74 protein-coding genes and 1 CRISPR repeat array (1 of these 75 running past the window's edge) are annotated in these 85,419 nt (G+C 66.3%); of the genes, 25 read left to right on the top strand and 49 right to left on the bottom strand.

Annotation, left to right across the window (positions count from 1 at the left end):
• The 4 genes from EYS42_RS16210 to rpsL form a co-directional block, all read right to left on the bottom strand.
• On the bottom strand, nucleotides 1-145 hold a 145-nt coding region (locus EYS42_RS16210; RefSeq protein ID WP_230411639.1), incomplete at its 3' end, for a GTP-binding protein.
• 161 nt (nucleotides 146-306) lie between these two features.
• Nucleotides 307-2,415, bottom strand: coding sequence for an elongation factor G (gene fusA, locus EYS42_RS16205; protein ID WP_130969240.1), 2,109 nt, complete (start codon nucleotides 2,413-2,415; stop codon nucleotides 307-309).
• 105 nt (nucleotides 2,416-2,520) lie between these two features.
• Nucleotides 2,521-2,991, bottom strand: coding sequence for a 30S ribosomal protein S7 (gene rpsG, locus EYS42_RS16200; protein WP_130969239.1), 471 nt, complete (start codon nucleotides 2,989-2,991; stop codon nucleotides 2,521-2,523).
• 197 nt (nucleotides 2,992-3,188) lie between these two features.
• Nucleotides 3,189-3,566 carry a 30S ribosomal protein S12 gene (gene rpsL / locus EYS42_RS16195; RefSeq protein ID WP_130969238.1) on the bottom strand — a complete coding sequence of 126 codons (378 nt, stop codon included), beginning with the start codon at nucleotides 3,564-3,566 and terminating at the stop codon, nucleotides 3,189-3,191.
• Between the two features lie 239 nt (nucleotides 3,567-3,805).
• On the opposite strand from rpsL, the gene EYS42_RS16190 reads away from it, so the two are divergent.
• Entirely contained in the window at nucleotides 3,806-4,195 is a 390-nt protein-coding gene (locus EYS42_RS16190) for a phage holin family protein (protein WP_508609392.1), read from the top strand.
• Nucleotides 4,196-4,261: 66 nt separating this feature from the next.
• On the opposite strand, the gene EYS42_RS16185 is transcribed toward EYS42_RS16190, so the two are convergent.
• The 5 genes from EYS42_RS16185 to thiL form a co-directional block, all read right to left on the bottom strand.
• A complete protein-coding gene (locus EYS42_RS16185; RefSeq protein WP_130969237.1) occupies nucleotides 4,262-6,622 on the bottom strand; it encodes a carboxypeptidase-like regulatory domain-containing protein in 2,361 nt (786 codons plus the stop codon).
• Nucleotides 6,623-6,812: 190 nt separating this feature from the next.
• Nucleotides 6,813-7,934, bottom strand: a complete 1,122-nt coding sequence (locus tag EYS42_RS16180; RefSeq protein WP_130969236.1) for a hypothetical protein — start codon at nucleotides 7,932-7,934, stop codon at nucleotides 6,813-6,815.
• A gap of 36 nt (nucleotides 7,935-7,970) precedes the next feature.
• A complete protein-coding gene (locus EYS42_RS16175; protein WP_130969235.1) occupies nucleotides 7,971-8,480 on the bottom strand; it encodes a CinA family protein in 510 nt (169 codons plus the stop codon).
• 35 nt (nucleotides 8,481-8,515) lie between these two features.
• Complete coding sequence (locus EYS42_RS16170) at nucleotides 8,516-9,115, bottom strand: phosphatidylglycerophosphatase A family protein (protein ID WP_130969234.1); 600 nt, start codon at nucleotides 9,113-9,115, stop codon at nucleotides 8,516-8,518.
• Between the two features lie 17 nt (nucleotides 9,116-9,132).
• Nucleotides 9,133-10,101 (bottom strand): thiamine-phosphate kinase, encoded by a 969-nt coding sequence (gene thiL, locus EYS42_RS16165; protein WP_130969233.1) that lies wholly within the window; start codon nucleotides 10,099-10,101, stop codon nucleotides 9,133-9,135.
• A 139-nt stretch (nucleotides 10,102-10,240) separates the two neighbouring features.
• Between thiL and EYS42_RS16160 the strand changes: the two genes are divergently transcribed.
• The 4 genes from EYS42_RS16160 to EYS42_RS16145 all read left to right on the top strand — a co-directional run bounded on the left by EYS42_RS16160 (nucleotide 10,241) and on the right by EYS42_RS16145 (nucleotide 16,388).
• Complete coding sequence (locus tag EYS42_RS16160; RefSeq protein ID WP_130969232.1) at nucleotides 10,241-10,912, top strand: ABC transporter ATP-binding protein; 672 nt, start codon at nucleotides 10,241-10,243, stop codon at nucleotides 10,910-10,912.
• Nucleotides 10,909-13,482 (top strand): FtsX-like permease family protein, encoded by a 2,574-nt coding sequence (locus tag EYS42_RS16155; protein WP_130969231.1) that lies wholly within the window; start codon nucleotides 10,909-10,911, stop codon nucleotides 13,480-13,482. The genes EYS42_RS16160 and EYS42_RS16155 overlap by 4 nt, the downstream gene beginning before the upstream one ends.
• A complete protein-coding gene (locus EYS42_RS16150; protein WP_245503678.1) occupies nucleotides 13,482-14,666 on the top strand; it encodes a lipocalin-like domain-containing protein in 1,185 nt (394 codons plus the stop codon). The genes EYS42_RS16155 and EYS42_RS16150 overlap by 1 nt, the downstream gene beginning before the upstream one ends.
• Nucleotides 14,667-14,816: 150 nt before the next feature.
• Nucleotides 14,817-16,388, top strand: a complete 1,572-nt coding sequence (locus tag EYS42_RS16145; RefSeq protein ID WP_130969230.1) for a methyl-accepting chemotaxis protein — start codon at nucleotides 14,817-14,819, stop codon at nucleotides 16,386-16,388.
• Between the two features lie 44 nt (nucleotides 16,389-16,432).
• Here the strand turns inward: EYS42_RS16145 and EYS42_RS16140 are convergent, their stop codons facing one another.
• A complete protein-coding gene (locus EYS42_RS16140) occupies nucleotides 16,433-17,881 on the bottom strand; it encodes a cytochrome P450 (protein ID WP_130969229.1) in 1,449 nt (482 codons plus the stop codon).
• Between the two features lie 119 nt (nucleotides 17,882-18,000).
• Here EYS42_RS16140 and EYS42_RS16135 point away from each other — a divergent pair, with 119 nt between their 5' ends.
• Complete coding sequence (locus EYS42_RS16135) at nucleotides 18,001-19,056, top strand: AraC family transcriptional regulator (protein ID WP_130969228.1); 1,056 nt, start codon at nucleotides 18,001-18,003, stop codon at nucleotides 19,054-19,056.
• 13 nt (nucleotides 19,057-19,069) lie between these two features.
• On the opposite strand, the gene EYS42_RS16130 is transcribed toward EYS42_RS16135, so the two are convergent.
• Complete coding sequence (locus tag EYS42_RS16130) at nucleotides 19,070-20,665, bottom strand: flavin-containing monooxygenase (RefSeq protein ID WP_130969227.1); 1,596 nt, start codon at nucleotides 20,663-20,665, stop codon at nucleotides 19,070-19,072.
• Between the two features lie 202 nt (nucleotides 20,666-20,867).
• On the opposite strand from EYS42_RS16130, the gene EYS42_RS16125 reads away from it, so the two are divergent.
• The gene (locus EYS42_RS16125) at nucleotides 20,868-21,908 is read left to right on the top strand and encodes an AraC family transcriptional regulator (protein ID WP_165456829.1); all 1,041 of its coding nucleotides are present in this window, start codon (nucleotides 20,868-20,870) and stop codon (nucleotides 21,906-21,908) included.
• On the opposite strand, the gene EYS42_RS16120 is transcribed toward EYS42_RS16125, so the two are convergent.
• Nucleotides 21,895-22,659 carry an HD domain-containing protein gene (locus EYS42_RS16120; protein ID WP_130969225.1) on the bottom strand — a complete coding sequence of 255 codons (765 nt, stop codon included), beginning with the start codon at nucleotides 22,657-22,659 and terminating at the stop codon, nucleotides 21,895-21,897. The two genes, EYS42_RS16125 and EYS42_RS16120, sit on opposite strands and share 14 nt — an antisense overlap.
• A 104-nt stretch (nucleotides 22,660-22,763) precedes the next feature.
• Here EYS42_RS16120 and EYS42_RS16115 point away from each other — a divergent pair, with 104 nt between their 5' ends.
• The 3 genes from EYS42_RS16115 (at nucleotide 22,764) to EYS42_RS16105 (ending at nucleotide 25,271) form a co-directional block, all read left to right on the top strand.
• Nucleotides 22,764-23,378, top strand: a complete 615-nt coding sequence (locus tag EYS42_RS16115) for a Crp/Fnr family transcriptional regulator (protein ID WP_130969224.1) — start codon at nucleotides 22,764-22,766, stop codon at nucleotides 23,376-23,378.
• Between the two features lie 21 nt (nucleotides 23,379-23,399).
• Complete coding sequence (locus tag EYS42_RS16110) at nucleotides 23,400-24,773, top strand: Hsp70 family protein (RefSeq protein ID WP_130969223.1); 1,374 nt, start codon at nucleotides 23,400-23,402, stop codon at nucleotides 24,771-24,773.
• A gap of 129 nt (nucleotides 24,774-24,902) precedes the next feature.
• A complete protein-coding gene (locus EYS42_RS16105) occupies nucleotides 24,903-25,271 on the top strand; it encodes a response regulator (RefSeq protein ID WP_130969222.1) in 369 nt (122 codons plus the stop codon).
• 33 nt (nucleotides 25,272-25,304) lie between these two features.
• Here the strand turns inward: EYS42_RS16105 and EYS42_RS16100 are convergent, their stop codons facing one another.
• Nucleotides 25,305-26,618: a YfiM family lipoprotein gene (locus EYS42_RS16100; RefSeq protein ID WP_130969221.1), complete on the bottom strand. Its 1,314-nt coding sequence runs from the start codon at nucleotides 26,616-26,618 to the stop codon at nucleotides 25,305-25,307.
• Entirely contained in the window at nucleotides 26,615-27,772 is a 1,158-nt protein-coding gene (locus EYS42_RS16095) for a pyridoxal phosphate-dependent aminotransferase (protein WP_130969220.1), read from the bottom strand. The genes EYS42_RS16100 and EYS42_RS16095 overlap by 4 nt, the downstream gene beginning before the upstream one ends.
• A 276-nt stretch (nucleotides 27,773-28,048) precedes the next feature.
• On the opposite strand from EYS42_RS16095, the gene EYS42_RS16090 reads away from it, so the two are divergent.
• From EYS42_RS16090 to EYS42_RS16070, 5 genes are all read left to right on the top strand, one after another.
• Nucleotides 28,049-29,080, top strand: a complete 1,032-nt coding sequence (locus EYS42_RS16090; protein ID WP_130969219.1) for an ABC transporter substrate-binding protein — start codon at nucleotides 28,049-28,051, stop codon at nucleotides 29,078-29,080.
• Nucleotides 29,077-29,919: an ABC transporter ATP-binding protein gene (locus EYS42_RS16085; RefSeq protein WP_130969218.1), complete on the top strand. Its 843-nt coding sequence runs from the start codon at nucleotides 29,077-29,079 to the stop codon at nucleotides 29,917-29,919. The genes EYS42_RS16090 and EYS42_RS16085 overlap by 4 nt, the downstream gene beginning before the upstream one ends.
• 188 nt (nucleotides 29,920-30,107) lie before the next feature.
• Nucleotides 30,108-30,857 (top strand): ABC transporter permease, encoded by a 750-nt coding sequence (locus EYS42_RS16080; RefSeq protein ID WP_245503680.1) that lies wholly within the window; start codon nucleotides 30,108-30,110, stop codon nucleotides 30,855-30,857.
• 2 nt (nucleotides 30,858-30,859) lie between these two features.
• Complete coding sequence (locus tag EYS42_RS16075) at nucleotides 30,860-32,245, top strand: amidohydrolase family protein (RefSeq protein WP_130969217.1); 1,386 nt, start codon at nucleotides 30,860-30,862, stop codon at nucleotides 32,243-32,245.
• 1 nt (nucleotide 32,246) lies between these two features.
• On the top strand, nucleotides 32,247-33,299 hold the full coding sequence (locus EYS42_RS16070) for an aromatic ring-hydroxylating dioxygenase subunit alpha (RefSeq protein ID WP_130969216.1): 1,053 nt from the start codon (nucleotides 32,247-32,249) through the stop codon (nucleotides 33,297-33,299).
• Here EYS42_RS16070 and EYS42_RS16065 read toward each other — a convergent pair.
• Both EYS42_RS16065 and EYS42_RS16060 read right to left on the bottom strand, forming a co-directional pair.
• Nucleotides 33,257-33,955, bottom strand: a complete 699-nt coding sequence (locus tag EYS42_RS16065) for a glutamine amidotransferase (RefSeq protein ID WP_130969215.1) — start codon at nucleotides 33,953-33,955, stop codon at nucleotides 33,257-33,259. The two genes, EYS42_RS16070 and EYS42_RS16065, sit on opposite strands and share 43 nt — an antisense overlap.
• A 9-nt stretch (nucleotides 33,956-33,964) precedes the next feature.
• On the bottom strand, nucleotides 33,965-34,498 hold the full coding sequence (locus EYS42_RS16060) for a carboxymuconolactone decarboxylase family protein (protein WP_130969214.1): 534 nt from the start codon (nucleotides 34,496-34,498) through the stop codon (nucleotides 33,965-33,967).
• 80 nt (nucleotides 34,499-34,578) lie between these two features.
• Here EYS42_RS16060 and EYS42_RS16055 point away from each other — a divergent pair, with 80 nt between their 5' ends.
• On the top strand, nucleotides 34,579-35,463 hold the full coding sequence (locus EYS42_RS16055) for a helix-turn-helix transcriptional regulator (RefSeq protein WP_245503677.1): 885 nt from the start codon (nucleotides 34,579-34,581) through the stop codon (nucleotides 35,461-35,463).
• On the opposite strand, the gene EYS42_RS16050 is transcribed toward EYS42_RS16055, so the two are convergent.
• From EYS42_RS16050 to rpe, 11 genes are all read right to left on the bottom strand, one after another.
• Entirely contained in the window at nucleotides 35,450-37,000 is a 1,551-nt protein-coding gene (locus EYS42_RS16050) for a methyl-accepting chemotaxis protein (RefSeq protein WP_130969213.1), read from the bottom strand. The genes EYS42_RS16055 and EYS42_RS16050 overlap by 14 nt on opposite strands.
• Nucleotides 37,001-37,378: 378 nt before the next feature.
• Nucleotides 37,379-41,257: direct repeats of the CRISPR family, unit length 29 nt; unit sequence CGGTTCATCCCCACGCACGTGGGGAACAC.
• Between the two features lie 85 nt (nucleotides 41,258-41,342).
• Nucleotides 41,343-41,639, bottom strand: a complete 297-nt coding sequence (cas2e, locus tag EYS42_RS16045) for a type I-E CRISPR-associated endoribonuclease Cas2e (RefSeq protein WP_130969212.1) — start codon at nucleotides 41,637-41,639, stop codon at nucleotides 41,343-41,345.
• Nucleotides 41,620-42,561 (bottom strand): type I-E CRISPR-associated endonuclease Cas1e, encoded by a 942-nt coding sequence (gene cas1e / locus EYS42_RS16040; RefSeq protein ID WP_207301177.1) that lies wholly within the window; start codon nucleotides 42,559-42,561, stop codon nucleotides 41,620-41,622. The genes cas2e and cas1e overlap by 20 nt, the downstream gene beginning before the upstream one ends.
• A 34-nt stretch (nucleotides 42,562-42,595) precedes the next feature.
• A complete protein-coding gene (gene cas6e, locus EYS42_RS16035) occupies nucleotides 42,596-43,210 on the bottom strand; it encodes a type I-E CRISPR-associated protein Cas6/Cse3/CasE (RefSeq protein ID WP_130969211.1) in 615 nt (204 codons plus the stop codon).
• Nucleotides 43,185-43,850, bottom strand: coding sequence for a type I-E CRISPR-associated protein Cas5/CasD (gene cas5e, locus EYS42_RS16030; protein WP_130969210.1), 666 nt, complete (start codon nucleotides 43,848-43,850; stop codon nucleotides 43,185-43,187). Before cas5e ends, cas6e begins: the two co-directional genes overlap by 26 nt.
• 1 nt (nucleotide 43,851) lies before the next feature.
• Entirely contained in the window at nucleotides 43,852-44,985 is a 1,134-nt protein-coding gene (cas7e, locus tag EYS42_RS16025) for a type I-E CRISPR-associated protein Cas7/Cse4/CasC (protein WP_130969209.1), read from the bottom strand.
• A gap of 11 nt (nucleotides 44,986-44,996) precedes the next feature.
• Nucleotides 44,997-45,536, bottom strand: coding sequence for a type I-E CRISPR-associated protein Cse2/CasB (casB, locus tag EYS42_RS16020; protein ID WP_130969208.1), 540 nt, complete (start codon nucleotides 45,534-45,536; stop codon nucleotides 44,997-44,999).
• Nucleotides 45,533-47,089: a type I-E CRISPR-associated protein Cse1/CasA gene (casA, locus tag EYS42_RS16015; RefSeq protein WP_130969207.1), complete on the bottom strand. Its 1,557-nt coding sequence runs from the start codon at nucleotides 47,087-47,089 to the stop codon at nucleotides 45,533-45,535. The genes casB and casA overlap by 4 nt, the downstream gene beginning before the upstream one ends.
• 195 nt (nucleotides 47,090-47,284) lie before the next feature.
• Nucleotides 47,285-49,963, bottom strand: a complete 2,679-nt coding sequence (gene cas3 / locus EYS42_RS16010; protein WP_130969206.1) for a CRISPR-associated helicase Cas3' — start codon at nucleotides 49,961-49,963, stop codon at nucleotides 47,285-47,287.
• 112 nt (nucleotides 49,964-50,075) lie between these two features.
• The gene (locus tag EYS42_RS16005; RefSeq protein WP_245503676.1) at nucleotides 50,076-50,738 is read right to left on the bottom strand and encodes a DsbA family oxidoreductase; all 663 of its coding nucleotides are present in this window, start codon (nucleotides 50,736-50,738) and stop codon (nucleotides 50,076-50,078) included.
• A 31-nt stretch (nucleotides 50,739-50,769) separates the two neighbouring features.
• On the bottom strand, nucleotides 50,770-51,453 hold the full coding sequence (gene rpe / locus EYS42_RS16000) for a ribulose-phosphate 3-epimerase (RefSeq protein ID WP_130969204.1): 684 nt from the start codon (nucleotides 51,451-51,453) through the stop codon (nucleotides 50,770-50,772).
• Nucleotides 51,454-51,711: 258 nt separating this feature from the next.
• On the opposite strand from rpe, the gene EYS42_RS15995 reads away from it, so the two are divergent.
• The 3 genes from EYS42_RS15995 to EYS42_RS15985 all read left to right on the top strand — a co-directional run bounded on the left by EYS42_RS15995 (nucleotide 51,712) and on the right by EYS42_RS15985 (nucleotide 55,149).
• Nucleotides 51,712-52,209, top strand: coding sequence for a DUF3015 family protein (locus tag EYS42_RS15995; protein ID WP_130969203.1), 498 nt, complete (start codon nucleotides 51,712-51,714; stop codon nucleotides 52,207-52,209).
• Between the two features lie 64 nt (nucleotides 52,210-52,273).
• On the top strand, nucleotides 52,274-54,187 hold the full coding sequence (locus tag EYS42_RS15990) for an Lnb N-terminal periplasmic domain-containing protein (protein ID WP_130969202.1): 1,914 nt from the start codon (nucleotides 52,274-52,276) through the stop codon (nucleotides 54,185-54,187).
• 158 nt (nucleotides 54,188-54,345) lie between these two features.
• On the top strand, nucleotides 54,346-55,149 hold the full coding sequence (locus EYS42_RS15985) for a MipA/OmpV family protein (protein ID WP_130969201.1): 804 nt from the start codon (nucleotides 54,346-54,348) through the stop codon (nucleotides 55,147-55,149).
• Nucleotides 55,150-55,179: 30 nt separating this feature from the next.
• On the opposite strand, the gene EYS42_RS15980 is transcribed toward EYS42_RS15985, so the two are convergent.
• Entirely contained in the window at nucleotides 55,180-56,940 is a 1,761-nt protein-coding gene (locus tag EYS42_RS15980) for an alkaline phosphatase D family protein (RefSeq protein ID WP_130969200.1), read from the bottom strand.
• 127 nt (nucleotides 56,941-57,067) lie between these two features.
• Between EYS42_RS15980 and apaG the strand changes: the two genes are divergently transcribed.
• Both apaG and tlpB read left to right on the top strand, forming a co-directional pair.
• Complete coding sequence (gene apaG, locus EYS42_RS15975) at nucleotides 57,068-57,472, top strand: Co2+/Mg2+ efflux facilitator ApaG/CorD (RefSeq protein ID WP_130969199.1); 405 nt, start codon at nucleotides 57,068-57,070, stop codon at nucleotides 57,470-57,472.
• 121 nt (nucleotides 57,473-57,593) lie between these two features.
• Nucleotides 57,594-59,537 (top strand): transporter-like protein TlpB, encoded by a 1,944-nt coding sequence (gene tlpB, locus EYS42_RS15970; protein WP_245503675.1) that lies wholly within the window; start codon nucleotides 57,594-57,596, stop codon nucleotides 59,535-59,537.
• On the opposite strand, the gene EYS42_RS17205 is transcribed toward tlpB, so the two are convergent.
• Entirely contained in the window at nucleotides 59,510-59,659 is a 150-nt protein-coding gene (locus EYS42_RS17205; protein WP_207301176.1) for a hypothetical protein, read from the bottom strand. The genes tlpB and EYS42_RS17205 overlap by 28 nt on opposite strands.
• 148 nt (nucleotides 59,660-59,807) lie before the next feature.
• Between EYS42_RS17205 and mltA the strand changes: the two genes are divergently transcribed.
• Nucleotides 59,808-60,989, top strand: a complete 1,182-nt coding sequence (gene mltA / locus EYS42_RS15965; protein ID WP_245503674.1) for a murein transglycosylase A — start codon at nucleotides 59,808-59,810, stop codon at nucleotides 60,987-60,989.
• 10 nt (nucleotides 60,990-60,999) lie between these two features.
• Here the strand turns inward: mltA and EYS42_RS15960 are convergent, their stop codons facing one another.
• From EYS42_RS15960 to EYS42_RS15945, 4 genes are all read right to left on the bottom strand, one after another.
• Nucleotides 61,000-62,523 carry a right-handed parallel beta-helix repeat-containing protein gene (locus EYS42_RS15960; RefSeq protein ID WP_130969197.1) on the bottom strand — a complete coding sequence of 508 codons (1,524 nt, stop codon included), beginning with the start codon at nucleotides 62,521-62,523 and terminating at the stop codon, nucleotides 61,000-61,002.
• Nucleotides 62,524-62,635: 112 nt separating this feature from the next.
• Complete coding sequence (locus EYS42_RS15955; RefSeq protein ID WP_130969196.1) at nucleotides 62,636-63,112, bottom strand: sensor histidine kinase; 477 nt, start codon at nucleotides 63,110-63,112, stop codon at nucleotides 62,636-62,638.
• A gap of 57 nt (nucleotides 63,113-63,169) precedes the next feature.
• Nucleotides 63,170-64,132: an alpha/beta hydrolase gene (locus EYS42_RS15950; RefSeq protein ID WP_245503673.1), complete on the bottom strand. Its 963-nt coding sequence runs from the start codon at nucleotides 64,130-64,132 to the stop codon at nucleotides 63,170-63,172.
• Nucleotides 64,129-64,842: a type II and III secretion system protein gene (locus EYS42_RS15945; protein WP_165456828.1), complete on the bottom strand. Its 714-nt coding sequence runs from the start codon at nucleotides 64,840-64,842 to the stop codon at nucleotides 64,129-64,131. The genes EYS42_RS15950 and EYS42_RS15945 overlap by 4 nt, the downstream gene beginning before the upstream one ends.
• 226 nt (nucleotides 64,843-65,068) lie before the next feature.
• Here EYS42_RS15945 and EYS42_RS15940 point away from each other — a divergent pair, with 226 nt between their 5' ends.
• A complete protein-coding gene (locus EYS42_RS15940; protein WP_130969194.1) occupies nucleotides 65,069-65,896 on the top strand; it encodes an HDOD domain-containing protein in 828 nt (275 codons plus the stop codon).
• Nucleotides 65,897-65,922: 26 nt separating this feature from the next.
• Here the strand turns inward: EYS42_RS15940 and EYS42_RS15935 are convergent, their stop codons facing one another.
• Nucleotides 65,923-68,178 carry a primosomal protein N' gene (locus tag EYS42_RS15935; RefSeq protein ID WP_245503672.1) on the bottom strand — a complete coding sequence of 752 codons (2,256 nt, stop codon included), beginning with the start codon at nucleotides 68,176-68,178 and terminating at the stop codon, nucleotides 65,923-65,925.
• A 983-nt stretch (nucleotides 68,179-69,161) separates the two neighbouring features.
• Here EYS42_RS15935 and EYS42_RS15930 point away from each other — a divergent pair.
• Nucleotides 69,162-69,371: a hypothetical protein gene (locus tag EYS42_RS15930; RefSeq protein ID WP_130969193.1), complete on the top strand. Its 210-nt coding sequence runs from the start codon at nucleotides 69,162-69,164 to the stop codon at nucleotides 69,369-69,371.
• A 101-nt stretch (nucleotides 69,372-69,472) separates the two neighbouring features.
• On the opposite strand, the gene EYS42_RS15925 is transcribed toward EYS42_RS15930, so the two are convergent.
• From EYS42_RS15925 to ahpC, 15 genes are all read right to left on the bottom strand, one after another.
• Nucleotides 69,473-70,510: a putative solute-binding protein gene (locus tag EYS42_RS15925; RefSeq protein WP_130969192.1), complete on the bottom strand. Its 1,038-nt coding sequence runs from the start codon at nucleotides 70,508-70,510 to the stop codon at nucleotides 69,473-69,475.
• Between the two features lie 104 nt (nucleotides 70,511-70,614).
• Nucleotides 70,615-72,444 carry a response regulator gene (locus EYS42_RS15920; protein ID WP_130969191.1) on the bottom strand — a complete coding sequence of 610 codons (1,830 nt, stop codon included), beginning with the start codon at nucleotides 72,442-72,444 and terminating at the stop codon, nucleotides 70,615-70,617.
• Nucleotides 72,445-72,518: 74 nt separating this feature from the next.
• A complete protein-coding gene (locus EYS42_RS15915) occupies nucleotides 72,519-73,451 on the bottom strand; it encodes an ATP-grasp domain-containing protein (RefSeq protein ID WP_130969190.1) in 933 nt (310 codons plus the stop codon).
• Between the two features lies 1 nt (nucleotide 73,452).
• The gene (locus EYS42_RS15910; protein WP_130969189.1) at nucleotides 73,453-73,695 is read right to left on the bottom strand and encodes a hypothetical protein; all 243 of its coding nucleotides are present in this window, start codon (nucleotides 73,693-73,695) and stop codon (nucleotides 73,453-73,455) included.
• A 124-nt stretch (nucleotides 73,696-73,819) separates the two neighbouring features.
• Entirely contained in the window at nucleotides 73,820-74,293 is a 474-nt protein-coding gene (locus EYS42_RS15905) for an SET domain-containing protein (RefSeq protein ID WP_130969188.1), read from the bottom strand.
• A 39-nt stretch (nucleotides 74,294-74,332) separates the two neighbouring features.
• Nucleotides 74,333-74,932: an HD domain-containing protein gene (locus tag EYS42_RS15900; RefSeq protein ID WP_130969187.1), complete on the bottom strand. Its 600-nt coding sequence runs from the start codon at nucleotides 74,930-74,932 to the stop codon at nucleotides 74,333-74,335.
• A gap of 18 nt (nucleotides 74,933-74,950) precedes the next feature.
• The gene (locus EYS42_RS15895; protein ID WP_130969186.1) at nucleotides 74,951-75,694 is read right to left on the bottom strand and encodes a glutathione S-transferase family protein; all 744 of its coding nucleotides are present in this window, start codon (nucleotides 75,692-75,694) and stop codon (nucleotides 74,951-74,953) included.
• Nucleotides 75,695-75,764: 70 nt separating this feature from the next.
• Nucleotides 75,765-77,063, bottom strand: coding sequence for a class I SAM-dependent methyltransferase (locus EYS42_RS15890; RefSeq protein ID WP_130969185.1), 1,299 nt, complete (start codon nucleotides 77,061-77,063; stop codon nucleotides 75,765-75,767).
• 2 nt (nucleotides 77,064-77,065) lie between these two features.
• On the bottom strand, nucleotides 77,066-78,100 hold the full coding sequence (locus EYS42_RS15885) for a ProQ/FINO family protein (RefSeq protein WP_130969184.1): 1,035 nt from the start codon (nucleotides 78,098-78,100) through the stop codon (nucleotides 77,066-77,068).
• Between the two features lie 44 nt (nucleotides 78,101-78,144).
• Nucleotides 78,145-79,077, bottom strand: coding sequence for an MBL fold metallo-hydrolase (locus EYS42_RS15880; RefSeq protein ID WP_245503671.1), 933 nt, complete (start codon nucleotides 79,075-79,077; stop codon nucleotides 78,145-78,147).
• Between the two features lie 58 nt (nucleotides 79,078-79,135).
• Nucleotides 79,136-79,408 (bottom strand): hypothetical protein, encoded by a 273-nt coding sequence (locus tag EYS42_RS15875; protein ID WP_130969183.1) that lies wholly within the window; start codon nucleotides 79,406-79,408, stop codon nucleotides 79,136-79,138.
• A 128-nt stretch (nucleotides 79,409-79,536) separates the two neighbouring features.
• Nucleotides 79,537-81,432: a sensor histidine kinase gene (locus tag EYS42_RS15870; RefSeq protein WP_130969182.1), complete on the bottom strand. Its 1,896-nt coding sequence runs from the start codon at nucleotides 81,430-81,432 to the stop codon at nucleotides 79,537-79,539.
• Between the two features lie 5 nt (nucleotides 81,433-81,437).
• On the bottom strand, nucleotides 81,438-82,298 hold the full coding sequence (locus tag EYS42_RS15865; protein ID WP_165456827.1) for a phosphate/phosphite/phosphonate ABC transporter substrate-binding protein: 861 nt from the start codon (nucleotides 82,296-82,298) through the stop codon (nucleotides 81,438-81,440).
• Nucleotides 82,299-82,443: 145 nt separating this feature from the next.
• The gene (ahpF, locus tag EYS42_RS15860) at nucleotides 82,444-84,003 is read right to left on the bottom strand and encodes an alkyl hydroperoxide reductase subunit F (RefSeq protein WP_130969180.1); all 1,560 of its coding nucleotides are present in this window, start codon (nucleotides 84,001-84,003) and stop codon (nucleotides 82,444-82,446) included.
• 180 nt (nucleotides 84,004-84,183) lie between these two features.
• The gene (ahpC, locus tag EYS42_RS15855; protein ID WP_058086830.1) at nucleotides 84,184-84,759 is read right to left on the bottom strand and encodes an alkyl hydroperoxide reductase subunit C; all 576 of its coding nucleotides are present in this window, start codon (nucleotides 84,757-84,759) and stop codon (nucleotides 84,184-84,186) included.
• 355 nt (nucleotides 84,760-85,114) lie between these two features.
• On the opposite strand from ahpC, the gene flhD reads away from it, so the two are divergent.
• Nucleotides 85,115-85,419: the 5' portion of a flagellar transcriptional regulator FlhD gene (gene flhD / locus EYS42_RS15850; protein WP_130969179.1), read on the top strand. 16 nt of this gene lie beyond the right edge of the window; 305 of the gene's 321 nt are visible here — the first part of the coding sequence; the start codon lies at nucleotides 85,115-85,117; its stop codon lies off the right edge, out of view.

Raw genomic sequence — 85,419 nt, 5'->3', positions numbered from 1 at the left:
GGTCGTACGCCTTGGCTTCGCCGCCGAACTTCTTCGACAGCACAGTGGCGATCGCAGCCGTCAGGGTGGTCTTGCCGTGGTCCACGTGACCGATGGTGCCCACGTTCACGTGCGGCTTGGTCCGTTCGAATTTACCTTTTGCCATTTGTTTCTCCAAACAAAGAACAGTTGCCCATGCGAGTTTTAGGTCTCCGGCACGAAGCTGCCATGGGCAGCAGCCTCACCGCACCGGGCACGAGCCCGAGGCGGCGCCGAAGACCGGCTTGAATGTGAGGCCCGGATGCCAGCACCCGGGCCCGCACCGCATCAGTTCTTGGAACGAGCGGTGATGATGGCGTCGGCCACGTTCTTGGGAGCTTCGGCGTATTGCTTGAACTCCATGGTGTACGTGGCGCGGCCTTGGGTGGCCGAACGCAGCGAGGTCGAGTAGCCGAACATTTCCGACAGGGGAACTTCGGCCTTGATGACCTTGCCACCGCCGACCATGTCGTCCATGCCCTGCACCATGCCGCGACGCGAGGACAGGTCGCCCATCACGGTACCGGCGTAGTCTTCAGGCGTTTCGACTTCCACGGCCATCATCGGCTCGAGGATCACGGGCTGAGCGCGGCGGCAGCCTTCCTTGAAGCCCATCGAAGCGGCCATCTTGAAGGCGTTTTCGTTCGAGTCCACGTCGTGGTACGAACCGAAGGTCAGGCGCACGCGAACGTCCACCACGGGGTAGCCGGCCAGAACGCCGTTGCCCAGGGTGTCGATGATGCCCTTTTCCACGGCCGGGATGTATTCGCGAGGAACCACACCGCCCTTGATTTCGTCGACGAACTCGAAGCCCTTGCCGCCGGGTTCCATCGGTTCCACGGTCAGCACGACGTGGCCGTACTGGCCCTTACCGCCCGACTGGCGAACGAACTTGCCTTCGACTTCGGTGACGGTCTTGCGGATGGTTTCGCGGTAGGCCACTTGAGGCTTGCCCACGTTGGCTTCCACACCGAATTCACGCTTCATGCGGTCGACGATGATTTCCAGGTGGAGCTCGCCCATGCCGGAAATGATGGTCTGGCCCGATTCTTCGTCGGTGCGCAGGCGGAACGACGGGTCTTCCTTGGCCAGACGGCCCAGGGCGATGCCCATCTTTTCCTGGTCGGCCTTGGTCTTGGGTTCCACGGCCTGCGAGATCACAGGCTCGGGGAAGACCATCTTTTCCAGGGTCACGATGGCTTCGGGGTCACACAGCGTTTCGCCGGTGGTCACTTCCTTCAGGCCCACGCAAGCGGCGATGTCGCCGGCCAGAATTTCCGAGATTTCTTCACGCTGGTTGGCGTGCATCTGCAGAATACGACCGATACGCTCCTTCTTGCCCTTGATCGGGTTGTAGACGGAGTCACCCGACTTCAGCACGCCCGAGTAGACGCGCACGAAGGTCAGCTGACCGACGTACGGGTCGGTCATCAGCTTGAACGCCAGCGAGGAGAACTTCTCGTTGTCGTCGGCCTTGCGGGTGGTGGGCTGCTCGTTGTCGTCGGTGCCCGACACCGGGGGAATGTCCACAGGCGAGGGCAGGTAGTCGATCACGGCGTCCAGCATGCGCTGCACGCCCTTGTTCTTGAAGGCGGTGCCGCACAGCATGGGCTGGATTTCGCCAGCGATGGTGCGGGTGCGCAGAGCCAGCTTGATCTCTTCTTCAGACAAGTCACCTTCTTCCAGGTACTTGTTCATGAGTTCTTCCGAGGCTTCGGCCGCGGCTTCGATCATGTTCTCGCGCCACTTCTTGGCGTCTTCCACCAGGTTGGCGGGCATGTCTTCGTAGTTGAACTTCATGCCTTGGGACGCTTCGTCCCAGATGATGGCCTTCATCTTCAGCAGGTCGATCACGCCCACGAAGTTGTCTTCCGCGCCGATGGGGATCACCACGGGCACGGGGTTGGCCTTCAGACGCAGGCGCATCTGGTCATAGACCTTGAAGAAGTTGGCGCCGGTGCGGTCCATCTTGTTCACGAAGGCCAGACGGGGCACCTTGTACTTGTTGGCCTGGCGCCAGACGGTTTCCGACTGGGGCTGCACGCCACCCACGGCGCAGTACACCATGCAGGCGCCGTCGAGCACGCGCATGGAACGCTCCACCTCGATGGTGAAGTCCACGTGGCCCGGGGTGTCGATGATGTTGAAGCGGTGCTCGGGGTAGGACAGGTCCATGCCCTTCCAGAAGCAGGTGGTGGCGGCCGACGTGATGGTGATGCCGCGCTCTTGTTCCTGCTCCATCCAGTCCATGGTGGCAGCGCCTTCGTGCACTTCACCGATCTTGTGGTTCACACCGGTGTAGTACAGGATGCGCTCGGTCGTGGTGGTCTTGCCGGCGTCGATGTGGGCCGAGATACCGATATTGCGGTAGCGCTCGATCGGGGTCTTGCGTGCCATAGGGTCACTCCAGATTGGACAAAGCGCCGGATGCCATTTCGGCATGCCGGACGCCTGGTGGGGCACTCAGCCAGCTGTGGGCCGGCCGAGGCTCCCGGGGGTGGATCAGAAACGGAAGTGCGAGAAAGCCTTGTTGGCTTCGGCCATGCGGTGAACTTCATCACGCTTCTTCATGGCACCGCCGCGGCCTTCAGCGGCTTCGAGCAGTTCGTTGGCCAGACGCTGGGCCATCGACTTCTCCGAGCGCTTGCGCGACGATTCCTTCAGCCAGCGCATGGCCAGGGCCATGCGACGGGCGGGGCGAACTTCAACGGGAACCTGGTAGTTCGCGCCACCCACGCGGCGGGATTTGACTTCCACCACAGGCTTGACGTTATTGATCGCGATGTTGAAGATTTCCAGCGGGTCCTTGCCGGACTTGGTCTCGACCTGTTCCAGGGCACCGTAGATGATGCGTTCTGCAACAGCCTTCTTGCCCGATTCCATGATCACGTTCATGAACTTGGACAGGTCGATCGATCCGAACTTCGGATCGGGCAGGATTTCACGCTTGGGTACTTCGCGACGACGAGGCATTTCGATTCCTTTCAATGCTTCAGTTGATGCGAGCTTTCGCTTGCATCGCGGAGCCGATCAAAACAAACAGACTCCACTTACTCGATGGTTGCCACACATGCAGCAGGCCATCGCCACCTCGGCTTTCTCAAGAGCAGCATCCACCCCTTGGGTGACGCGCTGATGAAACCAGCCGAAAACTTGTTCGAGAAAGCTGATTAAGCCTTCTTGGGGCGCTTCGCGCCGTACTTGGAGCGCGATTGCTTGCGGTCCTTGACGCCTTGCAGGTCAAGGGAGCCACGCACGATGTGGTAACGCACACCGGGCAAGTCCTTCACACGGCCGCCGCGAACCAGCACGACGCTGTGTTCTTGCAGGTTGTGGCCTTCGCCGCCGATGTAGGAAATGACTTCGAAACCGTTGGTCAGGCGCACCTTGGCGACCTTACGCAGAGCGGAGTTCGGCTTCTTGGGGGTGGTGGTGTACACGCGGGTGCACACGCCGCGGCGCTGCGGGCAGTTCTGCATCGCAGGCGACTTGGACTTCGTGACCTCGACCTCACGGCCTTGGCGCACGAGCTGGTTGATGGTTGGCATCTGGAAAAATTCCGTAGGTTCCCGTTGATGAAACACTTGCAAATCAAGCACTTGGAGCAGCTTTAAGCCGCTGACAAGCCCTGGTTTGGCAAGCACAAAACGACCTTCGAACCCGCCAGCGTGCAAGATTCGAAAGCCGAAAAGCCTTCCATTGTACGAGGCAGCGCGTTTTCCGACAAGTGGGCATGGGTGGCCGCCTGCGGCATACTGCCTGACACCGGCCTGCGCCGGAGGATGACATGCTGAAACTGCTGCTGAAATGGCTGCTCTCTGCAGCCGCCCTGGTGCTGATTTCTCAATGGATCAGTGCCGTGAGCCTGACCGACTACACCGCGGCCCTGTGGGCCGCGTTCGTGATCGGGCTGCTGAACGCGTTCCTGCGCCCGCTGCTGATCGTGCTGACGCTGCCGGTGACGGTGCTGACCTTGGGGCTGTTCCTGTTTGTGGTCAATGCCCTGATGTTCCAGCTGGCCGGGCACCTGCTCGACGGGTTCAGCGTGACAGGGTTCTGGCCTGCCCTGGGCGCCTCGGTGCTGTACAGCCTGTGGGGCCTGGTGATCGATGTGGCGCTGGAGCGGGTGTTTCCGCGACCGAACCTGCCACCGCCGTTTGGGCCCGGTGAGGGCTGACAGACGCGCATGCCATGAAAAAGAGGCCCCGGAGGGCCTCTTGGGATGTGCGCTCAATGCGCCTGATCAGTATTGCTCGAAGCTACCGTCGGCGTAGGTGATCTTGGACTTGTCGAGGTCCAAGGTACCCAGTGCGTACGACTCCGACTTGAACAAGGTGGCGAATTTGCTACCTTCGGACAAGGTGATGCCAAGCCCCCTCGGGGTGGACAGCGCGATGGACGATGTGCCCTCCGACCCTTCGGCGAACAGTTCACCGCTGATCATCACCACATCGTCGCCCTGCGTGTAGTTCCCCGAGATGCTCAGGCGCTCTCCGCCCAGCGTGAAAGCATGACCGATGTTCATGTTGACCACCAGATTGGGTCGCCCACTGACGGCCAGGAGACCGTTGATCGAGATCTGCGGGTTCGACACGCTGTTCTTGCTGGAGTAGGGAGACAGACTGGAGTAGCCGTCAAAGCTCGCCACAGACACGTTGACGGTCCCGTCAAACAGGGTCGCGTTGGCGGCAGAGGTCACCACGCCCCGCAGCACCAGGCTGGTGGGCAGCTGGTCGCCGTCCACTTCGCCTTGGCCGCTGAGGCCCACCGTGCCAGTGAACCCGGCGCCTGCCGCATCGAGCACGCTGATGCGCAGGGTGCCGTCTCGCGCGCCAGCCATGGTCTCGACCGCGCGCAGGCTTTGCCCTTCTGCGTTGTTGAACTGCGACTCGATGTAGCTGTCCTCAAGGAAGGTGGCCGTCACGGTCGGACGCGAACCGCCCGAAGCAGACACCGAGCCCGCCAGGGTCAGGCGGGTGATGGTGTCCGTGCCGACGCCCTCGCCCTCGGTGACCGGCGTGAAGCTGGGGGTGATGCTCAGGGCCAGCGTGTTTTTCAGCGCGAACCCGTTGAGCACCTGAGACAACCCGCCAGCGAAATCGCCACTGAGGGCCATGCTGTACAGGTAACCCCGTGGGTATTCGAAGGAAGGGGCCTCTCGACCAATGGCCACGTCGGCCAGGTAGAAGCCACCATTGGCGGAATCACCAGGCGCGGGTGCCTTGCGCACGAAATCTGACGTGTCCTGCACTTCGAATCTCTGGGTCTCTTCATTGAGGACGACGGTCTGGAGGATCAGGCGCGATCGAACCTTGTATTCGCCAGGCTCTTCGGTTCTGTACACACGGAAATTGTGCTGACGGGCGATGTACTTGTCCGTGGCGTTGTCGTAGACCACGCTGTAGGTGATGCGGCAGCCGATGGAGCCTGCAGCCGATGCGTCGGATGCCTCGGTGTCCCAATCGAGGTCTGCGGGGTTGTTGCCCTCGTACAGGCGGCAACCCACGACCTGGGCCACGCTCGCATTGAAGTTGACGGTGGTGCCGACGTGCTGGCCTTCGTCGAGCAGGTTGGCCGCTGACAACACGGCGCCGTACAACTCGCGGCTGCTGTCGCCGATGGGGTTGGCAGCGCCTTCAATGACCGTGGACACCGTGCGCAGGCGAGATTCCAGTGTGGTGCTGCCATCGCCCACCAGCATGGCGCCGTTGGAACGGATGTTGGCAATCAGTGCCTTGGCCTGGTCGATGGCCGAGCCACGCTCTGAAACATCGATGAGGTCTCTGGGCTGTTGCGTGGTGATCGGCTTTTCTTCGTCGCCGTCATAGTCGTCGTTGAACACGGCGTCTTTGGCATCGCTCAGCTCAATGAAGACGTCCTCGTCCGATGAGCCCGCCTGGGCCATGGTCGTGACCACGCATTTGACTTTTTCAGCCTGGCTCACCGCGGGATCATTGGACGTCGAACCGCACTCGAAGGCCTCTTGTTGCGCCATTCTGGAGACCGCGGCCAGCATCAGGGCCGCCTTGTTGCTGGCGGTGAAGCCGTCGTCGGAGAACACAGGGCGCTCGGCGAGCACATCAAAGCCCACCAGCAAGCGCACATCGGCGTTGGCGGCTTCGATGTTGTCTTTGGAGAGGCCGCCATTGGCAAGCGCCTTGGCAACGGCCATTTCAGAGAACGGGGTGACCTGTACATTGGCCGTGCCGGCGGCATCGGCCACAGCGGCTGCGCGCAGCGTGAAATTGGCTGGCGCGTCGATTTCAGCGTTGGTGGCTTCGTCCACGATCTTGGTGCCCGCCACCGAGCTGACTTCGATCAGCACAGCCGTGCCAATGGGCAGGCCAGTGACGGTGTAGTTGCCGGTCGCATCGGTCGTGGTTTCCTTGAGCACCGCCCCTGAGACCGCATCCTTGACCACCACTTTGGCAAACTTCATGAGGCCCTTGGCCGCCACGCCCGTGACCGACGCTGTCTGCTCGGTGCTGCCGCCGGTGTTGTTATTGGCCGAGCCACCACCGCCGCCTCCGCAAGCCGCCAGTGCGGCCAGCACGGCGGCACCCACGAGGTGCCGCGTCCATGTGCTCTTGACAACCAGATTCATTTGCATCCCCACTGAAACAACGCGCCGACACCGGGATCACTGCACTGAAGGCCCCAAGGTCGATCCAGCCTGCGCGTCAAAAAACTGAAGGCCTTCACATGTATTCACGAAGCGTTACACACCCGGACTTTTCTCGGGCGTGCATTTCGCACGGCATGCCGCACCGCAACATTTCGCAGGTTGCGAAGCGTCAAAAAGGTGTCCGGTAACTCAGGTTCAGCTGCTGCACATGGGCCGTGTCGTCGAGCTTGTCGGCACCCACCAGCATGTGCAGTCCGCGCCAGGCCAGGCCCAGGCGCAGCGCACCGGCCATGGGCTCGACTTCGACCGACCAGGCCAGATCGCCCGCCTGTCGCCAGCCCAGCCACAGCTGCTGCAGGCCCCACCGGCGCACGCTTTGAAGGGTCATGTCACCGGTTTCGTGGCGCCAGGCCACATCGAAACTGACGGTGGCGGGCATGCGGGCATCGAGCGCCTGCACGGTGTACTTGCCGACGATGGCCGCGCGGTAGTTCAGGAAACCTTCGGCATCGCGGCTGGCCACCTGGCTGGTGACGCTGGCGCGGTTGGCTTGCAGTTGCGGCCAGTGCAGACGGCTCCAGAGGTCGTCGGCCGAGAGCTTGAGGCTCCAGCGGTCATCGGGCTGCCAGGCCAGGTGCAGCGACAGGGAGGCCGCATCCCCTCGATCCGCCGGGTTGGCCAGGAAGGTGGTGTGCACCCGCTCGTTGTCTTCGGACAGGGTGAGGTCGTATTCGTAGGTGCCATTGCCCAGGTAGGCAGCCACGCCCTGGGTCTGCGTGGTGCGCAACCGGGTCAGGCGCAGGTACTGCCAGCTGGCGCCCATCTGGAAGCGGCCGACGCGCCATGCAGGGGTGTGCACGGCCAGGCCGGTGCCACGCCACATCAGGGTGCGGTGGTCGGCGTTGTAGCTGCCAATGCGGGTGGGGTCGGTTTGGCCCTGGTAAGCGGCCAGCAGGTCGGCAGCTTCCCCCGACAAGGCGGCAAAGGCTTCGACACGAGCCAGGGCCCCCAGTCGCCAGCCCTGGGCCCAGGTGGGGGCGGCATTCGGCATGCCCAACCCGGCTTCGGCCAGGGCCGAGAGGTAGGCACGCTGCGCGCCGACCTGGGGGTCATACCCTCGGCGCCAGTCGCCCTGAAGGTCGGCCACCGGCATGCCGTTGGACCACGCCACGGCCTTGCCCTGGGCGTATGGCTCAGGCCAAGGTGAGGCCGGTTCGGCCGCCACCGCAGCGTTGAGACACAGACAGGTCAGCCAGGCCGTGAACAGGCCTGATCGGCACCACGCTCGCATGCAGACTCCCGGGCCCTCCCGGGGCCACAACAAAAATCAGCGTAACGCAAGTACACAATTTTTCAAACCGTGAAGTGCGGCCTGCACGGTGCCTTCACGGATGGATGCCCGGCTGCCAGAAAGGTGCAGACATTGGGCCTGGGTGTGGCGCTGGCCGTGGGTGTCTTCGGTGCACCAGGCCACCCACACGGTGCCCACCGGTTTGTCAGGCGTGCCACCGGTGGGGCCGGCCACGCCGGTGACGGCCACCGCGCATTGCGCGCGCGAGTGCCGCAACATGCCCTCGGCCATGGCGCGGGCCACCGGCTCGCTCACGGCGCCATGCTGCTGGATCAGGGCCATGGGCACGCCCAGCAGGTCGGATTTGGCCTCGTTGCTGTAGGTGACCACGCCACGGTCGAACCAGGCACTGGAGCCCGACACCTCGGTGCAGGTGGCCGCGATCAGGCCGCCGGTGCACGATTCGGCCGTGGCCATCATGACGCCACGGGCGGTGAGCACGGTGGCCAGTTCGTGCACCAGGGGGATGAGGAGGTCTGTGCTCATGGGTGGACGCGGGCAGGGCCGGCAGGGGGCATGGGTCAGGCAAAGAAAGGCCAGGGGGTCAGGCCCAGCTGGTGCAGTTTGAACCCGAGGGCCAGAACCAGCAAGGTGCAGAAGGCGGCCACGACATCATCGAACAGGATGCCAAAGCCCTGTGCGTAACCGATGGATCGGCCCTTTCCCAGTTTGAACAGGCCATCGGCCCAGGCCACGGGGCCCGGTTTGACGGCATCGAAAAAGCGGAACAGCGCAAAAGCCAACGCCTGACCGGCGAAGTTCAGCGGCCCGGCCACCCACAGCACCAGCCAGAAGGCCAGCACTTCGTCCCAGACCACGGCACTGGGGTCGGCCACGCGCAGGCTGCGGGCGGTGAAGGTGCAGGCCCACCAGCCCACCACGGTGCCCAGGCCGATCAGCCAGGCCCATTTCAGGTCGGCCGCGGCACCATGGCCCCAGGCCTTGTCGAGCACGGCGAACACCAGCCAGGCCCACAGGGTGCCCACGGTGCCGGGGGCCACCGGGCTCAGGCCACTGCCAGCACCCAGGGCGATGAGGTGGGCCGGATGGCGCAGCAGCATCTGCACGGTGGAACGGCGGGGTGCGTTCACCAGGGTGGCGTCTTCGGCGGGCGTGTTCATGGCGGGCTCAGACGGGCTCAGGCGCGGAAGTGGTCGAACGAGGTCCAGCGGTTGGCCAGCGGCTGGCCCTGGTCGAGCAGGCGCAGGCCGGGTTCGGCGTCGATGTGGCCGAAACGGTGCACAGCCACGCCCGCCTGCTGGGCGGCGGCAAGCACCTGGGCATGGGCCTCAGCGGGGGCGGTGAACAGCAGCTCGTAGTCGTCGCCACCGGCCAGCAGCATGTCGAGCTGCTGCGCCGCGGGCTGGCGGGTCAGGCAGGCACTGCGGGGCAGTTGCTCGGTGTGCAGGGTGGCGCCCACGCCGCTGCGGCGCAGGATGTGGCCCAGGTCGCCCAGTAGCCCGTCAGACACATCAATGGCCGCGCTGGCCACACCGCGCAGGGCCAGGCCCAGGGCCACGCGTGGCGCCGGGCATTCCATGCGGTCGCGGGTGGCCTGGAAATCTTCGGTGCTGAGGCTGAGGGTGCCGCGGAAGGCTTCGAGCGCCAGGCGCGCTTCGCCCGGCTGGCCGCTCACCCACAGTTCGTGCCCCGGGCGGGCGCCGTTGCGCAGCAGGGCGCCGCCGGCGGGCACTTCGCCCAGCACGGTGATGCCGATGGTGAGGGGCCCGGCGGTGGTGTCGCCACCGATCAGTTCGCAGTCGTGCGCATCGGCCAGGGCCAGCAGGCCCTTTGAGAAGCCTTCCAGCCAGGTGGCGTCGGCACGGGGCAAGGTGAGCGCCAGCGTGAAGCCCAGCGGGCGGGCGCCGGCTGCCGCCAGGTCGGACAGGTTCACGGCCAGGCTCTTGTGGCCCAGGCGAGCGGGGTCGACAGTCGACAGGAAATGCCGGCCTTCCACCAGGGTGTCGGTGGACAGGGCGATGTGGTGCCCGGGGGCCGGCGCGATCACGGCGCAGTCGTCGCCATTGCCCACCTGGGCGCGGCGCGGGCCCTGCCCTTCGGGGCGCATGAAGAAGCGGGAGATCAGGTCGAATTCGCCAAGGCTCATGGGCCGTATTGTCAGACATTGGCCCCAAGGTGTGGGCGGGCTGTCCAGCGGGCGACGAATGGGTGGGCGCCGAATGCAGCCTGGGTGCGCATCAGGGCAGTCAATAATCTTTCACATGCTTTGCCATGTGCCGTGAACCATGACCACCCCCTTGCTGTGCGCCACCGACCTGCAACGCCGCCACGGCGAGACCGTGGTGTTCGCACAGGTGGGCCTCACGGTGCAGGCCGGCGAGTTCGTGGCCGTGGTGGGTGATTCGGGCGTGGGCAAGTCGACCCTGCTCAACGCGCTGGCCGGGCTGGAACGCCTGGACGGCGGCGCGGTGCACCTGCAAGGTCGGCGGGTGGACACCCTGCCCGAAGAAGCACAGGCCCTGCTGCGGCGCGAACACCTGGGTTTCGTGTTCCAGGCCTTCCATGTGCTGCCCCACCTGAGCGTGCGCCAGAACGTGGCCTTGCCCCTGATGCTGCTGCAGCGACCCGATGCGGCGCGGGTGCAGCAGGTGCTCGATGCCCTGGGGCTGGGCAGTCTGGGCGAGCGGCTGCCACAGCAGCTGTCGGGCGGACAGCTGCAACGGGTGGCCATTGCGCGGGCCCTGGTGCATCGCCCGCGACTGATCCTGGCCGACGAGCCCACGGGCAACCTCGACCCCGACACCGCCGCCCAGGTGATGCAGGCCCTGCGCCAGCAAACACGCGAGCAGGGCGCCGCCTGCGTGATGGTGACGCACTCTCCGGCCGCCGCAGCCCTGGCCGATCGGGTGTTGCGCCTGACCCGACAAGGTCTGAGCCCCGAGGCCCGGCCGACATGACCGCCGTTTCACGGCATGCCCAGCCGGTGTGGCCACTGGTGTGGCAACTGCTGCGGCAGGTGTCATGGCCCGAGGTGCGCCTGCACCCCGGGCGGCACGCCACGGCCTTGCTGGCGGTGCTGCTGGGTGTGGCGCTGGCGTTTTCGGTGCACCTGATCAATGCCTCGGCCCTGAGCGAGTTCAGCGCGGCCGTGCGCTCGGTGAACGGGCAGGCCGACCTCAGCCTGAAGGCAGCCCGAGGAGGGCTGCCCGAGGCCCTGTATGCGCAGGTGGCCCAGGCACCGGGTGTGCAGCGGGCCAGCCCCGTGATCGATGTGCGCACCCAGGCCCTGGGGCGTGACGGCCAGCGCCACGGCCTGCGCGTGATGGGCCTGGACCCGATGGTGGCCGCCCCCCTGATGCCGCAGCACATGCCTGAAAGCGCCGACGCCGAGGCCCGCCTGCAGATGTTCGCACCGGACAGCGTGTACCTCAATGCCCGGGCCCGCACGCTGCTGGGCATGGCCCCGGGCGACGCCCTGCAGGTGCAGCAAGGCATGGCCTGGCGCACGCTGCGGGTGCGCGGCGGCGTGAGTGCCGGTGGCGAAGCCCTGGCCGTGATGGACATCGGCTCGGCCCAGCACCTGCTGGGCACGCTGGGCCGCATCGACCGGATCGACCTGCAACTGGCCGCAGGGCCATCACCCACCGACTGGGTGCGGCAACAGGCCCTGCCTGCCGGGGTGGTGGCCGAGCAGGCCGACGACAGCCGCCAGCGTGTGTCGAACGTGTCGCGCGCCTACCGGGTGAACCTGACGGTGCTGGCCCTGGTGGCGCTGTTCACCGGGGGCTTTCTGGTGTTTTCGATCCTGGCCCTCGCGGTGGCCCGGCGCCAGCCCACGCTGGCCCTGATGGGTGTGCTGGGCCTGAGCGCGCGTGAGCGGCGCCTGCTGGTGCTGGCCGAAGCGGCCGTGCTGGGCGCGCTGGGCAGCCTGCTGGGCCTGGCCCTGGGCACCGGCCTGGCCGCTGCGGCCTTGCGCCTGATGGGGGGCGACCTGGGCGGTGGCTACTTCGCCGGCGTGAGCCCCAGTTTGCAATTCAGCCCGGTGGCCGCGGGGGTGTACGGCGCCCTGGGCGTGCTGGCGGCGCTGCTGGGCGCCTGGGTGCCCGCGCGCACCGCCGAAGCCCTGGCCCCGGCGCAGGCGCTCAAGGGTCTGGGCAGCGTGAGTGCCGAGGGCCCCCGTGCCTGGTGGGGCCCGCTGGCCATGGCCGCTGGCGTGGGCCTGAGCCTGCTGCCGCCGGTGGCCGACATGCCGCTGGCCGCCTACCTGGGTGTGGCCGCCTTGCTGCTGGGCGGCATCGTGAGCGTGCCGCCGCTGGTGGGGGCGGTGCTGCAACGCTGGCCCGAACCGCGCCAGGCCACCGCCCTGATGGCGCTGGAGCGTGCACGGCGCATGCGGCACACCGCCACGGTGACCCTGGCGGGCGTGGTGGCCAGCCTGAGCCTGTCGGTGGCCCTGACGGTGATGGTGGCCAGCTTTCGGGGCTCGGTGATCGACTGGCTCGACCAGGTGCTGCCAGCCGACCTGTACGCCCGCACCACCACAGCCGACAGCAGCGATGCGCAGCACTTCGGCCCCGAGTTCATGGCGCAAGTGGCGAAGGTGCCCGGCGTGACCCAGGCGGTGGGCCTGCGGGTGAGCAGCGTGCAGCTGCCCTCCGATTCGGGGGGCAGCCAGCCCGCAGTGGCCCTGCTGGCGCGCCCCCTGCCCGACCCGGCGCGCAGCCTGCCCCTGGTGGGGCCGCTGCAAGCCGCGCGCCCGGGCAAGATCAGCGTGTACGTGAGCGAACCCATGCAGGCCCTGCACGGCGCCAGCCCAGGCCGCACCCTGAGCCTGCCCCTGGTGGCCGGCCAGCCGCCCGTGCAGGCCGTGGTGCGCGGCGTGTGGCGTGATTACGCCCGACAGCAGGGCGCGGTGCTGATCGACCTGGCCGACTACCAGCGCCTGACCGGCGACCGCCAGCTCAATGACCTGGCCCTGTGGCTGGCCCCGGGCGTGCGCACCGCCGACGTGCAACAGGCGGTGCGGCAGGCGGCCACCGACACCGGCCTGGCCGGCGAACTGCTGAGCTTTGCCGAACCGCGAGAGATTCGCGAGATCACGCTGCGCATTTTTGACCGCAGTTTTGCCGTGACCTACTGGCTGCAGGCCGTGGCCATTGGCATTGGCCTGTTCGGCACCGCCGCCAGCTTCTCGGCCCAGGTGCTGGCACGCCGCAAAGAGTTCGGGCTGCTGACCCACCTGGGCTTCACGCGCAGGCAGGTGCTGGGCACGGTGGCGCTGGAGGGGCTGGCGCTGAGCAGCGTGGGCGCCCTGCTGGGCCTGGCCCTGGGCGCGGCCGTGAGCGTGGTGCTGGTGAAGGTGGTGAACCCGCAAAGCTTCCACTGGACCATGGAGATGCAATGGCCCGTGTGGCGCCTGCTGGCCCTGGCCGCGGCCGTGGTGGTGGCAGGCACCCTGACCGCCTGGTGGGCCGGGCGGCATGCGGCCAGCCACCAGGCGGTGCAGGCCGTGAAGGAGGACTGGTGATGCGCAGCCCCCCCTGGATGACGCGGCGCCTGTGGCTGGGCTGGGGCGCCGGGCTGGTGGCCTCTTCGGCGGGCGCCCAGAGCTCGACACTCCCCTCGACACCCCTGTCGACACCTGGCTTGACACCCCCTGGGGCACCGACAACACGACCCCGCGTGCTGCCAGGCCAGCCGCTGCGCTTTCCGCGCGACCACGGCGCCCACCCCGACCACCGCACCGAGTGGTGGTACATCACGGGGCACCTGCGTCCCGATGGCGCCACCGCCCACCCCGGCTTTGGCTTTCAGATCACCTTCTTTCGCACGCGGGTGGACGAAGCCGAGGGCAACCCCAGCGCCCTGGCCGCCCGCCAGCTGTTGATGGCGCACGTGGCCCTGACCGATCTGCAAGGCCGCCAGCTGCTGCACGACCAGCGCCTGCTGCGTGCGGGCCTGGGCCTGGCCGACGCCGCCGAGGCCGACACCCGTGTGCACCTGCGCGACTGGCGCCTTCACCGAGAAGCACGGAACACCCCGCATGGCGCAGGCAGCCGCTACGTGGCCGACCTGCCCACGCGCGCCTTCGGCCTGCAGCTCACGATGGACAGCACCCAGCCGGTGCTGCTGCAGGGGCCCGACGGGTACTCGCGCAAAGGCCCGGTGCCCGAAGAAGCCAGCCGCTATTACTCGCAACCCCAGCTGCAGGTGCGCGGGCAACTGCGCCTGAACGGCATGCCGCAGCCGGTGCAAGGCCTGGCCTGGATGGACCACGAGTGGAGCGAAGGCTACCTGCCTGGAGAGGCCGTGGGCTGGGACTGGCTGGGCATCAACCTGCGCGGCGGCGGCGCCCTCATGCTGTTTCGCATGCGCAATGCCGCCGGGCAGGCCGTGTGGGCCGGTGGCAGCTGGCGCCGTGCCGACGGCACCGTGCAGCGCTTCTCGCCTGAGCAACTGCGCTTCGAGCCCCTGGCCCACTGGCGCAGCCCGGCCACCGGGGCGCTTTACCCCGTGCACTGGCGCCTGCACACCCCCCTGGGGCGCCTGACCTTGAAGGCACGCCTGCAAGCCCAGGAACTCGACGGCCAGGCCAGCACGGGCGCCGTGTACTGGGAGGGCCTGAGCGACCTGCTCGACGAGGCCGGACAGCCCCTGGGCCTGGGTTACCTGGAGATGACCGGCTACGTGCGCCCCTTGCGCATGCGCTGAGCCTCTGCCGTAGCGCAAGGCCCGAACGCGTGACGCGCGTCACAGCCCCGCACCGTCTGCTGGCTACAGATTCAGGCGGAGCCTCCGATAACAAAAACGAAACTCTGAAAAAACTCGCGCCCGGGTCAGGGTCGCACCAGAAGGACACGCATGTTCCTCAACCGCATGAAACTTGGCCCCCGACTGACCGTCGGGTTTGGCATCGTCCTGGCGCTCGTTCTGGGCATTGCCTCGGTGGGCTGGGTGAAACTCAACGCCATCACGCGCGGCATCGAGGCCACCCGATTGGCCGACGAGCGCGCGCGCATGGCCGATGAGTGGGCGGGCTTGACCGCGCTGAATGTGAACCGCACCCTGGCCGTCGCCAAATCGGGCAGCCATGAGGAGGTGAAAGCGCACTTCACGCCCTTGATGAAGGCCACATCGGCCCGCATCAGCGAGTTGCAAAAGACATTGGAAGGCGCGGCGGCCGGGACCCCTGACGAGGCCGTGTTTGCCGACATCGCGGCCAAACGCAAGACCTACATCGAGAGCCGGGACCACATCTTCCAGTTGCTCGACATCGACGACCCGGGCGCCAAGGAAGCGCTGGACAGCCGTCTGATGCCGCAGGCCGAGGCCTACCTCAACACCATCCGGGGCTTCCGCGAGTCACAGGAAAAACTGGCCATCGCGGTGGGCGCCGGAGCAGAAGCCGATGCACGCCGGGCCCAGGTGGCCATCGCAGGCCTGAGCGTGCTGTGCATCAGCGCGGGCCTGGGCTTTGCCTGGCTGGTGACACGCTCGGTGACACGGCCCCTGCAAAAGGTGGTCGACGTGACCCACTCGATCGCCACAGGCGACCTGTCCAAGGCCACACGCGGCATCGGCGACGACGAAATCTCAAACGTGCTGAACCGCCTGGAAGAGATGCGCACATCCCTGGGACGCATCGTGCTGGAAGTGCGCGAATCGACCGAATCGATCCGCGTGGCCAGCACCGAAGTGGCCTCGGGCAGCCTGGACCTGTCGGGCCGCACCGAACAGACGGCCTCCAGCCTGCAGCAGACCGCCTCGTCGATGGAAGAAATCTCCACCACCGTGGCCCACACCGCCGAGGCTGCCGGTGAGGCCCGCCGCATGAGCGTGGAAGCCGCGGCAGCCGCCGCCAAGGGTGGCGAGGTGGTGGCCCAGGTGGTCAGCACCATGGGCGAGATCAACGAGCGCTCGCGCCGCATCGTGGACATCATCAGCGTGATCGACGGCATCGCCTTCCAGACCAACATCCTGGCGCTGAATGCGGCCGTGGAAGCAGCGCGTGCGGGCGAACAAGGCCGCGGCTTTGCCGTGGTGGCGGGCGAGGTGCGCTCGCTGGCCCAGCGCAGCGCGCAGGCCGCCAAGGAGATCAAGGGCCTGATCACGGCCTCGGCCGAAAGCGTGGAAGCCGGCACCCGGCTGGTGGAAGAGGCGGGCACCTCGATGCAGCACATCGTGTCGTCGGTGCAGCAGGTGTCGTCCATCGTGAGCGACATCACCCACGCGGCCAACGAGCAGTCGAACGGCATCGGCCTGGTCAACGGCGCCGTGTCACAGCTCGACCAGATGACGCAACAGAACGCGGCCCTGGTGGAGCAAAGCGCCGCCGCCGCCGAGAGCCTGAAAGACCAGTCGCACCGCCTGTCGGACGTGGTGTCGGTGTTCCGGCTGGCCGGCGATCGCCACCACAGCGATCGCCACCTCTGAGCCGCGACGCGGCGGAAGCGACTCGGCGCGGGATCAACGCAGGATCAACGCGGCGAGAGCTGCAGCCTCAGGCCCTCCGGGATCATGGTGAACGACATGATCTCGCGGGCCTCGCGGCCATCGGGCGTGGCCACGCCCTCGAGCCTGAAGTTCTGCAACAGCATGGCCAGCGCCATCTTGATTTCCAGCAGCGCCAGGTAGCGCCCCGGGCACACGCGCGGGCCCGCGCCAAAGGGCATGGACACGCGCTTGGCATTGCCCACGGTGCCCGGCGCGTCGTCGCCCAGCCAGCGCTCGGGCTGGAAACTGCGCGCCTCGGGGAAGAATCGGTCGTCCAGGTTGTCCTGGCGCAGCACCATGAAGACCATGGTGCCGCGGGGCACCTTCACATCGCCCACCACGGTGTCTTTCTGGGCCTCGACCACGTTGAAGGGGCCCACGGGCTTGAGGCGCATGGCCTCATGGGCGCAGGCCTCCAGGTAGTCGAGTTCGGCAAAGCGCTCGGGCGTCCATGAGGCGCCGCCATCGGCCGGGCCCAGCACGCGGTCGACCTCTTGCACCGCACGCGCCAGGGCCTCGGGGCGGCGCACCAGCAGGTACAGCAACCAGGAAATGGACGTGGCCGTGGTGTCTTCTCCCGCCAGCAGCAGGGTGAACACATTGCCGGCCACTTCGGCATCGCCCACACCGCTGCCGGGCTCGTCGGCCGCCACCAGCATGCCTTCCAGCAGGTTCTGGGGGGCCGCGCGGCGGGCCGGGTCTTGCAGGCGTTCGCGGGCCTGGGCAATGAAACCGTCGATGGCCTGCTGCACCACCTTCACGCTGGCGTCGAGCTGGCGGTCGACCGGCAGGCGCACCCAGCGCCAGTAGGGCAGGATGGCGTTCATGCGCCGCCACAGGGCCGGGAAGATCTTGTCCAGGTGGTGCTGGATGATGTCGTCGTCACGCTCGAGCGTGTTGGTGTCCTGCCCGAAGGCCAGCCCCGAGATCACGTCCACCGTGTAGCGCATCAGCTCGGCCTGCAGGTCCATCGGTGCGTTTTGGGCCTGCAACTTCTGCCAGCGGCGCTTGAGGGTCTCGGTGACACGCACCAGAGAAGGAAAGTAAGCCCTCACATGCCCAGGCGAAAAGCTGGCCATCACCATGCGGCGCTGGGCCGCCCAGGCTTCGCCCTCGGCGGTGAACACGCCGCGCTGGATGCCGATTTCTTCGATGACCTCGGCCAGGCGCGAGGGGCGGCGAAAGCCATCGGGCCGGTCTTTGAGCACCTGGGTGACCAGGGCGTGGTCGGAGATCACCAGCAGCTTGTCGCGGCCGAACTGGGCGCGAAACACCGTGCCGTGCTGCGCGATCCAGCGCTCGAGCTCCAGGTGCAGCTCGGGCAGGTGCACCTGGAAGGCGTTGCCCACCAGGGGCCAGCCGGGCGGGCCGGGCAGCTCGTCGAGTGTGCGCAGGGCGGTGTCAGGGGGCAGGGTGGCGGTGGCGTGTGTCATGGCGCCATGGTGGAAGCGCCCGCGGCCCGGGTCAGTGACCGCAGACACCACGGTTCTGGCGTGGCGCACCAGGCCGGGGGCTGACCGCGGGCAGACCCTGTCCCCCCCGGGGCGCTACCATGGCACCCGTGACAAGCCCGACGTCTTCTTCCCGCGGTGGTTTCAGCAGCAGTTATGTGAAATTGCTGGTCGACCACGTGCGCCTGCAGGGCCATGACGTGGCCCCCGTGCTGCAGGCCCTGCAACTGCCCGAAGCCGCCCTGGCCGACCCCGTGATGCGAGTGACGGCCCGGCGCCTCACCGAAGGCCTGCACGCCGCCGGCCGCCTGTGCCGTGACCCGCACATCGGCCTGACCGTGGGCCAGCAGGTCAAGCCCGCCGCCATGGGCCCGCTGGGCTACGCGCTGACCAGCTGCTCCGACCTGGTGGACGGCCTGGCCCTGTTCGAGCGCCTGCAGGCCCTGGTGTGCAGCGAGATCCAGGCCGAACACCGCGTGGTGGGCGATGTGCTGGAAAGCCGGCACCAGCTGCTGGGCGACGTGCCGCGCGACACCCAGCTGTGGACCTTCCTGATGGTCTCGCGCATCGCATTCGCCCGCTGGGTGGCCAGCCGCCACCTGGTGCCCTACGAGATCCACCTGCCGTGCCCGGCCCCGGCCGACCCGCGCCCACTGCAGGCCTTCATGGGCTGCCCGCTGCATTTCGATGCGCCCGAAGCCCGCGAAAAAGGCCCGGCCGACTGGCTGCGCATGGACAACCCGCACGCCGACCCGCAGATCCACTCGGTCATGAGCGCCATGACCGACCACCAGTGGCAGCAGTCGCTGCAGGCCGGTGACCCGCTGCTGGGCCCGCTGCACCAGCTGATCGCGCACCAGCTGCAACGCGGGCAGCTGCCCACGCTGGAATCACTGGCCGAGGGCCTGGACAGCCTGCTGGGCATGTCGCCGCGCCAGCTGCAGCGCCGCCTGGCCGACCAGGGCCTGAGCTTCAAGGACGAGGTGGAAGCCGTGCGCCGCCAGCAGGTGCTGCACGAGTTGCGCCACACCAACCTGCCGCTGGTGGAGGTGGCCACCCGCGCGGCCTATGCCGAGCCCAGCTCCATGCACCGTGCGGTGCGCCGCTGGACGGGCCAGACCCCGGCGGAAGTTCGCCAGGGCCTGGCACCGACCTGAACCCTCGCAGGGGTCAGCCGCGGGGCTGATGGGCGGAGCGAGCCATGACCCCCTCGCGCGCGCCGGCGCTCAAGCCGGTCACCGTGACGCTGCCGCCCGAAGCCTTGCCCACCACCGATCCAGTGCACTTGCCGAAGCGGTAGTCGGCCAGGTTCACGCGGCGGGTGTCCAGCCAGTAGCGCCAGGTGCTCTTGGGCCAGATGGCGAAGTTGATGCCGTCGGCGGTCTGGTACCAGCTCTTGCAGCCCGAGCTCCACACGGTGCCTTTCAGCGCGTCGGTCATCTCGCCCAGGAAGCGGGTCATGGCCTCGGGTTTGACGTCGATGTAGTCGGCGCCCTGCTGCTTGACCAGCTTGATGCACTGGATGATGTGGTCCACCTGCGCCTCGATCATGAAGATGATCGAGTTGTGGCCCAGGCCGGTGTGCGGGCCCACCAGCATGTACATGTTGGGGTAGTTCGCCGTGGTGATGCCCAAGTAGGCGGTCGGGCTGGCCTTCCAGTCTTCGGCCACCGTGTGCCCGTTCAGGCCCCGCAGCTCGAAGTTCTTCATGTAGATGCGCGGGTCGACCACGAAGCCGGTGCCCAGGATCACGCAGTCGAGCTTGCGCTCTTTGCCGTCCTTCGTGACGATGCCGTCTTCGGTGAAGTGCGACAGGTTGTCCGTCACCAGCTCCACGTTCTGGCGGTTGAAGGTGGGGTACCACTTGTTGCTGATCAGGATGCGCTTGCAACCCAGGGTGTAGTCGGGTGTGAGCTTCTGGACCAGGGCCTTGTCCTTGACCTGGTAGCTGATGAATTTTTTCAGCAGGCCCTCACCGATCCTGGCCATCCAGGGGTTCAGGATGGGCCACACGCGTGATTCGTTGGTCCAGTAGCAGCGCCAGCGGTGCAGGGTCTGCGTGACCGGCAGGGCCTTGAACAGCGCCTTGCGAAAGCCCGAGTAGCTGCGCTCGTCACGCGGGATCACCCAGGCCGGGGTGCGCTGGAACACGTGCAGCTGGCCCACCTTGGGCGCGATCTCGGGCACGTACTGAATGGCCGAGCCGCCCGTGCCGATCGAGGCCACGCGCTTGCCTTCCAGCGGGTAACTGTGGTCCCACTCGGCCGAGTGCATGACCTTGCCCTTGAAGCTGCTCAGGCCCTGTATGTCCGGGATGGCCGGCACGTGCAGCGGGCCCGAGGCCAGCACCCAGTGGCGGGCGATGATGGTTTCGCCACCCATGGTCTTGATGACCCACTTGCCGATGCCTTCGTTGAACACCGCGCTGTCGACTTCCTGGTTGAAGTGGATCTTGGGGCGCAGCTTGTGCTTCTCGACCGTGTCGAGGATGTACTGCTGGATCTCGTGCCAGGGGGCGTAGCGCTTGCTCCAGTCGTGCTTGCGCTCGAACGAGAACGAGTACATGTGCGACTGCACGTCGCAGGCCGCGCCGGGGTAGTGGTTGTCGCGCCAGGCACCGCCCACCTCGCCCTTCTTCTCCAGGATCAGGAAGTCATGGATGCCAGCCTTTTGCAGCTGGATGGCCATGCACAGGCCGCCGAAGCCAGCGCCGGCAATGGCCACTTCCACGTGGCGAACGATGGGGGTCTGGGTTTGAGCGGTCATGGGGCACCTCGTGTGGGGCTTGTGGTGGGGTGCTGTGTCGTTGATCTGACAACAGCCTGTCTCCGATGTGCCCATGGTGCCCAGGGCGCTCGCGGCAAACCATGTTCGAAATCAACGTGCAATTGATCGTTTCGGCCACAATGCGGCTCGAACGCCCCCGCCCACTTCCCGGTTTGATCCAGATCAACGTCGCCCAACCCGCATGAGCACCCGTTCCGTCCTGGGCCTGATGTACCTGCTGCAGGGTCTGAAGCAGCATGGCCATGACCCGGACCTGGTGCTGGCCCGCCACGGCCTGAGCGAGGCCCAACTCGACCCCAGCACCCGCATCGACCGCACCCGCGAGCTGCAGATCTACGCCGACCTGGCCGACAGCCTGCAGGGCGAGCCGCTGATCGGCCTGAAACTGGGCAACAGCTACGGGCTGGCGGGCTACGGGCCCCTGGTGATGCTGCTGCTGACCTGCCCCACCGCGTGGGACGCCATCCAGACCGGCGTGAAGTACCAGAAGCTGACCTACCTGTACGGCACCCTGCGGCTGGAGCCCGGCGAGCGGCAGAGCGCGCTGATCCTGGCGCCCATGGCCATGGCGGCGGCGGCCTTCCGCTTCCGGGTCGACGGTGAGGTGTCGGGCACCTTCAAGATGGTGCGCGACATGCAGACCGCCATGGGCATGGACCTGCGCCCGGTGCAGGTGGACATGCCCTACCCCAAGCCGCCCGAGGCCGCAGCGTATGAACAGCACTTTGGCTGCCCGGTGCGTTTTGGCGAACGCGAGGCGCGCTTCTGGCTGCGCAACGAGCACCTGCAGACGAAGCTGCCCACGCACGACGCCACGGCCCACGCCATGTACCGCAGCCTGTGCGACCAGCAGCTCAAGGCCCAGGAGGCCAGCGGCGACAGCCTGGCCGAGCGCGTGCTGGCCCACCTGGCCCTGTTCACCGGCGACTACCCCAGCGCCGACGAGGTGGCCCGCTCCTTCGGCCTGTCGGAGCGCAGCCTGCGCCGCCAGCTGACCGACGACAGCGGGCGCAGCTTCCGCGACCTGCTGGCCGAGGCCCGCTACGCGAAGGCTCGACAGCTGCTGCGCGGCACGCACCAGCCCATCGAGGCCATTGCCCAGCAACTGGGCTACGCCGAAGCGGCGGCCTTCATCCACGCCTTCCGCCGCTGGGCCGGGCTCAGCCCCCGGGCCTACCGGCAGGGCGGTGAACCCACACCGCGCAGCGTCAAAACGGATTGAACCGGATCATCCAGCCCACACCCAGTTGGGCCAGCAAGGCCGCGCGGGTGTCGGGCTGCCGCTGGCGCTCGGCTGCCAGGAAGGCTGTGAACCGCGCGTCGAAATCCAGCCGCGGGTGGGCCTGCAGCACCGCCTGCCGGTAACTGCGGGGCAACTGCGCCAGGCGCGCACCGGTCACGTCACAGGCCGCGCCCCGCACCAGCAGGTGGGCCTCCAGGCCTTGCGACAGCGGCACGGCGCCGTTCATGTGCAGCGCAATGGCCTGGCCCACGGCGTGTGTGCGCTCGGCATTCCAGCCGCAGGCCTGGGCCGTGTGCATGGCCACGGCGGCCGAATGCCCGGTGAAGCACTGGCAACCACTGGCCTGGCGGCCATCCGGGTCGGCCACGCCCAGGTCGTGCAGCAGGCTGGCCACCAGCAACAGCTCCACATCGGGTGCGTGGCCCTCGGCCACCCCGAAGGCCCAGCCCCAGGCGTGTGTGCGCCAGCCGTGGTGCAGCAGGTCGGTGCGGCCGGTGGCGGCCATGGCCTGCAGGGCCCGGGCCACCGCCGGGGTGTCGGGCCACGGCACCGGTTGCGCCGGTGCGCCGGGCAAGGCCCGCGCCCAACGGGCGCGCACCAGGTCACCCAGGGCCGGGCCCAGCGCCGCCTGCATCAAACCCAGGCGTTCTTTGAGCGACAGGCGGCCCTCGGTGCGGCGCAGCCAGGCCAGCGTGCCCACGGTGTCGGCGTCGTGGCGGGTGTCATCCATGTTTTCTCCCCTTGCATGTGGAACGATGCCGCCTATGCTGTCGCCCTGGCACTGCGGTGTCATTCACACAAGATAAGACCCCCCAGCAACCCCGAAGGAGCCCCATGCGCGACTGGCTGTGCTGGCAGGTGCTGGGCTGGCTGGCCCAGGTGCCTGCCGACCAACTGCCCGACCCACCCGCTGATGCCGAGCGCCATGTGCAGCTGGTGCCACTGCGCAAGGGCCAGCGCCTGTTCGACATCGGGCAGGCCCACCCCTATGTGCACGTGCTGCGCCGCGGCTGCGTCAAGACGCTGTACCGGGGCGCCGACGGGCAGGAATGGGTGCAGGCTTTTTTCGACGAGGGCAGTTTCCTGTGCAGCCTGACCTCGCTGCTGCCCGGCGGCGTGTCGAGCTACGCCTGCGAAGCGCTGGAGCCCTGCGAGGTCGAACGCATCGACTACGCCTGGCTGGAAGCCACCGCCCGCGCCCACCCGCTGTGGCAGCAAGCCCTGCTGATGGGCTGGAAAGACTACGCCACCCGGCGCGAACAGCGCGAGCACCTGCTGCTGACCCACACGCCCGAAGCCCGCTACCAGGCCTTCGTGCAACAGCATCCCGGCCTGGCCCAGCGCGTGCCCCAGCAAGACCTGGCCCGCCACCTGGGCATCACGCCGGTCTCGCTCAGCCGCATCCGCGCGCGGCTGCGAGCGCCTACAATCGCGCCCCCGGCGGTGTGAGACCGCCCCTGCCCACTGCCCATGCCCGCTTCTTCCCGCCCCTCCACGCCTGGCGCCGCCCAAGGCTTTTGCGCCATCGACTTCGGCACCTCGAACTCGGCGATTGCCATCCCTTCCGGTGGTGATCAGCCGATGCGCCTGGTGCCTCTGGAGGGCGAGCACCTGACCATGCCCACGGCGGTGTTTTATTGCACCGACGCCGACGACCTGCCCCCCGGTGCCGTGCAGCCGCGCAGCACCGGCCGCCAGCTGGAGCTGCCCCGCACCTTCGGCCGCGCCGCCATGAAGGCCTATGTCGATGGCTACGAAGGCCGCCTGATGCGCTCCATGAAAAGCGTACTGGGCTCGGGCCTGATCGACCAGACCACCGAAATCGGCGGCGGCATGGGCGTGAAGTACCTGGACATCATCACCACCTATTTGCGCCATCTGAAAGATGGCGCCGAAAAGGCCGGCGGCCAGCCCCTGCGCCAGGTGGTGATGGGCCGCCCCGTGTTCTTTGTGGACGAAGACCCGGTGCGCGACGCCCAGGCCCAGGCCTCGCTGGAACAAGCCGCCCGTGCCGTGGGCTTTGACGACGTGGCCTTCCAGTTCGAGCCCATTGCCGCGGCCTTCGACCACGAGCGCCACCTGGACCACGAAGAGCTGGTGCTGGTGGCCGACATCGGCGGCGGTACCAGCGACTTTTCGGTGGTGCGCGTGGGCCCCTCACGCCGCGCCGTGCTCGACCGCCGCAGCGACATCCTGGCCAACCATGGCGTGCACGTGGCCGGCACCGACTTCGACCGCCGCGTGTCGCTGGCCGCCATCATGCCCACCCTGGGCCTGGGCGCCCACGGCCCCAGCGTGCTGGGCCAGCCGCCCAAGCCGGTGCCCAGCAAGGTGTACCACGACCTGTCCACCTGGCACCTGATCAACACGGTGTACGCCCCGCCGCGCGTGGCCGAACTCCAGGCCATGGACGACTTCTACGCCAACCCGGTGCACCACCAGCGCCTGATGAAGGTGGTGCGCCAGCGCCTGGGCCACGCCCTGATCGGCCAGGCCGAAGGCGCCAAGATCGCGGTGGCCGACGGTGGCCACACCGACATCGACCTGCAGGCCATCGAAGCGGCCCTGCACCAGCCCTTTGACGACGCGGCCGCCGCCCAGGCCCTGGCCGACGACCTGGCCCGCATCCAGCGCTGCGCCCTGGAAACGGTGCAGATGGCCGGCGTGCAGCCCTCGGACATCGGGGCGCTGTATTTCACGGGCGGCTCGACCGGCCTGAAACGCCTGACCGACGCCCTGGCCGCCACCCTGCCGAGCGCTCGCTCCGTGCGCGGCGACCGCCTCGCCTCGGTGGCCGCCGGTCTGGGCCTGGACGCCGCCCGACGCTTCCAGCACAAGCGCTGAACAAGGGGCAAGCGCGGCAAATGTCCGGGAAAGCCGACCATCTCGGCTTGATGGGCATTCCAGCGCACTCCACAATCAGCCGAAAGCAGGGCACACGCCGTTTCCTGCCGCGCTCAGCGTGGAGCCGCCATGACCGCCATCCTCATCATTGACGATTCCCTGACGACGACCATGTCGATCAAGTCGGCCTTGACGCTGTCGGGCTACGACGTGCACACCGCCAATGACGGCGCGTCTGGCCTGGCGCTGCTGGACAAAGGCTACCGGCCCGACCTGATCATCACCGACATCAACATGCCGGGCATGACCGGGCTGGAAGTGATCGAGAAGGTGCGCACCAAACTGCGCTTCATCCCCATCCTGGCCCTGAGCGCCGAAAGCGCGCCCGGCATCCGCCAGGAGGCACGGGAGCTTGGCGCCACTGGCTGGCTGGTCAAACCCATCAAGCCCGATGAGCTGGTGGGCGTGATCAAGAAGCTGGTGCTCAAGGCTCACTGAAGCGCCGCCAAAGCCTTGGGCCCTGTCCGGGGCTCAGCGCAACACAGGCAGGCGGTCCACCCGCTGCTGGATGTCGCGCCACACCTGATCAAACGCCGGGTTGCCTGGCCCCCCATACTGGGCGCGAAACGCCTCGGCAGACATGAACTCGGGCAGATCGCTCACGTCGGGCATCCAGTCGCTGTCGCGGCGGGTTTCCGTGGCCTGAAACTGCAGCCGCACTGGCGAAGTCCTGGCCATCTGGCCCAAGCGGCTGCCCGCCAGATCGGCCGCGATGTCGTTGAAGCTGAACCCGCTGCCTTGGGCGCCGGGGGTGCTGTCCAGCACCTCCTTGAACACCCCGACCGCATTGGCCGCTCGGCTGCCCGCCAGAGTCGACAGCAAGGCCGACATCACATAATGCTGGGCAAAATCCTCACGGCCATTGAGGCACAAAGGCAAGGCCTGGCCACCTTCCCACCGGAGGTTGGAGGGCAGCAGCTTCTGCACGGGCCACTGCATCGCATGCATGCCAGCCACCAGCAGCACCACGCGGTTCTCGCGCGCGGCCATGGGCTCTGACGATGGCGTGTCGGTGGTCATCAGCGCACTGGCCAGGGTGCGGCGCCGCGCGAGGTCGAACATGCGGGCCAGCACGTGGGACATGTGGCAGCCCTGTTGCAAGGTGGTTGCCACCATCAGCTGATGCTGCTCCACGATCACCGGCCAATCGGCAGGCGGCGCGACCAGGTTCAAGGCGCGTCGCTTGAGCTGGTCGGTCAGCTGCAAGGTGCCCGTGACATGGCGCTCGGACACTTGTGCGGACACCAGGGTGCCCTCGGCAATGGCCAGCGCGTCTTCCATGCCATGGTGGCGCGCCACCCCCTGCAGCACGGCCTGAACCAGACCGGGGGCCACTGGCACCTGCCCCAGACGCAACTGCTGGAGCACCGGCTTGCGAGACGCCGGATCAATCGCCCACTGCATGTGAACATTGATCCAGGGCCTCCAGGACGCCAGCACACGCAGAGGTGTGCGCTCGACCGGCAGAGCCGCCACCAGGGTGACTTTGTCGGGCTCAGGCCGCACATCGATGGACGCCGGCATGAACTTGCGCACCAGCACATTGAGCACCGGCTGCACGTCGGCCGCCGGCAGAGACAGCGTGACGGGCTGACCGGACAAGATCGTGCGGGTGATGCCGTGGGGCAAGCTGGCCCGGAAGCTCACCCAGATGCGAGCCAATGCCGCGTCCTCTTCTGGCGAACTCACCGCATCAGGGGCAGATGACGTCAAGGCCATCGAGAGCGCACCGGCGAGCGCCACCGGCGCCAGCACGACCGCGGACACCCAGCGCCAGCGGCTCACAGGCGAATCAGGCGCTCCAGCGCCTGCTCCAGGGTACGGGCCGATTTGGCAAAGCAGAAGCGGATCACGCCATGGTCATCACCCTCGGGGTAGAAGGCCGACACCGGAATGGCCGCCACGCCGTGCTGCGTGGTGAGCTGCTCCACGAAGTCGCGGTCCGGCAGCTCGCTCAGGGCACGGTAGGTCACGCACTGGAAGTAGGTGCCCTCGCAGGGCAGCAGCCCGAAACGTGAGCCCGCCAGCGCCTGCCGGAAGATGTCGCGCTTGCCTTGGTACAGGGCCTTGAGCTGCTCGTACCAGCCGGGCTGCTGCATGAAAGCCGCCAGCGCGTGCTGGCTGGGCGTGTGCACCGTGAACACATTGAACTGGTGCACCTTGCGGAACTCGGCCATGAGTTCGCGCGGGGCCAGGCAGTAGCCCACCTTCCAGCCGGTGATGTGGTAGGTCTTGCCAAAGCTGGACACCACCACGGCGCGTTCGGCCAGGCCGGGAAAGCCCATCACGCTGTGGTGCACGCCCTGGTCGAACACCATGTGCTCGTACACCTCGTCGCTCAGCAGCACGATGCCGGTGCCGCGCACCAGGGCTTCGAGCCGGGCCATGTCATCGAGCGACCACACGGTGCCCGTGGGGTTGTGCGGCGTGTTCAGGATGATCATGCGCGTGCGCGGCGTGATCAGGCGCTGCACCAGGGCCCAATCGGGCTTGTAGCCGGGCAAGCTCAAGGGCGCATGCACCACCGTGCCACCCTGCAACTCGATGCTGGGGCCGTAGCTGTCGTACACCGGCGTGAACACAATCACCTCGTCACCCGGGTGCACCAGGGCCGCAATGGCCGTGAACAGGGCCTGCGTGGCCCCGGCCGTGACCGTCACCTCGGTGTCGGGGCAATAGATGGCGCCATACAGGGCCTGCACCTTGGCCGCGATGGCCTCGCGCAGCACGGGCACGCCGGTCATGGGGGCGTACTGGTTGTGCCCGGCCTGGGCGGCCGCATTCAGCTGAGCCAGCAGCTCGGCGGGCGCATCGAAATCAGGAAAGCCCTGCGACAGGTTGATGGCGCCATGCTGCTGGGCCAGGGCCGACATCACCGAAAAAATGGTGGTGCCCACGGCAGGCAGACGCGACGAAACCGGAAGGGGAAAGTTCGGCATGCCTGCAGCATAGCGCTGCGCCGTGGCGCGCTGTCACCGAAGGTGTCACATCCGGAGGGCCCAGTTGTGGGCATGGACCTGCAAGAGCGATGCACCAAGGCCGTGCCACCGCCCCCCTGGCTGGCAGGCACAAAGTTTGCGTTAGATCAAACCGACGGAGTAGAAGCGTTCAGCCTGGTGCACGGCCCCCGTGGCCACAGCAGGTGGGGAATTGCTCCTTGCATGGGTTGCGCCCTGGCGCACCCGCATCGAGTGTTTCCTGCCTGAAAGGTGCCCATGACCACTGCTGTTTCGACTCGCCCGGGCTTTTGCCGCCCCGCTCTTCGTCGCCCCATCCTCCGCCGCCTGTTCCTGGCCGCTGCTGCCAGCCTGGGCCTGGCCCACAGCCCCGCTGCACGGGCCCAAGACAAGCTCACCTTCCTGACCAGCTGGTACGCCCAGGCCGAACACGGCGGCTTCTACCAGGCGCTGGCCACCGGCCTGTACAAGCAGGCCGGGCTCGACGTGACCATCAAGATGGGCGGGCCGCAGGTCAACGGCATGCAGCTGCTCACGGCCGGTCAGGCCGATCTGATCATCGGCTACGACTTCCAGGTGCTGTCGGGCGTCGAGAAGGGCCTGCCCGTGGTCACCGTGGCGGCCAGTTTCCAGAAAGACCTGCAGGGCATGCTCACGCATGGCGATGTCAAAAGCCTGGCCGACGTGAAAAGCAAAACCATTCTGGTGGCGGGCAACAACCGCACCAGCTGGTGGCCCTGGCTGAAGTCGAAATACGACCTGACCGACGCGCAGACCCGGCCCTACACCTTCAACCTGCAGCCCTTCTTCGCCGACACGAATGTGGTGCAACAGGCCTACCCCTCGTCAGAGCCCTTCCAGGCGCTCAAGAAAGGTCTGCCGCACAAGTTCTTCCTGTTCGCCGACGAGGGCTACCCGCCCTACGGCACCAGCATCGTGACCACGCAAGGCCTGCTCAAGGCCAAGCCCGATGTGGTCAAGCGCTTCGTGGACGCGTCAATGAAAGGCTGGGTCAGCTACCTGAAGAACCCGGCGCCAGGCAATGCCCTGATCAAACAGGACAACCCCAACATGAGCGACGAGCAGATCGCCTTCGGCATCTCGCAGCTCAAGGCCCTGAAGGTGCTCGACAGCGGTGATGCCGCCACACAAGGCGTGGGCACCATGACCGCGGCCCGCTGGAAGGCCACGCGCGACTACATGGTCAAGGAAGAGCTGCTCAAGCCCGACACCCCCTGGCAGCAGGCCTTCACGCTGGACATCGTCAAGCAGGTCAAGGTGCTGCCATGAGCCGCACCACCCCAAGGACCACGGGTGCCATGCCCGTGGTCGAGGCCCTGTCGGCCTGCAAGACCTATGGCAACGGCACCCATGCCCTCGCGCCCACCGACTTCACCTTGCAACCGGGTGAGTTCGTCTCGCTGATCGGGCCCTCGGGCTGCGGCAAGAGCACCCTGCTCAAGCTGGTGGCCGGGCTGATCGAGCCCAGCGACGGACGGCTGCAGTGGTGGCGCTCGGGCCAGCTGCCCCGAGGCGCGGCACCGGCCGGCAAGCGCCTGGCCTTCGTGTTCCAGGAGGCCACCCTGATGCCCTGGGCCAGCGTGGAAGCCAATGTGCGCCTGCCGCTGGACCTGCAGCACGTGCCGCGCGACGAAGCCGCCGAGCGTGTGGGCCGCGCCCTGGCCCAGGTGGGCCTGAGCCGCTACGCCCGCCACAAGCCGCGTGAGCTGTCGGGCGGCATGCAGATGCGCGTGTCGATCGCACGGGCCCTGGTGACCGACCCCGACCTGCTGCTGATGGACGAGCCCTTCGGCGCGCTCGACGAAATCACCCGCAACCGCCTGGACGACGAGTTGCGCCAGCTGTGGGCCGAGCGCGGCCTGTCGGTGATGTTCGTGACGCACTCGGTGTACGAGGCCGCCTTCCTGAGCAGCCGCGTGGTGGTGATGGCGGCGCGCCCCGGGCGCATCGTGCATGAGCTGACGCTCGACGCACCCGGCATGGCCGAAGCACGGCCCGCGGGCTACCGCAGCTCGGCCACCTTCGCACACACCTGCCAGCAACTGTCTGACCTGCTGCTGCAGGCCAGCCTGGTGAGTGGCACCGACCAACTGGAGATGGCCCCTTGAGGGCCCGCAAAGGCACCCCCATGTCCTCCTCCATGCTTGCCCACGGGGCCCGCGCATCGACGCATGCCGCGACCTCTTCTTCTGTGCCATCCCCGGCGTCGTCCTTGGCGCCGCCACCCCGCGTCACAGCGCGGCGGCGCACCCCCTGGGTGCAGAACGAACGCTTCCTGCGCGTGGCCGTGCCCGCCATGGTGGGCGTGCTGCTGCTGGGCCTGTGGGAATGCCTGGTACGGGCCTTCAACGTGCCCGAGTACCTGGTGCCCGGCCCGCTGCGCATTGCCCAGGCCCTGCACGATGATTTCGGCCTGCTCATGAAGGCGCTGTGGACCACGCTGTGCATCACGGCCGGGGCCTTCTTCGTGGCCACCGTGATCGGCACGCTGGTGGCCTTTGCCTTCGTGCAGAGCCGCTGGGTGGAGCTGAGCTTCTTTCCGTATGCGGTGCTGCTGCAGGTCACGCCCATTGCGGCCATTGCGCCGCTCATCATCATCTGGGTCAAGCAGCCCACGGCCGCGCTGGTGGTGTGCGCCACGCTGATTGCCCTGTTCCCCATCATCGCCAACACCACCCTGGGCCTGCGCAGCGTGTCGCCCGGCCTGGCCGCCTTCTTCCGCATGCAGGGCGCCAGCCGCTGGCAAACGCTGGTGCGCCTGCAGATACCGGGGGCACTGCCTTACTGGTTCGCGGGGCTGCGCATCTCCAGCGGCCTGTCGCTGGTGGGCGCGGTGGTGGCCGAGTTCGTGGCGGGCACGGGCGGGCAGGGCGCTGGCCTGGCCTACGAGATCCTGCAAGCCGGCTACCAGCTCAACATCCCGCGCATGTTCGCAGCCCTCGGCCTGATCAGCGCCGCCGGTGTGGCCCTGTTCTGGCTGATGCTGGGCCTGAACCAGTGGGCCTTGCGCGGCTGGCACGACAGCGCCACCCCCCAGGAGCACTGACCATGCACACCCCAGAGCGCAGCTTCCTCATCCAGGGCGCCACCCTGCTCACCGGCGAGGCGGGCTCCGCGGCCTTCACCTTGGCCACCGACGTGCGTGTGGTGCAGGGCGTGATCACCGAAGTGGGCCGGCTGCAGCCTCAAGCTGGCGAAGCCGTGGTCGACGCGCGGCACCACGTGCTGTACCCCGGCTGGGTCAACACGCACCACCACCTGTTCCAGACCGTGCTGAAGAACGTGAGCGCGGGCCAGGGCGTGCCGCTGATGCCCTGGCTGGAGGCCGTGCCCTACGCCTACGGCCCGCACATCGACGAAGAGGCCTTGCGTGTGGCCGCCACCCTGGGCATGGCCGAACTGCTGCTGTCGGGCTGCACCACGGTGGCCGACCACCACTACCTGTTCGGCCCCGGCATGGGGCACAACCCGGCCGAGGTGCTGTTCGATGTGGCCGACCAGCTGGGCCCGCGCTTCGTGCTGCTGCGCGGTGGGGCCACGCGCACGCGGCCCTTCACCAGCGAGCAGCACCTGCCCATGCCGCATGAAAGCCTGGACCAGATGCTGGCCTCGCTGGAAGACACCGCCGCGCGCTGGCACCAGGGCGGGCCCGAGGCCATGCGCAAGGTGGTGGTGGCCCCCACCACGCCGTTCTACTCCAGCAGCCCCGATGAACTGCGTGAGCTGGCCCGCGCCGCGCGCCGCTGGGGCCTGGGCCTGCACACCCACCTGTCGGAAACCACCGACTACGTGCGCTTTGCGGCCGAACGCTGGGGCATGCGCCCCGTGCACTGGTGCGCCGAGCACGAATGGATCGGGCCCGACGTGAGCTTCGCGCACATGGTGCACCTGGACGACAGCGAGATCGCGCTGTGCGGCCAGACCGGCACCGCCATTGCGCACTGCCCGCAAAGCAACGGCCGCCTGGGCAGTGGCGTGGCACCCGTGCAGGCCCTGCACGCCGCAGGGGCGGTGGTGAGCGTGGGCGTTGACGGCGCGGCCTCGAACGAAGCCGCCGACATGGTCAGCGAGCTGCACGCGGCCTGGCTGATCCACCGGGCCCACAAGGGCGCAGGCGCGCAGGACGTATCCACCCTGGTGCACTGGGCCACGGCCGGCGGGGCGCGTGCCCTGGGCTTGAACGCCGTGGGCCGCATCGCCCCCGGGCAGCAGGCCGATCTGGCCCTGTACAGCCTGCACCACCCTCGCTACGCCGGACACCACGAACTGGCCACCGCGCCCATCACGGCGGGCGGCAGCCCCCACCTGAAACACCTGTGGGTGGCCGGCCGCGAAGTGGTGCGTGACGGCGCCATCCCGGGCCTGGACCTGAACGAATGGCTGGACCGCGCGCGCCGCGTGGTGCAGCGCCTGCAACACCTGAAAGTGAACTGACATGCTGACCACCCGACAACCCGTGCTGCGCAACTTCTGGTACGCCGTGATGCCTTTGTCCATGCTGAGCGACGGCCCGCAACCCTTCACCCTGCTGGGCGAAAAGATCGTGCTGTTCCTCGACGAGCACGGCGAGCCCGCCGCCCTGAAAGACCGCTGCTGCCACCGCACGGCCCAGCTCAGCAAGGGCTGGTGCGAAGGCGGCAAGGTGGTGTGCGGCTACCACGGCTGGACCTATGACCGCAGTGGTGCGGTGGTGCGCATCCCGCAGTACGAATCAGGCCGCGACATCCCCTGCCAGTTCAAGACCACGGCCTACCGCTGCACCGGCCGCTATGGCTACGCCTGGGTGTGCCTGGGCGAGCCGATCGACGACATCCCGCGCATCCCCGAGTTCGACGACCCGGGCTACCGCACCATCTTCCAGTTCTACGAAACCTGGGCCACCAGCGGCCTGCGCTTCATGGAGAACTCGTTCGACAACTCGCACTTCAGCTTCGTGCACCGCAACACCTTCGGCGTGGCGGCCCAGCCCGCGCCCAGCAAGTACCTGATCGAAGAAACCGCCCACGGCTTTTATGCCGAGACCGTGATCGACGCGGTGAACCCACCGCACCTGCGGCAAGTCAGCGGCGTGCAGGAGCCCATCACCACGCGCCACATGCGCAACGAGTGGTACCGCCCCTTTGCGCGCCGGTTGGACATCGAATACCCCAGCGGCATCCGGCACATCATCATCAACAGCCTGGCCCCCATCGACGACGGGCACATCCAGGTGGCGCAGTGGCTGTTCCGCAATGACACCGAGGCCGACTGCCCGGCCCAGCTGCTGATCGATTTCGACCATGAGATCACACGGGAAGACAAGGTCATCATCGAAAGCACCGACCCCGACGCGATGGTCGACACCAGCCGCCATGGCGTGGAGTATTCGATGGCCTCGGACAAACCGGGCATGATCATGCGCCGCCAGCTGCTTGCCCTGCTGCGCGAGCACGGCGAGCAGGAGGTTCACGCCGGCAACGTGGCCAGCCAGTCGACCAGCACGGCCTGAGCGGCCCGCTCCAGGGCGGGGCCCAGCTGCCGGGCCTGTTCGCGCAGCAGCGGCACACTGATGCCCGCTGCGCCCAGCTCGGCCGTGTGGCCGATCAGCCAGCGCTCGAAGGTGCGCACCTCGGCCTCGGGGTGGAACTGCAGGGCCAGCACCTGCGGGCCCATGCTGAAGGCCTGGTGCGGGTACAGGTCAGAGGCCGCCAGCCACTGCGCGCCAGGCGGCAAATCGAAGGTGTCGCCATGCCAGTGCAGCACGGGCACGCCCTGCAGGTGGCGCAAGGGCGACTGCAAGCCGGCGGGCGTGAGGTGCAGCTGCGCAAAACCGATCTCCTTGCGCCCCCCGGGGTACACGCGCCCACCCAGGGCCTGCGCCATGAGCTGTGCGCCCAGGCAGATGCCCAGGGTGGGGCGCCCCGCCTGCAAGCGCTGCTGCAGGGCTTGCAGCTCGTCGTGCAGGAAGGGGTAGCGGTCGCTTTCGTACACGCCAATGGGCCCGCCCAACACCACCAGGCACTCGGCCTGCTCGATGGCGGGGCCCACGGCATCGACCCCGGCCTGCAGGCAGGTGATGCCATGGCCGCGCTGGCGCAGCACAGCCTCGTAACTGCCCAGGTCTTCAAAGGACAGGTGCTGGATGACGGTGATGTGGGCGGGCATGCCAACAGCTTAGCGCAGGGCCACGCGGGGGAAATCGACCGGCACGTCGAAGGCCACGTTCACGTAGTTGGTGAACAGGTTCAGCGCCACATGGGCCAGGATCTCCATGACGTGTTCGTCGTTGAAGCCCACCTCGTGCAGGGCGGCCACATCACCCTCGGTGATCTGGGCGCGTTGCTCGACCACCTTCAGCGCAAAGGTCAGGGCCGCCTGGGTGCGCGGCTCGGCGCTCAGGCCCACCTGGGCCTGGGCCATGGCCTCGGGACTGACACCGGCATTGCGCCCCAGCACGGTGTGGGCGGCCAGGCAGTATTCACAGCGGTTGCGGTTGGCCACCGCCACCGCGATCTGCTCGCCCAGCGCGGCGCCCAGCGTGCCCTGGCCCAGGGCGCCAAAGGCCGCCCACATGCTCTGCAAGGCAGCGGGTGAATTGGCCACGGCCTTGAACATGTGGGGCGTGGCGCCAAAGGCCTGGTGCACCTGCTGCAGCAGGACCTGGCTGGTGGCGGGGGTGCGGGTGGTGTCGAGGTTGATGCGGGGCATGAGAAAGCTCCTTGGGGGTTGAAAGAGCCTTCAGTGTCTGGCGGGCCATTGAATGAAGAGATACATTTCATTCATCAAACATGCCACTTCGTTCAGACATGCCCCCTTCAGCGTCCATCGACCGGCTCAGCGGCTTGCTGATGCGCTTTCCGGTGTCGGCCCACCTGCACCACAACGGCCCGCTGTGCGGCCTGAACCACTTCGATGCGGCACTGGGCCACGGCTTCCTGCATGTGCTGCGCCGCGGGCACCTGAAGGTCACGCACCCCGGGGCGCGCGAGGTGCCCACGCAGTTGCTGGTCACCGAGCCCACCTTGCTGCTGTACGCGCGCCCCTTCACGCACCGCTTCCACAACCCGCCCGCCGAGGGCTCCGATTTCACGTGCGCGCAATTGCATTTCGACGGTGGCGCGCAGCACCCCCTGGCCATGGCCCTGCCGCCCCTGGTGCTGGCCCCACTGGCGCAGGTGCCAGGCCTGGAGGCCAGCCTGCAGCTGCTGCTGGCCGAAACCGCGCATGTGCGCTGTGGCCAGCGGCTGCTGGCCGACCGGCTGTTCGAAGTGGTGCTGCTGCAGTTGCTGCGCTGGCTGCTGGACCACCCGGCCACCCCGGGCCTGCCCGCCGGCCTGCTGCCGGGCCTGGCGCACCCCGCCCTGGCACGCGCCCTCACGGCCATGCACGAGCACCCGGGCCAGGCCTGGCACCTGCCGCTGCTGGCCGAACTGGCGGGCATGTCGCGCACGCGGTTCGCCACCGAGTTCCATGCCGTGGTGGGCCAACCACCCGCCGACTACCTGGCCGACTGGCGCATGCGCCTGGCGCAGCAGGGGCTGCGTGCCGGGCGCAGCGTGAAGGAGCTGGCCGATGCGCTGGGCTATGCCAACGCCTCGGCCCTGTCACGGGCCTTCAACGCGCGACTGGGGTGTTCGCCGCGCGCCTGGGTGTCGACCCTCACTCGGTCTTGAACACCGCCATGGCCGACACCAGTTCCTGGGCTTGATGGCTCAGGCTCTGCGCGGCGGCAGCGGCTTCTTCCACCAGCGCGGCGTTCTGCTGCGTGACCTGGTCCATCTGGCTCACGGCCTCGCCCACCTGGTGCACGCCCACGCTCTGCTCGCGCGAGGCACCGCTGATGCCCTGCATCAGGCTGGCCACTTCGGCAATGGCCTGCACCACGCCCTGCATGGTGCCGCCGGCCTGCGCCACCTGGGCATTGCCCTGCTCCACGCGCTCCACACTGTCGGTGATGAGCTGCCGGATCTCACGCGAGGCCGTGGCGCTGCGTTGCGCCAGCGAGCGCACTTCACTGGCCACCACCGCAAAGCCTCGGCCCTGCTCGCCCGCGCGGGCCGCTTCCACCGCGGCGTTCAGCGCCAGGATGTTGGTCTGAAAGGCAATGCCGTCGATGGTGCCGATGATGTCGGCAATGCGCCGTGAGGCCTCGGTGATGCCGCGCATGGTCTGGATCACCTGCTCGACCGATTCACCGCCCTCGCGGGCCACCTGCGAGGCCTTCAGGGCCAGTGCATTGGCCTGGTTGGCATGCTCGGCGTTTTGCTGCACCGTGGACGACAGCTCGTCCATCGACGCGGCAGTCTGCTGCAGGGCACTGGCCTGCGTTTCGGTGCGCTGGCTCAGGTCCTGGTTGCCTTGCGCGATCTGGGTGCTGGCGGTGGCCACGCTGTCGGCCGCCTGGCGCACACGCCCCACCAGATCGGCCAGCTGCTGCTGCATGCTGCGCATGGCGTCGATCATGTCGCCCACTTCGTCCCCCCGGGCGGCCGGCAGCCGCACGTGCAGATCGCCAGCGGCCATGGCGCGCATGGCATCGCGGGCCTGCAGCACCGGGCGGGCCACCGACGTGGCCATGCGCGCGCCCACCCACAGGCCGAGCAAGGTCATGCCCAGCCACACCGCGCCCATGATGTAAGCCGCACGCTGGAACACGGCATCGCCCTTGGCACTGGCCTGTGTGGCGCCATCGGCATTGAGCTTGACCAGCTGCGTGATGGCGTCGACCATGCGTGCATCGTGCTCCTGGGTGGGGCCATGGAGCATGCGCAGTGCACGCTCGGTTTCGCCCTCGGCACTCCAGGCCAGCAGCTTCACGCGCAGGCCCCGGCTCACGCCCCAGGCCTGCTCGAACTCTTCGATCAGGGTGAACTCTTCGGGCGAATGCGAGAGGTCTTTCATGCGCGCCACGCGCTGCTGCACCGCGGCGTCGAGCACTTTGAGCTGCTCGCCCACACGGGTCTTGTCTTCGGGTGTGTCGGCCAGCACGTGCTGGTAGCGCAGGCTTTGCATCTGGCCCACATGGGCATTGAGCTCGCCCACGGTCTGCACGCTGGGCAGCCAGTTCTGAGCGATGTCGGTGGACTGCTGATTGATCAGCCGCATCTCGAGAAATGCCATCGCGCCCTGCACGGCCGCCAAGGCCAGCACCAGCATAAAACCTGCCTGCACCCGGGTGCGCAAACGCGCACGTGACCACCAAGCTCCCATGGCCTCCACCTCTGCTGTGTCAGAGCCTGGCACCCTGCCGCGGGCGCCCAGGCTCTGTGAGGGGCAAGCGGCTCCCCTGGCGTGGTGGGGACGTGTGTTTTTATCGGCGGGCCAATTCACAAACCTGAGGGCTCTGATGGGGTAGCCCCTCGCTCACCAGGGCCTTTCAGCTCGGCGGCCTCACGCTCCGGAGGAAATGCTGCCGACAACCCACCAGCCATTGAGGCCCAAACTCACAGGAAGTGCTCGCTGAAGTTTTCGCTTCAGATGCAAAGGGATCACTTGACCCAACGAAGGGATGCGCAGCAGAGCGCCACAGCTACCATCGAAAGCATTTGCGGATATCTCCCCGCGCACGCTGTTGGTCGAGTGGTACGCCGATTCATCCCCACGTGCGTGGGGAATACTGCTGCGAATCAGCGTCAGGCCACAGGTACACCGGTTCATCCCCACGCACGTGGGGAACACTGATGACGCACCCACCCGATGAATTCCTCCCGCGGTTCATCCCCACGCACGTGGGGAACACATCATCGAGGCCATCGTGGGCACCGCCATCGGCGGTTCATCCCCACGCACGTGGGGAACACCTCAGCCTTCCCTCCACCAAGCTGCCCGAGCACGGTTCATCCCCACGCACGTGGGGAACACGCCCTCGATGTTCGACAGGTCGGCCACCACCAGCGGTTCATCCCCACGCACATGGGGAACACTTGTGAGGTCGCTGACTGGGATTATTGGTCTCCGGTTCATCCCCACGCACGTGGGGAACACGGCGCTTTTCTCCGTGAGTCTGTTGATTCCTGCGGTTCATCCCCACGCACGTGGGGAACACCAACTCTCCTTTGGTTGGCAGCCGTGCGTGCCCGGTTCATCCCCACGCACGTGGGGAACACTGTACTGGGCATGGTGGCTGCCAGGCATAACACGGTTCATCCCCACGCACGTGGGGAACACCACTGATCGTTGCCCCGCTTTTGCCGGGGGTGCGGTTCATCCCCACGCACGTGGGGAACACTAGAACGGGATGTAGTCGGCGTGGTCCCAGACCGGTTCATCCCCACGCACGTGGGGAACACGTGGATTGTGTAGCGTTACCTTCATGCCATCACGGTTCATCCCCACGCACGTGGGGAACACCGCAGCACATCGCTTTCTGATCGCTCTGAATCCGGTTCATCCCCACGCACGTGGGGAACACATTCACCACCAGGGTGTGCCCAAGCGCTCCACCGGTTCATCCCCACGCACGTGGGGAACACTCCAGCACTGGCCGGTTCGCTGAGCGCCGCTACGGTTCATCCCCACGCACGTGGGGAACACAGGAATGCCGCCAATCATCAAACGCCGGGGGACGGTTCATCCCCACGCACGTGGGGAACACGACACCAGCGAGGACCGCAGCCCGCTCGACACCGGTTCATCCCCACGCACGTGGGGAACACATCATCACGGCCAACGACATCAAGGTGCAAGCCGGTTCATCCCCACGCACGTGGGGAACACTTGGGAGACAGGCTGGGACCGAACCGATCCTCCGGTTCATCCCCACGCACGTGGGGAACACGATCGACGGGGTGCTGAAGCAATACAAGGACGCCGGTTCATCCCCACGCACGTGGGGAACACGCCGCCCACAACGTCCGCGCCGCGCGCATCTGCGGTTCATCCCCACGCACGTGGGGAACACTGACTGGCGCCCTGCGGCAAATAGTTGCCTGCCGGTTCATCCCCACGCACGTGGGGAACACTGGCTGGCAGGCGAGCAGTGGAAACTGCAGGCCGGTTCATCCCCACGCACGTGGGGAACACCTCGCGCAGGTAGCCCAGGTAAGCCTCGCCATCCGGTTCATCCCCACGCACGTGGGGAACACGCGAAGGCGTCACCGGCCAGCATCTCGCGGGCCGGTTCATCCCCACGCACGTGGGGAACACTGAAGGCATCGCGGGCAAACATGTGTTCATCGCGGTTCATCCCCACGCACGTGGGGAACACACGCGGGTGGCGTTGTCCAGGGTGTGCGGGGTCGGTTCATCCCCACGCACGTGGGGAACACATCGCTTGCACCAGGTCGTCGCCGTGGTGCTCCGGTTCATCCCCACGCACGTGGGGAACACGGTTGAACACGAAATCACCGATGGCCGCGCCCACGGTTCATCCCCACGCACGTGGGGAACACCTGCTGCTTGAGGTCGTCGGCCGTGGTCAAACCGGTTCATCCCCACGCACGTGGGGAACACGTCTGCAGCTGCGACGTCGGCGGGCTCACGTACGGTTCATCCCCACGCACGTGGGGAACACTCAAGCAAGTGCCTCAGCACCTTGCCGCACTGCGGTTCATCCCCACGCACGTGGGGAACACTTCGGCGCACTCTTCGGTCAGCTCGCGCGGCTCGGTTCATCCCCACGCACGTGGGGAACACGCACACGCCGCACTCAGCGGCTCCGCAAAACGCGGTTCATCCCCACGCACGTGGGGAACACATGGATTCCTTGGTCACCAGCTTGCCGGCCGACGGTTCATCCCCACGCACGTGGGGAACACTCAAACCCCCGGCACTTCTCGCAGGGCGTGACCGGTTCATCCCCACGCACGTGGGGAACACTTTTTCAAAGAGCAGTCTGACGGCTACAAGGCCGGTTCATCCCCACGCACGTGGGGAACACGCCCGGGATGGCCACGGGCACCGGCTTGCCCGCGGTTCATCCCCACGCACGTGGGGAACACACCACCAGCAACACTGCGGGCGGCCCGGCTGACGGTTCATCCCCACGCACGTGGGGAACACTGCCAGCACCCGCACGAGCTGGTGGTGGAGAACGGTTCATCCCCACGCACGTGGGGAACACACGTGGAAAACCTGTGGACCGCCCTCAAGACCCGGTTCATCCCCACGCACGTGGGGAACACCGTTGGAACACGGCCACCAGCTCGCCAAGCGACGGTTCATCCCCACGCACGTGGGGAACACAAAAGCGCGCTCGTTTGCAGCGGCGCGGGCGTCGGTTCATCCCCACGCACGTGGGGAACACCGGCAGGTAGGTCTTGCCAAAGAAGCGGAACTCGGTTCATCCCCACGCACGTGGGGAACACTTGAGAAACTGAATGCGGGGCCCCGTCACGGCCGGTTCATCCCCACGCACGTGGGGAACACCGCGTCGGCGTCACCGGCTCCGGCTCGGGGAACGGTTCATCCCCACGCACGTGGGGAACACATGAGATGGAGGAAAGCCAGACCGGCCCCGATCGGTTCATCCCCACGCACGTGGGGAACACGGCATGCCCATGAACCGCGCCCGGTTGTTGAACGGTTCATCCCCACGCACGTGGGGAACACTTCCTCGCCACGACCAACAGCCCACACCACCACGGTTCATCCCCACGCACGTGGGGAACACCTGATGAGAATGTCTCGGGGGCGGCAGGTCCGCGGTTCATCCCCACGCACGTGGGGAACACTTCACGCTCACGATCACGGGGGGAATGGCACCCGGTTCATCCCCACGCACGTGGGGAACACCGGCGGATGCGGACGCTTTCCAGGTTGGTGTGCGGTTCATCCCCACGCACGTGGGGAACACACAGGCCGCCCGCGCCATGTGAATTCCATGGTCGGTTCATCCCCACGCACGTGGGGAACACTTCTTCTCGCACTCAGGCTTCCACCTGATCACCGGTTCATCCCCACGCACGTGGGGAACACAACGTCACCTGCGCGGCCGCGATCACATCGCCCGGTTCATCCCCACGCACGTGGGGAACACGGTCAGTTCCTTGTGCATGATCCAGCCCGACACCGGTTCATCCCCACGCACGTGGGGAACACTAATAAGTCTGGTTTTGAGGGACTGAGGGGGGCGGTTCATCCCCACGCACGTGGGGAACACAGTCCGCACCCTGGGCAGTACATATAAATGCACGGTTCATCCCCACGCACGTGGGGAACACGCTGTCAAGACCGAGCTGACCGACAACCCACGCGGTTCATCCCCACGCACGTGGGGAACACGTCTTCGCGCACCTCGTAGCACTCGCGTGTGGTCGGTTCATCCCCACGCACGTGGGGAACACTCACATCAGAGGACATCGTGTCCATGACGCCTCGGTTCATCCCCACGCACGTGGGGAACACTGCGGCCAGCATCGGGGTACATCGAGGAAATGCGGTTCATCCCCACGCACGTGGGGAACACAGTGGAACCGGCTGTCACCGGGCACCTGCACGGCGGTTCATCCCCACGCACGTGGGGAACACACTTCCTCTATCCCATTGATTTCAATGAGAAATTTCGGCCTCTGATTTTCCACCAAATCAGCAGGCCATTCCGGTTTGTTAAAGATCAGCGCGGCGTGCGCTCAGCCTCAGGCAAGAAACTCACCAACTGAACGCCGTCATACTCGACCGGAATCCTTCGGTTCGCACCAGTGGTACGAACCTCGAACCCCAGTTCATTCTTGGCTCGCCAAGCCATCACCGCATTCCCGTCACCAATGCCCTCAACAACCTGCTCCCAGATGTTCTCTCGCACTTTTCGGGAATAAGTGCCAACGTACACCCCCGCTCGTACTTCGAGCAGCCAAACCGCGAGGCGTCCACGCAAACGCGGTGGTGCGTTCTCAAGCACGATGACCAGCATCACCCATGCTTTCTGGATTTGGCAGCGCTGGTCTCACCGCTTCAGGGTGCGGAGCGGGAGGGCTGATGTCACCTGCTGCAAGCACTTCCTCGATGTCGGGAATGATGCGCTCAAGCAAACGCGTTTGCCTGAAGACATCTCTGCAGGCATGTCTCACGGCACGATCGGCCATGGCCGGCTTGGCCGCGGCCACCTTGAACGCCACAGGCACCACCGTCTCAAACTTGTAGAGATCGGCGATGTCATACACAAAGGACAGCGGCTTGCCCGTGTGGATGAACCCCACAGCGGGGGCATACCCCGCAGCCAGTACGGCGGCTTCAGTCACACCGTACAGGCATGCCGTGGCCGCAGACAGGCAACGATTGGGCAGATCAGAGGCGTCCCATGATTCAGGGTCATAGTCTCGCCCCTTCCAGGTCACACCGAATTTCTGCGCAAGCAACTGGTATGTCTTGCGCACCCGGGCACCCTCGATGCCACGCAACTGCTCAACGCTGCGCCGCTGGGGTGGCTCTTCTCCGAACCGCATGGCGTACATCTTGCGCACGACCTTCAGCCTGAGGTCATCGTCTAAAGCCAACTTGGCCTGGTAGAGCAGCCGATCAGAGCGAGCTCCGCCAGGTTGGCCAGACGAATAAACACGCACGCCTGCTTCGCCAACCCACACCAGCAAGGTGCCCACGCGTGCAGCCAGGGCAGCAGCGCGATGCGACACACGAGTGCCTGGCTCCAACATGATGCAAGCGACTCCGCCCACGGGCACATGTGTCAGCACCTGCCGAACGCGCTCGCCACCACAGTCCACGACGACAAAAGCGCCATCCACGACGTCGATCTCACCTCTTTCGATGAAAATGACCGAGAGCCGCTCCTTGATGGGGATGGGCTTGAGCGGGGGGAGCAGCTTTCCGTCTGTCATGGGCCAACACGCGGTGGCGACTCAGCAATAGACATCACGCGATTGCAGCCACGGTCAGCAGACCGCAGCCGAACGCTTTTGCGGGACCGACTCCAGCGCTCATGGCGCTCAACAAACGCGAGGGATCTTGAACCGAAAGAATCCCGTCATAACAGGCACGTTGAAACTGAATCAACGACTGCCCCGAGCGTGACACCACAAAGTCACTGTCGGTCACCAGTGCCATCTCGACTGCGAACCCCAGTTTTGTGCCCTGCCGGGAAAGCCAGTCCAGCTGTTCCGTCTCCTGCACAATGCCCTGGCGCTTACCATCTCTTGTCACTGTGGGATTCGCGACTAACCTGAAACGGCGTTTAGCGTTCAGTTCAAGCAACCTCGCAGGATCCCAAGTCTTGACCTCCGGTTCTCGCGCAAGGTAGCCAGGCAGAGAGCATAGAAAGCTCCAGTCTGGCGCAGACTCAGATTGAACCAGAACAAGGGGTGCGCGAGAGGCGGAAGCGGGCTCGACTCGCCACAAAAACCTGCCGGGTTTTTCATCGCTGTTCGACACGAAAGCTCGACTCAGGGTGCGATGCATGTCGTACACATCCCCCAGATCACGTCGCGCAGCAGCGCTCCTCAGCTCAAGAGAAAGACGGGTCAGGTGCATGCTGCGCCCCCAATTGAATGTGCAAGGACCTCACAAAGCGGGGGCCAAAGCGACGAATGGCAAAAGGAGCGACCGGCTGATCCAAACGGATTGCCCCCTCTGCCTGATCTTCCACGAGCAAGCGATGGACAGAAGCCTCATTGCCCCCACACAACTTGGGCCAAGTGGACAAGGCCTGTTGCAACGGCAGACTTGATACGGCATCAGGCAGCGGAACAGGCTTGGACGGCACACAACTCTTTCGCCCCAAAGACAAGGGCCAAACGGGTTGCCACAAGGCCTCTGCGACCACATCAAGTAACAGGCGATCACCCTCAAGACCGACCAAGAAAACAGCGTCAGCAAGATAAAACCGCGGGCTGACCACGGTTCTGTTGAGATCTACTTTGCCTGTCGCCGCCATGATGCCTGTTGCCGTCTGATAGTCGCGCATGGGTACGCCTTCACGATCAATTCGGACCCCCATGCGCAGCGCAGCCAGATCATCGATGGGTTCAGCACGATCGCGCCCCAAAGCAGCGCAGATCAGCCCGATCACGCCAGACTTGGATGGTTCGAGTTGGGTGTCGCGTTCATCAAAACGGCTGGTAGTGCCCCACGATTGCATGGGGCCTTGCAGCCGCATCAAGAGCGTTGCCATTTCAGGCTCCCAGGTTCTTTGCTGCAAGTTGGCGTGCCTTCTGAGCCAGTTCAATCAGCGATGCAGCAGATGTACCTTTTTCGGATGGCCATTGCCCAGAAAGGTCCAGCCAGACCCACGCGTCATCTGGATGCCCGTAAACCTTGCCCAGTTTGTCGTCGTGCTCAGCAAGCCCCTTGATGGACTGGTCGCTGTATGAAGCATCTGATCTCGGCTGCACCGGCTTTTCAAAAGCATTGGCCAGACTCATGGGTGAGGCATGGCGCAGGCAGACGCCGACAAACTGCGGCATGTTGTGCGCCGCGAAAGTGTTCTGTTTGCCAGAGGGAATCGCTCGCACCATCGCGTGCGTGAACGCCTCCACGGCAGACAATGCCAACGCCTGATCGCCCTGGAGATTACTCACCAGCTTGGCAACATCCAGCGCGGCATAACGGTACAAGGTGGCCGAATTGAATTCGATCTGACCAATCATGTCGGCACCAGCGCCATCATCGTTGTCAGGCACGTCATCGACCGCGGTGAAGTAGTCGAATTCGCGTGTGACTTTGTGCGTGCTGATGGCGTGAGCAACCTGACATGCCGCGTCCTTGTTGACGGAAGGCAGGTCAGCGAGCATTCGCCCAAACAGCGCCACATCGACTGCCTTGCCCCCATCCAGGATGGACTTGGCCTGATCGATCACTTCTTTTGGCAGGCTGGATTTGGCGTCTTTCTTGGACTTTTTTTCGGCGCCGCCCAATACATCCCAGTGCTGATCAACCAGGGTGGCGAACGCACTGATCTCGCGCTCGCCCAGAAAAAGCAAGTACTCCGTCTTGCCACCATCTTTCAGCTTGAGTCCGGCCGCGGCCAGCGCAGCTTCGATTTTGCCCGCAGTCTCCTCGGCCGGCCGGTGGGGCAATTTATCTTGCAGCAACTGTTTCAGCTTCATGGTGCGAACACCCATGAACTCTTCCGGCAACAGTGATTGGCTGCGCGCCACATCACGAACGGCTCGCTTGAAGCACTGGCTGCTGACACGTGCACGGCGATGGCCGCCGAACAAAGCATCTTTGGGAGCACCAGTGTCGTCGCGGTTGAGATTCGACGGGGCAAAGTTCTGGATCAAATGGAATTCAAGAAAAGCGCTCATGTGGATCTCCCTCAATTGGTCATGGCTTCATCAGATGGCAAGCTGGCAACGTAGAAATCACGTGCCCATCGTTGTTTGGTCTTGTCGATATTCGATGACATGGGACTCAACCATGTGGCCAGGTCATGCAACAGTTGCCTGTAGTCCAGCCCAACATCAGCTGAAGCAAGCAAGGCGATGACCTGTCTCAAATGCTCAAGCACAGAGCCTTCGTCTGCTTCCAGCAAAGCGATGAAACGTCTCTCCAGACTGCTGCTTCGGCCCTCGTTTCGGCGATCTCTCTGGAATTCACCAAAGGCGGCCGACAAGGTCTTGCCATCACTCTGTTTGGGATGCTTGGCATACAGTCCAGCAACTGCATACAGCGCCAGACGGCGACCGTCTTGGGCATGCCATTCTTTGGCCACAAATGGCTCCACCAGCGGCAGTGCCTTCAGGTACATGCCAGGCTCAAAGGCGAGGCTGTGGCGCAGCACAGCCAACGGGCCGCGATCCCTCTTGTTGTTCAGTTCAATCAGGTAGTGAATGAACCGGTCTTCTCGGGTGGTCATGCAGAAACCTCCTTGTGAGTTGCTGGTGCTTCCGTGCGGGGTACATGCTCTCGTAGCACAGACCAAAACAGCCTTTGAACCTTGGCCTCGGCAATGTAGGTGCTCGCGGCCTGACCAAGACTTTGCTGAAGTACTCGCCAAGCTGAGGTCGCTGCATCCCGAATGGCTTCGTGCCACAGACCTTCAGCTTGAGCAACTCGTTGTTGGCCGATGGCTTCCAACAGGTCACTGAGCACACGCTCCAAGTAGGCAAAGAATGTGTTACCCCACACACCAGAATCCAGGTACGCTCGCGCACGCTTGCGTGTCTCGGCGCTTTCGGGGTCAGGCATCGTGTGCGCCACGAATTTCACCGCCACCGAAGTGAGCGACTTGAATACCACTTCGGCCGTCTCGATTTGCGCTTTGAAGAAAATGGCCAACTCTGGTCGTTGGAGCAACGCGCTAGGCAGTGCATAGCGCTCCATGCGCCAACGCAGCAACTTGGCCTGATCGCTCGTCAACCCCGCCACAAGAACCGGTTGGTCAGCAGGCCCACCATCTCCCAGTTCAAATGCGATCTGGATGGCGTGGCTCAACACTGGTGGAGGCTTTCCCGCAGAGCCAGCAGACATCGTCAATGCGGGCAGGTCACGCCACAGCGCTCGTGCGTCTGAGAAGGTGAGCTTGACCAGGCTTGCCGAACCCTGCCTGTACGTGGTCATCGGGTCGAGTTCGTTTTCATCGTCTCCCAGCGCATAGCCCGCACCAAAGTGAATCCAACGGATGTGGGCACTTCCCTCGGGGATGAAAAGCACAGCGCGGGACTGCCGGGTGTACCGATCATTCGGCCCCGAGGCCAGTACCGGTGCACCTTTCAACTGAGCAATGGTCAGGGCCGGCCGCTCCCATGCGGGCAGATCTGGCTCTGCGTGATGGCGCGTGGGCGGATGCAGGTTCAGGCAAAGTGTTTGTCCCAGGTTGCCGCCCAAGGCCACAGTTGCCGCAGTGTTCACCAACGGGCCGGCCTTGTCCGCATCCCTGAAAGTCTTGACCAATCCACCCGGCGTGAATTGCAGAAACCCCAGCAACATGCGCGCAGCCTCTGCAAACCCAATGGCCTGGGGCTTGGCATCCAGTGCATGGTCAAACATCACGGGCGTGTTGCCATTGGCTGCCACCAGCGAGATCTGAGTCCAAGCTTTGCGTTTGTCCCGCGTCTCATCGGCTGCGGCCAAGGCCGCCACTTGCATGAAGGGTACTTCGGGATGGAACAGCCAGAACCGATCTTGAAAATCATCCAGGTAGCGCCGAATGGCCTCCAGAGGCAAGCCATCGGCATACCAGTCCACGCGATTGGACAGATCCCAGCCAGGCACATGGAGCGTCGCGGCCCTGTGGAGAATGGCCAGCAGCAAGCGATATTGCGCTACGACGTCCGTGGGTGACGTGTCAGCCAAAGCATCGATGTCGTTCGCCCGCTCGAATGTCGCCAGCAGGCCCAGGTGATGCAACTGGCCATCTTTCATGCGCACCGGCAGCCATGGCGAGTCGATCAGCGAGAAGTCTTTCATCTCACACCTACCTTTTTTAAGTTCTTGCATACAGCTTATCAAAGGATCAACGCATTGCGCAACAAGCAATTGAGACGGCCTGAGATGACACCCGTACACTCAGACATCCCTCATCTGGGATGGACCAGACCACCGCATGGCAAAGCCTTGGGTGGCAGTTTGTTCCCTGCGCGAGCAGGGCTGTTTGTGGAGGGGCTACGGCCCCTCCTGTTTTTCGTAGATCAGGCCTGTCGCGTGACAAAGCCTCAACCTCAGGGCGCCGATGTCATGGCACTGGTTCATCAGCGGCAACGGTCGGAAGTAGCGCAACAAGGGATGATCGTCAAAGGCAACGCATGCGGGCTTTGCCGTGAAATGCTGCACCACTGATTTGCGCGAAACCTTGATCTGCCGCTGATACAAAGCCCTGGCCGCATCGTGACTGAGCGGCTCCTGTGGATTGATCCATCGATCATGGACACGCCACAGTCCGTCTTGCATCTCAACTGGTATCAAAGTGACCGTCTCGCGGCCTAAGCGTGTCTTGTTTTCTTCACCCAGCGGGCCGCCATCTTCGTTGCCTCTGGGCAAAGGGGCGTAGGCGTCATCAGGCCTGCGGCTGGGATCGATGCTGACATTCATCGCTTGCTGCTTATGGCTGCGATGCTCTGCGAGATGATGCCCAAAAGCCTCTTCATCGATGAACTTGCAAATCTCTGCGTCAAGATCATCTGGCAACGCCGGCTGGCTGTAGACCCACTGAACCAGGCGATCAATGTCGTCAGGTAAGTGCAAGACCTGCTCACGATTGAGACACACCCATGTGCACCCCAGGATGTAGGGCTGATAGACATACCCCCATGCCGTTGCCTTGAGATCGGGTAAGCGATCAGGACGCAAGCCTGCGACCGTCAGCCTCGCCTCCTTGTGCGCTTCTGGCCTCTTGCGCTGGTGACGGTGCAACCGCCCCGCACGCTGCAACAGCAGGTCGATGGGCGCCAAATCCGAAAGCATGAAGTCGAAGTCGATGTCCAGGGACTGCTCGGCCACTTGCGTCGCAATCAGCAAGGCCCGATCGGGCCTGTCTGCACCTTCGCCAAAAAGAGCCAATACGCGCTGCTCGATGCCACTGCGTTGATCTGCAGGGAATCGGGCGTGAAACAAGACCATCTGCACTGACTCATCCACTTGAGACGAAAGCATGGCGTAGAGCGCCTGTGCACGATCTACTGTGTTCACGATGACGGCACCACACCCTCCGTGCGCGAGCTGCTCAACAGCTGATTCGCACAGTGCTTCAAGGCCTTCGTGCACACCTTCCAAATGAATCGGAGAAAGAGCCCTCGCCTTGAAGTGCTCAGTGCGACACCCCGAATCATCTGCAATCGCCACCCGCGGGTAAGCCTTTTCCGGGATGCTCTCCGGCTCGACACCCCATGCCTTGAGCAATTCATGCTTGCGAGATCGGGGCAAGGTGGCGCTCATCAGAATGACCGAGCTGCCCACAGCTTTCAGCCACATCAGCAACGCATCAATCAAGGTGGACGTGTAGGTGTCGTATGCATGAACTTCATCGAGCACCACAACCCGATTGCTCAACCCCCACAAGCGCACGAAATGGTGCTTCACGTTCATGGTGGCCAGAAGTGCCTGATCAACGGTGCCAACGCCGTACGCGGAGAGCAACGGACGTCTGCGCTGAGACAGCCAGGCTGATGCACTGATGCTGTCGCCTGCAGAATCGTTGATGCCACGCAACTGCTGCACATCAGCGTTCATGGCGGCGCCACCATGGACCAGCTGCAGGTCCAGGTGAACATCGGCGAAGTTCTGAAGAAACCGATGGGCACGTTTGAACATGGCATTGCCTGTGGCTTGGGTCGGCAATGCCACGTAGAGCCCTCGGTGATGATTCGCCGCCTGCAGACGCAAATGAGCCAGGAAAGCCATTTCGGTCTTCCCTTCGCCCATGGGTGCTTCAACCAACATCAACGCAGGGCCCTTTGTCGATTGAAGCAGCTGATCGCCCGCCTCTTGTAAGGGACGCGGTGGCTTCGCAGCACCCAGAATTTGCTGAAGCAGGTCTGCGGTGGACGCATTAGTCCAGGGCTGCAGAGTTTGATACGTTGACCAGCCGATGCGCTTGAGCGCCGCAGTACCTCGCTCGATCCCATCTTGGTGATACGCAGATAAGTCGTCCAGCCGCTCACCCATCGGAAACCAATCGGGATTCGATGCAATCCAGTCCGCCGCGCTGGTCAAGCCCGCAAGCCAATTGATGGCAGGCAGGCTCAAGGCACCGGGCTCAGGGGAACCCTGTGGACTCAAGGTGAGCCAGTACGCATCCAGAACAGATTGGCGTGCCAGCGCCCATTCAGGCGGCTCCATCAGGTCCTGCGCGTTATTGCGATCAAGGCGCGAAAAATGGAATCCGTGGTGGGCACTGATGGCACACACGACGTCTTCAATCCACTTTCTATCAGCATTGATCTTGCCGCGCCAAGCCCTCTGCAAATGCACCGCCGTCGCCAAGTCATGCCGATCGAGCAAAGAGCGACTGCGGACGAAAGTCAACCCATGCGCTTCGTCGTGCTGCTGACCTGCTGACCATTTGGCCTGGAAGCCTGGGATCGCTTTGCCGAAATCGTGCAATCCAGCCGCAGCAGAGATCCATCGAACACAGTTCTGCTCCTGCAGACCGAATGCTCGGGCCGCCCACCGACGAGTTGCTTCAGGCTCAAACTGAAGCAATGCCTCGACTACCGCTGCCACATCCAACAAATGCGCCAGCAAGCCGTGGCCTGCACCATCACCGCTTTTTGCCCAAATGACACGGGCAGACGGCGAAAGGGTAGAAAAGCGGCGTAGGCTGGCGTGATGGTTCTGGAGATCCAAGCGTTACTCCCTGACCGAAGTTGCTTGGTTCATTTTGATGGTCCACAGGCTCGCTGGATGAGCCTTTGAGGGAATCTTCTGAATCCGGGTTCGAGAAGCCGGCTCGAACAACTTACCCCCGCGCCGCAATCCCCCGCAGCGCTTCCACGTAGTTCGCCACCGGCTGGCCGCCCGAGATCAGGTGCTTGCGGTTCACCACCACGGCGGGCACGGCGCGGATGCCGGCGTCAGCCACCATGGCTTCGGCTTCGCGCACGTCTTCGGCGTGGCGGCCGTCGTCCAGCAGGGCCTGGGCTTCGGCGGTGTCCAGCCCGGCTTCCTGCACGCAGCGCAGCAGCACGTCGCGGTCGTCCATGGCCTGGCGCTGGGTGTGGCAGGCGGTCAGCAGGGCCTGTTTCAGGGTGAGTTGTTCGGCCATGCCCTGCAGGCCGGCCCAGTGCAGCAAGCGGTGGGCGTGGAAGGTGTTGTAGATGCGGCCACGGCCTTCGGTGGCAAAGGCAAAGCCCACTTCGGCACCGCGCTGCGCAATGGTGACCCGGATCTGGGCCTGCTGTTCGGGCGTGCTGCCGTACTTCTGCGTGAGGTGCTCGGTGATGTCCTGGCCGCCCGGGGGCATGTCAGGGTTCAGCTCGAAGGGCAGGAAGTTCAGCGTCAGCTGGAAGCTGCCCGGCGCTTCGCGCTGCAGTTGCTGGATGGCCTGCAGCAGCCCATTGAGGCCGATGGCGCACCAGGGACAGGAAACGTCGGAAATGAAATCGATGTGCAGGGTGTTCATGGCGGGCTCCGTCAGGCCCGCCATTGTTGCCTCACTTGGCCAGTTCGGCGCGCATGGCGTCGATCACGGCCTTGTAGTCGGGCTGGCCAAAGATGGCGCTGCCGGCCACGAAGGTGTCTGCGCCCGCGTCGGCAATGCGGCGGATGTTGTCCACCTTCACGCCGCCATCGATCTCCAGGCGGATGTCGCGGCCCGAATCATCAATGATCTTGCGCACCTTCTCGGCCTTGCGCAGGGTGCTGTCGATGAAGCTCTGGCCACCGAAGCCGGGGTTCACGCTCATCAGCAGCACCACGTCCACCTTGTCGATCACCCACTCCAGCACGTCGACCGGGCTGGCGGGGTTGAACACCAGGCCAGCCTGCTTGCCTTCGGCCTTGATGAGCTGCAGGGTGCGGTCCACGTGGGTAGAGGCATCGGGGTGGAAGGTGATGATGTCGGCACCGGCCTTGGCAAAGGCCTGGGCCAGCGCATCGACCGGCTGCACCATCAGGTGCACGTCGATGGGCACCGGCGTGCCGTCGGCCTTGACGGCGTGCTTGCGCAGTGCCTGGCACACCATGGGCCCGAAGGTCAGGTTGGGCACGTAGTGGTTGTCCATCACGTCGAAGTGGATCCAGTCGGCACCCGCGTCGATGACGTTGCGCACTTCGTCACCCAGGCGGGCGAAGTCGGCAGACAGGATGCTGGGGGCGATGCGGTAGGTGCGGGACATGGAAAACCTCGGGGGCGGTGATGACGGCTCGGTGACACCGAGGCCTCTATTTTAGGAAACCCTCAGGCGCGACGCTGACTGACGCCCAAATGCCCTTTCCGCCCCCCGTCAGAGGGAGGCAATTCGCAAGATCTCCCGAGCCGATTTGCAACACTTTGCAAACACAAGGTTTCTAAAATGATCAAGTGGATTCGGAGGGATCCATTGCAGCCCGCCGCGGCTGCAGAGCGACTCACTCAACTCTTTAAAGAAACTTCCATGAGCATTCGCAAGACTTTCCTGATTGGTGCCCTGGCAGCCCTGTGCAGCGTGGCGGCCCAGGCCAATGACAAGGCCCCCGGCTCTGGCCCTAACCCCTACGTCGACTGTGGCATCGGCGCAGCCCTGTTCCCCACCGTGGGCTGGGCAGCTGTGACTTCGAATGTGATCTGGGACGCAGGTACCACCGCCGTGACTTCGGCGACCATGAGCCCCCAAACCTGCAGCGGCAAGAAGGTCGCTACCGCACTGTTCATCCGTGACAGCTACGAGCGTCTGGCCGAAGAAACCGCCCAAGGCCAAGGTGAGCACCTGGCCACCGCACTGAACCTGTTCGAATGCTCTGCCGCTCAGCAAGGTGCCGCCATGGTGGCCACCCGCGAAGCCATGGGTGCTGTGGTGACTCAACCCGGCTTCAACGCCCTGCCGCGCCTGGACAAGGCCGCTCGCTTCTACGGCGCCATGGAAGGTGCTGTGGCCAAGTCTTGCGCTGCCTGATCGCGGCGAGCTGACTGCAACCGCCCCCGACCGGGGGCGGTTTTTTGTTTCTGCGGTTTGCCTGATGCTTTTCCGTCCATTGAAAGCCCTTGAATCGAAGGGCAGGTTTCAAGCGCTGTTGCAGGTTGGTGTTTGGGTGCTGTGCGCTGGATTCAGCACAGGTGCTCACGCTGCCGAGTCTTCGGGGTCAGACGCCGCATGGCGACGACTTCTGCACCACGAGCCTGATGCCTCCAGCGCCACGGGTTGGCGCAGCGCCATCCACAGTGATCGCTTTTTTCTGGCTGGCGAGGTTGGCCGCACCGATGCCTTGGCCGAGCGCGATGCCACATGGCGAGCCATGCACGAGCCGTCGGATCCGGAAGATCCCGACGCGCACGCGCAGTGCAGATTCCCCGCCCGCAAGCTCTGGTTGGAACAGCACATGGGCCTTCAAACCCCCAAGGTGAATTGCCCTCAGTGGAGCAAATGGACGCGTGGACATGGCATTCGAAGCGTCAGCGTCGTGCTGGCAACAGGCTACCTGGGAAATCCGGCTTCGTACTATGGGCACACCCTGCTGAAGCTCAACCCGGAATCCTCGGCGCCCTTGACCGAACTGCAGGACCTCACCATCAATTTCGGCGCGATCGATACGCAGCGCGATGACCCCTTGTCTTACATCGTCAAAGGGGTGAGCGGAGGCTACGACGGGGGGTTCAGCAGCATCGAGTACTACGTGCATCGCAGTCAGTACGGAGAAGTGGAGCTGCGAGACCTCTGGGACTACGAATTGAACCTCCAGCCTCACGAAGTCGATCTGGTCACTGCGCACGCGTGGGAGGTGCTGGGACAGCGCTATACGTACTTTTTCTTTCGGCGCAACTGTGCGTACCGCATGGCTGAATTGCTGGAGATTCTGGACGGCATCGAACTGATTCCTCGCAACCGTCCCTGGACAGTGCCACAAGCCCTGCTGCAGCATGCAATGCAAGGACGTCGCGCCGATGGTCAGCCGCTGGTGCGCAACGTTCGGTACCTGCCTTCGCGTCAAAGCAGGTTCCATGATGGGTTCCGAGCCTTGAGCGGCAACGAGCAACAGCTGGTGCGTGAACTGGTGAACCGACAACTGACCCTGCACGACACCCCATGGATTCAGCAGCCCTTGGACACAAAACGCGCCGTGCTGGACACCGTGATGGACCGAGAGCTGTTCATGCAGGAACGAACCGATCGCAAACAGCAGCCCTCCTCAGCGCTGTACGCGGCGGCGCTGGCTGAACGGTATCGGCTGCCCCCCGGGAAACGCGACACGGTGGATCAACCGCGAACTGCCCCCCATGAGGGCCGATCTCCCGGTTTGCTGGAAGCTGGACTGCTTCAGGATGGGCGCGGCCAGACCGGTGCAATGCTTCGGTGGCGTGCAGCGTACTACGACCCTCTGGATTTCGATGCCGGTCACGTGGCACAGGGGGGCCTGACCATGATGGACGTTCGCACACGGCTGATCCGAGGGAAACTGTCTCTGGACCGCGCGCAACTGCTGGCAGTGGAAAGCGTGAATCCCGATGTGAGCGGTTTGAAAGGCGATCGGGGTGAGTCCTGGCGCATTCGCTTCGGCTTAGAACCCGTCCTGCCAGGAAGTGAAGCGCTGGTGGCACGGATGGAAGGGGACTGGGGCGTTGGTCGTCAGTTAAGCCCCTCGGTGTTCGTATCTGGGCTCGTCGGTGGCGCCGCACAATCAGCCCGAGAAGGCTCGGGACTGGGTTTCACGCGGCTGACCTTGAGCGCAGCCTGGCAAATCACACCTTCATGGCGCACTCGCTGGGCACTGGAAACACGCCACCCGGTTGATGCACGGACTTCACAGGTACAGATTGCCTCGACACAGTGGAGATGGCGCATCCATCGGCAAGCCGACATGCGCATCGAAACAGATCACATCCTCAAGCACCCGGACCGCGCAGTGGTGCGCCTGGGGCTGGGCTGGTATCACTGACCTCTGGAGTTCTGCCCGCCAATCCATCTGATGGCGCGAATGCTGTCGTACACAGGCCTTCCAAAGCCCGCCGCGTGCGGGCTTTTTTGCGCCCGGCACCCAATTGATACCATTTGGTATCACAATGAACTGAACAGTATCAATGAAAGGTTTCTGCCATGAACCTGCGTCGCTCCTGCGCCTGGATGCCCTGGATGGCTTCCGCCCTGCTGTGCGCTGCTGCCCCTGCCTGGGCCCAGTCTGATTTCTACCGCCGCAGCCTGCCGCCGGGCACCGAGGCCGGTGGGGTGGCGGGTGCTGCGGTGCTGCTGGGCCGCGCCTACCCGGGCTCGGACGAATCACGCCAGCGGGTGCTGCCCAGCCTGGAGTACCAGTGGGCCAATGGCTGGTTCGCGGGGGTGCAAAGCGGCGTGGGCTACAACGCGTCCAGACAGGCGGACATGGCCTACGGCCTGCGCCTGACGGCCGATTTCGGGCGCGAAGAAAAGCGCAGCGCGGTGCTGAAGGGGCTGGGCGATGTAGAGGCCCGCCCGCAGGTGGGCGCCTTCTTCAATGCCAGCCCGGTGCGCGGGCTGACGCTGCTGTCGGCGCTGCGTTACGGCAGCGGCAACGACCGCGACGGGCTGCTGGTGGACGTGGGCGCCAGCACCGGCTGGCCTCTGAGCCCCAGCTGGCGCCTGGGCGCGCAACTGGCGGCCACCTGGGCCAACGCGGCGCATCAGCAGGCTTACTTCGGGGTGGATGCGGCCCAGTCGGTCACCAGCGGCCTGGCCACCTACCGCCCGGGCGCCGGGCTGCAGAACGTGCGGGCCAGCGCCACGCTGGTGTACAGCGTGGCACCGCAATGGATCGTCAGCGCCGGGCTCACGCACACCGAGCTGCAAGGCGACGCCCGCCGCAGCCCGCTGGTGCGCGAGACCGGCAGCACCACCGGCCTGCTGACGGTGGGCCGACGGTTCTGAGTTGCGGGCCTGCGCGGTGCAGGCCCTGGCTCACCAGCCCAGCGTGCTTTGCGGCACCAGCCAGGGCAGGTCAATGTACTTGCGCTGGCGGTACAGCGCACGGCGCTTGGCCTGGGCGCTGTTGCTGGCCTTGTCGACCGTGTAGCTCACCCACTCGGTGTAGCGGTCGGTGAACTCGAGCGTGGAGTACCCGTTGCTGCTGCTGTTGAAACAGCGGATGTGCGGGTTGGCCTGCTGCAGCAGCGGGCTGGCCAGCCCCTGGATGATGAGCTTGCGCGTGGTGTCGTCGGCCTTGGCCAGCAGCATCTCACCCAGCGCGGACGACGAGACCGCCGGGGTCATGAACTCCACGCCCACGTGGTTGCTGACGTTCAGCGGGTTGATGTCGGAGAAGCTGTGCTTGATCTCGCTGGCCATGTGGGTGTGCAGATCGCCCGTGGCCACCACGAAGTTGCTGACCTTGGCCTCGCGCAGGGCGCCCGTGATCAGGGCGCGCTCGGCGGCAAAGCCGTCCCAGGCATCGACGTTGAAGGTGCTGAGGCTGGGGGCCAGGCCGCTGAGCGACAGGCGGCTGAAGAAGGTCTGGTTGCCCATGAGCTTCCAGGTGGCCTTCGACTGCGTCAGGCCTTCAAGCAACCAGTTCAGCTGCGTGGCGCCCAGCATGGTGCGGCCGGCCAGGTTGCCCTTGTTGCAGCCGATCGGGATGTAGCGGCCGAAGTAGTCGTCTTCACCGCAGGGGTGGGCGTTGCGGTAGGTGCGGTTTTCGATCAGGTTCAGGTCGAGGAACTGCCCGAACTGGAAGCGGCGGTACACGGGGCCCAGGGCCTGGTGCGGGTGGGTGGCCTGCGCATCGAAAGCCACGCGGGCGGGCACGTACTCGCTCCACGCCCGTTGCGAGTCGAGCTTGAGCTGCTTGAGCAGGGCCGGGCTGTTGCCGTAGGCGGGGTCGGTGGTGTAAGGGTGGTCTGGGGCGCCCAGGGTGTCGCGGGTGGTGTCCCAGTAACAGTCGTTGGCGGTTTCGTGGTCGTCCGGGATCTGGATGAAGGTGTGCTTTTCCAGCACGGCCTGCAGGAAGGGGTCACGCCGGTAGTGGCGGTAGATGGCGCGGTAGTCGGACAGGTTCAGGGCCACCAGGCCGCCCGACGGCAGCACCAGGGTGCGGTCGGCAAAGGGCAGGCTCTGGAAGCGCGGGTCGCCCGCGGTTTCGTAGATGAAATCGCCCAGGTGCAGCACGAAGTCGAGGCTGTCGTCGGCCGCCACCTGGGCCAGGGCGCCGTAGTAGCCGTTGGTGTAGTCCTGGCAGGTCAGCAGGCCGAACTTCAGGCGCTTGAGCGAGGCGCTGGCCGGCGGGAGGGTGCGGCAACGGCCCGTGCGGCTCACGGTGCGGTCGTAGATGAATCGGTAAAAGAAGGGCCCGCCGCTGGCCATGGCGGGCAGCTGGCCATGCAGGTCGAGCTTGACGGTGTGGTCTCGCTCGGGCGTGATCTCATGGGCCGGCACCTGCACCTGCACCAGCACGGTCTGGAAGGCGGCGTCCAGCGCCACCTGCACGAACAAAGGCTCACCGGCGCGCACGGCCTCGGGCGCGATGTGCGTCCACAGCATCACACCCGTTTCGCTCGGGTCACCCGAAGACACCGACAGGTCGAACACCCGGGCCGAATCGGTGCGCAGACCGGTGGTGTCCAGCGGCTGGGCGAGGTTGAAGAAGCTGGCGGCACGGGCCTGCCAGGTGACCAGACCCAGGCCCCCGGCAAGGGTGCTCAGGCCGAGAAATTGACGACGGTCCATCTGTGGAAACTCCCTGGAACAACTCGAATGACACCCTGCACGGGTTCTGTGAATTGTCGGTCACCTTCATGACAGCAGGGTCTTGCGGGAAACACTCGGGCAACAGGCTTTGCCTAGAATGCCCCGCATGAGCAGCCCCACCCGAACCACCCGCAACACGCACGGCGCGCACCTGACCGTGACGGTGCAACCGACCTATCTGGAGGAGCAAAGCGACCCCTCCCAGCACCAGTACGCCTGGTCGTACACCGTGACCATCGAGAACACGGGCAACGTGCCTGCGCAGGTGGTGGGGCGCCACTGGCTCATCACCGACGCCACCGGCCATGTGGAAGAGGTGCGCGGCCTGGCCGTGGTGGGCCACCAGCCCCTGATCCCGCCGGGCCAGAAGTTCGAATACACCAGCTGGACCCGCCTGAACACGCCGCACGGCCACATGCAAGGCACCTACTTCTGCATGACCGAAGACGCGCACTGGTTCGACGCCGAGATCCCCGTGTTCATGCTGGCCCGCGCGCATTCGCTGCACTGAGTTCCCGCATGGCGCCTGCTTCGGCGCCCTTTGAGAAAGGCCCCCTTCCGTTTTGACCGTCCCAGCACCCGCCCTCCTGAACCTTCCCCCCCACCCCGGCATTGACGCGCTGCTCTGGCACGTGCCGGTTCAGGCCAGCCGCGCCGAGCGGCACCTGTGGCTGATCGAGGTGCTGCGATGGGCGCGGCGAGGTGACGGCGGCGCGGCCTGGGCCTACCTGCTGCGCCAGTTCGAGGCGCAACCGGCCTTGCGTGCCCAGGTGGTGCAGCTGCTGCACGCCACCCTGCACGGCCTGCACCTGGAAGGCCTGCTGGCCGACCACGGCTTTGCACCGCGCGCGGCGTTCATGAACGAGCTGGGCGAGCGCCTGCGCCGCCGCCTCCTGCCGGCCAGCCCCGACACCGACGACCTGGGCACCCTGTTCGAGCTGCTGTTCGAGCCGGGGCCCGATGGCCATTGGCTGCAGGCCCTGGGGGACGATGCCTTGCAGGCGCTGGGACAGTTGCTGGCCGAGGCCTGGCACGCACGCGATGAGCCGCCCCACTGGCGCGAACCCCTGGCCAGCGCCATCGAGCTGCTGGCCACGCAGGTGCAGTCGGCCGGGCTGTCGCCCGAGCTGCGGGTGCGCCTGGGCCTGAACAGCCAGGAAGCCAGCCGAGGCTTCACGCAACTGGGCCGCACCGCGCAAGACCTGCGCGAGCTGATCGAGGCGGGCCAGCCCACCCACAGCCCCGAGGTGCTGCAGCAGGTGAACGCCCTGCGCGCCCTGATCGACGCCTGCGAGGCCCGCGCCAAGGGTGTGCACGAGCACCTGCAGGCCTGGGGCATTTCGGTGGACGTGGTGTTCCAGATCGACCAGATCAGCGCACGGTGCCGCCGCATGGAGGCGCTGCTGGCCTGGCTGCTGTCGCCCACACCGCATCGCGAAGGGCGCGAACTGGTGCTGGGCCTGCTGGCTGAAACCCGCCAGCGCCGCAGCCTGCGCGCCCTGTTCACCCAGCATTACGCCTTGCTGGCGCGGCAGGTGGCCGAGCGCAGTGCCGAAACCGGCGAGCACTACATCACCCGCGACCGTGCGGCCTACTTCGACATGCTGCGCCGTGCGGCCGGTGGCGGCCTGGTGATCGCGGGCACCACCTTCATGAAGTTCGTGGCGGGTGCCATGGGCCTGTCGGTGTTCTGGGCCGGCTTTGCCGCGGGCGCCAACTACGCCCTGAGCTTCGTGCTGATCCACCTGCTGCACTGGACGGTGGCCACCAAGCAACCGGCCATGACGGCCCCGGCCATGGCCGCCCGCCTGGCGCAGATGGACCGCCACGATCGGCTCAGCGACGAGCAGGTGCAGGGCTTCGTGGACGAAGTGGCCCACCTGCTGCGCTCGCAGATGGCGGGGATCGTGGGCAACCTGGCCGTGGTGATCCCGGTGGTGCTGGCGGTGCAGGCCCTGGCGCAGCTGGCCCTCGGCCACGGCTTGATCGGCACGGTCAAGGCCGAGCATGTGCTGCACGACCTGACCTTGCTGGGCCCCACCCTGGCCTTTGCGGCCTTCACGGGCACGCTGCTGTTTGCCTCCAGCCTGGTCGCAGGCTGGGTGGAGAACTGGTTCGTGTGGCACCGGCTGGACAGCGCGCTGCAATGGAACCCGGCCGCGCGTCGCTGGCTGGGCGTGGCCCGGGCCGCCCGCTGGGCCGCCTGGTGGCGCGAGAACATTTCCGGGCTGGCGGCCAATGTGTCGCTGGGCTTCATGCTGGGCGTGGTGCCCGCGCTGGCCACCTTCTTCGGCCTGCCCATCGAAGTGCGCCACGTGACGCTGAGCACCGGGCAGATTGCGGCGGCGCTGGGCACGCTGGGGCTGCAGGCGCTGCAGGCGCCGGCCTTCTGGTGGTGCGTGGCCGCCATCCCGCTGACCGGGCTGCTGAACGTGGGCGTGAGCTTCGTGCTGGCGCTGCGCGTGGCCCTGCGCTCGCGCGGGGTGCAGGTCAGCGAACGTGGCCGGCTGCTGCGCGCCCTGGGCCGGCGCCTGCTGCGCCAGCCGCGTCAGTTCTTGTTGCCCCCGTCGGCCTGATCGGCGTCCTGCCCCTCCTGCGGCGGCGGCTCGCCGCCCTTGCGCCCAGAAAACATCGTCCACCACACCAGAAACAGCAGCACGCCTAGTGCCGCCAAGGCTTCAAGCAGAATCAGGCCCATGATCGGTCGCAGTTCATTCCCTGGCGCGGCGCAGCCCGCCGCCCACGCATTGTCATCGCAAGAACACCGCCATGGCCGATCGGCCACTGTCGCCCCTGGGCCGGCAGGGCCAAGGCTCCTGCGCCGCGCGCTGAACGCCCTGGGCGTCTTGAGCCTGGCCGTGCTGGCCGCCTGCAGCAGCGTGTCGCTCAAGCACTCGCCACCACCCGCGCCTGCGCCGCAGCCTGGCAGCACGGCCACGCCCGGGCCCGCGCCCATCGTCGAGATTCCGACCGGCCCCACCTGGGAGCGCGGCAAGGCCCGCTGGGTGCAAGGCCGCTGGGCCGACGTGCCTGGCTGGCAGCAAGACCGCACCGCCGAGGTCTGGCCCGCGCTGTGGCGCGGTTGTGCCCGCCCCCCGGCCACGCCGGAATGGCAAGCCTTGTGCGCCACGGTGCGCCAGCGCGGCATCAGCTGGGGGCAGGACGTGGGCCACGCGCTGGTGCGCCAGTGGCTGGAAGCGAGCTTTCAGCCCTGGCAGGTGCTGACGGCCGAGGGCCAGGCCACGGGCCTGCTGACCGGTTACTTCGAACCCCTGATCGATGCGCGCCGCAAGCCCGTGGGCGCCTTCCAGACCCCGCTGCACCGCCCGCCGGCCGACCTGGGCCAGCGCAAACCGCACCTCAGCCGCGCGGCACTGGAAACCACCGACGAGGGCAAGGCCGCCCTGGCCGGGCGCGAGCTGCTGTACGTGGCCGACCCGCTGGACGCCCTGCTGGTGCAGGTGCAGGGCTCGACCCGGGTGCGCGTGCTGGACGAGCCCAACGGCCAGGGCCAGCCCCGCGTGGTGCGCCTGGCCTTTGCCGGCCACAACGACCAGCCCTACCAGTCGGTGGCCCGCTGGCTGGTGGACCAGGGTGCCTTCCCGCTGGAGCAGGCCTCGTGGGGGGCCATCAAGACCTGGGCGGCCGCCAACCCGGGCCGCGTGGCCGAGATGCTGCGCGCCAACCCGCGCGTGGTGTTCTTCAGGGAAGAGCCCCTGACCCAGCCCGAACTGGGCCCGCTGGGCGCCCAGGGCCAGCCCCTGACGCCGGGCCGCTCGATCGCGGTCGACAAAGACAGCATGCCCTACGGCACCCTGGTGTGGGTGGACAGCACCGAGCCGCAGGCCTGGGCACCCACACCGCCGCCGCCGCGGCCGCTGCAGCGCCTGGTGGTGGCGCAGGACACGGGCGGGGCCATCATCGGCGCCGTGCGCGCCGACTACTTCTGGGGCTGGGGCGACGAGGCCCTGCTGCAGGCAGGGCGCACCAAGCAAAGCCTGAAAATGTGGGTGCTTTGGCCGAAGTAAGTGCCAACATTCATCGCGGGGCGAAGTAGTAGGCGCCCCATCCCGACATGCCTTTGGCGGGCAACACACCAGCCGCGTCAGGCAGGTTGCTCAACGGCCCCCACCCCACGCGACTGGGCATGGCCTGCAAGCGCAGGCCATGGCGCGGGGGCATCGGGTTGGCCGCGTCCACAAATGCCACATGCTCGGCCAGGGCCACGCCCGCATCGGCGCTGCCCTGTGTGAGCAGATCGACGCCGCGGGCGTCGCTGGCCTGGGCCGCTGCCCAGTTCAGCAGGGGCCCACCCGCGACATGGCCCAAGAGGTTGGGCCCGAACTTGTTTCGGTTGCGAACCGGGTCGGCGGCATCGTCATTGACCCACACGGCCGGCACACCGGGCTGGGTGGCCTGCAGCAGGTTGCCGATGACGAGGTTGTCGCTGGCACGGCCTGTGGGCAGGCGGCAGCTGGCCGCATCCACATGAGGGTTCCAGCAGAAATCCGGCCAGCTGGCCAGGATCAGCTCGGCCCGAAGGGCCGGCGAGTTCGCCCGATTCACGTCCTGGGCATTGGCCACCAGGGTGTTGTGCGCCACCACATTGCCGCGAGCCGCCACCACGCTGAGCCCCGCGCCGTCATTGAGCCAGGCCACATTGAACGCCAGGATGTTGTGGTCGCAAAAGTGGTCGACCTGCAGGCCATTGCCGTCGTAGGCAGTGCGATCGATCTGAAGGGCCACGGTGTTGTAAACGACCTCGTTGCGGTCGCAGTCCAGGGCACCCGGTGTGTCGGTGCGGCTGAACAGGTGTATGCCCGACGTGCCACCCTGCGACCAACCGTTCTGAAGAACCTGGTTCTGCGACACACGCCAATACGAGCCTGACAGTTCGACCCCGTGCAGGCCGTTGCCCACGATCTGGTTGCCGGTGATTTCTGAAGACACCGCTGGCGCGGGCAGGGCACGATCGAAGCCTGGGGCCGACACCGCCACGCCATGCTGGCCGTTCTGGGTGATCCGGTTGCCAGGCCCCACCCGCAGGAAGGCCCCTGCATCGGCTGACACGTGGACACCCGACCCCGTGGCGTGGTGAACATGGCTGTTGAAGATCTGGACGTGGCGCGTACCGCCCTGCAGGGTGAGTGCAGGACGACCGCTGCCATCCGGTCCACGGCGCTGCTCGGTGATGTCCAGGTCCTGCAGCACCACATGGCCAGAACGTGTCAGGTTGGCACCATGCACCAGCTTGGGCAGGCCCACACCGCGCACCACGATGGGGGCCTGCGCGGTGCCCTGCGCGTTCTCGATGTGCAGCACGGTGGCGCCACCCAACTGCGACACCCACCCGGCCTCAGTGCCCGACGGGTGGATCAGCACCTCGTCACCGGGCGCAACCGACTGCCACTGGGTCAGACGTTGAGGGTGGTTGAGACAGCGCGGCGCACCTGGTGCACAGTCAGGCCGGATCTCCCAGGTGGCAGCCCAGGCAAGCGGTGAGCCCCAAAGGGCCAGGCACGCCACGGCAGCAGCCCACAATGGTTGGCGAACGTGCTTCATGCCTGCATTGAGACACGGCCGGCCAAAGGGCCTGCAAGCAGACGCAACCAGAGCGGGCGGATCCGGTTGATCTGGAAACCAGCCGATACACCTGGGCCGGTGCCGACCACTCTCAGGGCCCTCGCCGGGCTTGGTACAGCGGCAGGGTCAGGATCACCTGGGTGCCCACGCCGAGCTTGCTGTCGATGTGCAACCAGCCGCCCAACTGCGAGGCACGCTCGCGCATGTCGAACACACCATGCGCATCGAACCGGTCAAAGGCGCTGGGCGGAGCGCCACAACCGTTGTCCTTGACGACCAGGGTGAGGTCGCTGGCGTGAGCGCTCACCCGCAGGGCCACTTCGGTGGGGCGGGCGTGGCGCATGATGTTGTCCAGCAACTGGTCGAAGATGCTGGCCACCGCCTCTGCCATGGCGCTGCCCGGGGCCACCAGCCCAGGCGCAACGTCCAGGCACCACTGCACCTTGGCCTCTGGCAACTCTTGCCGGAATCGCAGCGCGCGGTCCGTGAGGCGCTGCCACAACGCCGAGTCACCGCCGGGCGGCATGGCGGCCGCAGAGGATGGGGGCGAAACGTGCAATGCAGACATGGTGCATGCCCTTTTGCAAGGGGCGTGCCACCGACTTGGGCCCCCACCGCCCAAGGATCAGTCCAGCGCGGCTTTCAGGGCCCGGGCCATGTCGGCATGGGCCTGCGCGGCCTGCGGCAGGAAGCGGCCCATGTTGATGAAATCATGCACGGTGCCAGGGTAGTGCTGCACCTGCACCGGCACCCCGGCGTCCATCAGGGCGTCGGCATACAGGCGGCCGTCGTCGGCCAGGGGATCGCATTCGGCCAGCCCGATCCAGGCGGGTGCCAGGCCACGGTGCGTGGGTGCGTTCAGGGGCTCGCGGCGCCAGTCCAGCGGCTGGCCTGGGGTGGCATGCAGCTGGTTGAGCTGGTCGAACCAGGCCATCAGGTCGGCGTCCAGCAACAGGCCTCGGGCAAAGCGCTGGTGCGAGCCTGTGATCAGCGAACGCTGCACAGATGGGTAGAACATGGCCTGCAGGCGCAGCGCGATGCCTTCGTCGCGGCACAGGTGCGCGGCGGTGGCCGTGAGGGTGCCGCCGGCGCTGTCGCCTGCGAGGGCCAGCCGGTCGGGGTCGAGCCCATGGGTGCGGCCTTCTTCCAGCAACCAGCGCACGGCGCACAGTGTGTCGTCCAGGGCCGCCGGGAAGGGGTGCTCGGGCGCCAGCCGGTAGTCGATGGCCAGCACGGCCACCTCGGCCTGCGCCGCCAGATTGCGACACAGCCCTTCGCAGGTGTCGATGCCCCCCACCACGAACCCGCCGCCGTGCAGGTACAGCACCACGGGCAGCCCGGGGTGGTGATGCGGTGCCCACAGGCGCGCCGGGATCGGGTGCCCTTCGGGCGAGGGGATGATCAAGGGATCAACCCGCTCGACTGGCGTGCGGGGCCCTTCGCTGGCGCCCACCCCGGCCCGGTAAGACAGCCGGGCCAGGGCCACTCCCTGCTGCTGCAAGGGCGCGAAACCGGCGCGGCGGATGTTGTCCAGCAGGGCGCGCGTGGCGGGGTTCAGGGCCTGCAGGGGGTCGAAAGCATCGTTCACGGCAGGCTCACCTTGATCTCCAGCACCGTGCTGCCACCTTGGTCGACCTCGTCGGTGGACCAGGTGCCCCGCTGGCTGCGAACCACCTGCCGGCCGCTGCGGGCCACAGCCACCCACTGGTCCATGGGCACGGCCACCACGGCCTGGGCCTGCACCTGTTCGGTTGTGGCGGGCTGCCCGGCTGCAGCCTGCAGCCGGCGCTGCAGTCCGGTGGGCAGGCCGTTGTTCAAGCCGTTGGCCACATCACCCTGCACCTCGAAATCGAGCTGCACCACGCCCCGGCCGCTCCAGCGGGGCCGCACCTTCAGGCCCTGGTTCTGCTCGACCATCACGGTGCTGCCCAAGGCCTGTACCAACGCACCACCCGGATGACTTGGCACACCACCACCCGCCGGCGGGCTGACCAGGAATTGCCACTGCGTGACGGGCTGCTGCTGCCCGATCTGCAGACGGGCCGCCTGGCCGTTGAGCACCAGCACCTGCATCTCGGCCTGGCGGCTGTCTGTGCCTTCGCGGGTGCCGTAAGTGACCATGCCCTGACCGGCCATGCCGCCCTGCGTGCTCACCACCACACCCCCTTGCACCCCACGCTGCTGCACGCGGGCGGTGTCGCTGCTGCTCAGCCGCCAGCTGACCAGCAGGTTGCGCTGCGGCAGTTCGGCCCAGGCCGACGCCGAGGTGAGCACGGCCACGCCCAAAGCCAGGCCCAAGGCGGTCCAAGAGTGAAAAAACACACGCACGGTGAAAGCTCCACGCCAAAAGCGGCCATTGTTCACAACAAGGGGCGTGCACCTGTGCATTTCCACGGCTCGGAAAACTTCGCCATCTGAGATGCTCAAGTCCATGCCTCCCGCGTCGATACCGGAGTATCTGCCCGGGCGATCCGTAGGGGGGCGACCTCTGGCAGTTCTGAATCATCTTATTGGAGGCTGACACATGCAGCTCGAAGCCCTGTTCAAGCAACCGCAGGCCCTGCCGGCCGTGCCCAAGATCGTCCACGAGCTGATCGACAGCTTCAACAACGAAGACGTCTCGATCGACGACATCGCCAAAAAAATCGCGGCCGACCCGGTGCTGTCGGCGCGCTTGCTGCGGCTGGCCAACTCGGCCTATTACCACGTGTCGCGCACCGTGGGCTCGGTCGACGACGCCTTGATGATGCTGGGCTTCGTGACCGTGCGCACCCTGGTGATCAGCTCGGGGCTGACCAGCGGCTTCAAGGCCATGCCCGGCATGGACCTGAACGCCTTCTGGCGCTACAGCATGCACGCTGCGGCGGTGTCGCGCTGGGTGGCCAAGACCACAGGCAACAACGTGGACCTGGCCTTCACCGTGGGCCTGATGCACGGCATTGGCGAGCTGGTGATGCACGCCGGCATGCCCGAGCAAATGCTTCAGCTCGACAAGATGGCCGGCCCGCACGACCCGCGTCGCCTGGACATGGAAACCTCGTCCTTCGGCTACAACTACGCCGTGGTCGGCGCCGAACTGGCCCGCCAGTGGAAGTTCCCGCCGGCTTTTGCCAACGCGATCCAGTTCTTCCCCGAACCGCTGAGCCACCAGCCTCTGGACAAGATCAGCGCCGTGATCCACATCTCGGCCTGGCGCGCCCGCGCCGAGCACAACGGCCTGAACCAGGCCGAGCTGGCCTCGACCGTGCCCAGCGGCGTATGCGAAGCCATCGGCCTGAGCCCCGAGAAGCTGCTGACCGAGCTGCCGCCCTTCGCAGAGTTGTGCGAAGGCCTGGAAGCCCTGCTGGGCTGAGCCCGCACCGCTGACGCCCGCAGGCCTCAGATGGCCAGCGGGTCCACATCGACCGCCCAACGGATCAAGCCGTTCGGGCGGTTTTGTTGTGCCAGGGCCAGCCACGCGGGCGTGGCCTGCTGCAGCAGCTTGAGCAGGGCCGGGCGCTGCTGCGCCTCGATCAGCATCTGTGCCCGCTCGACATTGGCCACGCGCTGCACGGCCGTGGGCACTGCCGGGTAGAGCAGCAGGCCGCCCCCCTGGTCATTGAGCTGCGCGGCCGCCGCCTCCATGGCCGCGGCCGCCTGGTCCAGGAAGGTCTGCGCTGCGCCCTGGGTCTTGGCCTCGGCCCGCAGCATGGCCAGGTGGCTGTACGGCGGCAAGCCGGCGGCCTGGCGCTCTTTCAGCTGGGCCTGCGCAAACGCCTCGAAGTCGTAGCGGCGCAGCGCGTCGTACAGGGGGTGGGTGGGGTGCCAGGTCTGCACCCACATCTCGCTGTGGCCGGCCACGGCCGCATCACGCCCGGCGCGGCCTGCGGCCTGCAGCAGCAGCGCGAACTGGCGCTCGGCGGCGCGGAAATCACTGGCGAACAAGGCCGCATCGGGGTTGGCTGCCGCCACCAGGGTGATGCGCCGGAAATCATGGCCCTTGGCGACCATCTGGGTGCCCACCAGCACATCGACCTCGCCGGCGTGCACGCTGGCCAGCTTTTCTTCCAGGGCGCCCTTGTGGCGGGTCACGTCGGCATCGATGCGGCCCACGCGCGCGCCGGGCAGGGCTTCGGCCAGCTGTTCTTCCAGGCGCTCGGTGCCACGGCCCACCGGGGCAATGTCCTGGTTGCCGCAGTCGGGGCAGGCACGGGGCACACGTTCGGCAAAGCCGCAGTGGTGACAGCGCAGGGTGCGGTCGGCCTTGTGGAACACGCGCCAGGCGCTGCAATGCGGGCAGCCGCTTTTCCAGCCGCAATCGGTGCAGTGCAGCACGGGCGCATAGCCCCGGCGGTTCAGCAGGATCAGGCTTTGCTCGCCCCGCTCGATGCGTTCGGCCACCGCCTCCAGCAGCGGACGAGCCAGGGCGGGTGCTTCTTCGCCGGGGGCGGGCTTGGGCAAGGTGCCCATGTCGATGAGGCGCACCTTGGGCATGCGGCCCTGGCCCACCCGCGAAGGCATGGGCAGCAGGCGGTAGCGGCCCGTGCCACCCTGGCCCACCGGCTGGGCGTTGAACCAGCTTTCCAGGCTGGGTGTGGCCGAGCCCAGCACCACGGGCACCTTCTCCAGGTGGCCGCGGTAGACCGCCAGGTCGCGCGCCGAATAGCGAGCGCCGTCTTGCTGCTTGTAGGAGGGGTCGTGCTCTTCGTCGACCACGATCAGGCCCAGGCGGGGCAGCGGCGTGAACACCGCCAGGCGCGTGCCCAGCACGATGTCTGCCTCCCCCAGGTGGGCCATCACCCAGTGCTGCAGGCGCTGCGCCGGGGTCAGGCCACTGTGCAGCGACACGATGCGCCGGCCCGCAAAGCGCTCGGCCACGCGGGCTTCCAGCTGCGGCGTCAGGTTGATCTCGGGCACCATCATCAGCACCTGGCGCCCCGTGGCCAGCACGGCCTGCGCGTGCTGGAGGTACACCTCGGTCTTGCCGCTGCCGGTGCTGCCCCACAGCAGCGAGGTGGGGGGTGGCTGCACGGTGTCATCGAGCAGGGCGGCCAGGGCCTGGGCCTGCTCGGGTGTGGCCGCCAGGGCCGCGGTGTCGGCAGACCCTGGCAAGGGCCCTGATGCAGATGCAGGCGCGGACACGGGTGCGGGTTCCGATGCGTGGTCTGCATCGGCGGCTGGCACAGCCTCGGCGGCCGCCTGGGCGGCCCGGCGTTTCGACGGTGGCTTGGGCGGCGGCGGGTTCAGCACCTTGTTCAGCCGCTTGAAGCGCCGGCCCCACTGCACCGCGTCGATCTGACGCAGCTCGGGCGGCAACACCATCATGGCCATCTCGCCCAGCGCACGCTGATAGTACTGGGCCGCAAAGCGCACCAGCTGCAGCCAGTGGGCAGGCAAAGGCGGCAGATCGGGCAGGGCCTCGGTGATGGGCTTGAGCTGTTCGCGCGGCAGGCAGCCTTCACCCTCGGCCCCTGGGCCCCACACCACGCCCGTCACCACGCGGCGCCCCAGGGGCACACGCACCAGGGTGCCGGCTGGCCAGGGCTGATCTGCCAGGTAATCGAGCGGGCCGATGAGGCCGCTGTGCTGGGGCGCCTCCACCAGCACGGCCAGGCGCGAGAGGACACCACCCTCGGTGGCATGCAGTGCGCTCAATCACCCCTCCGGCCGCGGCGTTTTTGTCTCCGAAATTCTGACAGGCACATGAAAGGAGTGGGCTAAGTGGTTGATCTTTTGGGGGGTTCCCCTTATCCCCGGGGATTGTGGATAACTTTGTGGGGAAGGTGGGCAAACGCGCGCTAACTGCTTGTCACACCGTGATTTGGCCTAGATTGCCTCAGTTTTGAGCAGGTGCAGCATTTCCATATGAATCAACAACTTGGCGCACCAGACCTGAAACATGCACGGTGTCGGCGCTCGCACACCTCTGACCACGATCGACCGCGTGTGGATGGGGATAACCGAGTCTTTGCTGCATTCTTCCGAGGGTTTTCCCTTGTCGGTGCATTTCTGACACGCTGTGTCAGCGCCTGAAGCCATGGCGTGATGCCGTTCACACGACTCGGATTGTTCCATGCCGGGGCTGCAGTGGCCCCGAACACCCGAAATGGCCTCCCGCCCCCCTCGACGGCGGCCAGTGAGGCCGGACAGCCCCACGACAAGCACCCGGCACTTGCCATCGATCGTCAAGGCAACACTCGCAAGGCCGGCGCCAAGTGCTTGATTTTTCGAGGCACGGGCGCCGCCACACGGCCTGTGGATAACTTTGTGGACATGGCCGCGGAGCTTGTGATCAAACGCCTGGTGATGCGGGAAAACACTGAGGAGGCCACACATTGCGCACGCCAAAAAACATATGCAAATCAATCACTTGCAACGCACACACTGGGTCTCCAGGGCCCTCTTGACAGCGTGAGGGTTTTCCACTTCGCTGCACATTTTCTGGGGATAAGTGAAGTGCGCAAGCACAGAATCAGGGCGATTTTCACGGGCATGGCCCCAGGCTGGTGCGGTTTGTCCACATCACTGGCAAGACGCCGCGCGGGATCTGTCACAGGGGGTTCCCCAAGGGGTTCCAACGACCGTTTGAAGCGGGTTATGCTTGAGGCTCCCTCATTCACCGTACCCTGAGAGACATCATGAGCTTCTCGATCGAATCCAAACTGGGCGACCTGCTGGACAACGACACCACCAAGGCCATCCTGGAAAAGCACCTGCCCGGCATTTCCACCCACCCGCAAATCGCCATGGGCCGTGGTTTCGCTCTGTCGATGGTTGCCAAGTTCTCGGGCGGCCTGATCACCGAAGAACTGCTGGGCAAGGTTGACGCCGAGCTGAAGGCTCTGTGATACCGCAATGACCGGCAGGCTTCGCCCTGGGTGAGGCCCGAACGGTTGCAGCATGAAAAACGCCCGCTTGAAGCGGGCGTTTTCTTTGGGCGGGAGTCAGATCACCAGTTTTCGGTCGGCTGGGTGCAGTCCGAAGCTTCGGGGTACACCGAGCAGCGGATCTTCTTGACCAGCTTCAGGCCCTTCTTGTCGTAGAAGCCCTTTTCGGCCATCTCGATGCGGCCTTCGCGCATGAGGGTGACATAGCGCTCGTTGTCGGCCGGGGTCGGGTCGATCCACAGCTTTTCAGGAATGTCCTTGTCGGCGCGCTTGATCACCTCGACCACTTCGTTGAACTGCGAGAACACGTACTCGCGCGATTTCTGGCCGAACGCATCGGGGAACTTGTCACCGCGCAGCACCAGCTGGTAGGTGATGATGGTCAGGGGGAAACGGCCCACGCCACCCTTGGTGCCCAGACCCTTGTGCAGCTCCAACGGCTTGTACACGATGGACGGCGCCATGATCACGTCCACGTTGTTGTTGTTGAACATCGAGCTGAAGTTGGTCACGTCAACCGACACTGGGCGAGCGCCGACGCGCTGGATCAGCTGGGCCTGGGCCTTGTCGTAGTCGAAGGCGGCCACGCGCTTGCCAGCGGCCTTCTCCAGGGTGTCGATGCTGCGGTCGTTCACGAAGGGGTAAACGGCGCCCAGGGGGATGATGCCGGCGATTTCAAAGTTGCCCTGCTTCATCAGCTCGGCGCCTTTGGGCGAGCTCAGGGTGCCGATGAAGCGGCGCACCACCTCCATGCTGCCTTCGAAGTCGATCTTGCCCTTTCGCACGATGGTGGCCGCACCCACGGTGTCCATCGACGCGCTCAGCGAGTTGAACTGGCGGGTGCGCAGGGCGGTGGCCATGACACCGTCGCACTGGCCGGTGCGGAAGTCTTCCACGGCCACGCGCTCGTCCAGGTAGGACTTGATGTCGATCTCGTAGCCGTGCTTTTGCATGGCGACCTGGTAATCCTTGGCGGCGCGGTAGCCTTCGCCAGTGGTGCCCAGCGGGTCATAGATGCAGAACTTGGGCTTGGCGGCCTGTGCCATGGGCAGCGCAACGACAGCCAGGGCTGCCAAGGTCAGTGCTTTCTTCATGTTCATCGTTTGTCTCCTACGCAGCGAACATGCCCGCAAAGGGCACGCGGTATTGTGCTTGAACGCGCCACGGAAGCCCGAGGACGACATGCAACAGTCTGAATGCGACGTCACAGGGTCCGGAGCAGCGCCCCCTGGGTGAGGCAACGCTCGACCACACGCTGCAGGTCATCGGCGTCAAAGGGCTTGGACAGGAAGTCGTCCATGCCCGCCTCATGGCAACGCTCACGTTCTTCAGCCGCCAGATGGGCCGTGAGTGCCACCACGGGCAGGCGGCTGACACCGCCCTGCTGTTCGCGACGGCGGATTTCGCGTGTGGCGTCGAAGCCGTCCATCACAGGCATGGCGCAATCCATCAGGACCACGTCACAGCTGTGCTGGGAGAGCCAGTGGACGGCCTGCAAGCCGTCGCCCACGGTGTGCACCTCGTAGCCCAGGTTGCGCAGCATGGCCTCGGCCACCACCACGTTGACCGGGTTGTCTTCGACCAGCAGCACACGGGCCCCCAGCGTGAGCCAACCCGAGTCGGCAAATTCAGGTGGCCGGGGCGAGTCAGTGTCACGCGCGGGCACCAGCAGTTCGGGCGAGACTTCACACTGCACCGAAGCGGTGAAGGTGGAGCCCACGCCCGGGATGCTTTCACACACCAGGTCACCACCCATGCCCTGGCACAACTGCCGGGCAATCGACAGGCCCAGGCCGGTGCCGCCGCGGGCACGCGACAGGCCACTTTCGCCCTGGGTGAAGGCCTCGAAGATGCGCTGGCGGTCGGCTTCGTCGATGCCTGGGCCGGTGTCTCGCACCACCAGGTCGAAACGGCCAGCCTCGCGGTGCCAAGCGTGCACCTGGATGTTGCCGCGTTCAGTGAACTTGATGGCGTTGCCCAGCAGGTTGTGCAGCACCTGGCGAATGCGGCCCGGATCGCCGATCAGGGGCATGGGGCCTTCCCAGTTGCTGGTGAGCGTGAGGCTCAGGCCCTTGCGGCGGGCCAGCACCTGGAAGATGCCCTCGACGTCTTCGAGCACGCGGCTGAGATCGAAGGGCCGCGACTGGAACTGCATGCGGCCGGCTTCCATGCGGGAGAAGTCGAGCACGTCGTTGATCACCATGAGCAGGTGCTCGCCCGAGCGTTCGATCAGGCGCAGGCGCTCGGCCTGGTCGTCGCGCGGGTCTTCGTGGCGCAGCAGGCGGGTCAGGCCCAGCATGCCATGCAGCGGTGTGCGCATTTCGTGGCTGACGGTGGCCAGAAAGCGACTGCGCGCTTCGCTGTGCTGGCGGGCTTCTTCCAGCGCCTGCTCGCGTTGCTGGGCGATCTCTTCGTTGACGAAGCGCAGCCGCAGCAATTCGTGCACGCGGTTTTGGACACGCCAGCCCTGCGAGATCAGCATGAGCAGGAAGGCGCCCATGGCCACAGCGCCGAAGTGGCCCATGATGTCCGGGCGGGTCAGGCAAAAGGGCACACAGGGCCCGAGGATGGGCACGATGAAAGCCGACAAGGTGCGGAAGTCGATGGCCAGCGAGTACGAAGCCATGGCCGACAGCCCGAGCAGGCAGCCCAGCACCACCACGGCGGCATCCAGGTTCTCGGGCGGAGTGAAGTACCAGGCGGCCATGCCCCAGGCCAGGCCGTCGATGGCGACCAGCCAGCGCATGCCACGCAGGTAAGCGCGGGGGTCGGCCGTGCGGTCAGGGTGCCCATGGCCCCACACCAGGTGGGCGCCGCGCAGCGCCACAGTGACCAGCTTGATGGCCATCCACACCCAGGCTGCCTCCGGCGAGATGAGCTGCCCCATCATCCAGCCCAGACCAAAAACCAGCAGCAGTGAGCCAATCAGCGAGGCCGGCAGGTGCTCGAAGAGAATGCGCAGCCGGTCCTGATCGACCTTTGCGGTCAGCGAGGGCGAGAGGTCGGTGTCATGGATCGGAGGCAGGATCTGCATGGCTTTCCAAGCAAATCAGGTCGCTTGGGCGGTTTCGGTCAAACACTCGTTTCAGTATGGGCAGGGCTGGAGGTTCAGCCCTGGGGGTTTGCCCCAGAACACCCTGTCAGAGGGACCCCACCCCCTTCAAGCAGGTGGTCGAGGAGGGCTCGGCACACCGCTCCTCCTGACACTTGGTTGAAGTGCACAAACATGGGCGAGGTGTTGAGCTCGAGGAAGCACAAGGCGCCTGTGGCGGGGTCGGTCTTGAAATCGGCGGCGCCGAAATCCATGCGGAAGCGCTGCATGAGCCGGCGCAGGGCCTGGGCCTCGGGCGGCACCTCGCACGGGGTGACGGTGGCGTCCTGCTCGGCGCGGTAGTCAAGCGAGGGGCTGTCCACCCGAAAGGCCAGGGTGTGCCGACCGATCACGAACACGCGCAGCTCGGGCGCCACCAGGCGCGGCTGCACCAGGGCGGGCATGGCCGAGCAGGCGGTGTCTGATGCCACACCCTGCAAGGCGTCGTCGAGCGTCTGGCACAGACCGCCTCCGGCCACGGGTTTGGCAATGGCCGGGCTCCAGGCCTGGCGCTGGCGCAGCCGGGCCACGTCATTGCTCAGCCAGGTGGGCGGGGTGCACAAGCCCACCTGCCGGGCCGCCACCTGGGCCGCCACCTTGTACAGGGCCTCGGGGGCCATGTCAGGGTTGCAGCTGCGCACCTGCGGATGGGCCAGCAACCAGCCCTGCACGGCGGCATGCCAGCCCTGAGCACGTTCGTGCACCGCCGGGCGCGGGTCGGCCTGCGGGCCGAACACGTCGTGGCGCACAAAGGCCCCGGCGGGCCAGCGGGTGCCGCCCCAGGGCAGAGCCTCACCCGGGGCGTCGAGGTCCCAGTGAAAGGCCGGGCTGTGCCCGGACGGGGTGCGCAGGTCGATCAGGCCCACGCCTGCCGCGTCGGCAGCCTCGGCGAGGGCCTGGAGGTTGGGGTCGAGCAGGCCGCCCCCCAGCAAGAGCCAGGGGCCGGTCACCTCAGAAACTGCCGAGTGCGCTGGTGGTGGCGCCGCTGGTGCTGCCGCCTTCTTCGCCCAGGGCCAGGGTGGTGACGATGGGGCCGCCGCCCTCTTCACCCACCGCCAGGGTGGTGGCCATTTCTTCACCACGAACCTTCGAGGTGATCACGGGCGGTTTGCCGCCTTCTTCACCGATGGCCAGGGTGGTCAGGCGCAGGGCGCCCGTGACCTGTTCGGCTTGCTGGGGGGTGATGGGCTTCATGGGGTGCTCCTCGGCGTGGTTCGTGAAAAACGCCACACGTTAAGGGCCGGGCCGCCCGCGCGTCAAGCGGGCTTACGGAAGGTTGCAGGCCCTCGCTTGCGGGTGCACCCCTGGGGGCTCCGCCTCACAACCAGCCGCGACAGGTCGGGGCGCCACACCGACAGGCCAGGCGGCCGCGGTGGTGGGTTTCACCGTAGTCGGCCGAGAGTTCTTCTCCCTCGGCGATGTCGCGCAGGGCGTAAAAGGCCACGCGGCCTTGCTCGACCTTCAAGTGCAGGTTGGGGGCGCAGCTGTGGTTGGCAAAGCGCAAGGGCGAATCGCTGGCCGACACGTCGAGCGCATGGCGCGCCGACAGGGTCACCATGAACACATGGCCGCTGGCCTCTCGGGCCGCCCGTGCGCGGGCATGGCTTTCCTTCAGCCCGATGCGCTCGCCACGCATCTCGCCCACCTTGCTGCGCGCCGCAATGGCTTGCCCCGCGTAAGCGCCCGTGCCTTCGATGCGGCTGGGGGCCACGGTCACGGTCACCGGGGTGCGCGGTGTGCGGGCAGGGGCCTCAAGCGCAACGGCTGGGCCCAGGGTTCGAAGCTGGGGCATGGCGCGCAGTATGCCTGCGGCGGGGCCGCGTGCCAGGCTTCAGCGCTCTTGCAGCGCCGCCTTGTACAGGCTCTGACGGGGCGCGGCGAACACGCGCTGCACCATGGGCTCGAAAAACTCCAGTGGCAGGGTTTCGCGCTCGGGGTCGAAGGCCGCGGCGTCGTAGGCCTCGCAGAAGTGGGCGGTCAGCTTGAAGCGCTCGGCCTGGTCGCGGAACTGCTCGCGCAGGGTGCGGTCCATGCCCAGGTGGTGGAAGAAGTAATAGCCCTGGAAGATGCCGTGGTGGGCCACCATCCAGTGCAGGTCTTCGCTGACAAAGGGCTTGACGATGGCCGCGGCCACGTCGGCGTGGTTGTAGCTGCCCAGGGTGTCGCCCATGTCGTGCAGCAGGGCGCACACCACATATTCTTCGCTCTCTCCTGCCTGGTGGGCCAGGGTGGCGGTTTGCAGGCAGTGCGTGAGCCGGTCGACCGGGAAGCCGCCAAAGTCGCCCTGGAGCAGGCGCAGGTGGTCGAGCACACGGCCCGGCAGCTGGCGGGCGTACTGGCCGAATTCGCGGGCAATGACAGCCCAGTCATCGGCTGTGCCCTCGCGCATGTGGCGAAAAGCGGCCGGGGCGTGGGGGTGCGGTGCGTTCATGCCCTCAGTGTGTGAGCCTCAGGCGGCTTTGAGCACTTCGGGGCAACCCGGGAGCTGTCCGATTTCGGGAAAAAACCGCGCCTGCATGCGCTGGGCGTAGGCCAGCAAGCGGGGTTGCTGCAGCAGGGTGTCGCGAATGGGCCCCGTGAACTCGGGCAGCAGGCCGGTCATGACGCCGGCCGCGGCCATGGCGTCGACCGCGGTGGGCTGATCGCCCATCAGGCAGGGCTTGTCGCCCAGCACCTGGGCCAGGGCCTCGATGTCGCGCCGCACCAGCGCAGCTCGCTCTTCGTCGGTGTGACGCCCGATGCCCTGCAGTTGCAGGGTGCGACGGAACTTGCCCTGCACCAGGCCGGGTACGAACCACTTCAAGGGCCCCGGCAGCACGCTTTGCAAGAACACCTTGGGGCCTCGCTCGAAATTGCCGGGCTCCAGCCAGCGGTTGTGCATGGCCAGCCAGTACAGGTGGTCGTCGAGCATTTTCTCGAGGGCCCAGGCCTGGCCACGCTGGGCCGCGCTGAGCCCGGCGTCCAGGTCGATGCCGCGCGTGCGCTCGATGTGCCAGCGGATGAAGGTGGAATCGGCCACCACCGTGTCGCCATCTTGCAGGAAGGGCAGCTTGCCCTTGGGCGCCCGGCCCAGGGAGCCGGTGCGCACCTCGAAGGGCAGACCCGCCATCTTCAGCTGGATCATGGTCTTCAGGACGAAGGGGCTGAGGTCGGGCAAGCCGAAGGCCGGGCCGAAGGTGTGCAACACCAGCATCGAGACTCCCTGATCAAAGTGCGTGTGGCACCAGCATAACCGGCGCCGCCACTTCACCCCTCGTCGGGGCTCAACCCAGGCGGCCGTCCGCGCGCAGCAGGGTCTCCAGACACTGCGCCTGGATGCCGTAGAAGGCCTTGAGGTCGTGGATCTGGGCCAGCACCTGGGCGGAGGCTTCGGGCGCAGCGCGCTTGATGGCCAGGATCATCTTGTTCTTGTTGGTGTGTTCCAGCGAGATGAACTCGAACACCTGGGTGTCGTAACCCGCGGCTTCCAGCAGCAGGGCGCGCAGGCCGTCGGTCAGCATTTCGGCTTCCTGGGCCTGGTGAATGCCGTGCTTGAGCAGCGGGCGCAGCGGGTGCGGGCTGAGCAGCTGCGGGCGCACCTCCTTGTGGCAGCACGGCGAGCACAGGATGACCTCGGCGCCGGCGCGAATGCCCAGGTGGATGGCGTAGTCGGTGGCCACGTCGCACGCATGCAGCGCGATCATCACGTTGAGCGCCTGGGGGTGGTACTGGCGCACGTCGCCCTGTTCGTAGCCCATGCCCTGCAGGCCCAGCCGGTCGATCACGCCCTGGCACAGCTGCACCAGCTCATCGCGCAGCTCCACGCCCGTGACCTGGGCCGCCACGCCGCGGTTGTGGCGCAGCCAGTCGTGCACGGCGAAGGTGAGGTAGCCCTTGCCCGATCCGAAATCGACCACATTCAGCGCCTGGGCCTGGGCCAGCGGGCTGCGGTCGATGGCCGCGGCCAGCACCTCGATGAACTTGTTGATCTGCTTGTACTTGCGCGACATGGCCGGCACCAGCTGGCCCCGGGCGTCGGTCACGCCCAGCTCGCGCAGGAAGGGGCGGTCCAGGCCGATGAGGCGGTGCTTTTCGCGGTTGTGGGCCGGGGCCGGTGATGCCGATGCGTTCGGGTCGGAAACTGCCCCGTCGCCCATGGCAGATGCCGCCGAGGTGGCTGCTGTGGCACCGGCCACCTTGCCCACGCGCACCGACGCCTTGCCCTTCTTGCTGAAGGCCAGCTGCACCTCTTCGCTCGGGGTGTGCAGGTGGGCGTTGCGGAAGGCCTCGGCCTGCAGCCAGCGCTCGATCAGGGCCAGCCCCTGGGCCACCGGGTGGTTGGCCGTGATGTCTTTGGTGGGGTGGCGGAACACGAAGCTCAGCTGTGGCTGGCCCTTGATCGCCACCGGCCTGACCAGCACGCGCTGCACATCGGCCGCCAGGGATTCCTGCGGCCCTGTGGGGTGGATCAGCTGAAGCCGCTCCAGCTGGCCGACCGTCAGCGCCTGCTGCAGGCGCTGCACGAACCGCGAGGTGGCCGCGGCGTTCGCAGCGGCCTGGGCGTCAGCCCCATCGTGCGACATGCTCAGGCCTTGTTGTCTGGCTTACTGTCGGGCTTGCGGTCCGGCGAGGTGTCGGCCTTGGCGCCAGGCTGGCGCTCTGCCTGGCCTTCGCGACGCGGGCCACCACGGCGCTCACCGCCACGGCCTTCGTTGCGACCATCACTGCGGCCGTCGCGACGGCCATCGCCGCGGCCCGGGCCACGCCCGTCGCCACGTGCTTCGCGTGCCTCACGCCCCGGGCGGCCTTCGCCGTCACGGCGCGGGCCGCGGGCATCGCCCTCGCGACGCGGTGGGCGCGGCGGCATGGCCTTGAGGTCTTCGCGGGCCTGGGCCAGCAGCGCGGGCAGGTCGGCCAGGGCAATGCCCTTGAGCGCGCAGAAGTTCGATTCGGTCAGGCGGGTCGATTCGAAGTCGCGCAGCAGCTGCACACGCGAACGGCGGGCGTCGTCTTCGGCGCGGTGCTGCTGGCGTTGCTGGTCGCGCTGTTGATCACGTTGCTGCCGCTGCTGGGCGTCTTCCTGGCGCTGGGCCTTGAAGGCGGCCTTGCGCTCGGCAATCATCTTCTCGCGCTCTTGCTGGCGGCGCTCCTGGTGGCGGGCCTTGCGGCGGGCCAGTTCGTCGACCGCCAGCTGACGGTGCTCGTCGCTCAGCTCGCCTGCAGGCTGACCGTCGAGGTCGAAGCGCTGCGTGCCCTTGGCCACGGCCTGCAGGTAGGCGGTGCTGTGCGTGTGGCGGCGGAAGAAGGCCGACAGGGCCTGCTTGCTGAACGCACCGGGGGCTCGTTCCTGGATGTCGTTCTGGATGCGCAGCTTCAAGGGCTGGGCAGGCGCACCAAAGAGCGCCGGGAAGTGTTCGGCCAGGCGACGCGCGGTGTCGGCAAAGCTGGCATCGGCTGAGGCCTCGGCTGCTGCAGCCCCTTCGGTCACTTCGGCGACAGGCGGCTCGGTGGGCGTGTCGGCCGGCGTTTGGGGCACCTCGGCGCCCTCAGGGGTCGTGACGGGGGCCACCGCGGAAGAAGTGTCGGGGACCGAACCAGGAGCCTGGGAGGACGAAGACATGGACAGGGCGTCAGAAGAGGTCGAAACCGCCATTGTCGCGCCGTTCAGGGCCTCGCGTCGACCGTGCCCCAGGTTTCAGGCCCGATTTCACGGGCCACGCCGGCCCGCACCAGCTGCGCCATCACACGCTCGGCCAGGGTTTGCGCGGGCTCGTCGAACCAGCGTGCGAAGCCTGGCTGGGCCATCAGGCCCTGGCCGATCAGGCGGGTCACCCCAGCCAGCGGCATCTGGCCGCGCTCCATCAGGCCGAAAGCCACCAGCCCTTTGAGGGCCACCTGAGCATGCCGGGACGGGTCTTCGGCCAGCCATTGCAGGCGGCTGCGCGCGCCGGCAATGGCTTCGCCGACGGTGCAGAAAGGGTCGCCATGGCCCGGAATCACCCAGCGGGGCTGCAGGCGCTCGATGGTGTCCAGGGTGGCCCACTGGGCCTCGAAGGCGCCAGGTTCACCGGCCAGTTCGGGAAAGAGCACGCCAAAGCCTTGCTGCCAGAGCGCATCGGCCGAGATCAGCACGCCCAGGGGTTCGCACCACAGCATCACCATGTGGCGGTCATGGCCGTCGGCGGGCAGCACCTGCCAGGGCCAGCCGCCCAGCTGCACATGGCCTTGCAGGGGCAGGGTGTCGTCGTGCAGAAAGCGCGGGCAGGTCTGGTCGGTGTCGCGGTAACTCAGCGCCACCTCGTCCCACTGCTGCACGGCCTCGGCCAGCCCCGGCGGGATGCTCACGCGCACGCCAGGATGCGCCGCCTGCAGGGCTGCGTTGCCGCCCGCATGGTCGCTGTGCAGGTGGGTGTTGACGATGCGCTGCAGCGGCCGACCGGCCAGGGCCTGTGCGGTCAGGGCCAGGGTGGCCTGCACCTCGCGCACATGCCCGGTGTCGACCACGGCGGTGTCGCAGCCCTCGGCGGTGAAGACCACCTGGTTGGACGACAGCCAGCCACGCGACATCACGCGCAGGGTGTCGGGCAGGCCAGGCAAGGGGCGGGCCTGAGCCTCAGCTGGAGACCCGGGCACTGGCACTGGCACTGGCGCCGCCTCAGGCGGCGAGGGATTCGGGCAACTGCTGCCGCACGCGGCCGTAGAGACCACTGGCCTGCTGCACCCAGGCATTGAAGTGCGGGTCATGCAGCGCATAGTAGGGCACACCGCGGCTGGTGAACGTGTTCACCTCGCGGTGCAGGCGCGCATCTTTGCCTTCTTCGGCCAGGCGCTCGAGCAGGTGCAGGGCCTTGATGCGGTGAAAGGCCACCGGCGAGCACAGTTCGGCCTGGAATTCGGCGGCGGTCAGCAGGTGCAGGGTCTGGGGCATGGGGGCTCCCGAAAAAACTTCTGGAAATGGTGTTTCGGCCGACCAGCGCGGTCATTGAGGCCTGTTCGCCCCGGCTTTCATGGCCAGAAGGCCCGCTGGCTGCTGCAGCGCAGCAAACCGTGAATCGGTCACGCAGGCGTGGACGAGGTGGCCGACACGCGAGGCAGCCACAAGGTCACCGTGGTGCCCACCAGGTATTGGCTTTTCACCTCCAGGTGCCCGCCCATGAGCTCCAGCAGCTCCTTGACGATGCACACGCCCAACCCCGTGCCCGGAATGTTGCCCGACTTGTCGGCCCGGAAGAAGCGCTCGCCCAGACGGGCCAGTTCGTCGGGCTTGAGGCCGATGCCCTGGTCGGTGATCTCCAGGCCCAGCTCGGCCCCGGGGATGTGCCCACCTTGCACCAGGCGCATGCGCACCGACCCGCCCTGAGGCGAGTACTTGTAGGCGTTCGACAGGATGTTGGCGATGGACTGCTGCAGCTTCATGCGGTCCACCCGCACACAACCACGCTCGTCGGGCTCGGCCATCCATTCGGGCGCCTGACGGCCACCGGGTGCCTGGAAATCGCGCACGGCCGCTTGCGCGCATTGCGCCAGAGACACGGTCTCCAGGGCAAAGTCCTGGCCGCGCCGGGATTCGATGCGGGCCAGGTCAAGCAACTCGTTGAGGATGGTGATCATCAGCTGGCTCTGCCGGTGGATGCGGCCCAGCAGGTCACGCTGCTGCTCCGGCTTCATCTCGCGATGCAGCATGAGCTCGGTGAAGCCGAAGATGCTGGCCATGGGGGTGCGCAACTCATGCGCTGCCGTGGACAGGAACTCCGACTTCATGGTGTCGAGCTGGTGCTGCTGGGTCACATCGACCGCATACAGCACCTGGCTGACTGCTTGCCCCTGGGTGCGCAAGCCGATCAGGCGCAGCACGGTGGTGTTCGGACGCTGCACCGTCAGCAACTGGCCCCGCGAACCGCTGGCATCGAGGCGATCGAAGCAGGCTTCCAGGCCCGCGAAAGCCTGTGGCGCCACCGCTTGCTGGCGCAGCAGGCCTTCGAGCTGCTGCGCATCGGCGCCACGCACCTGGCCCTCCTTCAGGCCCGTGAGCTTCAGGAAGGCCTGGTTGACGAACTGCACCCGTTCGGCGCTGTTGAAGGTCAGCAGCCCATCGGGGCTGAGGGCAAACAGGGCACCGAGCTGTTCATTGACAGCTTCCAGCTGCGCCTCGTGTTCGCGCAGGGTGCGCACCCCCGCGTTGATGTCCTGCAGTTGCTGGTACAGCCGGGTTGAGGCCTCATTGAGGCTGTTCACCAGCTGCTGAACCTCGGCCGGGGCGCGGCTGAGCCGAAGCTGGCGGCCGTCGGCCTGTGGCAGCTGCACGGCAAAGCCCGTGGCGCGGGCCAGAGCCCTCATGGGCGCGCGCATGAACAGCACCAGCAGCACGCCACACACGAGCACAGCCAGCACGCCAGCCACGGCAGCACCCTGCAGGATCTGGCTGCGCAACACCTCCAGCGACTGCCGGCTGTAATCGACCCGCACCCAGCCAATCAGGCGGCCAGCGACGATGGGGTACCAGGCCCGCACCACGCCGGGGTGGACCTGGTCTTCCAGGAACTCGGCCGGGTGCGACAACACAGGCTCGGGGGGCAAGGCCACGGCGGCCCGAGGTTCGTCGAACACCACGCGCCGCGGGCCCTTGTCGGGACGCTCCACATGGGTCAGGGAGCGCCCTTTGGCGTCACTGACCTGCACGGCACGCACATCCGGCAAATCGACCGTGTGCAAGGCCAGGGTCTCGACCTGGTCGAGCGTGTCGGTCAGGATCAGGTTGCCGCTGGACACCGCTATGAAGCGCGCCAGCATCAGCGCCTGCTGCCTCATGCCTTGCTCGGCCGCGCGCGACTGGGCATAGGCGGTGTAGCCGCCCAGCATGGCAATGGCCACCAGCACGAGCGCCGACACCACCAGGACCAGCTGCTGGTGCAGGCGCAGCGAGCGAGAGGCCCAGACGCGGGATCGCGGCAAACCGGTCATTCCACGTACTTTTCCAGTCGCAACTTTTCCAGCGGGGCGTAGTCACGCGCGTAGCTGGCCGCCACCGGGCGGGGCATCTGAATGCCTTGCAGCAGGGCCAGCCCTGCTGCATCGCCCCGCCAGCGCTCGAAAGCCTTGACCAGACCCACTCGCAGGGTGGGCGACACCTTCGGGTGCACGGCCAGCGGGTGGGGCGGCACCGCCGGCGTTTCGATCAGCACACGCAACTGCTTGCGCACCTCGTCGGGTTCGCGGTCGAGCGTGGCCCGGATGCCGCCCGCCGCCGCCGCCCGCCCCACCAGCACCTGCCGGTAGGCATTGGTGTGCGTGCGGGCGTACACCGCCTGGAAAGGCACCTTGTGCTGCTCGTGCAGCAAGGCCCGGATCCACAGCGACGCCCCGAATGCATTGGGCGCCGGGAACGCAATGTCCTTGCCTTTGAGGTCCTGCACGCTGCGGATCGGGTCGTCCTTGTGCACCACCAGCAAGCCGGCCAGCGGGGTCACGTCGCGCACCACGGGTTCGTAGGCCTGCGCCTTGCGCGCCATGACCATGTGGTACGGGTTGAGGAACACCAGGTCGCTTCGGCCATTCTTGAAGTCGTCTTCGAAGGCCGGGATGTCTTTGGCGATGCGCAGGTTGAAGTGCACGCCCAGTTCCTGCTCCAGCCGCTCGAGCGCAGGGCCCCAGGTGCGCTGCAGCTCCACCGGCTGGAACTGCGGCACCACGGACACGTTCAGGTGGGCAGCCGCACGGGCCAGGCCACCGGGCAAAGCCGCGCCGCATGCCAGCGCAGCACTGCCTTGTGCAGCTTGCCGCAGCCATTCACGTCGGTCACGCACGGGTTCTTCAGACATGTGAGCCCCTCCTGTCGTGCAGACAGTCTGTCTGTGCATTGTCGGCCGTTCCGCCAGGGAACTTGGGGGCTGTCCATGCAAAAGGGCCCCTTGCGGGGCCCATCGGCGTGGTACTTGTCACACAGCGTGCAGCCGGACTGACCGATCAGCCCTGGCGGATCAGGTGGTCGAAGGCGCTCAGGGCCGCGGTGGCACCCGCACCGGCTGCGATCACGATCTGCTTGTAAGGCACCGTGGTGCAGTCCCCGGCGGCGAACACGCCGGGCACATTGGTGTGGCCCTTGGCGTCGATGATGATCTCGCCGAACTTGCTGAGCTCGACCGTGCCCTTGAGCCACTCGGTGTTGGGCACCAGGCCGATCTGCACGAACACGCCTTCCAGCGGCACGGTGTGTTCTTCACCCGTGGCGCGGTCCTTGTACTTCAGGCCGTTGACCTTGCCCTCGGCACCGGTGATCTCGGTGGTCTGCGCGTTCGTGTGAATGGTCACGTTCGGCAGGCTCTTGAGCTTGTTGACCAGCACCGCGTCGGCCTTGAGCGTGTCGGCGAACTCGATCAGGGTGACATGGGCCACGATGCCGGCCAGGTCGATGGCCGCTTCCACACCCGAGTTGCCACCGCCGATCACGGCCGTGCGCTTGCCCTTGAACAGCGGGCCGTCGCAGTGCGGGCAGTAGGCCACGCCCTTGTTCTTGTACTCGGCCTCACCAGGCACGTTCACGTTGCGCCAGCGCGCGCCGGTGCTCAGGATGACGGTCTTGGCCTGCAGGGTGCCACCGTTGTCCATCTTCACCTGGATCAGGCCGCCGGGCTGCTCGGCCGGGATGATCTGGGCGGCCTTTTGCAGGTTCATGATGTCCACGTCGTAGGCACGGGCGTGGGCTTCCAGGGCCGCGGCCAGCTTGGGGCCGTCGGTTTCCAGGATGGAGATGTAGTTCTCGATGCCCAGGGTGTCGTTCACCTGGCCACCGAAGCGCTCGGCCGCGATGCCGGTGCGGATGCCCTTGCGGGCGGCGTACACCCCGGCCGCGGCGCCGGCGGGGCCACCGCCCACGATCAGCACGTCATAGGGGGCCTTGGCGTCGATCTTGGCGGCTTCCCTGGCGGCCGAGTTGGTGTCCAGCTTGGCCACGATCTCGGCGGCGGTCATCTTGCCCGAAGCGAACACCTGGCCGTTGAGGAACACCATGGGCACGGCCATGATCTCGCGTTTTTCCACTTCGTCCTGGAAGGCGCCGCCTTCGATCACGGTGGTCTTGACCTTGGGGTTCAGGATGGCCATGAGCGACAGCGCCTGCACCACGTCGGGGCAGTTGTGGCAGCTCAGGGACATGTAGACCTCGAAGTTGAAGTCGCCATCCAGGGCGCGGATCGCGTCCATCCCCTCGGCGTCTTCCTTCGGCGGGTGGCCGCCCGTCCACAGCAGGGCCAGCACCAGCGAGGTGAACTCGTGGCCCAGGGGCAGGCCGGCAAAGCGCAGCGAGGTGTCGGTGCCTTCGCGGCGCAGCGTGAACGACGGGCGGCGGGCGTCCTGGCCGTCGGTCTTGAGCGTGATCTTGTCGGCGCGCAGGCCCTGGATGGTCTGCAGCAGCGACAGCATGTCGCGGGAGTTTTCAGAGTCGCTCAGCGAAGCCACGATCTCGAACGGTTGCTGAACGCGCTCCATGTAGGCGCCGAGTTGAGCTTTGAGGTTGTCGTCGAGCATGGTGAGCTTCCTTCGTTTCGAGATTCAAGCGACTTTGAAAACCGGCCCTCCTTGCGTATGGAGCGGCCAATGAACAGGCAGTGTTTCGCCATCCCGGCAGGCCTTGTGGGCCCACCAGGATGAAAGTGTCAGCTGTGTGGTGAGGTTGTGCCTCAACACAGGTCAGGGTTCAGGCAGAAATCAGATCTTGCCGACCAGGTCCAGCGAAGGGGCCAGGGTCTTGGCGCCTTCCTTCCACTTGGCGGGGCAGACTTGGCCGGGGTTGGCGGCGGTGTACTGGGCGGCCTTCAGCTTGCGCAGGGTTTCCGACACGTCACGGGCGATTTCGTTGCTGTGCACTTCGGCGGTCTTGATGACGCCATCGGGGTTGATCACGAAGGTGCCGCGCAGCGACAGGCCTTCTTCTTCGATGTGCACGCCGAAAGCGCGGGTCAGCTTGTGGGTGGGGTCACCGACCAGGGGGAACTGGGCCTTGCCCACGGCGGGCGAGGTTTCGTGCCACACCTTGTGCGAGAAGTGGGTGTCGGTGGTCACGATGTAGACCTCGGCACCGGCCTTCTTGAATTCTTCGTAGCTGTTGGCAGCGTCTTCGATTTCGGTGGGGCAGTTGAAAGTGAAGGCAGCCGGCATGAAGATCAGCACGGACCACTTGCCCTTCAGGCTTTCGTCGGACACGGTGATGAATTCGCCCTTGCCGCCGCGGTTCACGAAGGCTTCGGTCTTGAACGGTTGAACTTGGGTGTTGATCAGGGACATGAGATCTTCCTGTCGAAGTTGGTGGGTGAATCCTTGGCGCTCTGCTGCGGTGCAGAGTGCGTTGTTCGGGACAACGGAGCGAATCTTAGGTCAGCCCGTGTCATATGGCGAATTGATTGAACAAATTTGGTTGATTGGGTGGGGCTATCAGGCGCCCGATGGGCAAACAGTTGATTGCCGGGCGAACACCCGGCAAATCGCGGCCCATGTCAGGCAACTTCCTACAAAACAGGCAGCGCGGTTCGTACGGGCCTTACAGCCAGGGCCCTATCAAGAAAAAAAGCCGGTCTTTGCACAATGACTCCATCGACAACGCAACGGCAGCCGCCGAAGCCAGCACCCAACGGAGCCCAGCATGACCAACGACCAGATCCTCGCCGAAATCCGCGAAACCAACCTGTCCTACCTGATGCTGGCCCAGAGCCTGATCCGCGCTGACCGCGAGCAGGCCCTGTTCCGCCTGGGCCTGTCGGAAGACGCCGCCGACCGCATCGCCGCCCTGAGCCCCGCCCAGGTGCTGAAGATCGCGTCGAGCAACACCCTGGTCTGCCGCATGCGGGTGGACGACGACATGGTCTGGACCCTGCTGACCAACCACGGCAAGGCTGGCAGCGACAGCGTCAGCCGCCTGCACGCCAACATCCTGATGGCCGGCCGCCA

Origin of the sequence: Aquabacterium lacunae (assembly GCF_004310865.1) — a bacterium.
Taxonomy (GTDB): Bacteria; Pseudomonadota; Gammaproteobacteria; order Burkholderiales; family Burkholderiaceae_C; genus Aquabacterium; species Aquabacterium lacunae.
Note: the sequence above shows the minus strand (reverse complement) of the source record. Positions and strands in the feature narration are given on the sequence as shown.

Coding starts and splice junctions, on each gene's coding strand:
- EYS42_RS16050 (WP_130969213.1), bottom strand. CDS start 37,000: ATGGGAGCTTGGTGGTCACGTGCGCGTTTGCGCACCCGGGTGCAGGCA.
- cas1e (WP_207301177.1), bottom strand. CDS start 42,561: ATGACAGACGGAAAGCTGCTCCCCCCGCTCAAGCCCATCCCCATCAAG.
- EYS42_RS16055 (WP_245503677.1), top strand. CDS start 34,579: ATGCCACTTCGTTCAGACATGCCCCCTTCAGCGTCCATCGACCGGCTC.
- EYS42_RS16135 (WP_130969228.1), top strand. CDS start 18,001: ATGGCACCCGTGACAAGCCCGACGTCTTCTTCCCGCGGTGGTTTCAGC.
- EYS42_RS16105 (WP_130969222.1), top strand. CDS start 24,903: ATGACCGCCATCCTCATCATTGACGATTCCCTGACGACGACCATGTCG.
- EYS42_RS16115 (WP_130969224.1), top strand. CDS start 22,764: ATGCGCGACTGGCTGTGCTGGCAGGTGCTGGGCTGGCTGGCCCAGGTG.
- EYS42_RS16130 (WP_130969227.1), bottom strand. CDS start 20,665: ATGACCGCTCAAACCCAGACCCCCATCGTTCGCCACGTGGAAGTGGCC.
- casB (WP_130969208.1), bottom strand. CDS start 45,536: ATGACCACCCGAGAAGACCGGTTCATTCACTACCTGATTGAACTGAAC.
- fusA (WP_130969240.1), bottom strand. CDS start 2,415: ATGGCACGCAAGACCCCGATCGAGCGCTACCGCAATATCGGTATCTCG.
- EYS42_RS15925 (WP_130969192.1), bottom strand. CDS start 70,510: ATGAACATGAAGAAAGCACTGACCTTGGCAGCCCTGGCTGTCGTTGCG.
- EYS42_RS16070 (WP_130969216.1), top strand. CDS start 32,247: ATGCTGACCACCCGACAACCCGTGCTGCGCAACTTCTGGTACGCCGTG.
- EYS42_RS15875 (WP_130969183.1), bottom strand. CDS start 79,408: ATGCCCCAGACCCTGCACCTGCTGACCGCCGCCGAATTCCAGGCCGAA.
- EYS42_RS15960 (WP_130969197.1), bottom strand. CDS start 62,523: ATGAAGCACGTTCGCCAACCATTGTGGGCTGCTGCCGTGGCGTGCCTG.
- EYS42_RS16190 (WP_508609392.1), top strand. CDS start 3,806: ATGCTGAAACTGCTGCTGAAATGGCTGCTCTCTGCAGCCGCCCTGGTG.
- cas6e (WP_130969211.1), bottom strand. CDS start 43,210: ATGCACCTGACCCGTCTTTCTCTTGAGCTGAGGAGCGCTGCTGCGCGA.
- EYS42_RS16155 (WP_130969231.1), top strand. CDS start 10,909: ATGACCGCCGTTTCACGGCATGCCCAGCCGGTGTGGCCACTGGTGTGG.
- casA (WP_130969207.1), bottom strand. CDS start 47,089: ATGAAAGACTTCTCGCTGATCGACTCGCCATGGCTGCCGGTGCGCATG.
- EYS42_RS16145 (WP_130969230.1), top strand. CDS start 14,817: ATGTTCCTCAACCGCATGAAACTTGGCCCCCGACTGACCGTCGGGTTT.
- EYS42_RS16085 (WP_130969218.1), top strand. CDS start 29,077: ATGAGCCGCACCACCCCAAGGACCACGGGTGCCATGCCCGTGGTCGAG.
- ahpF (WP_130969180.1), bottom strand. CDS start 84,003: ATGCTCGACGACAACCTCAAAGCTCAACTCGGCGCCTACATGGAGCGC.
- EYS42_RS16080 (WP_245503680.1), top strand. CDS start 30,108: ATGGTGGGCGTGCTGCTGCTGGGCCTGTGGGAATGCCTGGTACGGGCC.
- EYS42_RS15995 (WP_130969203.1), top strand. CDS start 51,712: ATGAGCATTCGCAAGACTTTCCTGATTGGTGCCCTGGCAGCCCTGTGC.
- thiL (WP_130969233.1), bottom strand. CDS start 10,101: ATGAGCCTTGGCGAATTCGACCTGATCTCCCGCTTCTTCATGCGCCCC.
- cas5e (WP_130969210.1), bottom strand. CDS start 43,850: ATGGCAACGCTCTTGATGCGGCTGCAAGGCCCCATGCAATCGTGGGGC.
- EYS42_RS16095 (WP_130969220.1), bottom strand. CDS start 27,772: ATGCCGAACTTTCCCCTTCCGGTTTCGTCGCGTCTGCCTGCCGTGGGC.
- EYS42_RS16060 (WP_130969214.1), bottom strand. CDS start 34,498: ATGCCCCGCATCAACCTCGACACCACCCGCACCCCCGCCACCAGCCAG.
- cas2e (WP_130969212.1), bottom strand. CDS start 41,639: ATGCTGGTCATCGTGCTTGAGAACGCACCACCGCGTTTGCGTGGACGC.
- EYS42_RS16120 (WP_130969225.1), bottom strand. CDS start 22,659: ATGGATGACACCCGCCACGACGCCGACACCGTGGGCACGCTGGCCTGG.
- EYS42_RS15890 (WP_130969185.1), bottom strand. CDS start 77,063: ATGTCGCACGATGGGGCTGACGCCCAGGCCGCTGCGAACGCCGCGGCC.
- EYS42_RS15910 (WP_130969189.1), bottom strand. CDS start 73,695: ATGAAGCCCATCACCCCCCAGCAAGCCGAACAGGTCACGGGCGCCCTG.
- EYS42_RS17205 (WP_207301176.1), bottom strand. CDS start 59,659: ATGGGCCTGATTCTGCTTGAAGCCTTGGCGGCACTAGGCGTGCTGCTG.
- EYS42_RS16160 (WP_130969232.1), top strand. CDS start 10,241: ATGACCACCCCCTTGCTGTGCGCCACCGACCTGCAACGCCGCCACGGC.
- rpsG (WP_130969239.1), bottom strand. CDS start 2,991: ATGCCTCGTCGTCGCGAAGTACCCAAGCGTGAAATCCTGCCCGATCCG.
- EYS42_RS16170 (WP_130969234.1), bottom strand. CDS start 9,115: ATGAACACGCCCGCCGAAGACGCCACCCTGGTGAACGCACCCCGCCGT.
- EYS42_RS16180 (WP_130969236.1), bottom strand. CDS start 7,934: ATGCGAGCGTGGTGCCGATCAGGCCTGTTCACGGCCTGGCTGACCTGT.
- EYS42_RS16125 (WP_165456829.1), top strand. CDS start 20,868: ATGAGCACCCGTTCCGTCCTGGGCCTGATGTACCTGCTGCAGGGTCTG.
- EYS42_RS16140 (WP_130969229.1), bottom strand. CDS start 17,881: ATGACACACGCCACCGCCACCCTGCCCCCTGACACCGCCCTGCGCACA.
- EYS42_RS15980 (WP_130969200.1), bottom strand. CDS start 56,940: ATGGACCGTCGTCAATTTCTCGGCCTGAGCACCCTTGCCGGGGGCCTG.
- EYS42_RS15900 (WP_130969187.1), bottom strand. CDS start 74,932: ATGAACGCACCGCACCCCCACGCCCCGGCCGCTTTTCGCCACATGCGC.
- cas7e (WP_130969209.1), bottom strand. CDS start 44,985: ATGAGCGCTTTTCTTGAATTCCATTTGATCCAGAACTTTGCCCCGTCG.
- EYS42_RS15985 (WP_130969201.1), top strand. CDS start 54,346: ATGAACCTGCGTCGCTCCTGCGCCTGGATGCCCTGGATGGCTTCCGCC.
- rpsL (WP_130969238.1), bottom strand. CDS start 3,566: ATGCCAACCATCAACCAGCTCGTGCGCCAAGGCCGTGAGGTCGAGGTC.
- rpe (WP_130969204.1), bottom strand. CDS start 51,453: ATGTCCCGCACCTACCGCATCGCCCCCAGCATCCTGTCTGCCGACTTC.
- EYS42_RS15940 (WP_130969194.1), top strand. CDS start 65,069: ATGCAGCTCGAAGCCCTGTTCAAGCAACCGCAGGCCCTGCCGGCCGTG.
- EYS42_RS16150 (WP_245503678.1), top strand. CDS start 13,482: ATGCGCAGCCCCCCCTGGATGACGCGGCGCCTGTGGCTGGGCTGGGGC.
- EYS42_RS16075 (WP_130969217.1), top strand. CDS start 30,860: ATGCACACCCCAGAGCGCAGCTTCCTCATCCAGGGCGCCACCCTGCTC.
- EYS42_RS15905 (WP_130969188.1), bottom strand. CDS start 74,293: ATGCCCCAGCTTCGAACCCTGGGCCCAGCCGTTGCGCTTGAGGCCCCT.
- ahpC (WP_058086830.1), bottom strand. CDS start 84,759: ATGTCCCTGATCAACACCCAAGTTCAACCGTTCAAGACCGAAGCCTTC.
- EYS42_RS15990 (WP_130969202.1), top strand. CDS start 52,274: ATGCTTTTCCGTCCATTGAAAGCCCTTGAATCGAAGGGCAGGTTTCAA.
- EYS42_RS15865 (WP_165456827.1), bottom strand. CDS start 82,298: ATGTCTGAAGAACCCGTGCGTGACCGACGTGAATGGCTGCGGCAAGCT.
- EYS42_RS16065 (WP_130969215.1), bottom strand. CDS start 33,955: ATGCCCGCCCACATCACCGTCATCCAGCACCTGTCCTTTGAAGACCTG.
- apaG (WP_130969199.1), top strand. CDS start 57,068: ATGAGCAGCCCCACCCGAACCACCCGCAACACGCACGGCGCGCACCTG.
- EYS42_RS15895 (WP_130969186.1), bottom strand. CDS start 75,694: ATGCTGGTGTTGCACACCTTCGGCCCGGCCTTCGGCTTGCCCGACCTC.
- EYS42_RS16175 (WP_130969235.1), bottom strand. CDS start 8,480: ATGAGCACAGACCTCCTCATCCCCCTGGTGCACGAACTGGCCACCGTG.
- EYS42_RS15930 (WP_130969193.1), top strand. CDS start 69,162: ATGAGCTTCTCGATCGAATCCAAACTGGGCGACCTGCTGGACAACGAC.
- EYS42_RS15955 (WP_130969196.1), bottom strand. CDS start 63,112: ATGTCTGCATTGCACGTTTCGCCCCCATCCTCTGCGGCCGCCATGCCG.
- EYS42_RS15885 (WP_130969184.1), bottom strand. CDS start 78,100: ATGTCTTCGTCCTCCCAGGCTCCTGGTTCGGTCCCCGACACTTCTTCC.
- EYS42_RS16185 (WP_130969237.1), bottom strand. CDS start 6,622: ATGAATCTGGTTGTCAAGAGCACATGGACGCGGCACCTCGTGGGTGCC.
- EYS42_RS16005 (WP_245503676.1), bottom strand. CDS start 50,738: ATGAACACCCTGCACATCGATTTCATTTCCGACGTTTCCTGTCCCTGG.
- EYS42_RS16110 (WP_130969223.1), top strand. CDS start 23,400: ATGCCCGCTTCTTCCCGCCCCTCCACGCCTGGCGCCGCCCAAGGCTTT.
- EYS42_RS16090 (WP_130969219.1), top strand. CDS start 28,049: ATGACCACTGCTGTTTCGACTCGCCCGGGCTTTTGCCGCCCCGCTCTT.
- EYS42_RS15920 (WP_130969191.1), bottom strand. CDS start 72,444: ATGCAGATCCTGCCTCCGATCCATGACACCGACCTCTCGCCCTCGCTG.